Origin of the sequence: Arenimonas donghaensis DSM 18148 = HO3-R19 (genome assembly GCF_000743535.1) — a bacterium.
In the GTDB taxonomy this organism is placed as follows: domain Bacteria; phylum Pseudomonadota; class Gammaproteobacteria; order Xanthomonadales; family Xanthomonadaceae; genus Arenimonas; species Arenimonas donghaensis.
In genome coordinates, this window is sequence record NZ_AVCJ01000051.1 from 1 (window position 1) to 110,864 (window position 110,864).

104 protein-coding genes, 11 tRNA genes, 2 pseudogenes and 1 riboswitch (1 of these 118 running past the window's edge) are annotated in these 110,864 nt (G+C 69.0%); of the genes and pseudogenes, 71 read left to right on the top strand and 46 right to left on the bottom strand.

Going from position 1 to position 110,864, the window contains the following annotated elements; translation table 11 throughout:
- A partial coding sequence (locus N788_RS12975; RefSeq protein WP_034225864.1) for a peptidoglycan DD-metalloendopeptidase family protein occupies positions 1 to 448 on the top strand: 448 nt, incomplete at its 5' end.
- 60 nt (positions 449 to 508) lie between these two features.
- Here the strand turns inward: N788_RS12975 and N788_RS12980 are convergent.
- Both N788_RS12980 and yhbY read right to left on the bottom strand, forming a co-directional pair.
- The gene (locus N788_RS12980) at positions 509 to 883 is read right to left on the bottom strand and encodes an Mth938-like domain-containing protein (protein ID WP_034225865.1); all 375 of its coding nucleotides are present in this window, start codon (positions 881 to 883) and stop codon (positions 509 to 511) included.
- A 16-nt stretch (positions 884 to 899) separates the two neighbouring features.
- Positions 900 to 1,205, bottom strand: a complete 306-nt coding sequence (yhbY, locus tag N788_RS12985) for a ribosome assembly RNA-binding protein YhbY (RefSeq protein WP_034225867.1) — start codon at positions 1,203 to 1,205, stop codon at positions 900 to 902.
- 65 nt (positions 1,206 to 1,270) lie between these two features.
- Between yhbY and rlmE the strand changes: the two genes are divergently transcribed.
- The 3 genes from rlmE to folP all read left to right on the top strand — a co-directional run bounded on the left by rlmE (position 1,271) and on the right by folP (position 4,805).
- On the top strand, positions 1,271 to 1,900 hold the full coding sequence (gene rlmE, locus N788_RS12990; protein ID WP_034226109.1) for a 23S rRNA (uridine(2552)-2'-O)-methyltransferase RlmE: 630 nt from the start codon (positions 1,271 to 1,273) through the stop codon (positions 1,898 to 1,900).
- The gene (gene ftsH, locus N788_RS12995; protein ID WP_034225870.1) at positions 1,900 to 3,807 is read left to right on the top strand and encodes an ATP-dependent zinc metalloprotease FtsH; all 1,908 of its coding nucleotides are present in this window, start codon (positions 1,900 to 1,902) and stop codon (positions 3,805 to 3,807) included. The genes rlmE and ftsH overlap by 1 nt, the downstream gene beginning before the upstream one ends.
- A gap of 101 nt (positions 3,808 to 3,908) precedes the next feature.
- Positions 3,909 to 4,805 carry a dihydropteroate synthase gene (gene folP, locus N788_RS13000; protein ID WP_034225872.1) on the top strand — a complete coding sequence of 299 codons (897 nt, stop codon included), beginning with the start codon at positions 3,909 to 3,911 and terminating at the stop codon, positions 4,803 to 4,805.
- A gap of 109 nt (positions 4,806 to 4,914) precedes the next feature.
- On the opposite strand, the gene N788_RS13005 is transcribed toward folP, so the two are convergent.
- Complete coding sequence (locus N788_RS13005; RefSeq protein WP_051924659.1) at positions 4,915 to 6,015, bottom strand: alkane 1-monooxygenase; 1,101 nt, start codon at positions 6,013 to 6,015, stop codon at positions 4,915 to 4,917.
- A 103-nt stretch (positions 6,016 to 6,118) separates the two neighbouring features.
- Here N788_RS13005 and putP point away from each other — a divergent pair, with 103 nt between their 5' ends.
- From putP to N788_RS13050, 9 genes are all read left to right on the top strand, one after another.
- Positions 6,119 to 7,606 carry a sodium/proline symporter PutP gene (gene putP, locus N788_RS13010; RefSeq protein WP_034225874.1) on the top strand — a complete coding sequence of 496 codons (1,488 nt, stop codon included), beginning with the start codon at positions 6,119 to 6,121 and terminating at the stop codon, positions 7,604 to 7,606.
- A 3-nt stretch (positions 7,607 to 7,609) separates the two neighbouring features.
- Positions 7,610 to 8,557, top strand: coding sequence for a tRNA (adenosine(37)-N6)-dimethylallyltransferase MiaA (gene miaA / locus N788_RS13015; protein ID WP_034225876.1), 948 nt, complete (start codon positions 7,610 to 7,612; stop codon positions 8,555 to 8,557).
- 91 nt (positions 8,558 to 8,648) lie between these two features.
- Positions 8,649 to 8,924: an RNA chaperone Hfq gene (gene hfq, locus N788_RS13020; RefSeq protein WP_034225877.1), complete on the top strand. Its 276-nt coding sequence runs from the start codon at positions 8,649 to 8,651 to the stop codon at positions 8,922 to 8,924.
- A 15-nt stretch (positions 8,925 to 8,939) separates the two neighbouring features.
- The gene (gene hflX, locus N788_RS13025; protein WP_034225879.1) at positions 8,940 to 10,256 is read left to right on the top strand and encodes a ribosome rescue GTPase HflX; all 1,317 of its coding nucleotides are present in this window, start codon (positions 8,940 to 8,942) and stop codon (positions 10,254 to 10,256) included.
- Positions 10,257 to 10,270: 14 nt separating this feature from the next.
- The gene (gene hflK / locus N788_RS13030) at positions 10,271 to 11,374 is read left to right on the top strand and encodes an FtsH protease activity modulator HflK (RefSeq protein ID WP_051924660.1); all 1,104 of its coding nucleotides are present in this window, start codon (positions 10,271 to 10,273) and stop codon (positions 11,372 to 11,374) included.
- 1 nt (position 11,375) lies between these two features.
- A complete protein-coding gene (gene hflC, locus N788_RS13035) occupies positions 11,376 to 12,248 on the top strand; it encodes a protease modulator HflC (protein WP_034225882.1) in 873 nt (290 codons plus the stop codon).
- A gap of 3 nt (positions 12,249 to 12,251) precedes the next feature.
- Positions 12,252 to 12,437: a DUF2065 family protein gene (locus N788_RS13040; RefSeq protein WP_034225885.1), complete on the top strand. Its 186-nt coding sequence runs from the start codon at positions 12,252 to 12,254 to the stop codon at positions 12,435 to 12,437.
- A gap of 172 nt (positions 12,438 to 12,609) precedes the next feature.
- On the top strand, positions 12,610 to 13,905 hold the full coding sequence (locus tag N788_RS13045) for an adenylosuccinate synthase (RefSeq protein WP_034225891.1): 1,296 nt from the start codon (positions 12,610 to 12,612) through the stop codon (positions 13,903 to 13,905).
- Positions 13,906 to 13,930: 25 nt separating this feature from the next.
- Complete coding sequence (locus N788_RS13050; protein WP_034225895.1) at positions 13,931 to 14,788, top strand: PA4780 family RIO1-like protein kinase; 858 nt, start codon at positions 13,931 to 13,933, stop codon at positions 14,786 to 14,788.
- Here N788_RS13050 and N788_RS13055 read toward each other — a convergent pair.
- The 3 genes from N788_RS13055 to N788_RS13065 form a co-directional block, all read right to left on the bottom strand.
- The gene (locus tag N788_RS13055) at positions 14,785 to 16,770 is read right to left on the bottom strand and encodes a BCCT family transporter (RefSeq protein ID WP_034225898.1); all 1,986 of its coding nucleotides are present in this window, start codon (positions 16,768 to 16,770) and stop codon (positions 14,785 to 14,787) included. The genes N788_RS13050 and N788_RS13055 overlap by 4 nt on opposite strands.
- A gap of 30 nt (positions 16,771 to 16,800) precedes the next feature.
- On the bottom strand, positions 16,801 to 17,838 hold the full coding sequence (locus N788_RS13060; protein WP_051924678.1) for a hypothetical protein: 1,038 nt from the start codon (positions 17,836 to 17,838) through the stop codon (positions 16,801 to 16,803).
- A 163-nt stretch (positions 17,839 to 18,001) separates the two neighbouring features.
- Positions 18,002 to 18,086: transfer RNA gene (locus N788_RS13065), tRNA-Leu, on the bottom strand.
- 128 nt (positions 18,087 to 18,214) lie between these two features.
- Between N788_RS13065 and rnr the strand changes: the two genes are divergently transcribed.
- The 3 genes from rnr to N788_RS13080 are packed head-to-tail and all read left to right on the top strand — an operon-like array spanning position 18,215 to position 21,799.
- Positions 18,215 to 20,728, top strand: a complete 2,514-nt coding sequence (gene rnr / locus N788_RS13070) for a ribonuclease R (protein ID WP_084696056.1) — start codon at positions 18,215 to 18,217, stop codon at positions 20,726 to 20,728.
- Positions 20,729 to 20,750: 22 nt separating this feature from the next.
- Complete coding sequence (gene rlmB / locus N788_RS13075) at positions 20,751 to 21,506, top strand: 23S rRNA (guanosine(2251)-2'-O)-methyltransferase RlmB (protein WP_034225903.1); 756 nt, start codon at positions 20,751 to 20,753, stop codon at positions 21,504 to 21,506.
- On the top strand, positions 21,503 to 21,799 hold the full coding sequence (locus N788_RS13080; protein ID WP_034225906.1) for a CBU_0592 family membrane protein: 297 nt from the start codon (positions 21,503 to 21,505) through the stop codon (positions 21,797 to 21,799). Before rlmB ends, N788_RS13080 begins: the two co-directional genes overlap by 4 nt.
- Positions 21,800 to 21,805: 6 nt before the next feature.
- Here the strand turns inward: N788_RS13080 and cysK are convergent, their stop codons facing one another.
- From cysK to N788_RS13130, 10 genes are all read right to left on the bottom strand, one after another.
- Complete coding sequence (gene cysK / locus N788_RS13085; protein ID WP_034225908.1) at positions 21,806 to 22,762, bottom strand: cysteine synthase A; 957 nt, start codon at positions 22,760 to 22,762, stop codon at positions 21,806 to 21,808.
- A 31-nt stretch (positions 22,763 to 22,793) separates the two neighbouring features.
- On the bottom strand, positions 22,794 to 23,429 hold the full coding sequence (rnt, locus tag N788_RS13090; RefSeq protein WP_051924661.1) for a ribonuclease T: 636 nt from the start codon (positions 23,427 to 23,429) through the stop codon (positions 22,794 to 22,796).
- 31 nt (positions 23,430 to 23,460) lie between these two features.
- Entirely contained in the window at positions 23,461 to 24,114 is a 654-nt protein-coding gene (locus N788_RS13095; RefSeq protein ID WP_051924662.1) for an HvfX family Cu-binding RiPP maturation protein, read from the bottom strand.
- Positions 24,114 to 24,893, bottom strand: a complete 780-nt coding sequence (locus N788_RS13100; RefSeq protein ID WP_034225910.1) for an HvfC family RiPP maturation protein — start codon at positions 24,891 to 24,893, stop codon at positions 24,114 to 24,116. Before N788_RS13100 ends, N788_RS13095 begins: the two co-directional genes overlap by 1 nt.
- Positions 24,880 to 25,737 carry an HvfB family MNIO-type RiPP peptide maturase gene (locus N788_RS13105; protein WP_034225915.1) on the bottom strand — a complete coding sequence of 286 codons (858 nt, stop codon included), beginning with the start codon at positions 25,735 to 25,737 and terminating at the stop codon, positions 24,880 to 24,882. Before N788_RS13105 ends, N788_RS13100 begins: the two co-directional genes overlap by 14 nt.
- 7 nt (positions 25,738 to 25,744) lie before the next feature.
- A complete protein-coding gene (locus N788_RS13110; protein WP_034225919.1) occupies positions 25,745 to 26,122 on the bottom strand; it encodes an HvfA family oxazolone/thioamide-modified RiPP metallophore in 378 nt (125 codons plus the stop codon).
- A 52-nt stretch (positions 26,123 to 26,174) separates the two neighbouring features.
- Positions 26,175 to 26,732, bottom strand: a complete 558-nt coding sequence (locus tag N788_RS13115) for an RNA polymerase sigma factor (protein WP_211250733.1) — start codon at positions 26,730 to 26,732, stop codon at positions 26,175 to 26,177.
- Between the two features lie 76 nt (positions 26,733 to 26,808).
- A complete protein-coding gene (gene arsJ / locus N788_RS13120) occupies positions 26,809 to 28,029 on the bottom strand; it encodes an organoarsenical effux MFS transporter ArsJ (protein ID WP_034225922.1) in 1,221 nt (406 codons plus the stop codon).
- Positions 28,026 to 29,030 (bottom strand): ArsJ-associated glyceraldehyde-3-phosphate dehydrogenase, encoded by a 1,005-nt coding sequence (locus tag N788_RS13125; RefSeq protein ID WP_034225925.1) that lies wholly within the window; start codon positions 29,028 to 29,030, stop codon positions 28,026 to 28,028. Before N788_RS13125 ends, arsJ begins: the two co-directional genes overlap by 4 nt.
- The gene (locus N788_RS13130) at positions 29,027 to 29,347 is read right to left on the bottom strand and encodes an ArsR/SmtB family transcription factor (protein ID WP_034225928.1); all 321 of its coding nucleotides are present in this window, start codon (positions 29,345 to 29,347) and stop codon (positions 29,027 to 29,029) included. Before N788_RS13130 ends, N788_RS13125 begins: the two co-directional genes overlap by 4 nt.
- A gap of 67 nt (positions 29,348 to 29,414) precedes the next feature.
- On the opposite strand from N788_RS13130, the gene chrA reads away from it, so the two are divergent.
- Positions 29,415 to 30,602, top strand: a complete 1,188-nt coding sequence (gene chrA / locus N788_RS13135; protein WP_034225931.1) for a chromate efflux transporter — start codon at positions 29,415 to 29,417, stop codon at positions 30,600 to 30,602.
- On the opposite strand, the gene gcvP is transcribed toward chrA, so the two are convergent.
- Complete coding sequence (gene gcvP, locus N788_RS13140) at positions 30,575 to 33,439, bottom strand: aminomethyl-transferring glycine dehydrogenase (protein WP_034225934.1); 2,865 nt, start codon at positions 33,437 to 33,439, stop codon at positions 30,575 to 30,577. The two genes, chrA and gcvP, sit on opposite strands and share 28 nt — an antisense overlap.
- 40 nt (positions 33,440 to 33,479) lie before the next feature.
- Positions 33,480 to 33,579, bottom strand: a riboswitch (glycine riboswitch).
- Positions 33,580 to 33,792: 213 nt separating this feature from the next.
- On the opposite strand from gcvP, the gene N788_RS13145 reads away from it, so the two are divergent.
- The 3 genes from N788_RS13145 (at position 33,793) to N788_RS13155 (ending at position 37,075) form a co-directional block, all read left to right on the top strand.
- Positions 33,793 to 34,308 (top strand): MarR family winged helix-turn-helix transcriptional regulator, encoded by a 516-nt coding sequence (locus N788_RS13145; RefSeq protein WP_034225937.1) that lies wholly within the window; start codon positions 33,793 to 33,795, stop codon positions 34,306 to 34,308.
- 66 nt (positions 34,309 to 34,374) lie between these two features.
- Entirely contained in the window at positions 34,375 to 35,820 is a 1,446-nt protein-coding gene (locus N788_RS13150; RefSeq protein WP_051924663.1) for an FAD-dependent oxidoreductase, read from the top strand.
- Between the two features lie 10 nt (positions 35,821 to 35,830).
- Positions 35,831 to 37,075 (top strand): MFS transporter, encoded by a 1,245-nt coding sequence (locus N788_RS13155; RefSeq protein WP_152560496.1) that lies wholly within the window; start codon positions 35,831 to 35,833, stop codon positions 37,073 to 37,075.
- 8 nt (positions 37,076 to 37,083) lie between these two features.
- Here the strand turns inward: N788_RS13155 and N788_RS13160 are convergent, their stop codons facing one another.
- The 6 genes from N788_RS13160 to pstS form a co-directional block, all read right to left on the bottom strand.
- Positions 37,084 to 38,007: a YihY/virulence factor BrkB family protein gene (locus N788_RS13160; protein WP_425476487.1), complete on the bottom strand. Its 924-nt coding sequence runs from the start codon at positions 38,005 to 38,007 to the stop codon at positions 37,084 to 37,086.
- Positions 38,008 to 38,037: 30 nt separating this feature from the next.
- Positions 38,038 to 38,751: a phosphate signaling complex protein PhoU gene (gene phoU, locus N788_RS13165; RefSeq protein WP_034225944.1), complete on the bottom strand. Its 714-nt coding sequence runs from the start codon at positions 38,749 to 38,751 to the stop codon at positions 38,038 to 38,040.
- Between the two features lie 11 nt (positions 38,752 to 38,762).
- Positions 38,763 to 39,581, bottom strand: a complete 819-nt coding sequence (pstB, locus tag N788_RS13170; protein WP_034225947.1) for a phosphate ABC transporter ATP-binding protein PstB — start codon at positions 39,579 to 39,581, stop codon at positions 38,763 to 38,765.
- A complete protein-coding gene (gene pstA / locus N788_RS13175; protein WP_034225950.1) occupies positions 39,574 to 40,437 on the bottom strand; it encodes a phosphate ABC transporter permease PstA in 864 nt (287 codons plus the stop codon). The genes pstB and pstA overlap by 8 nt, the downstream gene beginning before the upstream one ends.
- Positions 40,437 to 41,405: a phosphate ABC transporter permease subunit PstC gene (gene pstC / locus N788_RS13180; RefSeq protein WP_034225953.1), complete on the bottom strand. Its 969-nt coding sequence runs from the start codon at positions 41,403 to 41,405 to the stop codon at positions 40,437 to 40,439. The genes pstA and pstC overlap by 1 nt, the downstream gene beginning before the upstream one ends.
- Positions 41,406 to 41,489: 84 nt before the next feature.
- On the bottom strand, positions 41,490 to 42,506 hold the full coding sequence (pstS, locus tag N788_RS13185) for a phosphate ABC transporter substrate-binding protein PstS (RefSeq protein WP_034225955.1): 1,017 nt from the start codon (positions 42,504 to 42,506) through the stop codon (positions 41,490 to 41,492).
- Between the two features lie 245 nt (positions 42,507 to 42,751).
- On the opposite strand from pstS, the gene N788_RS13190 reads away from it, so the two are divergent.
- Positions 42,752 to 44,056 (top strand): OprO/OprP family phosphate-selective porin, encoded by a 1,305-nt coding sequence (locus N788_RS13190; RefSeq protein WP_051924664.1) that lies wholly within the window; start codon positions 42,752 to 42,754, stop codon positions 44,054 to 44,056.
- A 135-nt stretch (positions 44,057 to 44,191) separates the two neighbouring features.
- Positions 44,192 to 45,043, top strand: a complete 852-nt coding sequence (locus N788_RS13195; protein ID WP_034225957.1) for a 2OG-Fe(II) oxygenase — start codon at positions 44,192 to 44,194, stop codon at positions 45,041 to 45,043.
- Here the strand turns inward: N788_RS13195 and nth are convergent, their stop codons facing one another.
- The 6 genes from nth to N788_RS13225 are packed head-to-tail and all read right to left on the bottom strand — an operon-like array spanning position 45,044 to position 50,351.
- Complete coding sequence (nth, locus tag N788_RS13200; RefSeq protein WP_051924665.1) at positions 45,044 to 45,682, bottom strand: endonuclease III; 639 nt, start codon at positions 45,680 to 45,682, stop codon at positions 45,044 to 45,046.
- Positions 45,679 to 46,323, bottom strand: a complete 645-nt coding sequence (gene rsxE, locus N788_RS13205) for an electron transport complex subunit RsxE (protein WP_051924666.1) — start codon at positions 46,321 to 46,323, stop codon at positions 45,679 to 45,681. The genes nth and rsxE overlap by 4 nt, the downstream gene beginning before the upstream one ends.
- Positions 46,320 to 46,994, bottom strand: a complete 675-nt coding sequence (gene rsxG / locus N788_RS13210; protein ID WP_051924667.1) for an electron transport complex subunit RsxG — start codon at positions 46,992 to 46,994, stop codon at positions 46,320 to 46,322. The genes rsxE and rsxG overlap by 4 nt, the downstream gene beginning before the upstream one ends.
- Complete coding sequence (locus N788_RS13215; protein ID WP_034225959.1) at positions 46,991 to 48,055, bottom strand: RnfABCDGE type electron transport complex subunit D; 1,065 nt, start codon at positions 48,053 to 48,055, stop codon at positions 46,991 to 46,993. Before N788_RS13215 ends, rsxG begins: the two co-directional genes overlap by 4 nt.
- On the bottom strand, positions 48,052 to 49,551 hold the full coding sequence (gene rsxC / locus N788_RS13220) for an electron transport complex subunit RsxC (protein WP_034225961.1): 1,500 nt from the start codon (positions 49,549 to 49,551) through the stop codon (positions 48,052 to 48,054). Before rsxC ends, N788_RS13215 begins: the two co-directional genes overlap by 4 nt.
- Before the next feature lie 17 nt (positions 49,552 to 49,568).
- A complete protein-coding gene (locus N788_RS13225) occupies positions 49,569 to 50,351 on the bottom strand; it encodes an enoyl-CoA hydratase/isomerase family protein (protein ID WP_034225963.1) in 783 nt (260 codons plus the stop codon).
- Between the two features lie 157 nt (positions 50,352 to 50,508).
- Between N788_RS13225 and N788_RS13230 the strand changes: the two genes are divergently transcribed.
- From N788_RS13230 to N788_RS13240, 3 genes and pseudogenes are all read left to right on the top strand, one after another.
- Positions 50,509 to 51,225, top strand: a complete 717-nt coding sequence (locus tag N788_RS13230) for an FKBP-type peptidyl-prolyl cis-trans isomerase N-terminal domain-containing protein (protein WP_034225965.1) — start codon at positions 50,509 to 50,511, stop codon at positions 51,223 to 51,225.
- A 55-nt stretch (positions 51,226 to 51,280) separates the two neighbouring features.
- Positions 51,281 to 52,089 (top strand): annotated as a pseudogene (locus N788_RS13235) (CoA pyrophosphatase).
- Positions 52,086 to 52,943 carry a sulfurtransferase gene (locus N788_RS13240; protein WP_034225971.1) on the top strand — a complete coding sequence of 286 codons (858 nt, stop codon included), beginning with the start codon at positions 52,086 to 52,088 and terminating at the stop codon, positions 52,941 to 52,943. Before N788_RS13235 ends, N788_RS13240 begins: the two are co-directional and overlap by 4 nt.
- Here the strand turns inward: N788_RS13240 and N788_RS13245 are convergent.
- From N788_RS13245 to N788_RS13255, 3 genes are read right to left on the bottom strand one after another with little or no spacing between them, the layout of a single operon-like run.
- Complete coding sequence (locus N788_RS13245; protein ID WP_051924668.1) at positions 52,940 to 53,323, bottom strand: hypothetical protein; 384 nt, start codon at positions 53,321 to 53,323, stop codon at positions 52,940 to 52,942. The two genes, N788_RS13240 and N788_RS13245, sit on opposite strands and share 4 nt — an antisense overlap.
- Positions 53,320 to 54,069, bottom strand: a complete 750-nt coding sequence (locus N788_RS13250) for an enoyl-CoA hydratase/isomerase family protein (protein WP_034225973.1) — start codon at positions 54,067 to 54,069, stop codon at positions 53,320 to 53,322. Before N788_RS13250 ends, N788_RS13245 begins: the two co-directional genes overlap by 4 nt.
- A 9-nt stretch (positions 54,070 to 54,078) precedes the next feature.
- Positions 54,079 to 55,542 carry a DUF4139 domain-containing protein gene (locus N788_RS13255; protein ID WP_034225975.1) on the bottom strand — a complete coding sequence of 488 codons (1,464 nt, stop codon included), beginning with the start codon at positions 55,540 to 55,542 and terminating at the stop codon, positions 54,079 to 54,081.
- 41 nt (positions 55,543 to 55,583) lie between these two features.
- On the opposite strand from N788_RS13255, the gene N788_RS13260 reads away from it, so the two are divergent.
- Complete coding sequence (locus tag N788_RS13260) at positions 55,584 to 56,042, top strand: copper chaperone PCu(A)C (protein ID WP_084696059.1); 459 nt, start codon at positions 55,584 to 55,586, stop codon at positions 56,040 to 56,042.
- 23 nt (positions 56,043 to 56,065) lie between these two features.
- On the opposite strand, the gene N788_RS13265 is transcribed toward N788_RS13260, so the two are convergent.
- Both N788_RS13265 and uvrA read right to left on the bottom strand, forming a co-directional pair.
- Positions 56,066 to 56,464: an acyl-CoA thioesterase gene (locus N788_RS13265; RefSeq protein ID WP_034225977.1), complete on the bottom strand. Its 399-nt coding sequence runs from the start codon at positions 56,462 to 56,464 to the stop codon at positions 56,066 to 56,068.
- A 26-nt stretch (positions 56,465 to 56,490) separates the two neighbouring features.
- Positions 56,491 to 59,322: pseudogene (gene uvrA, locus N788_RS13270) on the bottom strand (excinuclease ABC subunit UvrA); the annotation flags it as partial.
- A 202-nt stretch (positions 59,323 to 59,524) separates the two neighbouring features.
- On the opposite strand from uvrA, the gene rplU reads away from it, so the two are divergent.
- From rplU to cgtA, 3 genes are all read left to right on the top strand, one after another.
- Positions 59,525 to 59,836, top strand: a complete 312-nt coding sequence (rplU, locus tag N788_RS13275; protein WP_034225979.1) for a 50S ribosomal protein L21 — start codon at positions 59,525 to 59,527, stop codon at positions 59,834 to 59,836.
- An 18-nt stretch (positions 59,837 to 59,854) separates the two neighbouring features.
- Positions 59,855 to 60,115, top strand: coding sequence for a 50S ribosomal protein L27 (gene rpmA / locus N788_RS13280; RefSeq protein ID WP_034225980.1), 261 nt, complete (start codon positions 59,855 to 59,857; stop codon positions 60,113 to 60,115).
- A gap of 168 nt (positions 60,116 to 60,283) precedes the next feature.
- Positions 60,284 to 61,357: an Obg family GTPase CgtA gene (gene cgtA / locus N788_RS13285; RefSeq protein WP_034225982.1), complete on the top strand. Its 1,074-nt coding sequence runs from the start codon at positions 60,284 to 60,286 to the stop codon at positions 61,355 to 61,357.
- A gap of 136 nt (positions 61,358 to 61,493) precedes the next feature.
- Here the strand turns inward: cgtA and rpsT are convergent, their stop codons facing one another.
- Positions 61,494 to 61,763, bottom strand: coding sequence for a 30S ribosomal protein S20 (gene rpsT, locus N788_RS13290; protein ID WP_034225985.1), 270 nt, complete (start codon positions 61,761 to 61,763; stop codon positions 61,494 to 61,496).
- Between the two features lie 125 nt (positions 61,764 to 61,888).
- Between rpsT and murJ the strand changes: the two genes are divergently transcribed.
- From murJ to N788_RS13345, 11 genes are all read left to right on the top strand, one after another.
- On the top strand, positions 61,889 to 63,469 hold the full coding sequence (murJ, locus tag N788_RS13295) for a murein biosynthesis integral membrane protein MurJ (protein WP_051924669.1): 1,581 nt from the start codon (positions 61,889 to 61,891) through the stop codon (positions 63,467 to 63,469).
- 23 nt (positions 63,470 to 63,492) lie between these two features.
- Positions 63,493 to 64,449 carry a bifunctional riboflavin kinase/FAD synthetase gene (locus N788_RS13300; RefSeq protein ID WP_034225986.1) on the top strand — a complete coding sequence of 319 codons (957 nt, stop codon included), beginning with the start codon at positions 63,493 to 63,495 and terminating at the stop codon, positions 64,447 to 64,449.
- Between the two features lie 59 nt (positions 64,450 to 64,508).
- The gene (gene ileS / locus N788_RS13305; RefSeq protein WP_051924681.1) at positions 64,509 to 67,274 is read left to right on the top strand and encodes an isoleucine--tRNA ligase; all 2,766 of its coding nucleotides are present in this window, start codon (positions 64,509 to 64,511) and stop codon (positions 67,272 to 67,274) included.
- The gene (gene lspA / locus N788_RS13310) at positions 67,271 to 67,774 is read left to right on the top strand and encodes a signal peptidase II (RefSeq protein WP_152560502.1); all 504 of its coding nucleotides are present in this window, start codon (positions 67,271 to 67,273) and stop codon (positions 67,772 to 67,774) included. Before ileS ends, lspA begins: the two co-directional genes overlap by 4 nt.
- A gap of 8 nt (positions 67,775 to 67,782) precedes the next feature.
- On the top strand, positions 67,783 to 68,733 hold the full coding sequence (gene ispH / locus N788_RS13315; protein ID WP_034225991.1) for a 4-hydroxy-3-methylbut-2-enyl diphosphate reductase: 951 nt from the start codon (positions 67,783 to 67,785) through the stop codon (positions 68,731 to 68,733).
- Positions 68,734 to 68,770: 37 nt separating this feature from the next.
- A tRNA-Thr gene (locus N788_RS13320) sits at positions 68,771 to 68,846 on the top strand.
- Positions 68,847 to 68,874: 28 nt separating this feature from the next.
- Complete coding sequence (locus N788_RS13325; protein WP_034225993.1) at positions 68,875 to 69,690, top strand: FkbM family methyltransferase; 816 nt, start codon at positions 68,875 to 68,877, stop codon at positions 69,688 to 69,690.
- Between the two features lie 114 nt (positions 69,691 to 69,804).
- Entirely contained in the window at positions 69,805 to 70,407 is a 603-nt protein-coding gene (locus N788_RS13330) for a hypothetical protein (RefSeq protein ID WP_152560497.1), read from the top strand.
- Positions 70,408 to 70,519: 112 nt separating this feature from the next.
- Positions 70,520 to 71,272: a glutaredoxin family protein gene (locus N788_RS13335; RefSeq protein WP_034225997.1), complete on the top strand. Its 753-nt coding sequence runs from the start codon at positions 70,520 to 70,522 to the stop codon at positions 71,270 to 71,272.
- Positions 71,273 to 71,307: 35 nt separating this feature from the next.
- Entirely contained in the window at positions 71,308 to 71,991 is a 684-nt protein-coding gene (locus N788_RS13340) for an SOS response-associated peptidase (RefSeq protein WP_034226000.1), read from the top strand.
- A gap of 15 nt (positions 71,992 to 72,006) precedes the next feature.
- Positions 72,007 to 72,564: a DUF488 domain-containing protein gene (locus N788_RS13345; RefSeq protein ID WP_034226002.1), complete on the top strand. Its 558-nt coding sequence runs from the start codon at positions 72,007 to 72,009 to the stop codon at positions 72,562 to 72,564.
- 28 nt (positions 72,565 to 72,592) lie between these two features.
- On the opposite strand, the gene N788_RS13350 is transcribed toward N788_RS13345, so the two are convergent.
- The 4 genes from N788_RS13350 to lexA (N788_RS13365) are packed head-to-tail and all read right to left on the bottom strand — an operon-like array spanning position 72,593 to position 78,331.
- A complete protein-coding gene (locus N788_RS13350; RefSeq protein ID WP_034226004.1) occupies positions 72,593 to 75,676 on the bottom strand; it encodes an error-prone DNA polymerase in 3,084 nt (1,027 codons plus the stop codon).
- Positions 75,673 to 77,091 (bottom strand): Y-family DNA polymerase, encoded by a 1,419-nt coding sequence (locus tag N788_RS13355; protein WP_034226006.1) that lies wholly within the window; start codon positions 77,089 to 77,091, stop codon positions 75,673 to 75,675. The genes N788_RS13350 and N788_RS13355 overlap by 4 nt, the downstream gene beginning before the upstream one ends.
- A 12-nt stretch (positions 77,092 to 77,103) precedes the next feature.
- On the bottom strand, positions 77,104 to 77,724 hold the full coding sequence (gene imuA / locus N788_RS13360) for a translesion DNA synthesis-associated protein ImuA (RefSeq protein ID WP_034226008.1): 621 nt from the start codon (positions 77,722 to 77,724) through the stop codon (positions 77,104 to 77,106).
- A gap of 1 nt (position 77,725) precedes the next feature.
- A complete protein-coding gene (gene lexA / locus N788_RS13365; protein WP_034226010.1) occupies positions 77,726 to 78,331 on the bottom strand; it encodes a transcriptional repressor LexA in 606 nt (201 codons plus the stop codon).
- Between the two features lie 147 nt (positions 78,332 to 78,478).
- Between lexA (N788_RS13365) and radA the strand changes: the two genes are divergently transcribed.
- Together radA and N788_RS13375 are read left to right on the top strand one after the other, a co-directional pair.
- Positions 78,479 to 79,876: a DNA repair protein RadA gene (gene radA / locus N788_RS13370; RefSeq protein WP_034226013.1), complete on the top strand. Its 1,398-nt coding sequence runs from the start codon at positions 78,479 to 78,481 to the stop codon at positions 79,874 to 79,876.
- Between the two features lie 74 nt (positions 79,877 to 79,950).
- A complete protein-coding gene (locus tag N788_RS13375) occupies positions 79,951 to 80,445 on the top strand; it encodes a hypothetical protein (RefSeq protein ID WP_034226014.1) in 495 nt (164 codons plus the stop codon).
- A gap of 10 nt (positions 80,446 to 80,455) precedes the next feature.
- Here N788_RS13375 and N788_RS13380 read toward each other — a convergent pair whose 3' ends face one another.
- A complete protein-coding gene (locus N788_RS13380; RefSeq protein ID WP_034226016.1) occupies positions 80,456 to 81,253 on the bottom strand; it encodes a cytochrome C assembly family protein in 798 nt (265 codons plus the stop codon).
- A gap of 110 nt (positions 81,254 to 81,363) precedes the next feature.
- On the opposite strand from N788_RS13380, the gene ffh reads away from it, so the two are divergent.
- From ffh to N788_RS13415, 7 genes are all read left to right on the top strand, one after another.
- A complete protein-coding gene (gene ffh, locus N788_RS13385; RefSeq protein ID WP_034226019.1) occupies positions 81,364 to 82,737 on the top strand; it encodes a signal recognition particle protein in 1,374 nt (457 codons plus the stop codon).
- A gap of 162 nt (positions 82,738 to 82,899) precedes the next feature.
- The gene (gene rpsP, locus N788_RS13390; RefSeq protein ID WP_034226023.1) at positions 82,900 to 83,157 is read left to right on the top strand and encodes a 30S ribosomal protein S16; all 258 of its coding nucleotides are present in this window, start codon (positions 82,900 to 82,902) and stop codon (positions 83,155 to 83,157) included.
- Between the two features lie 34 nt (positions 83,158 to 83,191).
- Positions 83,192 to 83,698: a ribosome maturation factor RimM gene (gene rimM / locus N788_RS13395; RefSeq protein ID WP_034226028.1), complete on the top strand. Its 507-nt coding sequence runs from the start codon at positions 83,192 to 83,194 to the stop codon at positions 83,696 to 83,698.
- 14 nt (positions 83,699 to 83,712) lie between these two features.
- Entirely contained in the window at positions 83,713 to 84,471 is a 759-nt protein-coding gene (trmD, locus tag N788_RS13400) for a tRNA (guanosine(37)-N1)-methyltransferase TrmD (protein WP_034226033.1), read from the top strand.
- A 137-nt stretch (positions 84,472 to 84,608) separates the two neighbouring features.
- Positions 84,609 to 84,977, top strand: coding sequence for a 50S ribosomal protein L19 (rplS, locus tag N788_RS13405; RefSeq protein ID WP_034226038.1), 369 nt, complete (start codon positions 84,609 to 84,611; stop codon positions 84,975 to 84,977).
- Positions 84,978 to 85,090: 113 nt separating this feature from the next.
- Positions 85,091 to 86,146, top strand: coding sequence for an alpha/beta hydrolase family protein (locus N788_RS13410; RefSeq protein WP_160171933.1), 1,056 nt, complete (start codon positions 85,091 to 85,093; stop codon positions 86,144 to 86,146).
- Positions 86,143 to 86,538, top strand: a complete 396-nt coding sequence (locus N788_RS13415) for an RNA-binding S4 domain-containing protein (RefSeq protein ID WP_034226047.1) — start codon at positions 86,143 to 86,145, stop codon at positions 86,536 to 86,538. The genes N788_RS13410 and N788_RS13415 overlap by 4 nt, the downstream gene beginning before the upstream one ends.
- 1 nt (position 86,539) lies before the next feature.
- Here N788_RS13415 and N788_RS13420 read toward each other — a convergent pair whose 3' ends face one another.
- Entirely contained in the window at positions 86,540 to 87,016 is a 477-nt protein-coding gene (locus N788_RS13420; RefSeq protein WP_034226050.1) for an Lrp/AsnC family transcriptional regulator, read from the bottom strand.
- Between the two features lie 92 nt (positions 87,017 to 87,108).
- Here N788_RS13420 and N788_RS13425 point away from each other — a divergent pair, with 92 nt between their 5' ends.
- Positions 87,109 to 88,293: a trans-sulfuration enzyme family protein gene (locus N788_RS13425; RefSeq protein ID WP_034226053.1), complete on the top strand. Its 1,185-nt coding sequence runs from the start codon at positions 87,109 to 87,111 to the stop codon at positions 88,291 to 88,293.
- On the opposite strand, the gene mutS is transcribed toward N788_RS13425, so the two are convergent.
- The gene (gene mutS / locus N788_RS13430) at positions 88,277 to 90,859 is read right to left on the bottom strand and encodes a DNA mismatch repair protein MutS (RefSeq protein ID WP_034226056.1); all 2,583 of its coding nucleotides are present in this window, start codon (positions 90,857 to 90,859) and stop codon (positions 88,277 to 88,279) included. The two genes, N788_RS13425 and mutS, sit on opposite strands and share 17 nt — an antisense overlap.
- Positions 90,860 to 90,902: 43 nt before the next feature.
- Positions 90,903 to 92,132 (bottom strand): TonB family protein, encoded by a 1,230-nt coding sequence (locus N788_RS13435; RefSeq protein WP_084696061.1) that lies wholly within the window; start codon positions 92,130 to 92,132, stop codon positions 90,903 to 90,905.
- A 131-nt stretch (positions 92,133 to 92,263) separates the two neighbouring features.
- Here N788_RS13435 and N788_RS13440 point away from each other — a divergent pair, with 131 nt between their 5' ends.
- From N788_RS13440 to N788_RS13540, 21 genes are all read left to right on the top strand, one after another.
- On the top strand, positions 92,264 to 92,770 hold the full coding sequence (locus N788_RS13440) for a CinA family protein (RefSeq protein ID WP_034226058.1): 507 nt from the start codon (positions 92,264 to 92,266) through the stop codon (positions 92,768 to 92,770).
- Between the two features lie 54 nt (positions 92,771 to 92,824).
- Entirely contained in the window at positions 92,825 to 93,466 is a 642-nt protein-coding gene (lexA, locus tag N788_RS13445; RefSeq protein WP_034226062.1) for a transcriptional repressor LexA, read from the top strand.
- A gap of 182 nt (positions 93,467 to 93,648) precedes the next feature.
- Positions 93,649 to 94,683, top strand: a complete 1,035-nt coding sequence (recA, locus tag N788_RS13450; protein WP_051924671.1) for a recombinase RecA — start codon at positions 93,649 to 93,651, stop codon at positions 94,681 to 94,683.
- A gap of 10 nt (positions 94,684 to 94,693) precedes the next feature.
- On the top strand, positions 94,694 to 95,170 hold the full coding sequence (locus N788_RS13455; protein WP_152560499.1) for a regulatory protein RecX: 477 nt from the start codon (positions 94,694 to 94,696) through the stop codon (positions 95,168 to 95,170).
- A 108-nt stretch (positions 95,171 to 95,278) separates the two neighbouring features.
- The gene (gene alaS, locus N788_RS13460) at positions 95,279 to 97,948 is read left to right on the top strand and encodes an alanine--tRNA ligase (RefSeq protein ID WP_034226065.1); all 2,670 of its coding nucleotides are present in this window, start codon (positions 95,279 to 95,281) and stop codon (positions 97,946 to 97,948) included.
- 138 nt (positions 97,949 to 98,086) lie between these two features.
- Entirely contained in the window at positions 98,087 to 98,305 is a 219-nt protein-coding gene (gene csrA, locus N788_RS13465; RefSeq protein ID WP_034226068.1) for a carbon storage regulator CsrA, read from the top strand.
- A 55-nt stretch (positions 98,306 to 98,360) separates the two neighbouring features.
- A tRNA-Ser gene (locus tag N788_RS13470) sits at positions 98,361 to 98,453 on the top strand.
- A gap of 142 nt (positions 98,454 to 98,595) precedes the next feature.
- Positions 98,596 to 98,672 (top strand) — tRNA-Arg (locus tag N788_RS13475).
- 132 nt (positions 98,673 to 98,804) lie between these two features.
- Positions 98,805 to 98,881, top strand: a tRNA-Pro gene (locus N788_RS13480).
- A 67-nt stretch (positions 98,882 to 98,948) separates the two neighbouring features.
- A tRNA-Arg gene (locus N788_RS13485) sits at positions 98,949 to 99,025 on the top strand.
- A gap of 38 nt (positions 99,026 to 99,063) precedes the next feature.
- A tRNA-His gene (locus N788_RS13490) sits at positions 99,064 to 99,140 on the top strand.
- Between the two features lie 52 nt (positions 99,141 to 99,192).
- Positions 99,193 to 99,268, top strand: a tRNA-Lys gene (locus N788_RS13495).
- A 31-nt stretch (positions 99,269 to 99,299) separates the two neighbouring features.
- A tRNA-Leu gene (locus N788_RS13500) sits at positions 99,300 to 99,384 on the top strand.
- Positions 99,385 to 99,472: 88 nt separating this feature from the next.
- Entirely contained in the window at positions 99,473 to 100,774 is a 1,302-nt protein-coding gene (gene tig / locus N788_RS13505; protein WP_034226146.1) for a trigger factor, read from the top strand.
- A 25-nt stretch (positions 100,775 to 100,799) separates the two neighbouring features.
- Entirely contained in the window at positions 100,800 to 101,423 is a 624-nt protein-coding gene (gene clpP, locus N788_RS13510) for an ATP-dependent Clp endopeptidase proteolytic subunit ClpP (protein ID WP_034226071.1), read from the top strand.
- Between the two features lie 116 nt (positions 101,424 to 101,539).
- Positions 101,540 to 102,829: an ATP-dependent Clp protease ATP-binding subunit ClpX gene (gene clpX, locus N788_RS13515; protein ID WP_034226074.1), complete on the top strand. Its 1,290-nt coding sequence runs from the start codon at positions 101,540 to 101,542 to the stop codon at positions 102,827 to 102,829.
- A gap of 135 nt (positions 102,830 to 102,964) precedes the next feature.
- Complete coding sequence (gene lon / locus N788_RS13520; RefSeq protein ID WP_034226076.1) at positions 102,965 to 105,406, top strand: endopeptidase La; 2,442 nt, start codon at positions 102,965 to 102,967, stop codon at positions 105,404 to 105,406.
- Between the two features lie 207 nt (positions 105,407 to 105,613).
- Positions 105,614 to 105,886, top strand: coding sequence for an HU family DNA-binding protein (locus tag N788_RS13525; protein WP_034226079.1), 273 nt, complete (start codon positions 105,614 to 105,616; stop codon positions 105,884 to 105,886).
- A 16-nt stretch (positions 105,887 to 105,902) separates the two neighbouring features.
- Positions 105,903 to 105,977: transfer RNA gene (locus N788_RS13530), tRNA-Val, on the top strand.
- Between the two features lie 14 nt (positions 105,978 to 105,991).
- Positions 105,992 to 106,068: transfer RNA gene (locus N788_RS13535), tRNA-Asp, on the top strand.
- Between the two features lie 84 nt (positions 106,069 to 106,152).
- Positions 106,153 to 108,093 (top strand): peptidyl-prolyl cis-trans isomerase, encoded by a 1,941-nt coding sequence (locus tag N788_RS13540; protein ID WP_034226081.1) that lies wholly within the window; start codon positions 106,153 to 106,155, stop codon positions 108,091 to 108,093.
- An 82-nt stretch (positions 108,094 to 108,175) separates the two neighbouring features.
- Here N788_RS13540 and N788_RS13545 read toward each other — a convergent pair whose 3' ends face one another.
- From N788_RS13545 to gloB, 3 genes are all read right to left on the bottom strand, one after another.
- Entirely contained in the window at positions 108,176 to 108,967 is a 792-nt protein-coding gene (locus N788_RS13545) for an enoyl-ACP reductase FabI (RefSeq protein ID WP_034226083.1), read from the bottom strand.
- 84 nt (positions 108,968 to 109,051) lie between these two features.
- Positions 109,052 to 110,245, bottom strand: a complete 1,194-nt coding sequence (locus N788_RS13550; protein WP_051924673.1) for a transglycosylase SLT domain-containing protein — start codon at positions 110,243 to 110,245, stop codon at positions 109,052 to 109,054.
- On the bottom strand, positions 110,242 to 110,864 hold the 3' portion of the coding sequence (gene gloB / locus N788_RS13555) for a hydroxyacylglutathione hydrolase (RefSeq protein ID WP_034226150.1). 145 nt of this gene lie beyond the right edge of the window; 623 of the gene's 768 nt are visible here — the last part of the coding sequence; its start codon lies off the right edge, out of view; it ends in the stop codon at positions 110,242 to 110,244. The genes N788_RS13550 and gloB overlap by 4 nt, the downstream gene beginning before the upstream one ends.

The following is a 110,864-nucleotide window of genomic DNA, read 5'->3' on the forward strand; positions in this document are numbered from 1 at the left end:
GGCGCTGCCGGCCGCACCGCCCGTGCGCAGCACGCCGGCCCCGGCGCTGCCGGCCGTTCCCGACGTCGCGCCGGCCAGTGGCGCCTGGCGCTGGCCGACCCAGGGCCAGGTCATCGGCCGCTTCGTGGCCGGCGACCCCAAGCGCCAGGGCCTGGACATCGCCGGCAGTGCCGGCCAGTCCGTGCAGGCCGCGGCCGACGGCGTCGTCGTGTATTCGGGTTCGGGCCTGGTGGGTTACGGCGAGCTGATCATCGTCAAGCACAGCGACGAATGGCTTTCGGCCTATGCGCACAACCGCAGGCGGCTGGTGGGCGAGGGTGCCGCGGTGAAAGCCGGCCAGCAGATCGCCGAAATGGGCCGCACCGGCACCAGTCGCGACATGCTGCACTTCGAGGTGCGCCGCAACGGCAAGCCGGTCGACCCGATGCAGGTGCTGCCGGCCCGCTAAGTTTCCTGTGGGAGGGACTTCAGTCCCGAAGTGTTTCGGGACTGAAGTCCCTCCCACAGGTCAGCCGGGCAGCAGGAAGGCGACTACGACCTTGCGGCCCTCGGTCGCCAGCACGTTGAAGGTGCGGGCCGCGGCGGCATTGTCCATCACTTCAAGGCCGACCCCGCGGGTCAGCATCGCCGCCATCACCGCCGCCGACGGGAAACGCTGGCGCGGGCCGGTGCCCAGGATCGCGACCGAGGGTTTCAGGGCCAGCAGGGCGTCCATGTGCGAGGCTTCGAGCGTATCCACTCCTGAAGGCGGCCAGTCTTCGACCAGCTGGTTGGGGCTCAGCACGAAGCTGCGTTCGAGCGTGAGCTGGTTGACCAGCACGCCCGACTCGGTGGTGCCGCGCAAGACGAAGCTGAAGTCGGGGTTTTCCTGCGACAGCTGCACCGTTCCCTCCGCCTGGTCAGTCCTTGGGCAGCACGATCAGCGGCTTGTCCGCGCGGCGGCGGTAAAGCACGGCGACGTTGCCGATCCGGGCGACAAGGGTCGAGTCGGTGCGCTTGCACAGCTCGGCGATCCACTCGTCGCGCAGTTCGCGGTCGCCGGCGTGGATCTTCACTTTCAGCAGTTCGTGGTGTTCGAGCGCCTGGCCGGCTTCGGTCACCAGCGCGTCGGTGATGCCCTTGGCGCCGACGATCAGCACGGCCTTGAGGTCATGGGCCAGGCCCCGCAGGTAACGTTTCTGGGTATTGCTCAGGGCGGTGGCCATGGTTTCGCGGGCGGCTCGGAAGGGGCGCTAGGGTATCATGGCGGCCCGTCCCCCCGATGTTTGCCATGGCCCGTAGCCGCAGCAGCCAGCGCTGGCTCAAAGAGCACTTCGATGACCCCTTCGTGAAGAAGGCCCAGTCCGAGGGCATGCGCTCGCGCGCCGCCTACAAGCTGGAGGAGCTGATCGAGCGCGACCGGCTGCTCAAACCCGGCATGGTCGTGGTCGACCTGGGCGCGGCCCCCGGCGGCTGGTCCCAGGTGGTGCGGCGTGACCTGGGCGACCGGGGCCGGGTCCTGGCCCTGGACATCCTGGACATGCCCTCGATCGCCGGGGTGGAGTTCATTCACGGCGATTTCAGAGAGGACGGGCCATTGTCCCAGCTGGAGGCGCTGCTCGGTGGCGCTGCCGTGGACCTTGTGCTTTCCGACATGGCCCCCAATATGACTGGCGTGGATACCGTGGACCAGGCCCGGGCGATGTACCTCTCGGAGCTGGCCCGCGATTTCGCGGACAAGCACCTCAAGGTCGGTGGCGCGTTCCTGATCAAGCTGTTCCAGGGCGAAGGTTTCGACGCCTACGTCAAGGAGCTCAGGACCCGCTACGACAAGCTGGTCATCCGCAAGCCCGCGGCGTCACGGCGTCGCTCCAATGAAGTTTATGCGCTGGCCACCGGCAAGCGACGAGGAACCAAGTGATGAACGACCTGGCAAAAAACCTACTGCTCTGGCTGGTCATCGCCGTCGTGTTGATGGCGGTGTTCAACAGCTTCTCGACGCCGGGTGCGGCCACGTCCGAGCTCAGCTACAACCAGTTCATCGCAGAGGTGAAGAGTGGCCGCGTTTCCGAGGTGAACATCGCCGAGGACCAGATCTCGGTCACCGGCAAACGCTCGGACGGCTCGGTGTTCACCACGGCTGCGCCGGACGACTCGCGCCTGCTCGACACCCTGTTCGAGAATGACGTCCAGATCACCCAGGAGAAGCCCAAGCCGCGTTCGCTGCTGCTGAGCATCCTGTTCAACCTGCTGCCGGTGGCGCTGATCATCGGTTTCTGGTTCTTCATGATGCGGCAGATGCAGCAGGGTGGCGGCAAGGGCGCCATGAGCTTCGGCAAGTCCCGCGCCAAGCTGCAGGGCGAGAACGAGGTCAAGGTCACCCTGGCCGACGTCGCCGGCTGCGACGAGGCCAAGGAAGAAGTCGGCGAGCTGGTGGAGTTCCTGCGCGACCCGGGCAAGTTCCAGAAGCTGGGCGGCAAGATCCCGCGCGGCGTGCTGATGGTCGGTCCGCCGGGCACCGGCAAGACCCTGCTGGCCCGCGCCATCGCCGGCGAGGCCAAGGTGCCGTTCTTCTCGATCTCGGGCTCCGACTTCGTCGAGATGTTCGTCGGCGTCGGCGCCAGCCGCGTGCGCGACATGTTCGAAACCGCCAAGAAGCACGCGCCCTGCATCATCTTCATCGACGAAATCGACGCCGTCGGCCGCCACCGTGGTGCCGGCCTGGGCGGCGGCCATGACGAGCGCGAGCAGACGCTCAACCAGCTGCTGGTCGAGATGGACGGCTTCGAGGGCGGGGAGGGCGTGATCGTCATCGCCGCCACCAACCGCCCGGACGTGCTGGACCCGGCGCTGCTGCGCCCGGGTCGCTTCGACCGCCAGGTCACCGTCGGCCTGCCGGACGTGCGCGGCCGCGAGATGATCCTGAAGGTGCACATGCGCAAGGTGCCAATCGACGACGACGTCGATCCGATGACCATCGCCCGCGGCACCCCGGGCTTCAGCGGTGCCGACCTGGCGAACCTGGTCAACGAGGCGGCGCTGTTCGCCGCCCGCGAAAACGCCAAGTCGGTGCGCATGGAGCATTTCGACCGCGCCCGCGACAAGATCCTGATGGGCGCCGAGCGCCGCTCGATGGCCATGAGCGAGGACGAGAAGAAGCTCACGGCTTATCACGAGGCGGGCCATGCCATCGTCGGCCGCGTCGTGCCCGAGCACGACCCGGTCTACAAGGTGACGATCATCCCGCGCGGCCGTGCGCTGGGCGTCACCATGTACCTGCCCGAAGGCGACAAGTATTCCTACAACCGCACCCACATCGAGTCGATGCTGTGCTCGCTGTATGGCGGCCGCGTGGCCGAAGAGCTCATCTTCGGCACCGACAAGGTCACCACCGGCGCCAGCAACGACATCGAGCGCGCCACCAAGATGGCCCGCAACATGGCCACCAAGTGGGGCCTGTCGGACGAACTGGGCCCGATCGCCTACGGCGAGGAAGAGGACGAGGTGTTCCTGGGACGCTCCGTCACCCAGCACAAGAACGTCTCGGACGACACCGCCCGCAAGATCGATGAGGTCGTGCGCTCCATCCTCGACCGCGCCTACCAGCGCACCCGGGAGATCCTCACGGACAACATGGACAAGCTGCACGTGATGGCCGAGGCCCTGCTGACCTACGAAACCATCGATGCCCACCAGATCGACGCCATCATGGAAGGCCGCCGTCCGGGCCCGCCCGCCGACTGGGCCAAGTCCGGCCGCATTTCCAAGGATGACCCGGGTCCCGGCCCGGCCGCCGGCCCGCTGGGCGGCCCGATGCCGCAGACCTGAGTCGAAACTTCGATTAGCCTGTGGGAGGGACTTCAGTCCCGATGCTTTGCGTGAAGGCATCGGGACTGAAGTCCCTCCCACCTTCGTTTCCGGGGTGTCCCATGTTCGACCTCTCTCCCCAGCTCGACTGCGCCGGTCGCCTGCTCAGGCTCGACGTGCCGCGGGTCATGGGCATCGTCAACGTCACCCCCGACTCGTTTTCCGACGGTGGCAACCATGACTCCACCGAGGCGGCCGTCGCCCACGGCCTGCGGCTGGCGCAGGAGGGGGCCGACCTGCTCGACGTCGGCGGCGAATCCACCCGGCCGGGCGCGGACGCGGTCCCGCTGGACGAAGAGCTCCGGCGGGTCATCCCGGTCATCGAACGCCTGGTCGCTGAAACGAAGCTCCCGGTGTCGGTCGACACCTCGAAGCCGGAAGTGATGCGTGCCGCCGTGGCGGCAGGCGCCGGCATGATCAACGACGTCTTCGCGCTCCGCCGTGATGGTGCGCTCGACGCCGCGGCCGCGGCGGGCGTGCCCGTCGTGTTGATGCACATGCAGGGCGAGCCCGGTTCGATGCAGGAAGCGCCGGCCTACGATGACCTGCTGGGCGACGTGCATCGGTTCCTGGCCGAACGCATCTTCGCCTGCGAAATGGCCGGCATACCCAAGAAGCTGATCGTGCTCGACCCCGGCTACGGCTTTGGCAAGACCACGGCGCACAACCTGTTGCTGCTGCGCCAGCAGTCGCGCCTGCTCGACCTGGGCCTGCCGCTGCTGGCGGGCTTGTCGCGCAAGCGCAGCCTGGGCGAGATCACCGGCCACGAGGTCGGCGATCGCGTGCATGCTTCGGTGGCGGCGGCGGTGATGGCCGCGGAATACGGCGCCCGCATCCTGCGCGTGCACGACGTCGCGGCGACCGTGGATGCGCTCAAGGTATGGGCTGCCATCGCCGCCCAGCCGGCGCCGCAGGCAGCGCCAGCCAAGCCCGCGATCCGCTGGCCCGACGACGAATAAGCTGCACTGGTCACGCGCTGACCAAACCGGCTGCAAGCCACGCCCCGCCTGGCTCCCAGGCTTTCATCCACAGGCGTTCTCCCAGGCTTGTCCACAGGGTCTGTGGATTTCAGCCGCCGGTCGGTGCCCGGTTGGCGCGGAAAGCGAGGACCCGCGGGTCGACCACGCGTTTCCACAGCGGCGGCACCAGCGCGAGCACGAACATCGCCGCATAGCCGCCCGGCAGTTGGGGGCTGTCGGGCTGGTGGCGCAGGATGGCGTAGCGCCGCTTGGGGAAGGCATGGTGGTCTGAGTGGCGCTGGAGCTGGAACAGCAGCAGGTTCGACAGCGCGTAGTCGGAATTCCAGCTGTGCAGGTGGGTGGTGCGCTCGTAGCGGCCGTCGGGTCCACGCTGGCGTTCGAGGCCGTAGTGTTCGATGTAGTTGATGATTTCCAGCGACCCGGCCGCGAGCAGGCCCTGCACCAGGAAAAACGCCAGGCCCACCGGTCCCAGCCAGGCCAGGAACAGGCCGGCGAACAGCAGCCAGACCCCCGTCCAGGCCATCATCTCGTTGCGCCAGTGCAGTTTCGGCAGGCCCAGGCCCTGCAGCCGCCTCGCCTCGAGCCGCCAGGCATTGAGCGTATTGCGCCACATCGCGCGGGGCAGGAAATGCCAGAGCGACTGCCCGAAACGGGCGCTGGACGCGTCCTCGGGCGTCGAGACATGCACGTGGTGGCCGCGCAGGTGTTCGATCTTGAAGCCGTGGTAGCCGACGCTGGCCAGCAACAGGCCGCCGACGAGGGGCTCGAGCCGGCCGTCCTTGTGGATCAGTTCGTGGGCGGTGTTGATCGCCAGGATGCCGCCCACCACGCCCTGCGAGAGCAACCAGCCGGCGACGCCCAGCGGTCCGAAGCCGGCCTGGCTGAACCAGTACGCCGACCAGGCCAGCACCGCCAGCTGCACCGGCAGGCAGGCGAGGGTGAGGCCACGGAACCAGGCGCTGTCCGATACTGCCCGTTCCTGCCCGGGCGCCACGTTCACCGGATCGTGGCCCAGCGCGTAGTCGGCCGCCGGCAGCAGCACGAAAAGGAAGAACAACGGGAACCAGGCCAGCAGGTCCGCCCGGCCCGAAGCGAGCCCCAGCCACGCAGCGGCCGGCATCAGCGCGGGCACCACGAAGACCAGCAGGAAGGCGAGGCGTTTGGACTGCGGCACGGCGGTCGGACCCACGGTAACCGGCCCCCAGCATACGCGCCGAACGCCGCCGTTCAAGGGGGCAGGGCCGTTGCGAAGGCGTTAAGCTGTGCGGCCACCCGTATCCCCAGGAGCCCCCATGGACTGGACGTCCCCGCTGCACATCACCTTCGCCATCTACATCCTTGGCATGGTCGGGATCGGCTTCGTGGCCTGGTATTCCACCAAGAATTTCGACGATTACATCCTGGGCGGACGCTCCCTGGGCAGTTTCGTCACCGCGCTGTCGGCCGGCGCCTCGGACATGAGCGGCTGGCTGCTGCTGGGCCTGCCCGGCGCCTTTTACGTCGGCGGTTTTTCGGAAGCCTGGATCGCCGTCGGCCTGGTCATCGGTGCCTGGGCCAACTGGCGCTACGTGGCGGCGCCGCTTCGGCTCTACACCGAACGCAGCCAGAACGCGCTGACCCTGCCGGACTATTTCACCCACCGGTTCGAGGACCGCAACAAGGTGCTGCGCTCGGTGTCGGCGGCGATCATCCTGATCTTCTTCGCGGTGTATTGCGCCGCGGGCATCGTCGCCGGCGCGCGCCTGTTCGAGTCGGTGTTCGAGGTGCCCTACGGCCAGGCCATCTGGTACGGCGCCGCGGCGACCATCCTCTACACCTTCGTCGGTGGGTTCCTAGCCGTGAGCTGGACCGACACCGTGCAGGCGACGCTGATGTTCTTCGCGCTGATCCTCACGCCCATCTTCGTGGTGATCGGGCTCGGCGGCCCCGAAACGAGCATCGCGCTGGTCGAGCAGGTGGATCCGGCCAACCTGCAGTTCTTCAAGGGCGCTACGGTGCTGGGCGTGGTCTCGCTGCTGGCCTGGGGCCTGGGCTACGTCGGCCAGCCGCACATCCTGGCGCGTTTCATGGCCGCCGAATCGGTGCGCACGATCCCGCCGGCCCGCCGCATCGCGATGACCTGGATGATCCTGTGCCTGGCGGGCGCGATGGGCGTGGGCTTCTTCGGCATCGCCTGGTTCGAGGCCAACCCGGCGCGCGCCGCCGCCGTGGCCGACAATCCCGAGCGCGTGTTCATCGAACTCTCGACGCTGCTGTTCAACCCCTGGGTGGCGGGCATCCTGCTCTCGGCGATCCTGGCGGCGGTGATGAGCACCCTGAGCTGCCAGCTGCTGGTGTGTTCGAGTGCGATCACCGAAGACTTCTACAAGGGCTTCCTGCGCCCCAAGGCCGGCCACAAGGAGCTGGTCTGGGTCGGCCGCTTCTCGGTACTGGCGGTGGCGATGCTGGCGATCTGGCTGGCCGCCGATCCCGACAGCCGCGTGCTGGGCCTGGTCAGCTATGCCTGGGCGGGCTTCGGCGCCGCCTTCGGGCCGGTGGTGGTGCTGTCGCTGTTCTGGAAGGGCACCACGCGCAACGGCGCCCTGGCCGGCATGATCGTCGGCGCCCTGGTGGTGATCGGCTGGAAGCAGCTGGGCACCGGCCTGTACGAAATGGTCCCGGGCGTGGCGCTGGCGACGCTGGCGATCGTGCTGGTCAGCCGCTTCGGCCGGCCGCCTTCGCCGGCGATGCACGGCCAGTTCGACGCGGTGCACGCCGAACTGCGGCGCAGCGAGGGCTGAACCATGCGCGACACCCGCCCGCTGGCCGTTGCCCTGATGGGGCCCACGGCCTCGGGCAAGACGGCGCTGGCGGTGCAATGGTGCCAGCGCCTGGACACCGAGGTGGTCAGCGTCGATTCGGCGCTGGTCTACCGCGGCCTGGACATCGGCGCCGCCAAACCGGACCCACGAACCCTGGCGCTGGCACCGCACCACCTGGTGGACGTGCGCGACCCGCACGAGGTGTACTCGGCGGCCGATTTCGCCCGCGAGGCAATGGCGCCGATGCAGGCACTGGCCGAACGTGGCCGGGTGCCGCTGCTGGTCGGCGGGACGGGGCTCTACTTCAGCGCCTTGCTCGACGGACTGTCGGAATTGCCAACGGCCGACCCGGCGACCCGTGCCCGGATCGCCGAAGAGGCCGCCGAGCGCGGCTGGCCGGCCCTGCACGCCGAGATGGCCGCGGCCGACCCCGCCGCCGGGCGGCGCATCAAGCCCGGCGACAGCCAGCGCATCACCCGTGCCCTGGAAGTCTGGCGCCTGACCGGCCGGCCGATCAGCGACTGGCAGCAGTCCGGTGTCCGCCGGCGGTTCCCGTTCCGGGTGCTGCGCCTGGTCCTCGCGCCCAGGGACAGGGCGGTGCTGCATGCGCGAATCCAGGTGCGTTTCGACCAGATGCTCGAGCAGGGTTTCCTGGATGAAGTGCGGCAACTGCGCCGCGACCCACGCCTGCACCCGGACCTGCCGGCCATGCGCGCGGTCGGTTATCGCCAGGCCTGGCAACACCTTGAAGGGCTCACCGATGCCCCCACCTTCCGTGCACAAGCCATCGCCGCCACCCGCCAGCTGGCCAAGCGCCAGCTCACCTGGCTGCGGTCCCGGACCGAGGCACTGTGGCTGGATCCGGAGACTGAACGGGACCTCGCGGAGCGGCGCCTGGCGGCGTTCCTGGCCCGCCCGGCAAAGCGGTAGCTGGTAGACTCCCGGGCATTCGCGGCCCTGGACCCTTTGGCCGCAAATCGCGCCCCGCTGGCGCGCCACAATAAGAAGATGGAGTCCACCGATGTCCAAAGGCCAATCCCTCCAGGACCCGTTCCTGAACGCCCTGCGCCGCGAGCGCATCCCTGTTTCGATCTACCTGGTCAACGGCATCAAGCTGCAGGGCACGATCGAAAGTTTCGACCAGTTCGTCGTCCTTCTGCGCAATACGGTCAGCCAGATGGTCTACAAGCACGCCATCTCCACCGTCGTCCCGGCCCGCAACGTGCGCGTGGGCCCCGGTGGCGGCCAGGTGGCGGGCAGCCAGGGCGACGAGGACGAGGCGGGTCCGGAAGATTGATCACCCGGATGTCCGATGTTTGAGCGTGCCCGCAAGGGCGAACGGGCCCTGCTGGTGCAACCGCACCCGCCGGGCCAGCAGGACCCGTCCCGCCTCGAGGAGTTCACCGAGCTGGCCCATTCGGCCGGCGCCACCGTGGTCGGCACCGTGCCGGCGCGCGTCGAGCGCCCGAATCCGGCCTATTACATCGGTACCGGCAAGCTCGAGGAAGTGAAGTCCGCCTGCGAGGCCACCGAGGCCGACCTGGTGCTGGTGAACGAGCTGCTGACGCCGGCCCAGGAGCGAAACCTCGAGCGCGTGCTCAAGCGCCGCGTGGTCGATCGCACCGGCCTGATCCTGGACATCTTCGCCCAGCGCGCCGCCAGCCACGAAGGCAAGCTGCAGGTGGAGCTGGCGCAGCTCAAGCACTGGGCCACGCGCCTGGTGCGCGGCTGGACCCACCTCGAGCGCCAGCGCGGTGGCGCCATCGGCCTGCGCGGCCCCGGCGAAACCCAGCTCGAGCTCGACAAGCGCATGCTGCAAAAGAAGCTTGAATCGGTGCGCGCGCGCCTGGACAAGGTCGAAGTGCAGCGCACGCAGATGCGTCGTGCACGCCTGCGCAACGACATCCCGCGCGTGGCCCTGGTCGGCTACACCAACGCCGGCAAGTCGACGCTGTTCAACATCCTGACCAATTCCGGCGTCTACGCCGACGATAGGCTCTTCGCCACGCTCGACCCGACCACGCGTCGCATCGAAGGCGTGGCGCCGCTGGTGCTGTCGGACACCGTCGGCTTCGTGCGCGACCTGCCGCATGAGCTCGTCGCCGCCTTCCGTTCGACCCTGTCCGAGGCCCGCGACGCCGACCTGCTGCTGCACGTGGTCGATGCCGCCGACGAACTGCGCGACGAACGCATCGGCCAGGTGGACGCGGTGCTCGGGGAAATCGGCGCCGGCGACATCCCGCAGGTGCTGGTCTTCAACAAGATCGACCGCATCGAAGGCGCCGCGCCAAGGCGCGACCCCGAGGTCGAGGGGCGTGAACGCGTCTGGCTGTCGGCGAAGACCGGCAATGGCCTCGATGGGCTGCGCGAGCTGCTCACCGACCGCTTCCTGGACCGTCGCGTGGCCGGCGAACTGGCCCTCGGGCCGGGCCAGGGGCGGCTGCGTGCGCGTCTTCACGAGGTCGGCGCCGTGAAGACGGAGTCAAGCGACGAGGACGGGTGGCACCTGGAAATCGACCTGCCCAGGGCAGTCGCAGAGCGCCTTTCGTCCGAACCGGGGGGCGAATCACTGGCGGGCCTCTTGCTTGTGGCCCCCGCCGCCCCTACCTACAATCCTGAGACCAACTGATGCGTGAGCAAGCAATGGCCTGGAACCAGCCTGGAAAAGGCAAACAAGATCCCTGGAAAGGCAAGGACCCCGGCAACGAGGTCGAAGCCTTCGTGAACCGCCTCAAGGGCATGTTCGGCGGCGGGGGCGGCGGTGGTCGTGGCCGTGGCTCGAACCCGTCCGGCGGCTTCAATCCGGTTCCCTGGGTCGTCGGCCTGTTCGGCATCTGGCTGGTCTTCAACAGCTTCAAGCTGATGGACGAGCGCGAGCGCGGCGTCGTGCTGCGTTTCGGCGAGTTCAACCGCGTCATGATGCCGGGCCCGAACTTCAAATGGCCCTGGCCCATCGAAACCGTTTACGTGGTGCCGGCCACCGAGGTGATCGAGATCACCGACCAGGTGCGCGTGCTGACCAAGGACGAGAACCTGATCGACATCAAGTTCAACGCCCAGTACAGCCGCACCGACCCGCGCACCTTCCTGTTCGGCTCGGTCAATCCCGAGCAGACCCTGAAGGATTCGGCCGAGAGCGCCGTGCGCGAGGTCGTGGGCCGCAACACCATGGACACCGTGCTGTTCGACCGCGCCCAGCTGGTGATCGAGGCGCAGGCCCGCCTGCAGGAGTCGCTGGATTTCTACGAGACCGGCCTGAACGTCATCAACTTCAACCTTCAGGACGCGCGTCCGCCGGAGGAGGTGAAGGAAGCGTTCGACGACGCCATCGCCGCCCGCGAAGACAAGAACCGCATCGAGAACGAAGCCCGCGCCTACGCCAGCAAGGTGGTGCCGGAAGCCCGCGGTGTCGCCGCGCGCATGCGCACCGAGGCCGAAGGTTACAAGGCCCAGTCGATCGCGCGCGCCGAGGGTGACGCCGAGCGTTTCACCCTGCTGGTGTCCGAGTACCGCAAGGCGCCGGAAGTCACCCGCAAGCGCCTTTACCTGGAAACCCTGCAGGAAGTCCTGTCGGCCAATCCCAAGGTGATCGCCGGCGAAGGCAACATCCTCTACCTGCCGTTGGGTGGCGAAACCAACCGGACCCGCATCCCGACCGAGGCGCCGGTGCTGCGCCTGCCGGCGACCCAGGCCGCGTCCGAGCCCGAACCGCAGCCGCGCGACACCCGCCGCCAGGGAGGCCGCTGACATGAATCGTTTCACTCTCATCCTCTTCCTGGCCATCGCCGCGCTGCTGGCGGGCATGGGCTCGGTCTACGTGGTCAATGAAAGCCAGACCGCCATCGTGCTCAACCTGGGCCGCGTGGTCCGCGCCGACATCCAGCCGGGCCTGCACTTCAAGTGGCCGCTGGTCGAGGAGGTGCGCAAGTTCGACCAGCGCATCCTCTCGCTCGACGACCAGCCGGAGCGTTACCTCACGTCGGAGAAGAAGGACGTCAGCGTCGACTTCTTCGTGAAATGGCGCATCAAGGACGTGGCCACCTACTACCGCGCCGCCAGCGGCGGCAGCGAGGAAGCCGCGCGCCAGCGCCTGACGCCGATCGTCAAGAACGCCCTGCGCAACGAGATCAACCAGCGCACCTTGCAGGAGGTCGTTTCCGCCGGCCGCGCCGAGCTTTCCGGCGCCTTCCTGGTGAAGGTCAACGAAGGCGCGGTGTCGCTGGGCGTGGAAGTGGTGGACGTGCGCATCAAGCGCATCAACCTGCCCGACGACAGCAACATCCTGACCACGGTCTACAGCCGCATGCGCACCGAGCGCACCCAGGTCGCCAACCAGCTGCGCGCCGAAGGCGTGGAGCTGAGCGAGACCATCCGCTCGGAAGCCGACCGCCAGCGCGTGGTGACCCTGGCCGAAGCCGAACGCGACGCGCAGAAGCTGCGCGGTGAAGGCGACGCCCGCGCCGCCGAGATCGCGGCCGCGGCCTATGGCAGCGACCCCGAGTTCTATGCCTTCTACCGCAGCCTGGAGCTGTACCGGAATTCGATGGCCGACGGCCAGACGGTGCTGGTGCTCGACCCGGACTCGGAGTTCCTGCGTTACATGGGCAACAGCGGGCGTTGACCGGTGCCTGACCTTTGGGCCGCGCTCTGCCTGGTCCTGGTGCTCGAGGGGCTGCTGCTTTTCGCGGCCCCCGGGGCCTGGAAACGGGCAGTCGCCCAGCTGCTGGCCATGGGCGAGCGTTCACTGCGAGTCGCCGGGGCGGTCATGATTGGCCTGGGCCTGCTGGCCCTGCAGTGGATCCGCGGCTGAGTCCCGCCTAAGGGCCTGTCCGGCCCGGGCCGGGCCGGGCTAGCCCCGGCCGGGGAAAACGGGGATAATTTCGCAAAGCCGGGGCGACCTCCGGCTTTTTCCGTGTCTGGGCCCGGGTCAGCGGCCCGACGCCGTCGCCCCGACGCCTTTCTTTTTTCCGGAGTGCAGGGTCATGGGTCAGTCGGTCGTGGTGTTGGGTGCCCAGTGGGGCGACGAGGGCAAGGGCAAGATCGTCGACCTGCTCACCGAGGAAATCGGTGCGGTCGTGCGCTTCCAGGGCGGCCACAACGCCGGCCACACCCTGGTCATCAACGGCAAGAAGACCGTCCTGCACCTGATTCCCTCCGGCATCCTGCGCGAAGGCGCGCTCTGCCTGATCGGCAACGGCGTCGTGCTCAGCCCGGCGGCCCTGCAGAAGGAAATCGGCCAGCTCGAGGAGAGCGGCGTCGAAGTGCGCTCGCGCCTGAAGATCAGCCCGGCGACGCCACTGATCATGCCCCACCACATCGCACTGGACCAGGCGCGCGAGAAGGCCGCCGGCGGCAAGGCCATCGGCACCACCGGTCGCGGCATCGGCCCGGCCTACGAGGACAAGGCGGCGCGCCGCGGCATCCGGGTCGCCGACCTGAACTACCCCAAGGAGCTGGCCGAGAAGCTGCGCAGCACGCTCGATTACCACAACTTCGTGCTCACCCAGTACCTGGGCGTGGAGGGCGTGGACTTCCAGAAGACCCTGGACGAGGCCCTGGCCTTCGGCGAATACGTGGACCCGATGAAGGCCGACGTCGCCGGCATCCTGCACGAGCTGCGCAAGCAGGGTAAGCGGGTGCTGTTCGAGGGCGCCCAGGGCTCCCTGCTCGACATCGACCACGGCACCTATCCCTACGTCACCTCGTCCAACACCACCGTCGGCGGCGCCATGGCCGGTACCGGCGTCGGCGCCGACGCCATCGACTACGTGCTGGGCATCGCCAAGGCCTATGCCACCCGCGTCGGCGGTGGCCCGTTCCCGACCGAGCTCAACGACGACGTCGGCCAGGGCATCCGCGACCGTGGCCAGGAATACGGCGCCACGACCGGCCGTCCGCGCCGCTGCGGCTGGATGGACATCGTCGCGCTCAAGCGCGCCGTCGCCATCAATGGCATCTCCGGCCTGTGCATCACCAAGCTCGACATCCTCGACGGCATGGAGAAGCTCAAGATCTGCATCGCCTACGAGTACCGCGGCAAGCGCACCGAATACGCGCCGCTCGACGCCGCCGGCTGGGACGAGTGCACGCCGGTGTATCTGGAATTCCCGGGCTGGGAAGAGTCGACCGCCGGCGTCACCCAGTGGGACGACCTGCCGCCTGCGGCGCGCGCCTACCTGCGCGCGCTCGAGGAACTGGCGGGCTGCCCGCTGGCCATCGTCAGCACCGGTCCGGGCCGCGAGTCCACGATCGTGCTGCAGGATCCGTACGCGTCCTGACCCGGCCGACCGGCGGAGCTGTCCATTGAAGACTCCCGCCGGGCTGCAGGCCCTGGTTGACGACGGCGTGGTGCACGCCGTGCTGCGCCAGCTCAAGAGCGGCAAGGAAGCGTCCGTTTTTGTTGTCCGCAGGGGCGACGAGATCCTGTGCGCGAAGGTCTACAAGGACCTGGGGCAGCGCAGCTTCCAGGCACGTTCGCAGTACCAGGAAGGCCGCAAGGTCCGGGGCAGCCGGCAGGCGCGTGCCATGGGCAAGGGCAGCAAGTTCGGCAAGAAGGAACTGGAGTCCGCCTGGAAAAACACCGAGGTGGATGCGCTCTACCAGCTGTCGGCGGCAAACGTGCGCGTGCCGCGGCCGATGGGCTATTTCAATGGCGTGCTGGTGATGGAGCTGATCGCCGACAGCGAGGGCCACAGTGCTCCGCGTCTGGGAGAAGTCCAGCTCGAAGCCGGGCAGGCGCGCGAGTTCTTCCGGTTCCTGGTGCGCCAGGTCGTGCGCATGCTCTGCGTCGGCGTCATCCACGGCGACCTGTCCGAGTACAACGTGCTGGTGGACCCCCAGGGGCCGGTGATCATCGACCTGCCCCAGGCGGTGAGCGCCGCCGGCAACAACAACGCGCGGGCCATGCTGCTCCGCGACGTCAGCCGCCTGCGCACCGCCCTGGCCCGGTTCGCCCCGGACCTGGAGAACCTGCACTACGGCGAAGAGATGTGGGCCCTGTTCGAGCAGGGCGAGCTGGGGCCGGAGACCGAACTCACCGGGGCCTTCGTCTTCAGTGAGGACGATGCCGACGTGGACGCGGTGCTGATGTCGATCGAGGACGCCCGCCAGGAAGCCCTGATCCGGCAGCAGGGCAGGGAAGCGGCGGCGCAGGACGACTAGGCGCGCTGGCTGCTCAGGAAGTGCAGGTGGCGTTCGTACTGGTCGATGACGTCGTTGATCACGGCGTCGCGTGACCAGCCCATCACGTCGTAGTCCTGGCCGCCTTCGCTCAGGTGCACTTCGGCGCGGTAGTAGCGAAGCGCCGAGGCCCGCTGGGCGCGCGTATCGCTGAGCGTGAAGCTGGGCGGCTCGTAGGGCCGCGGCCGGATGACGTAGCGGAAGGCCTGTTCCTGGCCATGCCGGATGTCGAGCGTGATGCGGCCGTCGTCGCCGTCGATCACCTCGGCCTCGACCCCGCGTTCGCGCAGTTCGGTGGCGACCTGCCGGATCGCGGGGCGCGCCGCCTCTTCCAGGAACGTGCCGACTTCGGCGCGGCTGGGCTGGTGCACCAGCGTCTGCAGGCGCTGCTGCCAGGTATAACCGTCGCCCCCGGCCTGGGTGCGGGCGAACTGCAGGCTGCTGCGCTTGGCCGCGTCGGTGCGCAGGGCACGCAGCAGGCCCCAGCAGACCAGGGCCATCACCATGGTGAAGGGCAGGGCGCTGGCGATGGACGCCGTCTGCAGCGCGGCAAGCCCGCCGGCGAGCAGCAGCACCGCCGCCACCACGCCCATCAGCACCGACCAGAAGATGCGCTGCCAGGTGGGCGAGTCCTCGGCGCCGCCCGTGGTCAGCATGTCCACCACCAACGCCCCCGAGTCCGAGGAGGTCACGAAGAAGGTGATCACCAGGATGGTCGCCAGCAGAGAGGTGACCGAGGCGAACGGCAGGTGGCTGAAGAACTCGAACAGCGCAACGGTCGTGTCCGCCGCCACCGCCTCGGCCAGGCTGCCGATGCCCTGCATCAGCACCATGTGGATGGCGGTGTCGCCGAAGAAGGTCATCCACATGAAGGTGAAGCCCAGCGGCACCAGCAGCACGCCGATGACGAACTCCCGGATGGTCCGGCCGCGCGAGACCCGGGCGATGAACATGCCCACGAACGGCGACCAGGCGATCCACCAGCCCCAGTAAAACAAGGTCCAGCCGCCGATCCAGCCGGTGGGTTCGTAGGCGTAGAGGTTGAAGGTCATCGAGAACAGGTTGGAGATGTACATGCCGGTGTTCTGGACCAGCGTCTGCAGCAGGAAGACGGTGGGGCCGGCCACGAGCACGAACACCAGCAGGATCACCGCCAGCGCCATGTTCAGTTCGGAGACGCGACGGATGCCGCCGTCCAGGCCCAGGCCGACCGAAATGGTGGCCAGGCCGGTGATGCCCGCGATCAGCAGCATTTGCATGCCGATGCCCACCGGGACGCCGAACAGGTGGTTGAGCCCGGCATTGACCTGCATGACGCCGAAGCCCAGCGAGGTCGCCACGCCGAAGATGGTGCCGAACACGGCGAAGGTGTCGACCGTGTGCCCGGCGATGCCGTGGATTCGGTCACCGATCAGCGGGTAGAGCGACGAACGGATGGTCAGCGGCAGCCCGTGCCGGAACGAGAAATAGGCCAGGGAAAGTCCCACCACGGCGTAGATCGCCCAGGCGTGCACGCCCCAGTGGAACAGGGTGATGCGCATGGCCTGGCGCGCGGCTTCGGCCGTGCCCGGCGGACCCACCGGGGGGTCGCTGAAATGCATGATCGGCTCGGCGACGCCGAAGAACATCAGGCCGATGCCCATGCCGGCGGAGAACAGCATCGCGAACCAGGACCGGTAGCTGTAGTCGGGGCGGCTGTGGTCGGGGCCCAGGCGGATGCGGCCGTACCCGGACATGGCCACGCCCACCACGAAGACCAGGAAGCCAGCCACCGCCAGCACGTAGAACCAGCCCGCCTGGGTGATCACCCAGGACTGCACGGCGGCGAATCGCTGTTCGGCCGCCTCCGGCCAGAGCGCCGCCAACGCGACGAACAGCACGACGATCACGCTCGAGGTGATGAACACCGGTGGGTTCATCACGATGCGACGTCGCGGTGCCGTTTGCTCGGGGGCCTTGTCCATGGGTATTCCTTTTATTCTTCGCGCATCGGATCAGAAGTAGAAGCCGATGTTGATGTTCAGGCGGGAATTCCAGCCGTCGTCGCCGGGCTGCAGGCCGATGCCCGGGCCGCCGATGAACCACATGTTGCGCCCGCTGATCAGGTCCACGTAGGTGAAGGACTTGCCCTTGGCGAAGCTGCAGCCGAGCACGTTCTGCCAGGAGTCGCCGTTGCCGGCGCCACGCCCGCGGGTGGTGCTGAGGTTGTTGTAGCAGGTGATGCCGTCGAACCAGCCGCTGCGTGGCAAGGCCCAGGCCGCGTTGGCGCTGACGACGTGCGCCTGGGCGGCGATCTCGAACGGAAACAGGAAGGCCGACAGCGCCACCCGGTCGCCTGGCACGTCGTAGCGGTACCAGGCCCATTGGCCCTGCCAGGTCCAGGCGCCGCGCTGGTGCTGCAGGTGCAGCGCCGCGCCATGGTGGCCGTGGCGGCGGCCGCTGGCCTGGTCCTGGACGCGGCCGGTGAAGGCCGAGGCACCGAATTCGGTCTGCGCGTCATCGTTGCCGGCGCTGCGCGCCCAGCGCAGGTTGAGGCGTTCGCGCTCGCGGTAGCGCAGGTTGCCGTCGTCGGCCAGGTCGAAGGAGTAGCGGTCGAACCGGGCGCCGTCGCCATACTCATCACCCAGGAACAGGCCAACATGGAACTCGTCGCGGTCGCCGGCCTGCCGGTAGACCAGGCCGGTGTCGTAGTCGTCCTCCAGCCCCAGGTAATAGCCGGAGCCGAACCAGAAGCTGTGCGAGGCATACGGCAGCAGCCCGAAGGGCACCTGCTGGATGCCCAGCTTCAGGTCGCGGTCGTCGTCCAGTCGCCAGCCCGCCCAGGCGTGGTGAACGGCGTCGAAGCCGTCGTACCAGCGATACTGGAGGGAAAAGAACAGCGGTCCGCGCGCGCCCTTGGCGTCGACGCGCAGCAGTTCGAGGTCGATGTCGCCGTTGCCAGCCGGATCGCCGTAGTCGCGCCAGCCGACGTTGAAACGCACGGCGCCACCGAGGTCGAAATGGTTGGCCGGCGACTCGTCGGAAGCGCGCACGGGCCCGCACCCGAGGCCGAGGACAAGGCCCAGGGCCACCAGGCTGCCTTGGAGGAAGGGCCGGGTTGCCATGCAGGGACCTTACGAGCCGCGTGCCGGCAAGTCCACCCGGCGAACCGGCGGCGCAAATGAAAAACCCCGCCGAAGCGGGGTTTTTTGAACCTGGTGCCCAGGAGAGGACTCGAACCTCCACGGTTTTACCCGCTAGTACCTGAAACTAGTGCGTCTACCAATTCCGCCACCTGGGCAGGTGTCTTGGCGCAGGGCGACAAGAGCCGCGTAATTTAAGGGCCGGGGTTCGCTTTGTCAATGGTTTCCCAGGCGCCCGGCCGGGCCGTGACGCGGCCAGTCAGGGGCCCCGGTGTACCATGACCGGATGACCAAAGACCCCAAGAACAAAAACAAGACCAAGGGGGCCTCGCTCCCGCCCTGGATGCCCGACAACATGCGCTCGCAGGGCGCCGCGAAGGACACCGCCAAGCCTGCCCGGCCCGGCAAGGCCGCCGCGGGCAAGGCGCCCCGCCCGGGCAAGGCCGCGAAGTCCGCCAAACCCGGCAAGCCCGCCAGCCCCGGTCGCCCGGGCAAGGGCGCTGCGTCGCCTGCGGGTGCCGGCAAGCCGCCGCGCCGTCCCGCCCGGGGTGGCCGCCCCGGCAAGCCCCACGCGGCCGCCGCGGGAGGCGTGCACGATCCTATGGCGGCCCGTGAAGCCGCCAAGTACGAAAACCCGATCGCCAGCCGCGAGGCCATCGCCGCCCTGCTGGGCGACAGCGACGGCCCGCTGACCGCCGAGGAGATCGGCGAAGCCCTGGACCTGCTCGCCGAGGACCGTTTCGAGGCCCTGTCGCGCCGGCTGGCGGCGATGGTCCGGGACGGCCAGCTGCTGCGCAATCGCCGCGGCGGTTATGCGGCGGCCCAGCAGCTGGACCTGGTTGCCGGTACCGTCATCGCCAACCCCGACGGGTTTGGCTTCCTCAAGTGCGACGACGGCGGCGAAGACCTGTTCCTGCCGCCCGGCGAGCTGCGCAAGGCCCTGCACGGCGACCGCGTGCTGGCCAGCATCACCAGCGTCGACCGCCGCGGCCGCCGCGAGGGCGCCATCGTCGAAGTGCTCGAGCACCGCCTCACGCGCCTGACCGGCCGCTACAGCGAACGCGCCCGCATCGGCATGGTCGTGCCCGACGACCGCCGCGTCCTGACCGAGGTGCTGATTCCGCCGGAAGACAACAACGGCGCCCGCGAAGGCCAGCTCGTGGTGGTGGAAGTCACCCAGCCGCCTGAAAAAGGCCGGCCTCCGATGGGCCGGATCCTGCTGGTGCTGGGCGACCGGCTGACGCCCTCGCTGGTGGTCCAGGCCGCCATCCACGGCCACGACCTGCCCCACGAGTTCCCGCGCGAAGCCCTGGCCGAAGCCGCCGCGGTGCCGCTGGACGTGCCGGCCTCCGAGATCCGCCGCCGCGTCGACCTGCGCAAGCTGCCCCTGGTCACCATCGACGGCGAGGACGCCAAGGACTTCGACGACGCGCTGTGGTGCGAGCCCAACGACGAAGGCTTCCGCCTGATCGTGGCCATCGCCGACGTTTCGCACTACGTGAGGCCGGAAACCGCGCTCGACGAAGAAGCGGTCAAGCGTGCCACCTCGGTCTACTTCCCGGGGTTCGTGGTGCCGATGCTGCCCGAGACCCTTTCCAACGGCATCTGCTCGCTGATGCCCAAGGTCGAACGCCTGTGTTTCGCCTGCGACATGCAGGTGGACTTCGACGGCAACGTGGTGCGCTCGAAGTTCTTCGAGGCCGTGATGCGTTCGCACGCGCGGCTGACCTACACCCAGGTCTGGAAGGCGGTGGGCGAGGGCGATACCGACGCGGGCAAGGAAGCCATCGCCCAGGTCGGCGCGTCGCTGATGCCGCAGGTCCAGCGCCTGCACCAGCTCTACAAGGTGCTGGCGAAGGCGCGCAACCGCCGCGGCGCCATCGAGTTCGAAACCTCGGAAGTGCGCTTCGTGCTCGACAACAGCGGTGAGGTGGTCCAGGCCGGCATGCTCGAGCGCAACGACGCCCACAAGCTGGTCGAGGAATGCATGATCGCCGCCAACGTCGAGGCGGCGAAGTTCGTCACCGCGAAGGAAATGCCGGCACCGTTCCGCGTGCATCCGCGGCCGCCGGAAGCCAAGTACGGCGACCTGCTCGAATACCTGTCCGAGTTTGGCCTGAGCCTGCCGCCCTGGGGCAAGGTGCAACCGCGCGACTTCACCCACCTGCTGCGCAAGGTGCGGGCACGTCCGGACGCCGCGCTGCTCGAAACGGTGCTGCTGCGCTCGCAGAGCCTGGCTGTCTACCAGACCGACAACCAGGGCCACTTCGGCCTGGCGCTCGAGGCCTACGCCCATTTCACCTCGCCCATCCGCCGTTATCCGGACCTGCTGCTGCACCGGTCCATCAAGCACGCGCTCGACAAGGGCCATGCCGACGGCTACCGCTATTCGACCAAGGACATGGCGGCGCTGTCGCTGCACTGTTCGGAGAAGTCGCGCAAGGCCGACGAGGTCGAACGCGAAGTGGACGAACGCTACCGCAGCGCGTGGATGGAAAAACACGTCGGCGACGAGTTCGACGGCGTGGTCAGCGGCGTGACCAACTTCGGCTTGTTCGTCGAGCTGGCCGGGTCCAAGGTCAACGGCCTGGTGCACGTGACCCAGCTGCCGCACGATTTTTACCACTTCGATCCGCTGCGTCGCAGCCTGGCCGGCGAACGCACCGGCCTGCGCTTCCGGCTCGGTGATCCGGTGCGGGTGCTGGTGCTCAAGGCCAGCGTCGAGGACAAGCGCATCGATTTCAGGCTGGTGGTGCCGGAAGGCGCGCCGAAGAAGAAAAAGAAGGCCGCGGCCCACTGAGCCCGGCGAAGGAAACACACGAATGAGCAGCAAGAAGGACAACTGGGTTGCCGGCATCAATGCGGTGGCCTCCGCCCTGGAACACGACCTCGAACACGTGCGCGAGGTCCTGCTCGAGGCCGGCAGCAAGAACCCGCGCATCACCGAGATCGAGGAGACCGCCCGGCGGCGCGACGTTTCGGTGCGCCGGGTGCCGGCGCAATCGCTCGAGGGCATCGCCGGCGGCCTGCGCCACCAGGGCGCAGTGGCGCGCTACGAAGCGGCCAAGGCCACGGACGAAAAGGAACTGCCCGCCCTGGTCGAGGCCGCCGCCGGCAAGGCCCTGGTGCTGGTGCTCGACGGCGTGCAGGACCCGCACAACCTCGGCGCCTGCCTGCGCAGCGCCGCGGCCGCCGGCGTCACCGCGGTGGTGATCCCCAAGGACAAAGCCGCGCCGGTGAACGCCACCGTGCGAAAGACCTCGGCCGGTGCCGCCGACCGCATCCCGGTGGTCAGCGTCACCAACCTGGCGCGCACGATGCGCGCCCTCCAGGAAATGGGCGTCTGGCTCTATGGCCTCGACGGCGAGGCCAAGGCGACGATCCACGCCACCGACTTCACCGGCAACGTCGCGCTGGTGATGGGCGGGGAAGGCGAGGGCATGCGCCGGTTGACCCGCGACACCTGCGACGGCCTGGTGCGCATCCCGATGCCCGGTGAGATGGAAAGCCTCAACGTCTCGGTCGCCACCGGCGTCGCCCTGTTCGAAGTTGTTCGCCAACGCGGAGACGTGAAATGAGCCTTCAATGGTATGACTTCGTCGGCCTGGCCGGCGTCGCCTTCGTGCTCGGTGCCTTCTTCCTGCTGCAGGCGGGCAAGCTCAAGGGTGACTCGTTGGGCTATCAGTTGGCGAACCTGTTCGGCGCGGTTTTCATCCTGCTGTCGATCTTCGCGACCGGCCAGGATTTCCGCGACGTCATCTCGGCCACCATCATGCAGCTGGCCTGGATCGTGATCAGCCTTTACGGCCTCTGGCGCAGCCTCAAGGCCCGCGCCGCCCGGTTCCGGCGGCCGCCGGGCGGCGGGCAGTAGCCCCGGTCAGCCCAGCGAGGCCAGCCACTCGTCGTCGCTGCCCTCGTTGATGCCTTCGAACAGGAAGGTGCTCAGGTAGCGTTCGCCGGTGTCCGGGATCATGGCCAACACGACGCTGCCCGGGTCCAGCGTGCGCGCGACTTCCAGCGCCGCCGCGAAGGTGGCGCCGCCCGAGATGCCGCAGAAGATGCCCTCGCGCGTGGCCAGGTCGCGTGCGGTGTCGCGCGCCACGACATCGTTGACCGGCACGATCAGGTCGTAGATGTCGCGGTTGAGTACGTCCGGGATGAAGTCCGGGGTCCAGCCCTGGATCTTGTGCGGCTGCCACTCCTTGCCCGACAGCAGGGCCGCGCCCTCGGGCTCGGTGGCGGCGATCTTCAGGGTGGGGCGGGCGAGCTTGAGCACCTCGCCGGCACCGGTGAGGGTGCCGCCGGTGCCATAACCGGTGACGAACCAGTCGAGCCGGCGGCCGGCGAAATCGCGCAGGATTTCGGGGCCGGTGGTGGCGCGGTGCCAGGCCGGGTTGGCCGGGTTCTCGAACTGCCGGGCGAGAAAGGCGCCGTGTTTCTCGGCGAAGGCCTGGGCGTGCCGCACCATGCCGCTTCCACGCTCGGCGGCCGGGGTCAGGATGACCTTGGCGCCCAGCGCCCGCATCAGCTTCCGGCGTTCGACCGAAAAGGTCTCGGACATGAAGGCGACGAAGGGATAACCGCGTGCCGCGCAGACCGCCGCCAGGGCGATGCCGGTGTTGCCGGACGTGGCCTCGACCACCATCTGGCCCGGCTTGAGCGTTCCCGAGGCTTCGGCGTCGAGGATGATCGCGGTGGCCAGGCGGTCCTTCACCGATGACATCGGGTTGAAGAACTCCAGCTTGGCGTACATCTGCACGCCTTCTGGGGCGAGACGGTTGATGCGCACGATCGGCGTGTCGCCGACGGTGCCCAGGATGCTGTCGTGGATCATGACGGGGTACCCCTGCCAGGGAAGTGCCGGATCAGCGGGTCGCCAGTGCCGCCCCGGCCGAGCGGCGCCAGCGATTGAGCACGTCGCAAAACAGCGCCGCGGTGCGTTCGGTGTCGTACACGGCCGAATGCGCCTGGTCGCCGTCCCATTCGAGCCCGGCGGCCTGCACGGCCCGGCTCAATACGGTCTGGCCATAGGCCATGCCGGCCAGCGTAACCGTATCGAAGGTGGAAAAGGGGTGGAAAGGGTTGCGTTTGTGTCCCACCCGCGACACCGCAGCGTTCAGGAAGCCGAGGTCGAAATGGGCGTTGTGCCCGACCAGGATGGCGCGCTGGCAGCCGTGCCGCTTGGCCGCCGCCCGGACCTTGGCGAAGACCAGGTCCAGGGCCTCGCGCTCGGGCAGGGCGCCGCGCAGCACGCAGTCCAGGCGGATGCCGGTGACTTCCAGGGACTTGGGGTCGATCTCGCTGCCCTCGTAGGGCTCGACGTGGCTGCTGGCGACTTCGCCGGGCACGTAGTCGCCGGCTTCGTCGAGCTCGATCGGGATCGCGGCGATCTCGAGCAGGGCATGGCGGTTGCAGTCGAAGCCGCCGGTTTCGACGTCGACGACCACGGGCAGGAAGCCGCGAAAGCGCTCGGCCATGCGCGGCGTGGGGGTGTTTTCCATGCCGCGAAGGATAACAGGGCCGGGCCGCGACTCAGGCCGGCCAGAGCCTCCCGGCGGCCAGCAGCAGCAGCGACATCACCAGCAGTGCCAGGCCGGCCACCGGCAGCAGCATCAGCGTCGGGATTCCCAGCACGGCCAGCGCCAGCGCCCAGGCCAGCGGATCGGCCAGGCTGCGCCGCGGCGTGGTGGCGCTGCCGGCGGCCAGCAGGGCGTCCAGGCTGAGCCGGCCGGCGCCGTGGAAAACCAGCGGCAGCAGCATGGCCGCGAACAGCAGCGGCAGCTTGAAGTTGCCGAAGCCCTTGTCACTGATCGCGTAGCCGCGCCAGAGCTCGGAAAGGCTGCCCCAGTCCGCCGGCCAATGCACCGACACGGTAGCCACGGCGGTCAGCACCAGCAGCGCGAAGGCGAAAAAGCGGGTGCCCAGGCCAAGCAGGAGGGCGACGGCACCGACCAGTTCGGCCCAGGTCGCCAGGGTCCAGCTCAGGTCGACCGGCACGAGGTCGAGCGGCGTCGGGAACTTGTCCTGGATGCCGGCGAACCAGTTTTCGCCGCGCAGTTTTTGCATGCCCGCTTCCCAGAACTCCCAGGCCAGCAGCAGGCGCAGGCCCAGCGGCGCCAGCCAGCGACCGGTGCCCTCCAGGCGTTCGGTCAGCGCCAGCCAGCGGGTGCTTGCATCGTGGCTCATCAGGAAATCTCCGTATCGGGTTGGACGCCCAGCAGCACGCCATCGGCGCGTAGCTGGTCAAGCATGTGGCTGCCTTGGCGAATGAAAGCCTCGTGGTCCGGCGCTGCCGCTTCCACGGCCAGGGCCTCGAGCTGCTGCCGGCCGCTGAGCCCGGGCTGTTCCGACAGCCGCTGCAGCAGCCGGAAGGTCAGCGGGCTCAGGGCGTGGAAGTGGACCCGCAGGTCAGCGCCCCGGCGCACCAGCAGCAAGGTCGGCGTGGGCGGCGGCTCGGTCGGCAGCTTGCCCGGCGACAGGCGGTGCACCGGCCAGGTGTAGGCCAGCGGCCAGGCCAGGGGTGAAACGACCGGCTTGCCGGCGAGCAGATCGCCGTCGGCATCGTGTGGCGTCGCCTGGTCGCTGGCCTCGCTCAGGTCCAACGCCAGTTCGACCCATTCGTAGTGCGCCAGCTCGACCAGCCAGGGCGGGTCGGCCTGGCCAGGGTCGTCGCGTTCCTGCAGGTATTGGATGAACTCGCGCGGCAGTTCCGGGAACAGCGGCGTCGTGCAGCGATGGTCGCGATAGAAATCGCGCACCAGGGCATGCCAGGCCGAGTCCCCCAGCAACGTCCGGATGACCGGGAAGTTGGCGGCCAGCAGGCCCTGCAGGCTGTTGTAGAACAGGTCGCGGTAGATCTTCAGGCGGCGGTCTTCGATGCCGGGCGGCGGCGCCTCGACGTCGGGGTCGCGCACGTGCGCGGCCAGGCGCGCTTGCTGCGCGCGCAGGGTTTCAGGCGCGGGCATGGCGGCCGGTTGCGGGGGCGTGGCCTGCCAGCACGTCGCGCACCTGGGCCAGTTCAGCGACCAGTTCGGCGTACGGCGGGATGTTGAAGTCGCGTTCGAGCAGGGTCGGTCGCGGCCCGAAGCGCCGGCAGGCGTCGTCGAGCAGGGCGAACACGTCGGGCTTCACCGCCGCGCCGTGGGTGTCCACCTTCAGGTCGTCGGCCTCGTCGTAGTGGCCGGCGATATGGAAATAGGCGATGCGCCCGCCGGGCAGGCCGTCGAGGAAGGCCTGCGGGTCGTAGCGGTGGTTGATGGCGTTGACGTAGACGTTGTTGACGTCGAGCAACAGCTCGCAGTCGGCTTCGGCCAGCACCCCGATGATGAAGTCGAGTTCCGGCATCGCCTGGTAGGGCGCGGCGTAATAGGAGATGTTTTCGACAGCGATACGCCGCCCCAGCGCGTCCTGCACCTGGCGGATGCGGCCGGCGACATGGTTCACGGCCTCTTCGGTGAAAGGGATGGGCAGCAGGTCGTAGAGCTGGCCATCGTCGCTGCAGTAGCTCAGGTGCTCACTGAATACCGGCACCCGGTGTTCGTCCAGGAAGCGCCGCAGCTTGCGCAGGTAGGTGTCGTCGAAGGGATCGGTCGAACCCAGCGACAGCGACAGGCCGTGGCAAACCAGCGGATGTCGTGCGCTGAGCTCGCGCAGGGCGGCGCCGAAACGCCCCCCCACGCCAATCCAATTGTCCGGCGCACACTCCAGGAAGTCGAAATCCCCCGCCGGCGCGGCCTGCAGCGGACCCAGCAGGGCCCGTCGCAGGCCCAGGCCTACGGCAGTCGTCGGCAATGTGCGCGTGGACGTCATGCCTGGCTCAGGCGTTGCCGCCGCACTTGCCTTCCTCGCCCTTTTCGTCGCCGGCGTGGTCGGAGCCGCACTTGCCTTCACCGCACTTGCCTTCCTCGCCCTTCTCGCCTGCCTTGTCGGCGCCACACTTGCCTTCACCGCACTTGCCTTCTTCGGCCTTGTCGGAACCGCACTTGCCTTCGCCGCACTTGCCTTCTTCGGCCTTGTCGGAGCCGCACTTGCCTTCGCCACACTTGCCCTCCTCGCCCTTGTGGTCGTCCGCGGCGGCGAGCAGGTAGCCCTGGGCCAGGGTGTCCATGGCGAAGGCGGAGGTGGACAGGGCCATCGAGCCGAGCAGCGCGGCGCTGGCGGCGAGGACGACGGGTTTCAGGGTCTTCTTGGACATGGTGTGGCTCCCTCGTTGGGTTGCTTGCAGTGGTGCGGGCGGGCCCGCGGGTTTAATCCTGAAGGTATTCGCGCGCCAGTGCACGCGCGCGGTGCAGGCGCGCCTTGCTGGCTTCGCGGGTGAGGCCCAGCGCGTCGGCCAGTTCGCCGATGGTCAGTCCCTGCACATCGCGCAGCAGGATGATCTCGCGATAGTGGGCGGGTAGTGATTCCAGCGCGGCGGCCAGGTCGCTCGCCAGTCCGGCGGGCGCCTGGGCGCAGGGGCCCGCGATGTCTTCGGTAAGCGGCTCCTGGCGCAGTTGCCGCCAGCCGCGCTTCATGCGGTTGCACTCGCGCTTGACGATGCGGAAGAGCCAGGAGGTGAAGGACTCGAGCTGGCGCAGGTCGGCCAGCTTTCGCGACGCGGTGAACAGCGACTCCTGCACGGCGTCCTCGACGTCGTTCACCACGCAATGGTGTTCGGCGTAGCGGCGCAGGTCCTGGCGCGAGCGGGTAAGCACGCGTTCCAGGGCCAGGCAGTCACCGGCGCGCGCCGCCAGCAGGTCGTCCTGCCAGGGATGGGCAACGGGGACGGGCGTGCCGGGCATCGCGGCCTTCATGGATGGGTTCACCGTTATGGTCATACCCTCCAAGTGGCGAGGCCCGGGTGAAAGGGTGCGCGGCCCGCCGAAGGCATTCAGGTGGCGTTTAGGTTCCCGTGGGTGCCGGCCCAGGTGCGACGTGCCGCGGAAGCCCCAGTGAAACCAGCGCCGCCATCAGGATGAACACCGACGACACCGCCAGGCAGGCGGCCAGTCCCCAGGCCTGGTAGACCGCGCCCGAGAGCACGGTGCCAAGCAGGCGGCCGCCGGCATTGGCCATGTAATAAAAGCCCACGTCCAGCGATACGCCGTCTTCGCGGGCGTAGCTGACGATCAGGTAGCTGTGCAGGGCCGAATTGAGCGCGAACAGCACCCCAAAGACCAGCAGCCCGGTCACCACGACCGTTTGGGCCGGCCAGCCGGCCCAGAGCGCCGCCGCCATGGCCGCTGCCACGCCGGCCAGGGGCAAGGCCCAGGCAAAGCCGGCCCGGCCGTCGGGGACGGGCCCGCTGCGCAGTCCGGTGATGGCCGGCGCCAGCGCCTGCACGGCGCCGTAGCCGATGATCCACAGCGCGAGGAATGCGCCGATCTCGGCATGCGGCCAGCCCAGCCGCTCGGCCAGGAAAACCGGCAGCGCCACCACGAACCAGACGTCGCGGGCACCGAACAGGAACAACCGCGCCGCCGACAGCCGGTTGATGGCCGGGCTCTTGGACAGCAGTTCCCGGAACTTCGGCCGGGCGCTGGCGCGACCCAGGTCGGCCTGCAGGAACACCAGGCTGCCAATCCACACCAGCGCCAGCATTGCCGCCATGGCCAGGACGGCGCCGCCGAATCCCAGCCAGGCCAGCAGCAGCGCACCCAGGAAGAAGCCCACGCCCTTGAGCGCGTTCTTCGAGCCGGTGAGCAGCGCCACCCAGCGATACAGGCGTGCCTGCTGGTCACCCGGCACCAGCAGCTTGATGCTGCCCTTGGCGCTCATCTTGTTCAGGTCCTTGGCGATGCCGCTCAGCGCCTGCGCCGCCATGACCCAGGGCACGGCGAGCAGGGCCGCGGGCACGGCCAGCATCGCGAGCGCGCCGACCTGCAACACCAGCCCCAGGTTCATCGTCCGGTTCAGGCCCAGGCGGGCGCCCAGCCAGCCGCCGACGAGGTTGGTGACCACGCCGAAAAATTCGTAGAACACAAACAGCATCGCCACCTGCAGCGGTGAATAGCCCAGCTGGTGGAAGTGCAGCACCACCAGCATGCGCAGTGCGCCGTCGGTCAGGGTGAAGGCCCAGTAGTTGGCCGTCACCAGCAGGTACTGGCGGGTCAGCGGATTCATCCGCCGGTGCCGACCTTGTGCGCCAGTTCGACCGTGCGGTTGGCGTAGCCCCATTCGTTGTCATACCAGGCGAAGACCTTCACCTGGGTGCCGGCGACGACCATCGTGAAGGGGCCGTCGACGATGCTGCTGCGCGGGTCGGTGCGGTAGTCGATCGACACCAGGGGCCGCGTCTCGAAGCCCAGGATGCCCTTGAGCGGGCCCTCGGCGGCCGCCTTGAGCAGTGCGTTCACTTCCTCGACCGTGGTTTCGCGCTTCACTTCGAACACCGCGTCGGTCAGCGAGGCGTTGGCCAGCGGCACCCGCACGGCGTGGCCGTTTAGTCGACCCTTGAGCTCCGGGAAGATTTCGGTGATGGCGGTGGCCGAACCGGTGGTGGTGGGGATCAGGCTCATGCCGCAGGCGCGGGCGCGGCGCAGGTCCTTGTGCGGCTGGTCGAGGATGGACTGGGTATTGGTGAGGTCGTGCACGGTGGTGATGCTGCCGTGGCGGATGCCCAGGCCTTCGTGGATGACCTTGACGATGGGCGCCAGGCAGTTGGTGGTGCAGCTGGCGGCGGTGACGATGCGGTGTTGTGCCGGGTCGTAGCGGTGGTCGTTGACGCCCATCACCACGTTGAGCACGCCGGCTTCCTTCACCGGCGCGGTGACCACCACGCGCTTCACGCCCTGGTCCAGGTAGGCCTGCAGCACGGCAGTGGTCTTCATCTTGCCGCTGGCTTCGATCACCACGTCGCAACCCGACCAGTCGGTATCGGCGATGGTCTTGTTGCGGGTGACGGGGATGCGCTGGCCATCGATCACGAGGGCGTCGCCATCCGCCAGGGCTTCGTGCGACCAGCGTCCATGGACCGAGTCGAAGTTCAGCAGGTGGGCGAGGGTGGTGGCGTCGCCGGCCGGGTCGTTGACCTGGACGAAGCGCAGGTCGGGCCGGTCGAAGGCTGCACGAAGGGCGAGGCGACCGATGCGGCCGAAGCCATTGATGCCGATGCGAAGGCTCATGCGGATTTTTTCCTTGGGGCGCAGCGGGAGGCATCGCCACCGCAGCAGTTTTCGGTGAGGTAGGCGACCAGGCCCTGCACGGCGTCGAGGTCGGCGCGATAGCGGATGTGGCGGCCACTGGGCTCGGCTTCGACCAGCCCGGCCTGCAGCAGTGCCTTGAGGTGGAAGGACAGGGTGGTGGTCGGCAGGTCCAGGTGTTCGGCGATTTCACCGGCGAAGGCGCCGTCCGGCGCGCGTTCCACCAGCCAGCGATGCACGGCCAGCCGGTGCGGCTGGGCAAGCGCGGAGAGGGCGGCCAGGGCCTGTTTCGTTTTCATTGTTCTAGAATAGTCGAACTATGTGACACTTCAAAGTCAGGCTGCGACGCCGGCTAGAATCGCGGCGATGCGCGCCCAACTCTTCCTGGTCTTCCTGCGGCTGGGCCTGACCTCCTTCGGTGGACCGATCGCCCACCTGGGCTATTTCCGCGAGGAGTTCGTGGCCCGGCGGCGCTGGCTGTCGGAGGCCGAATTCGCCCAGCTGCTGGCGATCTGCCAGGCACTGCCCGGGCCCGCCAGCAGCCAGCTTGGTTTCGCCGTGGGCCTGCTGCGTGCAGGCTGGGCCGGCGGGCTGTTGGCTTTCCTGGGTTTTACCCTGCCCTCGGCCCTGCTGCTTTTCGGCTTCGCGATTGTCGCGCCGAGCGTCGATGCCGGGCTGATGGCGCCCCTGGTGCACGGCCTGAAGCTGGTCGCCGTGGTGGTCGTGGCGCATGGCCTGGTCGGGATGGCGCGCAGCCTGGTGCCGGACGGGCCGCGGGCGCTGCTGGCGGTGCTGGCGCTGGGCGTGATGCTGGCCGGTGGGCCGGCCTGGCACCAGCTGGCGGTGATCGCCGCCGGCGGGGTCCTGGGCATATGGCTTTGCCGCGGCGTCGCGAACCTGCCCGCGGGCACGCTACGAACGCGCCACTCGGCGCGCACCGGCGGCTGGCTGCTGGGCCTGTTCGCGGTCGGGCTGGCGACGGCCCTGTCGGTCGCCGATGAGAGCGCGTCGGCGCTGGCGCTGACGGCAGCGTTCTACGAAGCCGGCGCCCTGGTTTTCGGCGGTGGCCACGTGGTGTTGCCCTTGCTTGAGCAGTCCACGGTCGCCACCGGCTGGCTGGGCGAAGACGCGTTCCTGGCCGGCTACGGTGCCGCGCAGGCCGTGCCGGGGCCGATGTTTGCCTTGGCGGCGTACCTCGGTGCCCTGGTGCCGACCGGGATGACGCCGGGAGTCGGCGCCACCCTGGCCCTGATGGCGATCTTCCTGCCGGGCCTGATCCTGGTGGCGGCGCTGCTGCCACTGTGGTCCGGGTTGGCGGCGCGACCCGGGGCCGCGGCGGTGGTCGCCGGCGTCAATGCAGTCGTCGTTGGCCTGTTGGCGGCGGCGTTCGTGGGCACCGTGCTGCCTGCCGGCGTACAGGGCGCCGGCGATGCCGTGATCGCGATCGCCGGTCTGGCGCTGCTGGCGGTGGCCAGGTGGAACGTGCTCTGGGTGGTGGCCATCGTCGTGGCCACCATCCTGTTGCTTCACGCTTCCGTGGGTTCGTCCTTGTAGGCATCGATCGGGATGCAGGCGCACATCACGTTCTTGTCGCCGTAGACGTTGTCCACGCGGGCCACCGGCGGCCAGTACTTCTGCTGGCGCAGGGTGGCCAGGGGGAAGGCGGCGAGTTCGCGCGGATAGGCGTGGGTCCACTCGCTGGCCGACACCGCGGTGGCGGTGTGCGGCGCGTTGCGCAGCGGGTTGTCCTCGCGGTCGAGCTTGCCTTCCTCGACGGCGCGGATTTCGTCGCGGATCTGGATCATGGCGTCGATGAAGCGATCGAGTTCGTGCAGCGACTCGCTCTCGGTCGGCTCCACCATCAGCGTGCCGGCGACCGGGAAGCTCAGCGTCGGGGCATGGAAGCCGAAGTCGATCAGGCGCTTGGCGACGTCTTCGGCGCTGATGCCGGTGGCGTCCTTGATCGGGCGCAGGTCCAGGATGCACTCGTGCGCGACCAGGCCATTGCGGCCGGTGTAGAGCGTCTTGTAGTGCGGCGCCAGGCGCTTGGCGATGTAGTTGGCGTTGAGCAGGGCGACCTGGGTGGCCTTGCGCAGGCCGACGGCGCCCATGAGTGTGATGTACATCCAGCTGATCGGCAGGATCGATGCCGAACCGAAGGTCGCGGCCGAGACCATGCCGACCTCGCCCCGGCCGCCGAGCGACTTGGGCAGGAACGGCGCCAGGTGCGCCTTCACCGCGCAGGGACCCACGCCGGGGCCGCCGCCGCCGTGCGGGATGCAGAAGGTCTTGTGCAGGTTCAGGTGGCTGACGTCCGAGCCCCACTTGCCGGGCTTGGCCAGGCCGACGATGGCGTTCATGTTGGCGCCATCGGTATAAACCTGGCCGCCGTGCTGGTGCACGATGTCGCAGATCTCGACCACGTCTTCCTCGAACACGCCGTGGGTGGACGGGTAGGTGACCATCAGGGCCGCCAGGCGGTCGGAATATTTCTCGGCGTTTCGGCGGATGTCGGCGACGTCGACGTTGCCGTTGGCGTCGCACTTGGTCACCACCACGGTCATGCCGCACATCTGCGCCGAGGCCGGGTTGGTGCCGTGCGCGGATTCCGGGATCAGGCAGATGTCGCGCTGCGGCTGGCCATTGGCGCGGTGGTAGGCGCGGATCGCCAGCAGGCCGGCGTATTCGCCCTGGGCGCCGGAGTTGGGCTGCAGGCTGACGGCGTCGTAGCCGGTGCACTCGACCAGCATGGCTTCGAGCGTATCGACCAGCTCGCGGTAGCCGGTGGTCTGGTCGGCCGGCGCCAGCGGATGGATGTTGGCGAACTCGGGCCAGGTCACCGGGATCATTTCGGCGGTGCCATTGAGCTTCATCGTGCAGCTGCCCAGCGGGATCATGGTGCGATCCATCGCCAGGTCCTTGTCGGCCAGCGAGCGCATGTAGCGCAGCAGCTCGTGTTCGCTGTGGTGGGTATTGAACACCGGGTGCAGCATGAACTCGGATTCGCGGCGCAGCGACGCCGGCAGCGCGTCGGCGGTGACGGCATCGAGTTCGTCGATGTCGTCGATGCGGGCGCCAAAGAGCTTGGCCAGCGCCAGCACGTCGGCGCGGGTGCTGGTTTCGTCCAGGCTGATCGCCAGGCTGCGGCCGTCGATGCGGCGCAGGTTGATGCGCGCCGCCGCGGCGCGGGCGTGCACCGCATCGGCGTCGACGCCGGTCACGTGCAGGGTGTCGAAGAAACCGGTGCCGACCTCGACGTCGGCCTTGCGCAGCGCGCCCGCCAGCAGGGCGGCCAGGCGATGGGTGCGCATCGCGATGCGACGGATGCCCTCGGGGCCGTGGTAAACGGCGTACATCGAGGCCATCACCGCCAGCAGCACCTGGGCGGTGCAGATGTTGGACGTGGCCTTCTCGCGGCGGATGTGCTGCTCACGGGTCTGCAGCGTGAGGCGGTAGGCCGGCTGGCCTTCGACGTCGATGGAGACGCCGATCAGGCGGCCCGGCATCGAGCGCTTGAAGGCATCCTTGCAGGCCATGAAGGCCGCGTGCGGACCACCAAAACCGTAAGGCACGCCGAAACGCTGGGTATTGCCGACGACGATGTCGGCACCCCATTCGCCCGGCGGCACCAGCAGGGCCAGGGCCAGCAGGTCGGTGGCCACGCAGACCAGGCCGCCGCGGCCGTGCACGGTATCGGCCAGGGCGCGGTAGTCGTTGGCGTGGCCGAAGGTGTCCGGGTACTGCAGCAGCACGCCGAAAGCATCGACGGCGGCCAGTTCGGCGTCCCCGGCGATGGCCAGCTCGATGCCCAGCGGTTCGGCGCGCGTGCGCAGCACTTCCAGGGTCTGCGGGTGCACGCCGCTGGAGACCGCGAAGATGTTCGACTTGGACTTGCCCGAGCGCTTGGCCAGGGTCATCGCCTCGGCGGCGGCGGTGGCTTCGTCGAGCAGGGAGGCGTTGGCGATCTCCATGCCGGTGAGGTCGGCGCACATGGTCTGGAAGTTGATCAGCGCTTCCATGCGGCCTTGGGAGATTTCCGCCTGGTAGGGGGTGTAGGCGGTGTACCAGGCCGGGTTCTCGAGGATGTTGCGCAGGATGACGTTCGGCGTGTGGGTGCCGTAGTAGCCCTGTCCGATGAAGCTGCGGAAGACCTGGTTCTTGCTGGCGACCTGGCGGATCTTGGCGATCGCCTCGACTTCGGAGATGGGCTCGGGCAGGGCCAGCGGCGTCGCCGACCGGATGCTCGCCGGGACGATGGCGTCGGTCAGCGACTCGAGCGAGTCGTGGCCGATGGTCCGGAGCATGTGCGCGACCTCGGCGTCGTTGGGGCCGATGTGGCGTTCGAGGAAGGCGTCGTGGTGTTCGAGCTGGCGCAGGCTGTCGCGATTCATGGCGGATCCGGACATGGGAAGGGGCCGTGCAAGCCGCACGGGGCGCCCCTCTGTCCTTTTGCCTGAGAGTTTTGGCCCGCGCTGCCGCGTGCCATGCCCCTTCGGCGCCGGTTGGTTCCGGTCTCTCCAGAGTCGCTCGCGCGGTACGGTTCCGGGTCCTGAGCGATTACGGGCGTTACGCCTTCGGCGCTGGCCGCAGCCAGCCTCTCCCATACCGCGCATCGAGCCCGGGCATTCTAACCGAAGGCAGTGAAACCGGGGTCATGGCCCGGGTCCGGTTTCCAGGTCCCGGGGCTTGACACGGGGTGGTGCCGGGGAATATGGTTGGTACACGCAACTAAATGACCCGTCCCATGGCAAGCACCGCCAACACCAAGCTGATGCAGGACGCCCGCAGCCTCCACGCCGCCGTGGCCGAGCTGGTGCGCATCTACCAGGTCCGCGACCGTGACCGCATCTGCTGCCACGACATCTCGGTCACCCAGTGCCATGCCCTGGAATCGCTGGTGAAGCGTGGCGCGATGCGTGCCCAGGCCATGGCCGAGGTCCTGAGGCTGGACAAGAGCACCGTCACCCGCGTGGTCGACGCCCTGGTGCGCAAGGCCTACGTCGAGCGCCTGCCCGACCCCGACGATGCCCGGGCCCAGTCGCTGCGCATCACGCCGGCAGGCCGCGCCCTGTACAAGCGCATCGAAGACGAGATGGTGCAGCAGCAGGCAGCGCTGCTGGGCGACCTGGCCCCCGAAGTCCGGGCCGGCGCCACCGAACTGATCCAGCGCCTGGCCAAGGCCGCCGAACAGCGTTTCGTCGCAGGGGCCTGCGCCCCATCCACCTGCGCCCCGGGCGACACCGGCCCGGGCTGCGGCTGAGTTTTTTTGCCCATCTAGTTGCTACTACCAATTACATCCCGGTCCGGGAGTCCAGAGGAGATCGTCATGAACACCCCGCTTCCCGTTGTCATCATCGGCGCCGGCCCGGTTGGCCTGGCCGCCGCGGCCCATCTGCTTTCGCGCGGCCTGGAGCCGCTGCTGCTCGAGGCGGGTGATTCCGTCGGCGCCGGCATGCAGCGCTGGGCGCACGTGCGCATGTTTTCGCCCTGGGAGTTCACCATCGACAGCCAGGCCCGCGCCCTGCTGGCCGCAAGCGGCTGGAAGGAACCCGATCCCGCCGATTTCCCGACCGGCGGCGAAGTGGTCGACCAGTATCTGCGCCCCCTGGCCGCCACCCCGGAGATCGCGCCGCGGCTGCGCCTGGGGGCGCGCGCGCTGGGCGTGGCCCGTCACCGGCGTGACCTGATGAAGGACGCCGGACGCGAAAGGCAGCCCTACGTCGTGCAGTACCGGGACGCCAGCGGAGAGCACGAGGTGCTGGCCCAGGCCGTGATCGACGCCTCGGGCACCATTGAGCACCCGAACACGCTGGGTGCCTCCGGCTTGCCGGCGCTGGGCGAGCGCGCGCTGGGCGGCCGCATCAGCTACGGCATTCCCGATGTGGTCGGCAGCGAGCGCGGTCGCTACGCAGGCAAGCGCGTGCTGGTGGTGGGCAGCGGCCACTCGGCCTTCAACGTGCTCAAGGACCTGGCACGCCTGTCCACGCAGTCGCCCGGCATGCACGTGCACTGGGCGCTGCGTCGCTCCTCGCTGGCACGCGTTCTGGGTGGCGGCGACAACGACCAACTCAAGGAACGCGGCCGGCTCGGCCAGGACATCGCCCGGCTCGTGGGCCAGGGCATGCTGACCGTGCATACCGGCATCGAGATCGACACGCTCGAAAACACCCCCTCGGGCATCGTCGCAAAGGCCGGAGGACGAAACCTGCCCGCCGTGGATGAAATCATTGCGGCCACCGGCTTCCGCCCGGACCTGTCGCTGCTGTCGGAGGTGCGTCTGTCGGTGCACGCGGGCACGCAAAGCCCGACCGCGCTGGCCCCGCTGATCGACCCGAACCAGCACAGTTGCGGCAGCGTTCGCCCGCACGGCGCCGAGGAGCTACGCCACCCCGATGACGGCATCTACATCGTCGGCATGAAGAGCTACGGTCGCGCGCCGACCTTCCTGCTGCTGACCGGCTACGAACAGGTACGCTCGGTTACCGCCGCCCTGGCCGGTGACTGGGAGGCCGCGCGCCGGGTTGAACTGGTGCTTCCGGAAACCGGCGTCTGCATCACCCAGTTTGCCGATGAAGTCACCGACACCCGTTCGCCGGCGAACGCGGCAGCGGGCTGCTGCGGCGGCGCGCCTGTCCAGGACAGTACGGCCTGCTGCGTCGCCGACGAAAACGCGAAGGCGGCGGGAACGGCGGGCTGCGGCTGTGGGTCCACGAAGCCGGCTGCCCGAGCGAGCGTTCGGCCGGCAAAGGCCGCTGCCAGCTGCTGCGGTTGAAATCATCGTGATGTCGCGAAGTGGCGGCATGGCCGTGTGGTGGCTGGGTCTCGCGCAGTGCGTGGCCTGGGGCGTGCTGTATTACGGCTTCCCTGTCTGGCAACTGCCCCTGCAGGCGCAGTTCGGCGTATCGATGGCCTGGGTGGCGGCGGCGTACTCCGCCGCCCTGCTTGTCGCTGCCCTGGTAGCCCCGCGGGTCGGGCGGGGTTTTGACAGCGGCCATGGCGCGGCGCTGTTCCGGGCCGGGCTGTTGGCAGGCGTGTGTGGCTTGTTGGTACTCGCCGTTTCCCGGCAGCCGGCAGCCCTGCTGCTGGGCTGGGTGGGTGTCGGCACGGGCATGGCGCTCACGCTCTACGAAACGGCGTTCGCGCTCGTGCATCGGGCCATTGCCGACCCGGGGCTGCGGCTGCGTGGGCTGGCGGCGGTGACCGTGATGGGAGGGCTGGCCAGCACCGTGTTCCTGCCGCTGCTGGGCAGCCTTGTCGAACACGCCGACCTGCGGACCTCGTTGCTGGCCGGCGCCGTGGCCGTGCTGGCGGCCGGCTGGCTGGTGGAGCGCAAGGTGCTGCCGGGCCTGCCCGCCGTGCCCGATCGCCTGGCGCCATCGCCGTCGCAGTCGCAGTCGCAGTCGCAGTCGCCGCGCCCGGGCGGTTCGATAGTCGCGCTGGCGACGGTATTCACTTCCGGCACCGTGGCCGCCATGGCCCTGATCACCCTGTTCGTGCCGATGCTTGTTTCGCGTGGCATCGAGCTGGCGCAGGCGGCCCTGGTGCTGGCGGCCTTCGGGGTTGCGCAGTTGCCGGGAAGGATGTGGCTGCTGCGCGGCGGCCGCCTGCCATCGGTCGCCGTGCTCACCGTCTGGCCGATGGTGATGCAGGCCGCCGGGCTTGCCGCCGCGGCCTTCGCGGATTCAATGGCCCTTGCCGGCCTGGGCGTTGCCTTGTTCGGGCTGGGCGCCGGCCTGCACACCCTGGCCCGGCCCTGGCTGGTGCAGGCGCGCTTCGGTGCCGACGCCGGATACAGGAACGGCCAGGTGGCCCTGGGCCAGGGCATCGGACGCGCCCTGACGCCGGTGGTGGCCGCACTGGCGGGTGTCTGGCTGGATCCCCGGTGGATCCTGCTGGGCCTGGCTTTGGTGCTGGTTTCCCTGCTGCCCGTGGCACGTCGGCTGTCGATGCCGCCGATGGCGCCGGCAAACCGGGGCCAGGGTCGACTTCCCGACCCTAGGCCCCCGGAGCCGTCCACAGGCCATTGACTGGCCGTTCAAGGGGCCGGTTGTCGGGACTGGCGCAGGCGCTCGTCCATGACCGCCGTGACCAGGGCGCCGGTGAAGAACACCAGGGCCGCGTAGTACATCCAGACCAGCAGCAGGACCAGGGTGCCGAAGGAGCCATAGGCGCTGCCCGGGGCGGCCTCGGCCAGGTACAGGCCGATTGCCCAGCGGCCCAGCACGAAAAGACCGGCGGTGATGGCGCCACCGATGAACGCGCGTTTCCAGCGCACGCGGCGGTCGGGCAGGTAGTGGTAGAGCAGGGCGAAAACGACGACGTACATCAGCAGGGTGGCCGCATTGCCCAGGACCGGCAGCAGCGAAGGCGCATGCGCAAGCACTACTTGCAGGGCGGTCGTGAGCAGCATCGACACCAGCAACAGGAAGCCCAGGGCGAACACGACGCCGAAGGAGAAGACGCGCTTGCGCAGCCACACCAGCACGCCGCCGGGCAGGTGCCCGGCGTCGGTCCGGAAGATGTGGTTCAGGCTTGCCTGCAGGCGGGCGAAGACCGCCGTCGCACCTATGAACAGGAGCAACGTGCTCCACCAGCCGGCGATCGAACCGATGTCGGGCCGGTCCCGGGCATTGCGTAGCACGGTGCGGGCGACTTCGCGGGCGTCCTCGCCGGCGATCGATGCAATCTGCTGCATCAGCGCGTCCTGCGCCGGCGGGTACAGCGACGCGGTCAGCCAAAGCACCAGCACCAGCAGCGGCGCCAGCGAGAACATCGTATAGAAGGACAGCGAGGCGGCGTGCGTCAGCAGGTCGAGCTCGACGAAGCGACGCGCCGCCTGGCCCGGCAGGCTGGCACGCACCGGCGCGAGCAATGCCTCGACACGCTCGCGCAAGTCCTGTCCCCGCCGGGGGCCGGTGTTGTCGGCGGCTGGCCTGGGTTCGGTGTTCATGACCGCCATTATGACGGCCATGTCGTGCAAGCGGTGCCGTTACTGGCCGTCCGTTACCTGGCTGGTCAGGTCGCCCTTTTCGCGGTCGCCCTGGGGTAGCTCGCCATGGACCAGGAACCAGGTGTTCTCGGCGATGTTGGTCGCGTGGTCGCCGATGCGCTCGATGTTCTTGGCGATGAACAGCAGGTGGGTGCAGGCGGTGATCTGCCGCGGGTCCTCGGCCATGTAGGTCAGCAACTCGCGGAACAGGCCGGTGTACTCGGCATCGATCTCGACGTCGCGGCCGCGAACGGCCAGTGCCCGGTCGGCGTCGCGCTCGCGATAGGCGTCCAGGGCCTCGGTCACCAATGCATTGGCGAGTTTGGCCAGGGCCGGCAGGCCGCGGGCGGCGGAAACCGGCGCGGTCTGGTTGAGCACCATCGATCGCTTGGCGACGTTGGCGGCGTAGTCGCCGATGCGCTCGATGTCCGACGAAATGCGCAACGCGGCGTAGACCTCGCGCAGGTCGCGTGCCATCGGCTGGCGCAGGGCGAGCAGGCGCAGCACGTCGTGGCTGACTTCGTGCTCGAGCGTATCAATGGCCTCGTCATTGGCCACAACGCGCATGGCCGCCTGGGTATCGCGGCGCTGCAGCACGTCGATGGCGGCATCGAGTTGGGCGACGGCGACCTGGCCCATGCGGATGATTTCGCCGTCGAGGCGCTTGAGCTCGTCGTCGTAGCTCTTGACGATATGGTCGTGGGAATGGGGCATGGTCGGGGTCCTCAGCCGAAGCGGCCGGTGATGTAGTCTTCAGTCTGCTGCTTGGTCGGCTTGGTGAAAATGGTCGTGGTCGGGCCGTGCTCGACCAGCTCGCCCAGGTACATGAAGGCGGTGTAGTCCGAGCACCGCGCCGCCTGCTGCATGTTGTGGGTGACGATCAGGATCGTGAACTGCTGCTTGAGCTCGGCGAAGAGCTGCTCGATCTTGCCGGTGGCGATCGGGTCGAGGGCCGAGGTGGGCTCGTCGAACAGGATCACCTGCGGCTTCAGGGCGACCGCACGGGCGATGCACAGGCGCTGCTGCTGGCCGCCGGACAGGCCCAGGGCGCTCTGCTTGAGCTTGTCCTTGACCTCGTCCCACAGCGCCGCCTGGCGCAGGGCCTCTTCGACCCGGTCGGCCATGTCGGACTTTGACAGCTTCTCGTAGTGGCCGATGCCGTAGGCGATGTTGTCCTGGATGGTCATCGGGAACGGCACCGGCTTCTGGAACACCATGCCGATCTTGCTGCGCAGCTTGTTGAGCGGGTACTTGGGGTCGAGCACGTCTTCGCCATCGAGCAGGACCTGGCCGCTGGCGCGCTGGCCCGGGTAGATCGAGTAGATGCGGTTGAAGACCCGCAGCAGGGTCGACTTGCCGCAGCCGGACGGGCCGATCAGCGCCGACACCTTGTTCTTCGGGATGTCGAGGTTGATGTCCTTGAGCGCGGCGAAGTCACCGTAGTGGAAGGCCAGGTCGCGGGCGGCCAGCTTCACCTCCTGCGGCGAATCGTCGATGGCCGCGTTCGGGACGGCGGTGGCGAAGGTGATCGGGGCTTCAGTCATGATGGGTCTTCTTGCGCAGCAGGATGGCGCGTGCGAGCAGGGAAACCGCCAGCACGAACAGGGTGATCAGGAAAGCGCCGGCCCAGGCCAGCTGGTTCCAGTACTGGAAGGGGCTCATCGCGAACTGGAAGATCGTGACCGGCAGGTTGGGCATCGCGCCCGACATGTCGGTGCTCCAGTACTGGTTGTTGAAGGCGGTGAACAGCAGCGGCGCGGTCTCGCCGGCGATGCGCGCCAGCGCCAGCAGGACACCGGTGATGATGCCGGGCAGGGCGGCGCGGTAGAGGATCTGCGTGGTCACCTTCCACTGCGGGATGCCCAGCGAGAGTGCCGCTTCGCGCATCTGGCTGGGCACCAGGCGCAGCATTTCGTCGGTCGTGCGAACCACCACCGGCAGCACGATGAAGGCCATGGCGATCGAGCCGGCGTAACCCGAGAAGCTGCCGGTCGTGCGCACCACCACGGTGTAGATGAACAGGCCCAGCACGATGGAGGGCGCCGAGAGCAGGATATCGTTGACGAAGCGGATGACCTCGCCGATCTTGCGCGCCCGGGCGTACTCGGCCAGGTAGGTGCCGGCGGCGATGCCGACCGGCGCGCCCATGGCCACGGCCAGCGAGCTGAGCATGAGCGAACCGACGATGGCGTTCTTCAGGCCGCCGGTTTCCTGGCCCGGGGGCGGGGTCATCTCGGTGAACAGCTGCAGGCTCATCGCGTCGATGCCCTTGCTGATCGTGACCCACAGGATCCAGACCAGCCAGAACAGGCCGAACAGCGTCGCCGCGGCGGAGAGCACCATGGCCAGTGCGTTGACCAGGCGCCGGCGGAAATACATGCGTTGCGCGAGTGCGGTCATCAGTTGCCCTCCCGCTTGGCCAGGCGCATCAGCATCAGCTTGGCGATCGCCAGCACCACGAAGGTGACCAGGAACAGCACGAAACCCAGGGCCAGCAGGGCCGACTGGTACATCGGCGTGGTGGCTTCGGCGAACTCGTTGGCGATGGAGGCGGCGATCGAATTGCCGGGCATCAGCAGCGAGGCGTTGATGTGGTGGGAGTTGCCCAGCACGAAGGTGACGGCCATGGTCTCGCCCAGGGCGCGGCCCATGCCCAGGAAGATGCCGCCGATCACGGCCGAGCGGGTGTAGGGCAGCACGATGTCCCAGACCACCTCGAAGGTGGTGGAGCCCAGCGCGTAGGCAGACTCCTTCAGGCGCACGGGTACGGTGTTGAAGACGTCGCGCATCACCGAGGAGATGAAGGGGATGATCATGATCGCCAGCACGATGCCGGCGGTCAGCATGCCGATGCCCAGGGGCGGGCCGCGGAACAGCACGCCCAGGAAGGGCAGCGCGCCCATGTTCTCGTCGACCCAGGGATAGACGTTTTCGGCCAGGAAGGGCGCCAGTACGAACAGGCCCCACATGCCGTAGATGATCGAGGGGATGCCGGCCAGCAATTCGATGGCGGTCCCGAGCGGCTGGCGGATCCAGGCGGGGGCCACCTCGGTGAGGAACAGCGCGATGCCGAAGCTCACCGGCACGGCGATGATCATCGCGATGATGGTGCTGACGATGGTGCCGTAGATGGCGACCAGGGCCCCGTATTCCTCGGTGACCGGGTTCCACGCGGTCGAGGTCAGGAAACCTGGTCCGAATTCCATGAAGGCTTCGCGACCACCCCAGAGCATCGACAGGGCGGCCAGGCCCAGCGCGGCCAGCACGAACCAGCCGGCCAGCGTGACGAGGTTCCGGAACGCCCAGTCGCCGAAGGCATCGGCGCGGTGCGAGCGGTCAACCGGGTTGGGGGCGGAAGCAATTTGCATGCGCGGCGCTCTGTGGGTGGTGCCTGCGTGGTGAAACCGGCCCGCGCGCCGGGTGGCGCGCGGGCCGTGTGGGGGTGGCGGCGATTACTTGAAGTTCGCCGACCAGTAGGTCTTGATCTGCTCGACCAGCGCATCCGGCAGCGGCACGTAGCCCAGCTGGGTGGCCGACTCGTCGCCGTTCTCGTAGACCCAGTCGAAGAACTCGCGCGCGGCCTTGTTGCCCGCGGCGTTCTTCGGCTTCTTGGACATCAGGATGAAATTGGTCGCGGCGATCGGCCAGGCGTCGTCGCCCGGGGCATTGGTCACCACCAGGTAGAAGTCCTTGGCCTTGCCCCATTCGGCGCTGGCCGCGGCGGCCTGGATCGAGGCGTTGGACGCCTGGACGTAGTTGCCGTTGGCGTTTTTCATGGTCGCGTAGGCGACCTTGTTGGTCAGCGCATAGGACAGCTCGATGTAGCCGATCGCGCCCTTGATCTGCTTGACGTAGGCGGTCACGCCCTCGTTGCCCTTGCCGCCCACGCCGGTCGGCCAGCGCACCGAGGTGCCTTCACCGACCTTGGACTGCCATTCCGGCGAGACCTTGGACAGGTAGTTGACGAAGTTGAAGGTGGTGCCGGAGCCGTCGGAACGGTGCACGACGGTGATGCGCAGGTCCGGCAGCGTCACGCCCGGGTTGAGTGCGACGATGGCCGGGTCGTTCCACTTGCCGATCTTGCCCAGGTAGATGTTGGCCAGGGTGGCGCCGTCGAGCCGGAGCTGGTTGGCGGCGATGCCCGGCACGTTGAAGGCCGGCACGATGCCGCCCATCACGGACGGGAACTGGGCCAGGTGGGAGCCGGCCAGGTCATCGGGCTTGAGCGGCGCATCCGAGGAGCCGAAGTCGACGGTGTTGGCCTTGATCTGGGCGATGCCGCCGCCCGAACCAATGGACTGGTAGTTGACGCGGTTGCCGGTGGCTTCGTTGTAATCGGCGGACCAGCGCGACATGGTCGGGAACACGAACGAGGCGCCGGCGCCGGTGATCTCGGCGGCCTGGGTGGCGGGGGCGAGGCCGGCGGCCAGGGCGATGGCGGCCAGGCTGCACTTGATGGACTTGAGCACGTTGCGACTCCTAGGAAGGTGGGTGCGGCGACGGGGGCTTGCCCCGATGCCGGGCCATTACAGGCCGGACCGATGACAAGCTTGTTGCCCGTTCATGACAATCGCGTGACAGGGCCTGGCCCGGCCCCGCCCCAACCGTCACGGCGCTGTCATGAAACCCACAAGTTGCCGTCACAATGTCGCGTCAGGCTGTGCCCGCTGAAACCGGCCGCCAACGGCATCAAATCATCCAGGGAGTTCATGACATGCGTTTGACCATCCTCGCCGCTTCGCTCGCGGCCGCACTCACGGGTTTGAGTCCCGACACCGCCTTCGCGCAGCAGGCCAGCGACCAGGAAGTCGCCGAGCTCAAGGCCCAGGTCCAGGCGCTGATGGCGCGCATCGAGCAGCTCGAGGAGCGCGACGACGCCCAGTCGGCCGTCAACGTGGATACCGCCGAAGCGCTCAAGGCCGTCCAGGCCACCCAGCCCAAGGTGGAGACCAAGGGCGGCCTGAAGGTGACCTCGCCCGACGGCACCGCCTCGTTCAGCCTCGGTGGACGCCTGCACTTTGACGGCTACGCCTGGGATCGGGACCTGGCCACCACCACCGGCACGTCCGAGTTCCGCCGCGCCCGCCTGACCCTGGGGGGCACGGTCTCGGGCTGGGAATACAAGATCGAGCAGGACTTCGCCGCCGGCACCAACCTCGACGGCCTGCGCGACCTCTACATCGCCCGCACGCTCGGGCCCGGCAAGTTGACCGTCGGCCACTTCAAGCCCTACCGGTCGATGGAAGAGCTGACCAGCTCCAATGAAATCCTGATGATGGAACGCCCGTTCGCCTCGGCCACCGGCCTGTTCAGCGGCCGCCAGTTCCAGCAGGGCGTGGGCTATCTCGTCGCGGGCGACAACTGGACGGCCGGTGGCACGGTGTTCAACCTGCGCGGGGCTTCGGGTCCGCGCAATGAAGGCATGGGCTTCGCAGGTCGCACGACCTGGGCGCCGGTGATGGGTGCCGAGCAGGTGCTCCACCTGGGCGCGTGGTACAGCCACGAGAACATCAACCAGGGTTCGGCGAACCTCTCGGCTTCGGCCAACTACGCCGGCCGTCGTGGCCCCAGCCTCGGCATCGCCACCTCGCCGGGCGCCGGCGGCGAGCAGGTCGATGCGCTCGGCCTCGAGCTGGCCGGCCTGTTCGGACCGGTCTTCTTCCAGTCCGAGTACGCCAACGCCAGCTTCGGCCAGCCGCTCGGCGCCGACCAGGACGTGCGCACCTTCTACGTGCAGGGCAGCGTGATGCTCAATGGCGGCCGCAAGTCCTACAAGGCCGGCAACGGCGTGTTCGCGTCGCCGAAGGTGGGCGAGCACGGGCTCTGGGAGCTGACCGCGCGCTTCGACAACATCGAGAACCAGGACATCCCGGGCCTCGAGGCCAGCACCTGGATCCTGGGCATGAACTACTACATCAACCCGAACCTGCGCCTGATGTTCAACTACACCCAGGGCGACAACGACTTCAGCGGGGACGAAACCGCGCAGTACGCGCTGCGCACCCAGTTCAACTTCTGACGTCCGCAGGGTACGCAAGGCCGCGGTCCGGGCGCCCCGGGCCGCGGCCTTTTTTCATTGCGGCGGGCCAGGCGACCCGTGCCGCCGGGGCGGGTAATATCGTCCGGGCTACGAACCGACGCCCCCGGAGATCCGATGACCACACTCGAATTGCCCGATTCATCGCGCCAGTGGATCGTGGACCAGGTCCGGTCCGGGCGTGAGCCCTTCGACGTCATGGACGCGATGGTGGTCGAAGGCTGGCAGCGCGACCAGGCGCAGTTGGCCGTGCAGGAAGTCATCCACGGATTGATGGTCGAACATGCCCGGGCCAATGGCTTGCCGGAACCGACGCCCGTGCCCGAGCCGATGGATCGCGGCGGCCCGCACCAGCTCGACGGCGGCGATCGCCGGGTGGCGGTGCTGGCGAACCTCAGGCACCCGCGCGTGGTGGTAATGGGCGGGCTGCTGTCGGACGCCGAATGCGACGGGCTGATCGAGCTGGCCCGCCAGCGGCTGCAGCGCTCGGAGACCTTCCTGCTCGATGAGGGGGTCAGCCAGGTGCATGAAGCGCGTACCAGCGAGGGCATGTTCTTCACGCGCGGGGAAAACGCGCTGTGCCAACGCATCGAAACCCGCCTGGCCAAACTGTGCGCCTGGCCGGTGGAGTTCGGCGAAGGCCTGCAGATCCTGCGCTACGGGCCGGGAGCCGAGTACAAACCGCATTTCGACTACTTCGATCCCGACAAATCCGGCACCGCCGGCATCCTGTCCAATGGCGGGCAGCGCGTCGCGTCGATCGTGATGTATCTCAACAATCCGGAGGCGGGCGGCGAGACGACGTTCCCCGACGCGGGATTCAACGTCGCCCCGATCAAGGGCAATGCCGTCTTCTTCAGCTACGACCGGCCGCATCCGATGACCGGCACCCGCCACGGCGGCGCGCCGGTGCTGGCGGGCGAGAAGTGGGTCGCCACCAAGTGGCTGCGGCTGGGCGAGTTTCGCTAGTCAGGCCGCCGGGGTCTTGTCCCGGTAGCGGCACAGGTCCCGGATGACGCACTGGGGACAGTCGGGCTTGCGTGCCTTGCACACGTAGCGTCCGTGGAGGATCAGCCAATGGTGTGCGTCGAGCCGGTATTGCGCCGGCACGGCCTTCATCAATTTGTCTTCAACCGCGCGCACGGTTTTTCCCGGGGCCAGCCCGGTGCGGTTGGCGACCCGGAAAATGTGCGTATCAACGGCGATCGTCGGTTCGCCGAAGGCGGTGTTGAGCACGACGTTGGCGGTCTTGCGGCCGACGCCGGGCAGGGCTTCTAGCGATTCGCGGTCGCGCGGCACCTCGCCGCCGTGTTGTTCGACCAGGATGCGGCAGGCCGCCACGACGTTGGCGGCCTTGGCGTTGTACAGGCCGATCGTCGAGATGTACTTCTTCAGCCCTTCTTCGCCCAAGGCGAGGATGGCGGCCGGCGTATTGGCCACCGGGAACAGCCGCCGCGTGGCCTTGTTGACGCCGACATCGGTGGCCTGGGCCGACAGCGTCACCGCCACCAGCAGCTCGAAGGGCGAGCTGTATTCGAGCTCGGTGGTGGGCTTGGGATTGAGTTCGGACAGCCTTGCGAACAGTTCCTGCCGGTCGGCCGCCTTCATGCCGCGGTGCCCGTGCGTCGAAGTCGCCAGGCCTGTCGCGTCGCGACCAGCGCCGCCAGCACCACGAAGGCGCCCACCGGCAGGATGGCCAGCACGAACCCCGGGTAGCCCGCCGCGGCCAGTTCCAGTCCCGGCAGGCCAAGCAGGTGGCCGGCGCCGGCGAACAGGCTGCCTTCGCCGATCAGCTCGCGCAGGGCGCCGATCAGCAGCAGCACCCAGAGGAAGCCCAGGCCGGTCGCCAGGCCGTCGAGCGCCGCACGGCCCGGGTCGTTGCGCGAGGCGAAGGCCTCGGCGCGGCCCATCAGCGCGCAGTTGGTGACGATCAGCGGAATGAACAGGCCGAGCACCGCGTGCAGCTGTGGCAGGAAGGCGCGCATGGCCAGTTCGATCGAGGTCACTACCGCGGCGATGACCATGATGAACGCGGGGATGCGCACGTCGCGGCGGGTGAGCTTGCGAATCGTCGCCACCGCGGTATTGGTGACCAGCAGCGCCAGCACCGTCGCCAGGCCCAGGCCCAGCGCATTGACGGCGTTGTTGCTCACCGCCAGCAGCGGGCACAGCCCCAGCAGCTGCACCAGGCCGACGTTGCCGCTGGACAGGCCGTATTCGAGGATGGCGCGGGGCGTGCTGGCGGTCATCGGGCTGGCGGTGGATCGGTCGGTGCGTCGGTGAACACAAGTGTAGCGCCGGCTTCGGCGGCGCGGACCGCGTTACCGTGCGCGGCAACGAAATCCAGGCTGCGGCGCACCGCCGCGACCACCGCGCGCGGCGTCAGCGTGGCGCCGGCGAACTGGGGGAAGTGGCCGCCATCGCGCCGGACGCGCCAGTGCTCGCGGGCCGGGTCGCCCAGGGCGCGTGAGCGGAATCCGTGGATCCAGTCGCTGCGGCCGGCTTCGATGTCGTCGCCCAGCCCCGGCGTTTCCTGGTGCGCCGTGATGCGCACGCCCAGCACGCGTCCCTCGCGGTCCACGGCCACCAGCAGCCGGATGGGCCCGGCGTAACCGTCCGGCGCGGTCGCCTCCAGGACCAGCGCCGCCGACTCGCCGCCGAGACAGGCGCGATGGACCTTCGAGGACGCCTGGCCGAGCCACCCCGGCGCCTGCACGGTCACGCCCGCGGCGATGGGGTCGTTGTCGTAGCGGTCCGCGGGCAAAACGATCTGCAGTGCCTGCAGGTTCGCCTGGCGCTCGCTGTCGGCGATGCGGTCGCGGGTCAGGGCCCAGGTGCCGGCCAGCAGCGCGGCCGCGGCCAGGCCGGCCAGGGCCAGCTGCCCGCTGGCGCGCAGCGATTCGCGCAGGCTGGGTTTCATGACGGCGCGTCCTGGCGTGGCGGCCGGCCTTCGCCGAGGATGCGCGGTCGCGTGTGGGCATCGATCCAGGGCGCGGCGCAGTTCATCAGCAGCACCGCGAAGGCCACGCCGTCCGGGAAGCCGCCCCAGCGGCGGATCGCCAGCGTCAGCAGCGCGACGCCGGCACCAAAGACAAGTCGCCCGCGCGGCGTCGTGCAGCCGCTGACCGGATCGGTGGCGATGAAAAACGCCGCCAGCACCAGCCCGCCCGAAAACACGTGCTGCAGGGGGAACGGATGCAGGTCCGGGTCGGCCAGCCAGAACGGCAGCGTCAGCACCAGCACCGTCGCCAGCGTCGCCACCGGCACCTGCCAGGGGATGATGCGCTTGAACAGCAGGAACAGGCCGCCCAGCACGTAGAAGTTCGCCACCCACTCCCAGCCCCGGCCGCCGAAGTCCCCGAACACCGGCGCGTCGCGGATTTCGGCCAGGGTCGCGCCCTGGCTGCCCAGGGTGCGCACGGTGTCGAGCGGCGTCGCCTGCGCCAGGGTGTCCCAACCCCAGGGTGGCGGCAGGTGCCCGGTGAAAATCGCGACCAGGCTGTCGGCCAGGCCGGGCAGGCCCATCGTGGCCTCCAGCCCGGCAGGCGCGAGCCAGTGGGTGAAGGCACGCGGGAAAGCGAGCACCACCACCGCCACGGCCACCATCGCCGGGTTGAACAGGTTGTTGCCCAGGCCGCCGAACAGGTGCTTGGCGAAGACGATCGCCGCCAGCATGCCGATCGCCGCCAGCCACCAGGGCGCCAGCGGCGGAATGCATAGTGCGAACAGCACGGCGGTGAGCGGCGCGCTGAGGTCGGTCAGGAACGGCCGCAGCGGTTTGCCGCGGGCCTTGAGCATCGCCGCTTCGAAGCCCAGCGCGAATGCCGTGGCCAGTGCGATCTGGACCAGCACGCCGGGACCGAAGAACCAGGCATGCGCAAGCACGCCCGGCACCAGTGCGGCGATCACCAGGCCCATGGTTGCGCGCACGGTCCGGCGTGCAGGCAGGTGCGGCGCCGGCGCGGTTTCGAAGGTCCTCATGCGCCGGCATCCGGATCGGTGCCGGCGACGCGACGGGCGCGGGCGCGTTCGAGCGCCGCCGCCACGCCGGCCGGGCTGGCGGCGGACTTTCGTGCCGCCAGCCGCGCCTCGCGTTCGGCGGCCTCGCGTTCGAGCCGTTCGCGCCGGGCCTCGAAGCGTTGCCGCGCGGCTTCGGCGAGCACGGCATCGGCCTCGCGGGCGAGCAGCTCACCCTTGGCGCGGCGGAATTGCTCGGTCAGCGGGATATGGCTGGGGCAGGCCAGGTCGCAGCAGCCACATTCGATGCAGTCGAACAGCCCCTGGTCGCGGGCCTCGTCGAGTCGTCCGGCGCGTGCCTGCCAGAGCAGCTGCTGCGGCAGCAGCCGGGAGGGACAGACCGTGGCGCAATCGCCGCAGCGGATGCAGGGCATTTCGTCGTCGCTGGCGCGCAGCTCGGCGTCGCCCAGCACGAGCACGCAGTTGTGGGTCTTGCCGATGGCGAAGTCGTCATGGGGCAGGGCGATGCCCATCATCGGGCCGCCCAGCATCAGCCGCTGCGCCAGCGGCGTGTAGCCGCCGGCCTGTTCGACCAGGTACCCAACCGGGGTGCCCAGCGGCACGAAAAAATTACCGGGCCGGGCGACGCCCGGGCCGGTGACGGTGACCACGCGCTCGAACAGGGCTTCGCCCAGCGCCACGGCGCGCCAGGCGGCGCGGGCGGTGGCCACGTTCTGCACCACCACGCCGATGTCGCGCGGCAGGCCACCGCGCGGGACCTCCTGTCCGGTCAGCACCTGGATCAGCTGGCGTTCGCCACCCTCCGGATAGCGGGTAGGCACCGCGACCAGCGTCACCTCTTCGTTGCCATGCGCCGCCACGGCCTCGCTGCAGGCGGCCAGGGCCTCGCGCATGCTGTCCTCGATGGCCAGCAGGATCCGTCCGGCACCGGCGACGCGCGCCATCAGCCGGGCGCCGCGCACCACCTCGTCCGCGTGTTCGCGCAGCAGCGCGTCGTCGCAGGCGATCCACGGCTCGCATTCGGCGCCGTTGATGACCAGGGTCGCGCGGGTGACCGCCAGCTTGCCGGCGGTGGGAAAGCCCGCGCCGCCCAGGCCGACGATGCCGGCATCGCGGATGCGGGCGCGGATCGCGTTGACCGGCGCCGGGTCGCCCAGCGGCGGCATGGCCTGCGTCGGTCCGTCCGCCTGGGTGTCGAGCACGATATGCGGCACGGCCAGCCCGGACGGGCCCGGCAGCGCGCGGGTTTGAATGGCCACCACCCGGCCTGCGAGCGGCGCATGCAGGTCGGCGCCCGCGCCCGCTTCGACACGGGCGATGCATTGGCCACGCGCCACGGCCTCGCCAACGCCGACGCAGGCTTCGGCGGGCAGGCCGGCATGCTGGAGCAGCGAGAGATACAGCCGCGGCGGCGGCGCCACGCGACGCAGCCCGCCGGCGGTGGACTCGGCCTTGTGGCCGGGCAGGTCCAGGCCGCCGTGGAAACGATGCAGGTGCACGGCCGCCGCGGCGCCGGTCAGCAGCCGCTGAAGCTGGGCTTGCGGCGCGCCAGGAAGGCGTCGGTGCCTTCCTTCATGTCCTGCGTCGAGAAGGTGACCGCGAACACCTGGGTTTCGTGGTCCAGGCCGGTGTCGAGCGGCGCCTCGCCGCCCAGGGTGATGGCGTCGAGGATGCCGCGCAGCGCCAGCGGGGCCGAGTTGGCCAGCTGGGTCGCGATCGCATCCACTTCGGCATCGAGCTCATCGGCCGGCACCACCTTGGTGACCACGCCCAATTCAGCCGCGCGCGCGGCGGTGATCGGTGCGCCCAGCAGGCACAGCTCGAGCGCGACGCCGCGACCGGCCAGGCGCAGCAGGCGCTGGGTGCCGCCAAAGCCTGGCACCAAGCCGAGGTTGACCTCGGGCTGGCCAAGCTTGGCGTTGTCGGCGGCGATGCGCAGGTGGCAGGCCATGGCCAGTTCCAAACCGCCGCCCAGGGCAAACCCGTTGACGCGTGCGATCACGGGCTTGCCCAGGCGCTCGATGCGGGTCATCAGGGCCTGTCCGTGGGCGGAAAAATCCCGCGCCTGGGCCGGGCTGAGGCCGTTCATCTCGGCGATGTCGGCGCCGGCCACGAAGGCTTTGCCGCCGGCGCCGGTAAGCACGACCACGCGCACCGAGGCCTCGCTGGCGGCGTCGGCGAAGGCGGCGTGCAACTCGGTCAGGGTTTCGCGGTTGAGTGCATTGAGCTTGTCGGGGCGGTTGAGGGTGATGCGCCGGATGGCGCCCTGGTCTTCGACCAGCAGGGTGTTGAAGGCCATTTCGTAAAACTCCGTTAAGCGGGGAACTCGCGGCATGGGATGGGGTCCGAAACGGGCCCATGCCTTAGATGTCAGTGGCGGTTCAGCCGTGCGGGGGCTATCCTAGCGCGGCATTCGGGGCACCACATCGCCCCAACCAACCAATGGAGATTTCCTGATGAAGTTGCGTCTGTTGGCTGCCTGCCTGGCAGCCTTTGGTCTGAGCGCCGGCGTTGCCCTGGCCCAGTCCGCCCCGGCCAATGCGCCGGCTCCGCCCCCGGCCAACAAGCCGGTCCTGAGCTACGCGATTGGCTACGACCTGGGCAAGGACCTTGCCGACCAGAACGTCGACGTCGACATCAACCAGGTCATCAAGGCGCTGCAGGACGGTTTCGCCAAGCGCGCCCCGGCCCACCCGCAGGAGCAGATGGACGGCCAGCTGGCCGGCCTGCAGCAGCGCATGGTGGCCCAGGCCCGCAGCGAGTTCGAACGCGTGGCCAATGAAAACAAGGCCAAGTCCGACGCGTTCCTGGCGGCCAACCGTGGCAAGCCGGGCATCACCGTGCTGCCCAGCGGCATCCAGTATCGCGTGATCGAGGCCGGCACCGGCGCCAAGCCGACGACCAGCAGCACGGTGAAGATGCACTACCGTGGTTCGGTCTCGACCGGCCAGGAGTTCGCCAACACCTACGCGCAGCAGAACCCGACCCCGGCCTCGTTCAAGGTCAGCGAGTTCCCGATCCGCGGCGTCCAGGAAGTCCTGGTGATGATGCCGGCCGGCTCGCGCTGGGAAGTGTTCCTGCCGTCCGACAAGGCGTTTGGCAACGACCCGCGTTCGCCGGTCGGCCCGGGCCAGGCGCTGGTCTTCGACATCAAGCTCGAAGGCGTCGAGTAAACCTCCAGGGGCCGCGCCGGCGACGGCGCGGCCCCTGTTTTTGCGCCACTCGATCATGTCCACGTCCTCCGGCTACCGCGCCGTGCTCAGCCCCTGCATCGGTATTTGTTCGCTTGATGCCAGCGGCCATTGCGAAGGCTGCCATCGCAGCGTCGCCGAGATCGCCCGCTGGTCGCAGATGGGCGACGACGAGCGCTTGAACCTGATGGAAACGGTGCTGCCCGCCCGCGAGGCGCTGCGGGTGTGACCCGCCCGTTCGACCCGCTCGAACGGCTCCCCCATGCCCTGCTACCGCTGGACCGGCCTCCGCCCGGCCCGGGCTGGAACCATGCCGAACTGGCCGACCTGCTGCCCGCCGGCCTGCCGCTGCGCCAGGCAGCCGTGCTGGTGGCCCTGGTGGAACGCCCGGGTGGCCCGCAGGTCCTGCTGACCCGTCGCACCGAGGCGCTGCGCCACCACGCCGGCCAGATCGCCTTTCCCGGCGGACGCATCGAGAACAGCGACGCCGATCCGGTGGAAGCCGCCCTGCGCGAAGCGCACGAGGAAGTGGGCCTGCCGGGTGCGCTGTCCACGCCCCAGGGTTACCTCGACCCTTTCGTCACGATCACCGGCTTCCACGTTTTCCCCGTGGTGGCGCGGGTGCAGGACGCGTTCCGGGCGGCGCCGGATCCCTCCGAGGTCGCGGAGGCCTTCGAGGTCCCGCTGCGTTTCCTGCTCGACCCGGACAACGTGCGCACGCTCGACGTCGACTTCCAGGGCCGCCAGCGGCGGGTGCTGGAACTGAGCTACGGTGGCCATCGCATCTGGGGTGCCACGGCCTCGATGCTGGTCAATTTCCGCCAGAGACTGGAGCAGCACGGATGAAGTGGACCACGCTGGTATCGGCAGAAGACCTGGCCGCGAAACTGGGCGAACCGGGCCTGGTGCTGGTTGATTGCCGGCACGCGCTGGGCGACCCCGATGCCGGCGAGGCGGCCTGGGCGCAGTCCCACTTGCCCGGCGCAGGCCATGCCCACCTCGAGCGCGACCTGTCGCGGCCGGGTGCGCCCGCGAGCGAGGGCCGGCATCCGCTGCCGACGGCGGCCCGGTTCGCCGCCTTGCTGGGACGGCTGGGCATCCGGGCTTCGGACCAGGTGGTCGCCTACGACGAACAAAGCGGCGCCATGGCCGCCGCCCGCTTCTGGTGGCTGCTGCGGCAGTTCGGCCATGAACGCGTCGCGGTGCTCGATGGCGGCCTGGCGCGCTGGCGGGCATTGGGCCTGCCCCTGGACACCCGTGGGCCGGTGCCCGGCCCGGACTATCCCGGTGACTTCGACGCCTCGGGCCAGGTCGATACCCAGGACGTGCTGGCCCGCCTGGACGACGCGCCGGGCTGGCTGCTCGATGCCCGTGCGCCCGAGCGTTTCCGCGGTGACGTCGAGCCCCTGGATCCGGTGGCCGGCCACATCCCGGGTGCCGGCAACCGGCCCTTCACGGCAAACCTCGCCGAAGGCCGGTTCCTGGCGCCGGATGTGCTTCGGCGCCAGTTCGTCGCCCTGATGCACGGGCGGCAGCCCGCTCAGGTCGTGCTTTCCTGCGGCTCGGGCGTCACGGCCTGCCACAACCTGCTGGCCATGGAGCATGCCGGCCTGCACGGGGCGCGGATCTATCCGGCGTCCTGGAGTGGTTGGGTGGCCGACCGCTCGCGGCCGGTGGCGACGGGCGACGCGCCGGGCTAGAGCGAATAGCTGTCGCGCGGGGGGCGTGTCGGCAGGATTTCCACCCGCACCAGCTCCTGCTCGTCCACGGTCATGCGCCAGCGACCCCGGGAAAGATGCGGCGGCTCGTCAACGCGAAAGCGTGCGCTCAATACGCCGACGCCGATGCTGAAGCCTTCCGCATCGAAACTGTGCACCGGCCCCTCGACGCGCGTGCGCGCGCCGCCGCTGACCCGCTCGTAGTTGCCGTGCCCGTCGGGCATCAGCACCAGCAAGACGCCGTCGCCGCGCCAGTGGCCGGCGTACTGCGCGTAGTCGGCGGGGATTGGTTCGCGGCAGCCCGCCAGCACCAGGGCTGCCGCGGCCACCACCGCCAGCAGGGCCGGGCGCGCCAGCTTCATTTGCCCAGCCGGGCGACCAGGGCCTGCAGGGCCGCCTGCGTGTGGGGCGAGTTCCACTCGGTCAGGAAACCATCGAGGTCGTCTTCGTGGAACGAGGCCAGGGCCCCGACCAGGTCCGCACGCGCCAGCGAGCGCGTGGCCAGCATCGCCGGGTTGGGCAGTTCGAGCAGCTGCTGCAGCCACACCAGCGCGCGCTGCACCACGTGTTCGGCATCGGTCAGTTCATCGACCAGGCCGAAAGCCAGTGCCTGCTCGGACTCGACCAGTTCGCCGGCCACCAGCAGGCGCTCGGCCCGGTAGACGCCGACCACGCGGCGCATCAGGTGCTGGATGGCGTCGGGGGCGACCAGGCCGACCTGCACTTCATTGAGGCCGATGCGGAACGGGCCGCGCGCCATGACGCGGTAGTCGCAGCACAGGGCCAGTACGCAGCCACCGGCCGGGCTGTGGCCGCCGATGGCGGCGACTACCGGCACCGGCGACGCGGCGATGGCATGCGCCGCGGAAAACAGCGAGGCCCAGCCGGCCTTCAGGGCGGCGGTGTCCAGCCCCATCAGGTGCGGCACGTCCATGCCGGCGGAAAAAACCTTGGCGCCGCCGGACAGGATGATGCCGCGGGCACCTTCGGCAGGCGCCGCTTCGACGGCGGTGCGAAGGGCCGCCAGCAGCTCCGGCGTCAACGCGTTGACCGGCGGGCGCGCCAGCTGGAGTTCAAGGATGTCGCCGTGGCGATGGGTGGTGATCATGTCGGGTCCTCAGGGCAGGCGGACGTCGGGGGCCCAACGATAGCGCACGGTGTAGCGCAGCTGGGTCTCGCCGCCGGCGGGCACCTTCACTTCGAAACCGGCGGCCTGGGCGTCGAGCTTTTTCGCCGGCACCGAACTCGTCGTGATGTCCCAGTCGGTCCAGCGCGGCAGCACCTCGCGCACGTGCACGGTGGCGGCTTCGTCCTTGGCGTTGCGAAGCGTCAGCTGCACGGTCTCGGTCATCGTGCGGCCGGCGCGGTCGAGCGCGAAGTCCGTGCGTTCGCGTTCAACCGTCAGGTCGAAGGCGGTGCCCAGCGTCAGCGAGACCTCGGCCTGGGCCGGGGTGTGCCCCATCGCGGCTTCGCCCAGGAAATCGTCCCCGTCGAAGACGCGCACGCGTCCGGCGGGCAACGGCACGCCGAGTCCGGCGGCCTTGGTGTTGTCGAACCGGAGCTGGGCCTGCACCGGCTGCTCGCCGGACTGGCCGTTGTAATTGGCGTCGATCATCGGATGTGGCGGCTGCCACTCACCCATGGGTGAGTGGGTTTCATAGCGGCGTTCGCAGGCCGCGCCGGTGACGGGGTCGACCAGCGGCAGGCGCTGCACGCTGCCGGTGGCCAGGTCGCCGGTGCCGGGCAGGCGGTAGGCGTGGTATTCGCCCGACGCCTGCGGGGCCGGGGCGGCGTCGGCCATCATCATGCGCTCGGCCTTGGCCGCCATCGGGGCGGCGTAGCTGGCATCGGCGACCCGGTTGGGTTCGCCGGCCACCAGGGTGAGCGCCGTGTCGCGGAAGTCCATGCCGGAGTTGTTGGCGACCATCGCGGCGCCGTCGAAGTCCATGCGGCAGGCCTTGCCCTGGCCCTGCACGGTGGCACGGTACTCGGCGCGCCAGGCCAGGCCGCCCGTGGCGTAGTCCAGGTCGAACACCTGGCGACCGGCACGCGCGGCGCGCAGGGTCCAGGCCAGGCCGGGTTCGGCGGCCAGTCCCTCGGGCAATTCGGGCAGTTCGAAGCTCGCGTAGTTCGACAGCACCCGCACCTGGCCACTGTCCAGGCGCAGGGTCAGGCCGTTCCCGGCGGAGAGCAGGGTGCCGGCATGGCGTTCGACGCCGTTGCCGACGGCCTGGGTCACCACCACCTGCTGTCCGATCGCGCGCTGCAGCAGCGCGTCCTGATCGGCCAGGGCGAAATCGTAGCGCTGGCCGGTGACGCGGGCCTCGCCGTCGGGTTCCAGTCGCACCGAGCTGGCGTCGAGCGCCTGCGGAAGCCGCGCGTAGCGAACGGTGTTGTCGCCGGCTTCCAGGTTCCAGCCGAGCCGCGTCTGGACCCGGGCATGGCCAGCGCCGCCGCCGTAACCACCGCCGCGGGAAACGGCGTCGAAATCGCCGCTGTAGACCGTCAGCCGGGTTTCCTGCGCCAGCGCAGGCGAAACAAGGGCGGCCGCGATGGCCAGGGCGAGCAAGGGGTGTTTCATGGTTCAGGGCTCCTCTACGGGCGTCGGATTACTATAGGCCGATGAACGCACGACGCTTCCTGATGGGGTTGCCCCTGTTGATGCTGGCTTCAGCCTCCTTCGCCGCCCCGGCGGCGGTCGGGGCCGAAGACTGCCGGCCCACGATAGAAAATCCCTGGCTGCGGGCCGCGCCGCCGGGCGCGACTTCGCTTGCCGCTTACCTGGTGCTCAGGAACGACTGCGCCGGGCCGGTGGAGGTGGTGGCCGTGGAAAGCCTGGATTTCGGCATGCCGATGATCCATCGCACCGTCGAGGAAGGCGGCGTGAGCCGGATGCGCCCGGCGGGCAGGCTGCTGCTGGCCCCGGGCGAGTCACTGAGCTTCGAGCCCGGCGGCCTGCACCTGATGCTGATGCGGCCGAATCGGCCCTTGCCCGAGGGCGACCGGGCGCGCGTCCGGCTGGTGCTGGCGGATGGCCGCAAGTTGTTCGCCCAGTTCCCCGTGCGTCGCTCAGCGCCCTGAGCCACCGCGGGCGCGGTCTGGATTCAGCCGGCGCAGGCGGCTTTCACCGCGTCGGGCAGCGGGACCGACTGGCCGCCGCGGTCGACCCAGACCAGGACCGTGTGGCCGTCGCAATAAAGCACGTCGCCGTCGCAAGCCGACAGGATGCGGTGCCCCAGGGTCAGCGACTTGTTGCCGACCCGTTCGGCGAATAGCTCGACGCGCACGGTTTCCGGCCAGTTCACCGGCCGGCGGTAGTTCACCTGCACCGCGGCCATGATCGGGGCGGCGGTTTCTCCGGCCCAGTCGGCGCTGAGCGACTTGAACCAGCGCACCCGCGCTTCCTCGATGTAACCCAGGTAGCTGGCGTTGTTGGCGTGGTTGAAGGCGTCCAGGTCGCGCCAGCGCACCTCCAGGTCCACGGTGTACACGACCGGGTTCATGCCTTCTTCCTCTTGCGCGGCGCCGGCGCGGTCTTCTTCGCCAGCAGTTTCGCCAGGAACTGGCCGGTGTGCGAGGCCTTGTTCGCCGCGAGCTGCTCGGGCGTGCCCTCGGCGATGATCATGCCGCCGCGATGGCCGCCTTCCGGGCCCAGGTCGACGACCCAGTCGGCCGTCTTGATGACGTCGAGGTTGTGCTCGATCACCACGATCGTATTGCCGTCGTCGCGCAGCTTGTGCAGCACCGCCAGCAGGTGCTCGATGTCGTGGAAGTGCAGGCCGGTGGTGGGCTCGTCGAGGATGTACAGCGTGCGGCCGGTGTCGCGGCGGCTCAGCTCCTTCGAGAGCTTGACGCGCTGGGCCTCGCCCCCGGACAGGGTGGTGGCCGACTGGCCCAGCTTGATGTAGCTCAGGCCGACGTCGATGAGGGTCTCGAGCTTTCGCGCCAGCGCCGGGACCGGCTCGAACAGGGTCAGTGCGTCCTCGACCGTCATCTCCAGCACGTCGTGGATGGAATAGCCCTTGTAGAGGATCTCCAGGGTTTCGCGGTTGTAGCGTTTGCCATGGCAGACGTCGCAGGGCACGTAGACGTCCGGCAGGAAGTGCATCTCCACCTTGATCAGGCCGTCGCCCTGGCAGGCTTCGCAGCGGCCGCCGCGCACGTTGAAGCTGAAACGCCCCGGCGCGTAGCCCCGGGCCCGGGCTTCGGGCACCTGGGCGAACAGCTCGCGCAGCGGGGTGAACAGGCCGGTGTAGGTGGCCGGGTTCGAGCGCGGCGTGCGGCCGATCGGGCTCTGGTCGATGTCCACCACCTTGTCGAACAGGTCCATGCCCACCACCTCGCGGTGCGGCGCGGCGGTGTGCGACGCGCCGTTGAGGTCGTTCGCGGCCAGGTGGTAGAGCGTGTCGTTGACCAGGGTGGACTTGCCCGAGCCGGAGACGCCGGTGATGCAGGTGAACAGCCCCGCCGGGATGCTCAGGTCGACGTCCTTGAGGTTGTTGCCGCTGGCGCCCCGGAGCCGGAGCATCATCTTCGGGTTGGGTTTGTGCCGCTGCCTGGGGATTTCGATCTCCCGCCGGCCGGAAAGGTAGTCGCCGGTGATCGACCTCGGCGCCGCGAGCACGTCGTCGTAGTTGCCCTGGGCCACGACTTCACCGCCATGCACGCCGGCGCCCGGGCCGATGTCGACGATGTGGTCGGCCAGGCGGATGGCGTCTTCGTCGTGTTCGACCACGATGACCGTGTTGCCCAGGTCGCGCAGGCGGGTGAGCGTGCCCAGCAGGCGCTCGTTGTCGCGCTGGTGCAGGCCGATGGACGGCTCGTCGAGCACGTACATGACGCCGACCAGGCCGGCACCGATCTGGCTGGCCAGGCGGATGCGCTGGGCTTCGCCGCCGGACAGGCTGTCGGCCTTGCGTTCCAGGGTGAGGTAGTCGAGGCCGACGTCGACCAGGAAGCGCAGGCGGTCGTGGATTTCCTTGACGATCTTGACGGCGATCTCGCCGCGCCAGCCCGACAGCGACAGGTGCGAGAAGAACTCCAGCGATTCGTCCACCGGCAGCTTGGTGATCTCAGGCAGGTTGCGCTCGGCCACGAAGACGTTGCGCGAGGCGCGGTTGAGCCGCGCGCCGCCGCAGTCGGGGCAGGGACGGTCGGAGATGAACTTGGCCAGTTCCTCCTTCACCACCTGCGACTCGGTCTCGCGGTAGCGGCGCTCGAGGTTGGGCACGATGCCCTCGAACTTGTGCTTGCGCTGGGTGCGGCCGCCGGATTCGGTGAGGTAGGTGAAGGTGATGATCTGGTCGCCGCTGCCGTAGAGCACGGCTTGCCGCACCGGTTCGGGCAGGTCCTGCCAGGCGGCGTCGGGATCGAAGCCGTAGTGCTTGGCCAGCGATGCGATCAGCTGGAAATAGTAGGCATTGCGCCGGTCCCAGCCGCGTACGGCGCCGGCCGCCAGGCTCAGCTCCGGATGCACCACCACCCGCGCGGGGTCGAAGAACTGGGAGATGCCCAGGCCGTCGCAGGACGGGCAGGCGCCCACCGGTGAGTTGAACGAGAACAGGCGGGGCTCGAGCTCGGGCAGGGCGTAGTCGCAGGCCGGGCAGCTGAACTTGGACGAAAACAGCAGCGGCGCGGCGGCGGCGTCATCGAGGTCCTGGACCTGGGCCAGGCCGTCGCCGAGCTTGAGCGCGGTCTCGAAACTTTCGGCCAGGCGCTGCTTGAGGTCCTCGCGCGGCTTGAAGCGGTCCACCACCACCTCGATGGTGTGCTTCTGGCGCAGGGCGAGCGTGGGCACGGCGTCGAGCTCGTGCAGCTCGCCGTTGACCCGGACGCGCACGAAGCCCTGGGCCCGCAGCTGGTCGAACACCTGGGCGTGTTCACCCTTGCGCTCGCGCACCACCGGGGCCAGCAGCATGAACCGGCGGTCGGCCGGCAGCGCCAGCACCTGGTCGACCATCTGGCCGACGGTCTGGGCCTCGAGCGGGTAGTGGTGGTCCGGGCAGCGGGGGGTGCCGACCCGGGCGAAAAGCAAACGCAGGTAGTCGTAGATCTCGGTGATCGTGCCGACGGTCGAGCGCGGGTTGTGGGAGGTCGACTTCTGCTCGATCGAGATCGCCGGCGACAGGCCCTCGATATGGTCGACGTCGGGCTTCTCCATCACGCTCAGGAATTGCCGGGCATAGGCCGACAGGGACTCGACGTAGCGCCGCTGGCCCTCGGCATAGATGGTGTCGAAGGCCAGGGACGACTTGCCCGAGCCCGACAGGCCGGTGATGACGATCAGCCGGTTCCGGGGCAGGTCCAGGTCGATGTTCTTGAGATTGTGGGTGCGGGCACCGCGTATGCGGATCGTGTCCATGCGCCGGGGAGGGCTCCTTGCGGCTGGCGGGAACGGGAACCCGGCAGTCTAGCAGTCCGCCCCCTCCCGACCGGCTACGGCGGGTGAATTGCCTTGTGGGACAGGGGCTTGCGCCGGGCCGGGCGTGTCCCCTATAATTCCGCTTCTGTGCCCGTTGACCCCGGGTCAGAGTGTCCAAAATAACTACAGAGGAATTCCGGTCATGTACGCAGTCATCGTTACCGGCGGTAAGCAATACCGCGTCATGCAGGGCGAGACCCTGAAGGTCGAGAAAATCGACCTGGAAGAAGGCAAGAGCTTCGACATCGAAAAGGTGCTGATGCTCGGCGACGGCGACAAGGTCACCGTCGGTGCGCCGCTCGTCGATGGCGCCAAGGTCACGGCCACCGTCAAGTCGCATGGTCGTCTTGAGAAGGTCCGCATCGTCAAGTTCCGCCGTCGTAAGCACCATCGCAAGCAGATGGGCCACCGGCAGTACTTCACCGAAATCGAAATCACCGGCATCGCCGGCTAAGCCAGAGGAGACAACGTCATGGCACAGAAAAAAGGCGTAGGCTCGTCCCGCAACGGCCGCGACTCCAACCCGAAGTACCTGGGCGTCAAGATGTACGGCGGCCAGGCCATCGAAGCCGGCAACATCATCGTGCGCCAGCGCGGCACCGAGTTCCATCCGGGTCCGGGCGTCGGCCTCGGCCGCGACCACACCCTGTTCGCCCTGGTGAACGGCGTGGTCGATTTCTCGGTCAAGGGCCCCAAGAAGCGCCGCACCGTGAGCGTGGTCCCGGCGGCCTGAAACCCGCCCGGTTCCGCCTGAAGGGCCCCGCTTCGGCGGGGCTTTTCGTTTCCAAGACGGCAATTCACCGGCAAATCACCGGCCATTCGGGCCCGCGCCCTTCACGGCGCGGCGCGGACGGCCCACAATCAGTGCGGACGGCCCCGGGCCCCGCCAGGGAAACACCTCGTGAAATTCGTTGACGAAGCCACCATCACCGTCTCTGCCGGCAACGGCGGCAACGGTTGCATCAGCTTCCGGCGGGAGAAATTCATCCCGCTGGGTGGTCCGGACGGCGGCGACGGCGGCAACGGCGGCAGCGTCTGGCTGCAGGCCGACGAGAACCTCAACACCCTCATCGACTTCCGCCACCAGCGCCAGTACCGCGCCCAGCGCGGCCAGAACGGCATGGGGCGGCAGATGTTCGGCAAGGCCGGCGACGACGTGGTGATCCGCGTGCCGGTCGGCACCGAGGTGATCAACGTCGGCACCGACGAGATCATTGGCGACCTCACCGACCACGGCGACCGCCTGCTGGTGGCTCAGGGCGGCGTGGGCGGCAAGGGCAACGTGCATTTCAAGAGTTCGGTCAACCGCGCGCCGCGCAAGGCCGGCACCGGCACGCCGGGCGAGGAGCGCGAGATCCGGCTCGAGCTCAAGCTGCTGGCCGACGTCGGCCTGCTGGGTTTCCCCAATGCCGGCAAGTCCACCTTCATCCGCGCCGTGTCCTCGGCCACGCCGAAGGTGGCCGATTACCCGTTCACTACCCTCTACCCCAACCTGGGCGTGGTCAGCGTCGAAGTGGACCGCAGCTTCGTCATCGCCGACATCCCCGGCCTGATCGAGGGTGCCGCCGACGGCGCCGGCCTGGGCGCGCAGTTCCTGCGCCACGTGCAGCGCACCCGCCTGCTGCTGCACCTGGTGGACATGGCGCCCTTCGACGAGGGCGTGGATCCGGTGCAGCAGGTCCGTGCGATCGAGGCCGAACTGCGCAAGCACGACCCGGCCATGCTGGAAAAGCCGCGCTGGCTGGTGCTCAACAAGGCCGACCTGCTGCCCGAGGACGAGCGCCAGGCGCGCGCCGAGGCGCTGGTCGAGGCGCTGGACTGGAAGGAGCCGTGGTTCCTGGCCTCGGCCATCGGCCGCGAGGGCACCTGGCCGGTCGTGCTGAAGGTGCAGCAGTTCTTCGACGACCAGAAAGCCGCCGCGCTGGAGGCCGCCGAAGACGTCGCGGCGCGCGCCGAGATGGCCCGCAATGGCTGAGGCGGCGTCGCGCCGCTGCCACGTGCGGGCCGGCGGCCGGCGGGTGGTCAAATCCCAGGCAGCAAAAAGGCCGGCTTTCGCCGGCCTTCGTGCGCTGGCCAGGGCGCCTGCCTGGGTGACCAGGGGCGCCGCGGGCTCAGGCCTGCTTGAGCGCCTTGATGTGGGCGCTGATGCGGCTCTTGTGGCGGGCAGCCTTGTTCTTGTGGATCAGGCCGCGGGCCGAATAACGGTCCAGGATCGGCTGGGCGGTCGCGAACGCGGCCTCGGCGGCCGGGGCGTCCTTGGCTTCGAGGGCCTTGAGGACCTTCTTCACGGCGGTGCGCAGCATGGAACGCTGGCTGGCATTGCGGGCGTTGCGGACGACGGTCTGCTTGGCGCGCTTCTTGGCGGACTTGATGTTGGCCACGGAGGGCTCCTGAAAACGTTGGACGATGGCCAGGATTTGCGGTCCCGGCCGGGAATAAGGGGTCGAAAGACCCGAAATTATGGGGGATTCAGTAGCTTGAGTCAAATACCCCCGGGGGGCAGGGCATGACGGCCCCCACCGAGCCCCGGGCGCGGGGCGGGCTGCTGCGCTCGACCGCGGTTTTCAGCGCGATGACCCTGCTCTCGCGCGTCGCCGGCTTCGCCCGGGACGTGGTGCAGGCCCAGATCTTCGGCGCCGGCGGCCTGGTCGACGCCTTCGCGGTGGCCTACCGCATCCCCAACTACCTGCGCCGGATCTTCGCCGAGGGTTCCTTCGCCTCGGCCTTCGTGCCGGTGCTGTCGGAGCTGCGCCAGCGTGGCGACCAGGCGGCGCTCAAGGACTTCCTGGACCACGTCGCCGGGGCCCTGTGCGCGGTGGTGCTGGTGGTCAGCGGCCTGGGCGTGCTGGCGGCGCCGCTGGTGGTGGCGATGATCGCGCCCGGCCAGCTCGACGACGCCGCCAAGTTCGGCCTTACCAGCGACCTGCTGCGCATCGTCTTCCCCTACCTGGCCCTGGTGTCGATGACGGCCCTGGCCGGCGCCGTGCTCAACAGTTTCCAGCGCTTCGCCCTGCCGGCAGTGACGCCGGTGCTGCACAACCTGTCGGTCATCGCGGCCATGCTGTTCCTGGCCCCGTTGCTGGCGGTGCCCATCCACGCCCTGGCCTGGGGCGTGCTGGCCGCCGGCCTGCTGCAGCTGGTGCTGCTGTGGCCGGCGATGGGGCGGCTGGGCCTGCGGCCGCGGCTGCGGCTCAATTTCAGGCACCCGGGTGTGCGCCGGGTCGGCACGCTGATGCTGCCGACGCTGTTTTCCTCGTCCGTGGCCCAGCTGAACCTGATCGTCGGCACGATGTTCGCGTCGCTGCTGATGGACGGCAGCAACAGCTGGCTCTATTACTCGGACCGGCTGGTGGAATTCCCGCTGGGCCTGTTCGGCGTGGCGCTGGGCACGGTGATCCTGCCGCACCTGGCGCGCCGGCACGCCGACACCGACGCCAGCGGCTACGCCAGCGCCCTGGACTGGGGCCTGCGCACGGTACTGATGCTGGCGGTGCCCGCGGCCCTGGGCCTGGTCCTGCTGGCGGAACCGCTGGTGCTGACGATCTTCGAGCGCGGTGCCTTCAATGAATTCGACGCCCGCATGACCTCGCTCAGCCTGATGGCCATGTGCATCGGCATCCCGGGCTTCATGGCGACCAAGGTGCTGCTGTCGGCCTTTTACGCCCGCCAGGACACCCGCACGCCGATGCGTGCCGCGGTCCGCACGGTGTTCATCAACGTCGCGCTGACCGCCCTGATCACCACGCCGCTGTGGCTCTGGGACGTGCCCGGCGCCCACGCCGGCATCGCCCTGGCCACGGGCCTGGCCGGCCTGGCCAATGCCGGCCTGCTCTGGCTGGCGCTGCGCCGCGAGGGCCACTTCAGCCTGTCGGCAGGCTGGGGGCGGCACCTGCTGCGCGTGGGTGTCGGCAGCCTGGCCCTGGCGCTCGCGGTGCTTGGCTGTCTGTACGCGATCGGCGACTGGCGCGCTTGGGCCGGCGTGGCGCGCTGGGGCCTGCTGCTGGCGGTGGTGGCAGCCGGCGCCGGCGCCTATGGCCTGGGCCTGCTGGCGGCGGGCTGGCGACCGCGGGAACTGCGCGGCCCGTGAACCGGGCCAGCTATAATCGGCCGATGGACAAGCTGTTCCGGGACGTCGAGGGCGATTGCATCGCCCCGCAGGGCAGCGTGGTTTGCATCGGCGCCTTCGACGGCCTCCACCGGGGGCACCAGGCCCTGGTCGGCCACGTGCGTGCGCGTGCGCGCTCCGAAGCACTGGCCGCGGTGGCCCTGAGCTTCGAGCCGCTGCCGCGCGAATACTTTTCCACCGACGAACCCCCGGCGCGGCTGATGCTGCCGCGGATGAAGTTCGAGGGCCTGTGCCGGCTGGGCATGGACGCGGTGGGCCTGTTGCGGTTCAACGCGGCGATGGCGGCGATGTCGCCCGAGGCGTTCGTCGCGAAGGTGCTGGCCGGGCGACTGGCGGCCCGGGAAGTGTGGGTGGGACCGGGCTTTCGCTTCGGGCACCGGCGCGCCGGCGACCTGGCGACGCTCCAGGCGCTGGGCGCCGTGCATGGCTTCCAGGCCGGGGAAGTAGCGGTCGTGGCCGACGAGGGCGAGCGGGTGTCGGCCAGCGCCGTGCGCGCCCACCTGGCGGCGGGCGAGCTGGACGCAGCAGCCCGGCTGCTCGGCCGCCGTTACGCCATCGCCGGCACCGTGGTGCGCGGCAAGCAGCTCGGTCGCCAGCTCGGCTACCCTACGGCCAACCTTCGCCTGGCCGGACGCAAGGCGCCGCTGGGCGGCATCTTCGCGGTGTGGGTGCACGGCATCGGCCCGGCGCCGCGGGCCGGCGTTGCCAGCCTCGGTACCCGGCCGACGGTGCAGGGTGTCGAGCCCCTGCTCGAGGCGCATGTGTTCGACTTCGACGGCGACCTCTACGGCAGCCGCATCGAGGTGGAATTCGTCGGCAAGCTGCGCGACGAGGAAAAATTCGACGACCTGCCGTCCCTGGTCCAGCAGATGGACGAGGACTCCCGGCAGGCCCGGCGCGTATTGCGCCACGACATGGAAACATCCGGAGCAAGTGCGTGAGCGAAGACGGCGGCAAGGACTACAAGCACACCATCAGCCTCCCGGCGACGGCGTTCCCGATGCGCGGCGACCTGCCCAAGCGCGAACCGGGCATGCTGGCCGCCTGGCAGGCGATGGGCCTTTACCAGCGCGTGCGCGAGAAGGCGAAGGGCCGCCCGACGTTCGTGCTGCACGACGGCCCGCCGTACGCCAATGGCTCGATCCACATCGGCCATGCGGTCAACAAGATCCTCAAGGACCTGGTGGTGAAGTCCAAGCTGCTGTCGGGCTTCGACGCGCCCTACGTGCCCGGCTGGGACTGCCACGGCCTGCCGATCGAACTGGTGGTCGAGAAAAAGCACGGCAAGGTCGGCAGCAAGCTCGACGCCGCCGCCTTCCGCGCCAAGTGCCGCGAATACGCCGCCGAGCAGATCCAGGGGCAGTCGAAGGACTTCCAGCGCCTGGGCGTGCTGGGCGACTGGGACAAGCCCTACCGCAGCATGGACTTCCGCTTCGAAGCGGACATGCTGCGTTCGCTGGCGAAGATCGTCGAGCGCGGCCACCTGACCCGCGGCGTCAAGCCGGTTCACTGGTGCTTCGACTGCGGCTCGGCGCTGGCCGAGGCGGAGATCGAATACGCCGACAAGGTTTCGCCGGAAGTCGACGTCGCCTACGACGCGCAGGAACCGACTACGCTGGCGGCGAAGTTCGGCGCCGATGCCGGTGACGCCATCGTCGCCGTGCCGATCTGGACCACCACGCCCTGGACCCTGCCGGCTTCGCTGGCGATCACCCTGGGTGCCGAGATCGACTACGTGCTGGTCGAAGGGCCGGCGCGCGCCGGCAAGCGCGTGCTGCTGGTGCTCGCCGACGCGCTGCACGAAGCGGCGCTCAAGCGTTATGGCATCGAAGCGCCGGTGGTGCTGGGGCGCGCCGTCGGCGCCGACCTCGAAGGCCTGGTGCTCTCGCATCCGTTCTACGCGCGCGACATCCCGCTGATCCTGGGCGAGCACGTCACCACCGAGGCCGGTACCGGCGCCGTGCACACCGCGCCTGGCCACGGCCAGGAGGACTACCAGGTCGGCGTGAAGTACGGCCTGCTGGAGAAGTACAAGCAGCCGCAGCTCAATCCGATCGGCGGCAACGGCGTGTACCTGCCGGGCACCCCGCTCTTCGAGGGCCAGTTCATCTGGAAGGCCAACGACACCATCACCGCGCTGCTGGCCGAGCGCGGCATGCTGCTGGCCTCGGGCAAGATGCAGCACAGCTATCCGCACTGCTGGCGGCACAAGTCGCCGGTGGCCTTCCGCGCCACCCCGCAGTGGTTCATTTCCATGAGCCAGGCGAACCTGCGCAAGGACGCCCTGGCGGCGATCGGCCAGGTCGGCTGGGTGCCGGACTGGGGCCAGGCGCGCATCGCCGGCATGATCGAAGGCCGCCCGGACTGGTGCATCAGCCGCCAGCGCACCTGGGGCGTTCCGATCGCGCTGTTCATCCACAAGGTGAGCGGCGAGCCGCATCCGCGTTCGGTCGAGCTGATGCGCGCCGTCGCCGATCGCGTGGCGGAGCAGGGCACCGACGCCTGGTATTCGCTGGACCCGGCCGAACTGCTGGGCGACGAGGCCGGAGACTACGAAAAGGTCAACGACATCCTGGACGTCTGGTTCGACTCCGGCGTCACGCATGAAACCGTGCTGGCCGCGCGTCCCGAGGACGGCCTGCACAAGCCCGCCGACCTGTACCTGGAGGGCAGCGACCAGCACCGCGGCTGGTTCCAGAGCTCCCTGCTCACCGGCATCGCGATGGACGGCGTGGCGCCGTACAAGGAAGTGCTGACCCACGGGTTCACCGTCGATGCCCAGGGCCGAAAGATGTCCAAGTCGGTCGGCAACGTGGTCGAGCCGCAGAAAGTAAACGACGCCCTGGGCGCCGACGTGCTGCGCCTGTGGGTGGCCGCGGCCGACTACCGCAACGAGATGTCGGTGTCCGACGACATCCTCAAGCGCAGCGCCGACAACTACCGGCGCATCCGCAACACCCTGCGCTTCCTGCTGGGCAACCTGCACGGCTTCGACCCGGCCACGCATCGGGTGCCGCACGACAAGCTGCTGCTGCTCGACCAGTGGGCGGTGCATCGCGCGCATGCGCTGCAGGCCGAGATCACCGCTGCCTACCAGCGCTACGACTTCGCGGCGGTGGTGTCGAAGGTGCAGAACTTCTGCACCAACGACCTGGGCGCGGTGTACCTGGACGTCACCAAGGACCGCCTCTACACCATGCCGGTGGACAGCGCCGGCCGCCGTTCGGCGCAGACGGCGATGTTCCACGTCGCCGAAGCCTTCGTGCGCTGGATCGCCCCGGTGCTCAGCTTCACCGCCGCAGAGGCCTGGGCCTTCCTGCCGGGCGAGCGCGAGGAACACGTGCTGTTCTCGACCTGGTACGAGTCGCTGGCGCCGCTGCCGGCGGACGCCGTGCTGTCGGCGGCCGACTTCGACCGCCTGCTGCAGCTGCGCGAAGAGGTGAGCAAGGTGCTCGAACCCATGCGCGCCGGCGGCGACATCGGTGCATCGCTCGAGGCCGAGGTCGACCTGGGCGTGGACGAGGCGCTGGCGAAGCGGCTGGTGCCGGTGGCCGACGAGCTGCGCTTCTTCTTCATCACCTCGCGCCTGGACCTGCGTCCGTCGGCTGCCGGCACCACGGTGGCTGCCAAGGCGAGCGAACACGGCAAGTGCGTGCGCTGCTGGCACTACCGCGACGACGTCGGCAAGGACGCCAACGACCCGCAGCTTTGCGGCCGCTGCGTGGTCAACGTCAACGGTGCCGGCGAAACCCGGCGGTGGTTCTGATGGCATCGCCGCGCCCGAACGCGCTGGCCTGGCTGGGCCTGTCGGCCGTGCTGGTGGCCCTGGACCAATGGACCAAGTGGCTGGCCGTGTCCCGGCTGGAGTACGGCAACCCGGTCCCCTTCATCGAAGGCTTCTGGAACTGGACCCTGGTGCACAACTACGGCGCCGCCTTCAGCTTCCTGTCCAGCGCCGGCGGCTGGCAGCGCTGGTTCTTCACCGTGCTGGCGATCGGCATCAGCGCCGGCCTGGCGGTGTGGCTGGCGCGCACCCCGCGCGCCGACTGGCGCACTGCCATGCCGTTCGCGCTGATCATCGCCGGCGCCGTCGGCAACGTGATCGACCGGCTCCGGTTCGGCTACGTGGTGGACTTCGTGGACTGGTACGCCGGCACCTGGCACTGGCCGGCCTTCAACATCGCCGACTCGGCGATCGTCGTCGGCGCGGTGCTGATGGTGCTGTTCAGCTTCAAGACGCCGCCGGCGGCCGGGAAAGGCGGATAATCGCGGCCATGGACGTCCTGCTCGCCAATCCCCGCGGTTTCTGCGCCGGCGTCGACCGCGCCATCGAGATCGTCAAGCGCGCCATCGATTCCCTGGGCGCGCCCATCTACGTGCGCCATGAAGTCGTGCACAACCGCTTCGTGGTCGAGGACCTGCGCCAGCGCGGCGCGGTCTTCGTCGAGGAGCTGGACGAAGTGCCGGCCGGCGCGACCGTCATCTTCAGCGCCCACGGCGTGTCCCAGGCCGTGCGTGCCGAGGCCGAGCGCCGCGGACTGAAGGTCTTCGACGCCACCTGCCCGCTGGTGACCAAGGTGCATATCGAAGTGGCCCGCCACTGCCGCGCCGGCCGCGACGTGGTGCTGATCGGCCACGCCGGGCACCCGGAAGTGGAGGGCACGATGGGCCAGTGGCGGCGCGAACACGGCGAAAACCACATCCACCTGGTCGAAGACGTCGCCGGCGTGGCGACGCTGCAGCCGACCCAGCCCGACAACCTGGCCTACACCACCCAGACCACGCTGTCGGTGGACGACACCGCGGAGATCATCGCCGCGCTGCAGGCGCGTTTCCCGTCCATCCAGGGCCCCAAGCACGACGACATCTGCTACGCCACCCAGAACCGCCAGGACGCCGTGCGCGTGCTGGCCGGGCAGGCCGAGGTGGTGCTGGTGGTCGGCTCGGTGAACAGTTCCAACTCCAACCGCCTGCGCGAGCTGGCCGAAAAGCAGGGCGCCCGCGCCTACCTGATCGACGGCGCCGCCGACATCAACCCGGACTGGGTGGCCGGCGTGGCCCGGGTCGGCATCACCGCCGGCGCCTCGGCCCCGGAAATCCTGGTCCAGGACGTCATCCAGCGCCTGCGCGACCTGGGCGCCACCGGGGTGGAACACCTGGAAGGCGAGCCCGAGAACGTGGTCTTCGCGCTGCCCAAGGAACTGCGGATCAGTCTGGTAAATTGACCGCCGGGCCCGCGCGAGCCTAAAATTCGCGCCTTCCGCCGGAATAGCTCAGTTGGTAGAGCGGCGCATTCGTAATGCGTAGGTCGCAGGTTCGACTCCTGTTTCCGGCACCATCTTTCGGGCTCCCAGGGGTTTAAGGCAATGCGCGCAGCCTTGGACCTTCCGGGCGCCATCAAGCACGCCATGCTGCGGTTGATGCCCTGGGTCCAGACGGCCTGGGCCCGGCACCGCGCCACCGGCCTGGTGTTCCTGGTGTCGCCGCGCGACGTCGTCGGCCGGACCATCATGCGCCGGCATGCCTACGAACCCACACTGACCGACTGGTTGCTGGCGACCATCGACGCCGGCCCGCCCGGCATCTTCATAGATGTCGGCGCGAACCTTGGCTGGTTCACGCTGCAGGCGGCACGCCGGAGCAACACGCAGCGCGTGGTGGCCTTCGAGCCTGACGTCGGCAACCACCGCCTGCTGCAACGCAACCTCGATCACAACGGGCTTGCCGACCGCGTCGACGCAGTGGCCTGCGCACTGGGCGGCGAGGCCGGGCTGGCGCGCCTGAGCCGCTACAAGGGTTCGAACCTGGGCAAACACTCCCTGGCCGTGGACCATGGCCAAGGCGGGACCTGGGTGCCGGTGGACGCGCTCGACAGCGTGCTCGGCCAGCTCGGGTTCGCGCAGGCGCCCGTCGCGGCCATCAAGGTGGACGTGGAAGGCTACGAGCCGCTCGTGTTGGCGGGGGCAGGGTTGGCGCTTGCCCGTGCACGCGCACTGCTGGTCGAACTTTCCCCGGACCTGTCGCGTGCCGGTGGGCTTGATTTGCCGTCGGCGCTGGATGCCATCGCGGCCGCGGGATTCGTTCCGGAGGTTTGGGACCAGCCGGGCCCGGTTCCCGGGATCGCGCAGCTTCGGGGTCACCCCGGCCAGTGCACCGTCGGCTTCCGAAAGCAGGCCGGCTGACGGCCTCGCAGCGCAACACCCGCTCTCCGACCCCGCCGGGCGTGTTTCTCCTACGGTACCGGCCATCCCGCCGTGACAGCCTTGTTGCGTCCACTGACGGACGAGGGAGAGACGATGATCAGACTCAAGACGATGGTGCTCGCCGCGGCCATGGCCGGCGCGTGCGGGGCTGCACTGGCTTCGCCGGTGCGGGCGACCCACGGCGACCCGATGCAGTCGCGTGCGGTGCCGGCGCAGGTGTGTTCGGCGATGTCGGTTTCCAAACACTACACGCTGGCCGACGCTGATTTCGGGTGGGTGCGCGAACGCTTGAACACCGCGCTGGACCAGGGGTCCGCGGACCCGGGGCGGAGCCTGCGCAAGGCCGCGGGCCAGCGCATTCCCGACGATGCCACGCAGTTCGGGATTCGCCTGGACCACGCGCGCTGCGACGTCGTGTCCGGCCCGTTGCACGGCGAAGTACTTCGTGGCTTCGCCGGTGCGAGGGCAAAAGACTGCCGCGAGGCCGGTTGCGAAGATCCGCTGCCCGGGTGGACGGCGCCCGAAGGATCGACCATGGCGATCTGGACCTGCGAAGGCAACGTGTTCCGCGAGGTCGTCTACGAACGCGTCAACGGCACCTGGCGGGTGAAGTCCGTGCGCGAGGAGCTGGTGGTCAGTTGCCAGGTGCAGAAGGACCCCGAAGAGGGCAGGGAGCCGCGCGACGGCAAGAACTGACAGCCCGCACCGGGGCGGGCCTTCGTGCCTGTCCCGGTCAGGTCCGGTTCGATTGCGGGCAGGCGAGGGGCGTTAGGCTGGGCAGGGTCCACGCTCAGGAGGATTTCCCGCCATGGCAGATGACAACGCCCGCCAGGCGCGCCTGCATCGCATGGTCATGCCAGGCCATGTCTGTCCCTACGGCCTGAAATCACGCTGGCTGCTGCGCCGCAAGGGTTTCGAGGTCGACGACCGCTGGCTGACCACGCGCGCGGAAACCGACGCGTTCAAGGAAGATCACGGGGTCGAGACCACGCCGCAGACCTTCATCGACGGGCGGCGGATCGGCGGCTACGACGATCTGCGCAAGCATTTCGGGCTCAAGGTCCGCGCCGGGGACGAAACCAGCTACACGCCGGTGCTGGCGGTTTTCGCCGTCGCGGCGCTGCTCGCTGCGGCCAGCTTGTGGCCGGCCTTGGCGCCCGTGCCCCTGGCGGAGCGGTTCATCGCGACAAGCATGTGCCTGCTGGCGATGCTGAAGCTGCAGGATGTTGAGCAGTTTTCGACGATGTTCCTCAATTACGACTTGCTGGGCCGGCGTTTCGTGCCCTATGCCTACGTCTATCCGTTCGCGGAACTGCTGGCGGGCATCCTCATGCTGGCCGGCGCGCTGCACGTGGTTTCCGTGCCGGTGGCCTTGTTCATCGGCGGCGTCGGCGCGGTGTCGGTTTTCAAGGCCGTCTACGTGGACAAACGCGAATTGCGCTGTGCCTGCGTTGGCGGCGGCAGCCAGGTGCCGCTGGGCTTCGTCTCGCTCACCGAAAACCTGATGATGCTGGCGATGGGATTCTGGATGGGCTGGCGTTACCTGCTGCCTGGCGCCTGAGGCCCGCCGGGCAAGTCGGCGCTAGACTGGCGGCCATGTGCGCGCGTTACGCCCTGTTTGGTCCCTTCACACCGGGCAACCTGGTGCCGGGCTTCGTCGAGCACGTGGTCAACCCGCTCGCCGGCTTCGCGCACTACAACATCGCGCCCAGCCTGGTGAACCCGGTGGTGGTGGCGGGCGAAGGTGGCCCGGGTCTGGAATCGATGCGTTGGGGCCTGCTGCCGCACTGGGCGAAGGATCCGAAGATCGCCTACTCGACCATCAACGCCCGGGCCGAAACCCTGCAGGAAAAGCCTGCCTTCCGCGACGCCTGGCGCCGGGGCCAGCGCTGCCTGGTGCCGGTGACCGGCTGGTACGAATGGGTGGACCAGGGCGGCAAGCGCAAGCAGCCGTACTTCCTGCGCTCGGCGGCGCAGGAAAACCCGATGATGTTCGCCGGGCTGTGGTCGCGCTGGACCGACGCCGAGGGCAAGCAGGTGGCCACCTACACGGTGGTCACCACCGAAGCGATGGGCGAGGTACGCCGCGTGCACGATCGCCAGCCGCAGGTGCTGCCGCCCGAAACGTGGATGACCTGGCTGCAGGCGCCGGCGTCCGAGGCCACGACGCTGCTGCGGCCCGTCGCGGCCGGACTTCGCATCCATCCGGTTGCCGCGGCGGTGGGCAACCCGCGCAACCAGGGACCGGCGTTGGTTGAGCCACTGGACGAGACCGGCTGATACAGGATCGAAGGCATGGATGACCAGGAAAACCCACCGTTTTTCACCATCGGGCACTCCACGCGCAGCATCGAAGAATTTGCGGCGATGCTGCGCGCCGCTGATGTGGGTTTGGTCGTGGACATACGCACCGTGCCGCGATCGCGGACCAACCCGCAGTTCAACAAGGACACGCTGCCCGATAGCCTGGCGCCGTTCGGTATCGGCTATCGGCAAATTCCCCAACTGGGCGGCCTGCGCGGAAAGGCGGCGGCGGTCGCGCCCGAAGTCAATGGCTTCTGGGAGAACCGCAGTTTCCATAACTATGCCGACCACGCGCTGTCGGCGGCCTTCCACGAGGGCCTGGAAGCCTTGGTCGCGCTCGGTCGTTCCAGGCGCTGCGCCATGATGTGTTCCGAGGCGGTGTGGTGGCGCTGCCACCGGCGAATCGTCGCCGACCACCTGCTGGCCCGCGGCGAGACTGTTTTCCACTTGATGGGCGGCGACCGCATCGAGCCGGCGAAAATGACCGGGGGTGCGCGGCGCATGCCCGGCGGCGTGGTGGCCTACCCGGGGCAAGGGCACGACGGATGAGTCGCGTCCGGTGTTGCGTCGGGCTGGCCTAGCGGAAATCCCGCGACGGCGCGTTGAGGTGGCGTGCGAGCGCGCTTTCGTCGTGCAGCCGGCTGGCGATGAGGTGGCGTACGCCGTCGACGCTTTCCCAGCGGCCTTCGACGCCCAGCAGGCGCGATTCGATCAGGACGCGGCGCTGGCGTTCGCCCAGGTCGCGCCAGACCACCACGTTGACCATGCCGTCTTCGTCCTCGAGCGTGACGAAGGTGATGCCGCTGGCCGTTTCGGGGCGCTGGCGCATGGTGACCAGGCCGGCGGCGCGCACGCGGCTGCCGTGCGGCAGCGCCTGCAGCTCGCGCGAGCGCCGGTAGCGTCGTGCCGCCAGCTGCCGGCGCAGCAATGCCAGCGGATGCGGGCCGAGCGTCAGGCCGGTGCGGGCATAGTCGGCCAGCAGGTCTTCGCCGGCGCTGGGCACCGGCAGGCTGACCGCGTCCTCGGCCGGCGAACCACCGAACAGCGGCAGCTGTTTTTCGACGCCGCCCACGGCCCAGCGGGCGCGATGCCGGTGCCCGGCCAGGCCCTTGAGCGCGCCGGCTTCGGCCAGCAGGGCGCGGGCGCGTTCGTCCAGGCCGGCGCGATGGCACAGGTCGGCGACGTCGTCGAAGGCCCGCGCGGCGCGCGCCGCCACCAGCGCTTCGCCGGCCGCCCGCGAAAGCCCGGCGATTTCACGCAGCCCCAAGCGGATGGCCGGCTGCCGGGCGGCGTCGCCGGGCCAGGCTTCGAGCGCGTTGTCCCACTGGCTGTAGCGCGCGTCCACCGGCCGCACGGTGATGCCATGCCGGCGTGCGTCCTGCACCAGCTGGCTGTTGGAATAAAAACCCAGCGGCTGCGAGTTCATCAGCGCGCAGGTGAAGGCGGCCGGCTCGTGGCATTTCAGCCAACAGCTGGCGTAGGTGATCAGCGCGAAGCTGGCGGCGTGTGATTCCGGGAAGCCATAACTGCCGAAGCCGCGGATCTGTTCGAAGATGCGTTCGGCGAAGTCGGTGTCGTAGCCGTTCTTCGCCAGCCCGGCGAACAACCGGTCGCGGAAGTGTTCGAGGCCGCCGCGGCGCTTCCAGGCGGCCATGCCGCGGCGCAGTTCGTCGGCCTCGCCGGCGGAAAACCCCGCGGCGACGATCGCCACCTGCATCACCTGTTCCTGGAACAGCGGCACGCCCAGGGTGCGGCGGAACACTTCCTCCAGCGCCGCCGACGGGTAGGTGACCGGTTCCAGGCCCTGCCGCCGCTGCAGGTAGGGGTGCACCATCTTTCCCTGGATCGGCCCGGGCCGGACGATCGCCACCTGCACGACCAGGTCGTAGAAGGTGCGCGGCCTGAGCCGCGGCAGCATGGCCATCTGCGCCCGCGATTCGATCTGGAAGACGCCGACGGTGTCGGCCCGGCGGATCATCGCGTAGGTGGCCGGGTCCTCGGCGGGAAGGGTGGCCGGCGTGAAGTCGCGGCCGCGATGTTCGCGCAGCAGGGCCAGGCACTTGCTGACCGCGGTGAGCATGCCCAGGGCCAGGCAGTCGACTTTCAGCAGGCCCAGGGATTCGAGGTCGTCCTTGTCCCATTCGATCAGGGTGCGGTCGGGCATGGCGGCGTTCTGGACCGGCACCAGGTGGTGCAGCGACTGGTCGGAGATGACGAAGCCGCCGACGTGCTGGCTCAGGTGCCGGGGTGCATCGAGCAACTGGCGGGTGAGCGCCAGCACCCGACGCATGACCGGTGCGTCGGGGTCGAAACCGCGCTCGAGCAGGCGGTCTTCGATCGGTGATTCGCCGTTCCACCAGGCGAAGGCGCGGCTGAGCTGTTCGACCTGGTCCGGCGGCAGGCCCAGGGCCTTGGCGACGTCGCGCACGGCGCTCTTGCCGCGGTAGCAGATGACCGTGGCCGCCAGCGCGGCGCGGTCGCGGCCGTATTTTCCGAACACGTACTGGATGACTTCCTCGCGCCGTTCGTGCTCGAAATCGACGTCGATGTCGGGCGGTTCGTTGCGCTCCTTCGACAGGAAGCGCCCGAACAACAGGTTCATGCGCGCCGGGTCGACTTCGGTGATGCCCAGGGCGAAACACACCGCCGAATTGGCCGCCGAGCCGCGGCCCTGGCACAGGATGCCGCGGCCGCGGGCAAAGCGGACGATGTCGTGCACGGTCAGGAAAAAAGCTTCGTACTGCAGTTCGGCGATGAGCACCAGTTCCTGTTCGATCTGCGCCTGCACTTTTTCCGGTGTGCCTTCGGGCCAACGCCGGGCCATGCCCTGCATCGTGAGCGCGCGCAGCCAGCTCGACGGCGTGTGGCCCCCGGGCACCAGTTCGCGCGGGTAGCGGTACTGCAGCGTGCCCAGGTCGAAGGTGCAGCGCGCGGCGATGCGGCCGGTTTCCTCCAGCAGGGCATGGGGGTGGATCGCGGCGAGCGCACGGCGCGTGCGCAGGTGGCGTTCGCCGTTGGGGAACAGGTGGGCTCCGGCGTCGGCCACCGGCAGGTGGTGGCGGGTGGCGGCGAGTACGTCCTGCAGCGCGCGGCGGCCGCGCACGTGCATGTGCACGTCGCCGCTGGCGACCGCCGGCAAGCCCAGCTGTGCCGCCAGCGCCTGCAGGCGGGCCAGGCGGGCGTCGTCGTCGGGGCCGCGGTGCAGTTCCACCGCCAGCCAGCAGCGCGCCGGGAACCGGTCGCGCAACCAGGCGCCTTCGCCGGCATCGGGTTCGGCGCCGGGCAGCCACAGCGCCAGCAGGCCGTCGTTGCCGGCTTCGAGGTCGTGGCGATGCAAGCGGTACTCGCCCTTGGCACTGCGCCGGCGGCCGGTGGTGATCAGTTCGCACAGGCGCCGGTAGCCGGCCTGGTTCTCGACCAGCAGCACGCAGCGCAGGCCGTCGTCGAGCCGCAGTTCGCTGCCGGTGATGAGCGGTACGCCGGTGGCCTTGGACGCTTCCCAGGCGCGCACGATGCCGGCCAGGGTGCATTCGTCGGTGATCGCCAGTGCGGCGTAACGCTGCTGCCGGGCGCGTTCGAACAGTTCGAGTGCGCTCGAGGCGCCGCGACCGAAGCTGAAGTGCGACAGGCAATGCAGCTCGGCGTACGCCGGCGGGTTCATGCGAACCAGCCGTGCAGCATGAAGGGACCGCGTTCGCCGGCGGCGCAGAACACCCAGGCGCGCTGGCCTTCGGCCGTTTGCGCCACGTAGTAGTCGCGGCGCAGGTCGTCGCCGTCCCACCAGCCCGATTCGATGCGCTCGGGCCCGGCCAGCAGCCGCGGCGCCGGGCCACGCAGGGGGATGGGGCGCTCGAGCAGCCAGGTGGGGCGGGGCAGGGCCGGTGGCAGCAGGTAACGGCCGCGCAGTTCCCGCACCCGGCGCTGGGCGTGTTCGGGGCGCGGGTCGGCGTGCGGCGCCCACTGGTGCACGGCGTCCTCGCCCAGCCGCGCCTGCAGCCGCGCCTGCAGCGCCGGCCAGTCCATCGCACCGGCGGGCCGTGCCTCGAACAGGTCGCGTCCGGCCGGCACGAAGGGCGGCAGGTCGGCGGCACGGATGCCGAAGGCGCGCACCGGCGCCGGGATCGGTTCGCGTTCGATCACCAGCCTGGCCAGTTCGAACAAACGCGCCGGGTCGCGCTCGGCCGCCACCGCGCCGACCGCATGCGCACTGGGCGGGCGCAGGTCGTGTTCGTAGATGAGTTCGAAACGCTGGACGCCGCCATCGCGCCCGACCAGGAAGGCGCACAGGTCGCCGAGCAGGCGCTTGAGCGGGAACAGCAGACCGGTGTGGTAGTGGATTTCCTCGTCGAATTCGAAGCGCGCCTCGAAGACGTCCGGCGGCTGGTAACACGGGCGCAGGTCGGGCGCGTCGCCGGTGAGCCGGTCGAGGACATCGAGCAGGCCGGCACCAAAGCGCCGCCGCAGCCCGGGCCGCGGCAGTGCGAACAGTTGCCGCAGCCGGCGCACGCCCAGGCCGGCCAGCACGTCGCGCGTGCGTTCGTCGAAGGGTGCCAGCGCCAGCGGCAGCCGGCCCAGCGCGTGCCGCAGCTGGGCGGCGTCGTGCACCGCCAGGCCGTCCTGCTGGCGGGCCAGGCACAGCGCGCCCAGCGGCGTCGGCGCCACCGCCAGCGCATGCGCCAGGCCCAGTTCGCGCAGGTCGTCGCGCAGCAGGCGTTCGAAACGCGGCCAGGGGCCGAACAGGCCCAGGCTGCCGCCGACTTCCAGCCACAGCGTATCGGCGTCGTCGCGGCAGACCTGGCCGGAATAGCGGTAGGCCCAGGCGCAGGCCAGGTCGAGCAAACGGCTGGCCTGGCCAGCGTCGAACGACACGCAGGACAGCCGGGGACACAGCGCCATCGCCGCCGCCAGTGGCTGCCCCGGCTGCACGCCGGCCGCCAGGGCGGCGCCATTGGCCTGCACCACCCTGCGCCGTTGCGGCGGCCCGTCGGCCAGGGCCAGCGGGGCGGAAGGGTCAGGCTGGCGCCGGAGCGCGGCGTCGAGCGCCCGTCGCGGCAGGTGGATGGCGGCCCAGAGCACGGCGTGCCGGCATCAGTGCCGCAGGGTCGGTGCCCAGGGCACCGGCGACGCAGGGGGATGGCTGCCGCGGCATTTGAGGATGCGCAGGCCGCCGGATTCGAACTGCAGCCGCAGCGCCGCGGGCGAGGCATTGCGCGCCGCCGCCAGCGGCCGGAACAGGAAGCCCAGGGCCTGGCCGGCCTCGGCCGCCACCTGCAGCCGGCGCAGGGTCTTGTCGTCGGCGCGCCGGGGCCAGCCCAGCACGGCGCCGCAGGCCTGGCTGCGCAGGCATTGTTCCAGCGCCCAGGCGGATTGCCGGCCGCCGGTGTCGACCACGTGCAGGCGGGTGAGGTCGATGCCGGCGCAGGCCAGCGCCGGTGCGTAGGGGCGGTAGGGGGGATCCACCCAGGCGATGTCGCGGCCGGCGCGGCTGAGCCGGGCCAGGGTGGGCAGCAGCAGCGACAGTTCGCCGACGCCGTCGGCCGGCACCAGCAGTTCGGTGAGCGCGGCTTCGGGCCAGCCGCCGGCGGGCAGGGCGTCGTCGAGCGCGGCGTGGCCGCTGGGCTCGCGCGCGGCGTCGGCCTGGCCACGGGGCTGGCCGCGCCAGAGCCGGCGCTGGGACAGCAGGGTGTCGATGGACAGCACGGCGCCCATGTCAGCCCCGGCGCACCAGGCCGCAGTACACGCCTTCGATGGCGAACACGGCGCCAGGAGGCACTTCGATGGGGGCGTGTTCGGGGTTGCGCGGCAGCAGGGTGATGCGGTCCTTGCGCCGGCGCAGGCGCTTGACCGTGAGTTCGCCGTCCAGGCGCGCGACCACGATCTGGTTGTCGCCGGCCTCGGGCGTGCGGTGCACGGCGATCAGGTCGCCGTCGAAGATGCCGTCGTCGCGCATCGAGTCGCCCTTCACCCGCAGCAGGTAGTCGGGGCGCGGGAAGAACAGGGCGCGGTCGAGCAGCAGGTGGCCTTCGAAGTCCGGGTCGCCGATCGGTTCGCCGGCCGCCACCTTGCCCAGCACCGGCAGCGACAGCGAGTGCGCGGGCGCCGGCAGGGTGGCCAGGCGGATGCCGCGGGCCTGGCCCGGCAGCAGGCTGAGCGCCCCCTTGGCTTCCAGTGCCTGCAGGTGCGCCTGCGCCGACCGCGCCTGCCGGAAGCCGAACTGGCGGGCGATCTCGGCCAGGGTGGGTGGGCGGCCTTCGCGCGCGACCTGGGCGGTGACGAAGTCGAGGATGGCCTGCTGGCGGTCGGTGAGGGTATCCATGGCACAAATATATGTGGTATTCCTGTGGCCGACCAGTCCCCCGTCGCCGGGCAGGGGGACAGCCTGCCCCCGGGCAGGCTCACGGCCTGAGACGCCACCCGGCTACCCTTTGGTTTTCCGCCCGACCCCCAAGCGAGCCCCCGACCCATGGCCAAAGCCAAGACCGCCTATGTCTGTTCCGACTGCGGCTCATCCACCACCCAGTGGCAGGGCCAGTGCGGCGACTGCGGCGCCTGGAACACGCTCACCAGCTTCGTCGTCGAACCGGCCAGCAGCGCCAAGGCGGCGGCGCCGGCCGCGGTCCGCCACGGCGGCTGGGCGGGACGGCCGGAAGCCGCCGGCGTCACCGCGCTCAAGGACGTCAGCGAAACGGCCGAAGTGCGCGTGTCCACCACCATCGGCGAACTCGACCGCGTGCTCGGCGGTGGCCTGGTGGAAGGTTCGGTGGTGCTGGTCGGCGGCGACCCGGGCATCGGCAAGTCCACCCTGCTGCTGCAGGCGCTGGCGCTGATGTCGGCGCGGCTGCCGGCCCTGTACGTCACCGGCGAGGAAAGCCTGGCCCAGGTCGCCGGCCGCGCCCAGCGCCTGGGTCTTCCGCTCGACAACCTGCACGCGCTGGCTGAAACCTGCGTGGAAAAAATCCTGGCCCAGGCGGCGTCGGCGAAACCCTCGCCGCGCTTGCTGGTGGCCGACTCCATCCAGACGCTCTGGAGCGAACTGCTCACCGCCGCGCCGGGTTCGGTCAGCCAGGTGCGCGAAAGCGCCGCCAAGCTGGTGCGGTTCGCCAAGGAAACCGGCACGTCCGTCTTCCTGGTCGGCCACGTCACCAAGGAAGGCGGCATCGCCGGTCCGCGCGTGCTCGAACACATGGTCGACGCGGTGCTGTATTTCGAGGGCGAGGCCGGCAGCCGTTTCCGCGTGCTGCGCGCCTTCAAGAACCGCTTCGGTGCGGTCAACGAACTGGGCGTGTTCGCGATGGGCGACAAGGGCCTGCGCGAAGTGCCCAATCCTTCGGCGATCTTCCTCTCGGGCTCGAGCACCGCGCAGCCGGGCAGCGCGGTCATGGTCACGCGCGAAGGCACGCGCCCGCTGCTGGTGGAAGTGCAGGCCCTGGTGGATGCGTCGCCCCTGTCGAATCCGCGCCGCGTCGCCCTGGGCCTCGAACAGAACCGGCTGGCGATGCTGCTGGCGGTGCTGCACCGGCACGGCGGCGTCGTGACCGGCGACCAGGACGTCTTCGTCAACGTCGTCGGCGGCATCCGCGTGCAGGAAACCGCCGCCGACTTGCCGGTGCTGCTGGCCGTGCTCAGTTCGCTGCGCGACCGGCCGCTGGCGGAAAAGACGATCGCTTTTGGCGAAGTCGGTCTCAGCGGCGAGATCCGCCCGGTGCCCAATGGCGAAGAACGCCTGAAGGAAGCCGCCACCCACGGCTTCAGGCGCGCCATCGTGCCCAGGGCCAATGCGCCGAAAAAGAACGCCTACAAGGACCTGGAGGTCATCGCGGTCGAGCGCCTGTCCGAAGCCATCGAGGCCGCCGCGCAATAGCGGCGTGATGGCCGGTCCGCGGCGTCCGGGGCGTTGCTTGTTATTCCAGCGACGCTTCCAGGGGAAAAACCGCCATGACCGCCAACCGCAGGCTCGACATCGAAGTCACCTTCCAGTGCACCCACAACCAGGCCGACGGTTCGTTTGGTGGCGGGGCCACGTACCGGCAATCCGGCTCGCTGCCGGACATGGGGACGGTGGTCGATGCCGATGGCTCCATCCATCTCGACCGCGCCGCGAGCTTTGATTCCAGCGTCTACAACACCAACGTGGACGTTTATCTCACCCTGGTCTCGCCGGCCAACGTCAGCCCGGACAACACCACGACGCCGATTGCCTGGGCCACCCAGTACGGCCAGGGCGTGACCCTGCATCCGCCCGAGGGCGGCGGCACGATCGGGGAGTTCTCGGTGGAAACGGTGCCGGGCAACCCGAACCAGATCCTCATCCGCGACAAGGACGACGACAGCAACACCTACCACTACAAGCCCGCCGTCGAGTTGCTCGAACACGGCCACTACTACATCAGCCTGGACCCACCGATCGTCAATCGTCCGCCGGCCAGGTGATCCCGGGCCCTCAGGGGCGGTGCAGCACCAGTTCGTAGACGAACTTGCTGCCGAAGAAGGCCAGCAGCAGCAGCACCATGGCGAACAGGGTCAGCTTGGCGGCGCGCGGGCCGCGCCAGCCCCAGCGCCAGCGGCCGAACAGCAGCACGGCAAGCACCGCCCAGGACAGGATCGACAGCACCGTCTTGTGACCCAGGTCCTGGGCGAACAGGTCGTCCACGAACAGCACGCCGGTGAGCAGGGTGAGGCTGAGCAGCACGAAACCCGCCGCCAGGCTGCGGAAGAGCAGGGTTTCCATCTGGGTCAGCGGCGGCAGCAGCCGCATCCAGGTGCCCAGGTGTCGCTGGCGCAGGGCGTGGTCCTGGAACCAGAGCATCAGCGCCAGCAGCGTCGCCACCGCCAGGGTGGCGTAGGCCATCAGGGCCATCAGCGCGTGCAGCTGCAGCCGCCAGTCCAGGCCGGCACGCGGCAGGCTGCCGCCCAGGAAGGCGTAGGCCAGCAACACGGCCGCGGCCAACGGGAAGACGATGATGCCCAGGGCCTCGATGCGCTGGGCCGGCCCCAGGGCCGTGGTCAGCGCCGCCATGCCCAGGCCGACCAGCGACAGCGCGGCGAAGAAGTGCAGGTCGGCCGAGCCCATCTGCTGCCAGGCCCAGCCGTGCACCGCCGCGTGCAGCCCCACCGCCGGCAGCGCCAGCAGCAGCCAGCGCCGTGGCGCCGGGCGCAGGCCTTCGGCGTGGCCGGCCAGCTGGTGGCTGGCCAGGGCATACAGGACGGTCGCGATAAGGGCGAGGGCGAGGGCGGACATCCGGCGAGTTTGGCACAGCGGCCGGCCAGCCGAGAACCATTCTCGACACCGCGGGCCCGGCCGACGGCCCGCGTTATACTTCGCGCCCCTTTCAGGAAGACCCCTGGCCCATGTTCGAGTCGCTGACCCAGCGCCTTTCCGGCACCCTCCAGAAGCTTCGCGGCCGCGGCCGCCTGACCGAGGAAAACATCCGGGAAGCCACCCGCGAGGTGCGCATCGCCCTGCTCGAGGCCGACGTCGCCCTGCCGGTGGTGTCGGCCCTGATCGAGCGCATCAAGGCGCGTGCGGTTGGCCAGGAAGTGCTCACCAGCCTGACCCCGGGCCAGGCCCTGATCAAGGTCGTGCGCGACGAGATGGCCGCGGTCATGGGCTCGACGGCCAGCGAACTCAACCTCAACGTGCCGGCACCGGCGGTCATCCTGATGGCCGGCCTGCAGGGCGCGGGCAAGACCACCACGGTCGGCAAGCTCGCCAAGCACCTGAAGGAACGCAAGAAGAAAAAGGTGATGGTGGTGTCGGCCGACGTCTACCGTCCGGCCGCGATCGAGCAGCTGCGCACCCTGGCCAAGCAGGTGGACGTGCTGTTCTTCCCGTCCAGTGCCGACCAGAAGCCCGAGGCCATCGTGCGCGCCGCCATCGAGGACGCGCGCAAGAGTTTCGTCGACGTGCTGCTGGTGGACACCGCCGGCCGCACCACGATCGACGAGGCCATGATGGCCGAGATCCAGGCCCTGCATGCCGCGGTCAAGCCGGTGGAGACCCTGTTCGTGGTCGACGCCATGACCGGCCAGGACGCCGCGGCCACCGCCAAGGCTTTTTCCGAGGCCCTGCCGCTGACCGGCGTGGTGCTGACCAAGACCGATGGCGACGCCCGCGGCGGCGCCGCGCTGAGCGTTCGCTACATCACCGGCAAGCCGATCAAGTTCGTCGGTGTCGGCGAAAAGCCCGACGGCCTGGACGTCTTCCACCCCGACCGCGCCGCCAGCCGCATCCTGGACATGGGCGACGTGCTCAGCCTGGTCGAGGAAGTCGAACAGAAGGTCGACAAGGACAAGGCCCAGAAGCTCGCCGAGAAGGTCGCCAAGGGCAAGAAGTTCGACCTCAACGACATGCGCGACCAGCTCGAGCAGATGCAGAACATGGGTGGCCTGTCGGGCCTGATGGACAAGCTGCCGGGCATGGGCCAGATGCCCGAGCACGTCAAGAGCCAGGTCACCGGCAAGGAAGTGCCGCGCATGGTGGCCATCATCAATTCGATGACCAAGAAGGAGCGCCGGAACCCGGGCCTCCTGAACGGTTCGCGCCGGGCCCGCGTGGCCCGTGGTTCGGGCACCACCCCGGCCGACGTGAACAAGGTGCTCAAGCAGTACCAGCAGATGGAAAAAATGATGTCCAAGCTGTCCCAGGGCGGCATGAAGGGACTGATGCGGGGCATGAAGGGCATGATGGGCGGGGGCTTCCCGGGCCGTTTCCCCGGGCGCTGAGCCGCCAGGCCCCTGGGAAAGGCCGGGGTGCCGCCGTGGGAGGGACTTCAGTCCCGAATGGACGGCCGGCTTCCCTTCATGCGCCCAGTCCCGCTATAATCCGCGATTCCCCGGCCCGCCAAGCTGTCCGGACCACCTCCCAGAACTGCAGAGCTAATCCACATGGTCAAGATCCGTCTGACCCGCGGCGGCGCCAAGAAGCGCCCCTTCTACCACATCATCGTCACCGACTCGCGCAAGAAGCGCGACGGCCGCTCGATCGAGCGCCTGGGTTATTACAACCCGGTCGCCCAGGGCAACGAAAAGCGCGTCGAGCTCGACACCGACCGCGTCAAGCATTGGGTTTCCCACGGCGCCCAGCTGACCGAGAAGGTCAGTGCGCTGGTGAAGGAAGTCTCCTCGGCCAAGGCTGCGGCCTGAGGTCCCGGCCTCGCCCCGCGCGAGGCCTGCTGACATGACACCCGGGCGCCGCATCCTGCTGGGCAGGGTCGACGGCGCCTTTGGCGTCCGGGGCGAGCTCAAGCTCTTTTCCTGGACCGATCCCCGCGACGCCCTGTTCCGCTACCAACCCTGGATCTTGCGTTCCGGTGATTCCGAGCGCGAGATTTCGGGCGTGCTTGGTCGCGACACCACCAAGACCGTCATCGCCCGGTTCCCGGGCGTTGAAACCCGCGAACAGGCAGACGCCCTGGCCGGCACCGAAATCTGGGTGCCGCGCGACCGGCTGCCGCCTCCGGGGCCGGGCGAGTACTACTGGGCCGACCTCGAGGGGCTGGCCGTGGAAACCACCGAAGGCGTCGGCCTGGGCAAGGTGTCGCACCTGTTCGAAACCGGCGCCAACGACGTGATGGTGGTCGAGGGCGAGCGCAAGCGCCTGCTGCCCTTCGTCACCGGCCAGGTCATCGTTTCCGTCGACTTCGAGGCCGGCCGCATCGTCGTCGACTGGGACCCGGACTTCTGAGTCCGGCGCAGCCCATGCGCATCGACGTCATCAGCCTGTTCCCCGAGTTCATCCGCGAAAGCGCCGCGCTGGGCGTGGTTGGCCGCGCCGGCGAGCGCGGGCTGCTGCAGGTCCAGGCCTGGAACCCGCGCGACTACGCCACGGACAACTACCGCCGGGTCGACCAGCGTCCCTTCGGGGGTGGCCCCGGCATGCTGATGCTGGCCGAACCGCTGGCCGCCTGCCTGGGCGCCGCGAAGGCGGCCGACCCGGCGCCGGCGCACGTGGTCTACCTCAGCCCCCAGGGCCCGCGCCTGACCCAGGCCCGGGTCCGCGAACTGGCCGCCATGCCGCGCCTGGTGCTGCTTTGCGGTCGCTACGAAGGCCTGGACGAGCGTTTCATCGAACGCGAGGTGGACGAGGAGATTTCCATCGGCGACTACGTGCTGTCGGGCGGCGAGCTGGCGGCCGCCGTGCTGGTGGACGCCGTCGGCCGGCTGCAGGAAGGCGCGCTCAACCACGCCGATTCGGCCAGCCAGGACAGCTTCGAGGACGGCCTGCTCGACTGCCCGCATTACACCCGGTCCGAGGCCGCCGGGACCGAGGGAGTGCCGGCGGTGCTGCTCTCGGGCGACCACGCCGCCATCGCCCGCTGGCGCCGGCAGCAGAGCCTGGGCCGGACCTGGCTGCGGCGGCCGGACCTGCTGGCCCGGGCCCGGCTGGACGCGGCCGACCGGGCCCTGCTGGCGGACTTCATCCGGCAGTGGCAGGCCATCCAGCCGCCGCGGGCCTGAACCGCTTCCCTTTCAATGGCTTGCGCGGGTATACTGCGCGGCTCCACGGTCAGCCCATCGACCCGATCCACGATAGCCAAGCACGGTTCCCGGGCCTCTGGCGCGCACTCAAAACAAACATCACAGGCGTAAATATCATGAGCATCCACAAGCTGCTGCAGCAGTTCGAGGCCGAGCAGGCCACCCGGGAAATGCCGAAGTTCTCCCAGGGCGACACGATCGTCGTCAACGTCAAGGTCAAGGAAGGCAACCGCGAGCGTTTGCAGGCCTACGAAGGCGTGGTCATCGCGATCAAGAACGCCGGCCTGAACTCCGCCTTCACCGTGCGCAAGATCTCGCACGGCTTCGGCGTCGAGCGCGTGTTCCAGACCCACAGCGCCATCATCGACTCGGTGACCGTCAAGCGCCACGGCAAGGTCCGCCAGAGCAAGCTGTACTACCTGCGCGCGCTGCAGGGCAAGAAGGCCCGCATCAAGGAAGACCTGGCTGCCCGTTCGGCCAGCTGATCCTTGCTCGCAGCGTCATCCAAACGGCCGCCCCAGGGCGGCCGTTTGCTTTGCTGAAAGGATGGTCGCAGCATCTGCCCATGGCCAATACGTTTCCAGGGTCAGTGTGCGGTTTGCGTCGCCATCGCATGGCGGCCTGGGCGCTGGTGATGCTGGCCTGCGCGGGTGCCGCGAACGCCGCAATCGATGCCGCGCCTGGCTGGGTCGAAGGCCAGGTGGTCCAGGCGCCCTCCGACCTGGTCGACGGCCCCCAGTTCGCCCGTCGCCTGCTCAGCCCGCTGTCGGGCCGCGACGTCGCCCGCTTCCTGGCGGCCGAAGGTCGCAGCCTGGCCGCCGAACCGTTCGCCCCCGGCGATTTCCTGGTGGACATGTACGTGCCCAGGCAGGTGCCGGAAGCTGGCTACGGCCTGCTGGTTTTCGTCCCGCCGATGGACGAGTTCGCGATGCCTTCGGACTGGAAACGCGTGCTCGAACAGCGCGGCATCGTGCTGGTCCAGCCCCAGGGTGCCGGCAACGACGCCGACGTTTTCGGTCGGCGCATCCCCGCGGTGCTTCATGCCTACGCCCATGCGACCGCCAATCTCCGGATCGACCCGGCCCGTCGTTATGTCGGCGGGTTTTCCGGCGGTGCGCGGCTGGCGCAACGGGTGGCCCTGGCCTGGCCGGACGTCTTCCAGGGCAGCCTGCAGTTCGCCGGCAGCGTGCAGGTGGGCGACAACCTGATGCCGCCGCCGGAGCGCGCGCTGTTCGAGCTGGCGCGATCGCGCAGTCGTTTCGTGCTGGTCAGCGGCAGCCAGGACATGCCGAACCGGCGCAACGACGACCTGTCGCGGGAACGTTTCGACGCACTGTGTTTCGACGGCGCCAGCGGCTTCGTGCCATCGCGCCTGGACCACTGGGTTCCCGACGCCCGCGGGCTGGCCAAGGCGCTCGATCGCCTGGAGTCGCCGGTGCAGGCGCCGGCCACCGCCGAGGCTTGCCGGGCAACCCTTGATGCGGCGGTGACGGCGGCGCTGGACGCCGCCGAAGCCAGCCTCGCCGCCGGCGACGCGATCGCGGCCCGCGATGCCCTGGTGCAGCTCGACGACCGCTACGGCGGCCTGGCCAGTCCGCGTTCGCTGGAACTGGCCCGCCGCATCGAGGCAGCACTTTCCGGGCAGGATCGATGAGCGAGGTCGACGCGGTAAGGCTCGACGTCTGGCTCTGGGCGGCCCGCTTCTACAAGACCCGGGCCCTGGCCAAACAGGCCATCGAGGGCGGCAAGGTGCAGGTCGCGGGGCAGGGTGCCAAGGCCTCGCGCGCGGTGCGCATCGGCGAGGCGATGGTGGTGCGCCGCGGTGAGGATGTCTTCGCGTTGCAGGTGCTGGGCCTGAGCCAGCGTCGTGGCCCGGCCCGGGAGGCGCAGGCGCTTTACGCCGAGGACGAGGCCGCGCGCGAAGCCCGGCTGCAGGCGGCCGCGCAGCGCCGCGCCGCCGTCGCCGGGTACAAGCCGCCCGCGGGCAAGCCCGACAAGCGCGCCCGCCGCCTGATCCAGGCCCTGGGCGACCTGGACACGCTGTAGTTCAGTCCTCGCCGGCCTGCGCGTAAACCGGCAGCTCGGGATTGCGGGAGAAGGCGAAGATCAGGTGGGTCTGGATATGCGCTACTTCCTCGCGGCTGGTCAGCGCCGACATGGCGAAGTCGCGCAGGTGGTTGCTGTCGCGGACGCCCACGTGCACGAGGAAGTCATCGGCGCCCGCCACGTGGTACAGGCACAGCACTTCCGGCAGCGACAGCAGGTGCGCGTGGATGGCTTCGACCTGGGGTCGCGAATGCCGCGCCAGGCGCACCGCGACCATGGCCTGCAGTCCGATGCCCACGGCCGACGGCGCCACTTCGGCGTGGAAACCCTGCAGCACACCGGCCTCGCGCAGCCGCCGGACGCGCTCGAGCGCGGTGGACGGCGCCACGCCCACCCGGGCCGCCAGGTCCTTGTTGGGCAATCGAGCATTCTTTCGCAGCAGGCGTAGCAGGGCGAAGTCTGTTCGGTCCAGGTGCATGGGAAGCTCCGCTGCAAGAAATAGAATTCGGCTGCTCCGAATCCTTTGGCAGCCCGGGCCATAGTACCCGCCTGCCGCCCTCGGAGCCCGCCATGACCCGTTTCGAAACCCTGGCCGTGCACGCCGGCCGCGAAGACCTGACCCGCCTGGGCTTGCATGCACCGCCGATCGACCTGTCCACGACCTATCCGGTGACCGACCTCGACGCGGGCACGGCGAGTTTCGACGCCCTGGTCGGCGGGGCCGCCAGCGCCGCCAATCCCATCTACGCACGCCTGCACAACCCGACGGTCGCGAGGGTCGAAAACGCGCTTGCCAGCCTCGAGGGCACCGAAGCCTGCGTCGCCTACGGCTCAGGCATGGCGGCGCTGACCGCCGTGCTGCTCGACGCGCGCTCGCGGGGCGGCCACGTGCTCGTGGTGCGGCCGCTGTACGGCACCTCCGACCACCTGCTGGCCTCGGGCCTGTGCGGGCTGGAAACCGAATTCGTGGACGCCGGCGACATCGCCGCGCGCCGCCGTGCCGACACCGCGCTGGTGATCATCGAAACCCCGGCCAACCCCACGCTCGACCTGGTGGACATCCGCGCCGTGGTCGAGGCCGCCGGCGACGTGCCGGTGCTGGTGGACTCAACCTTCGCGACGCCGGTGCTGCAGCAGCCCGCATCGTTGGGCGCGACCTACGTGATGCACAGCGCCACCAAGTTCCTGGGTGGCCATGGCGACGTCATCGCCGGCGTCATCTGCTGCGCCGAGCAGCACGCGCAGCCCCTGCGCACCGTGCGTGCAGCCACCGGTGCCCTGCTGCATCCGCTGGGCGCCTACCTGCTGCACCGCGGCCTGCCGACCCTGGCGCTGCGGGTCGAACGGGCCCAGGCCAACGCGGTGGCACTGGCCGATCGCCTGGCCGCGCATCCCGCGGTGGCGCGGGTGTTCTTCCCGGGCCTGGGTACCGTGCGCAATGCGCACCTGGTGGGGACGCAGATGCGCGGGCCGGGCGCGCTGATGGCCTTCGACCTGCACGGGGGTTACGACGCCGCCGCCGCGGTGATGTCGCGCGTGCGCCTGATGACGCCGGCGGTGAGCCTGGGTTCGGTGGATACGCTGATCCAGCATCCGGCCGGGCTGACCCACCGCGTCGTGGATCCCCAGGCGCGGCTGGCCAGTGGCATCGGCCCGGGCCTGCTGCGGCTGTCGGTGGGCATCGAGCAGGTGGACGACCTCTGGAACGATTTGGCCCAGGCCCTGGAGGGTGCGCGCCTCAGCGCAGTTGCCTGAGCCGGTAAAGCGCCTCAAGCGCCTGCTTGGGCGTCAGTTCGTCCGGGTCGATGGCATCGAGGGCTTCCATCGCCGGCGACGTCTGCGGCGCGAACAGGCCGAACTGCTGGGGCGCGTCCAGTGCCGCCGGGTCCATGGCCGGCACCGCCTGCGATTGACCGCGCTGTTCCAGCGCCGCCAGCGTGCGCCGGGCCTGCTCGACCACGCTGCGCGGCAGGCCGGCCAGCGCCGCCACCTGCAGGCCGAAGCTGCGATTGGCCGGGCCGTCCTTCACCGCGTGCATGAAGACCAGGCGGTCGCCGTGTTCGATCGCGTCCAGGTGCACGTTGGCAATGCCGCTGCCGGGCTCGGCGAGGGCCGTCAGCTCGAAATAGTGGGTGGCGAACAGCGTGTAGGCGCGGTTGGCCTGCGCCAGGTGGCGGGCGCAGGCTTCGGCCAGCGCCAGGCCGTCGTAGGTCGAGGTGCCGCGGCCGATCTCGTCCATCAGCACCAGCGAGTTGGCGGTGGCGTGGTGGAGGATGTAGCTGGTCTCGGACATTTCCACCATGAAGGTGGACTGGCCGCGCGCCAGGTCGTCGCCGGCGCCGATGCGGGTCAGCACACGGTCGACCGGACCGATGACCGCACGCGCCGCCGGCACGAAGCTGCCGATGTGCGCCAGCAGCACGATCAGCGCGTTCTGGCGCATGTAGGTGCTCTTGCCGCCCATGTTCGGGCCGGTGATCACCAGCATGCGGCGGTTTTCATCCAGCACCAGGTCGTTGGGTTCGAAGGGTTCGTCGCGCACCGCTTCGACCACCGGGTGGCGACCGCGTTCGATGCGCAGGCCCGGGGCGTCGGTGAGCTCGGGCCGCGACCAGTCCAGGGCCTGGGCGCGCTCGGCGAAGGCGGCCAGCACGTCGAGCTCGCTCAGCGCGGCGGCGCAGCGCTTGAGGGCTTCGAGCGACTGGTTGAGCGTTTCCAGCAGTTCCTCGTACAGCGCCTTCTCGCGGGTCAGCGCGCGCTCGCGGGCGCTGAGCACCTTGTCCTCGAAGGACTTGAGTTCTTCGGTGATGTAGCGTTCGGCGCCGGTCAGGGTCTGCCGGCGCGTGTAGTGCGTGGGCGCCTTGGCCGCCTGGCCCTTGCTGATCTCGATGAAATAACCGTGCACGCGGTTGTAGCCGACCTTGAGCGTGGCGATGCCGGTGGCGGCGCGTTCGCGGGCCTCGAGATCGACCAGGAACTGGTCGGCGGTGGTGGACAGGCTGCGCAGCTCGTCGAGTTCGGCATCGAAGCCTTCGGCGATGACGCCGCCGTCGCGCATCAGCACCGGCGGCTGGGTCACCACGGCGCGCGCCAGCAGGTCGGCGGCGGCGTCGTGTTCGCCCAGTTCGGCGGCGAGCGCCGCCAGGCGCGGCGAATCCAGCGGTGCCAGCACCTCGCGCACGCCCGGCAGCAGGCCCAGGCCGTCGCGCAGGGTCGACAGGTCGCGCGGACGCGCCGAACGAAGCGCGACCCGCGACAGGATGCGTTCGATGTCGCCCAGGCCGCGGAAGGTTTCGCGCAGGGTCTCGTGGCTGCCGGCGTCGATGAACGTGGCCACCGCGTGGTGGCGCTGGCCGAGCACGGTCCGGTCGCGCAGCGGCCGGTTCAGCCAGCGTCGCAGCAGCCGCCCGCCCATCGGGCTGACGCTGGTGTCGAGCACGCCCAGCAGGGTGTGTTCGCTGCGGCCGTCGGTGCGGCTGTCGAGTTCCAGGTGCCGGCGCGTCGCGGCGTTGAGCGCAATGCCGTCGCCGGCCGATTCGAAGGCGATGGCGGTCAGGTGGGGCAGCTGCTGCTTCTGCGTTTCCTCGACGTAGGCGAGCAGGGCGCCGGCGGCGGCGGTGGGCAGCGGCTTGTCTTCCAGGCCGAAGCCGCCGAGGTCGTGCAGGCCGAAGAATTTCAGCAGCTGGCGCCGGCAGGCGTCGGCGTCGAAACCCCAGGGCGGGCGTCGGCGCAGGCCGGGCTGGGTGGCCAGGAAGGCCGGCCAGCCGTCTTCGTCGGGCAGCAGCAGCTCGGCCGGGTCGAGCCGGGCCAGTTCGGCGGCCAGCTGGTCTTCGTCGGCGACCTCCGAGACCAGGAAGCGGCCACCGGCGAGGTCGGCCCAGGCCAGGCCGAAACCGCCGCGGCCGCGGCTGACCGCCATGAGCAAGGTGTCGCGGCGCTCCTGCAGCAGGGCCTCGTCGGTGACCGTGCCCGGGGTGACGATGCGGACGACCTTGCGTTCGACCAGCCCCTTGCTGGCGGCCGGGTCGCCGATCTGTTCGCAGATGGCCACCGATTCGCCCAGCGCCACCAGTCGCGCGAGATAGCCTTCGTAGGCGTGCACCGGCACGCCGGCCATCGGGATCGGCGAGCCGCCCGAACTGCCGCGCTGGGTCAGGGTGATGTCCAGCAGGCGCGCCGCCTTGCGGGCGTCGTCGTAGAACAGCTCGTAGAAGTCGCCCATCCGGAAGAACAGCAGGATGTCGGGGTACTCCGCCTTGGCAGCGAAGAACTGCTTCATCAGCGGGGTGTGTTGCGGGGCGTTGTTCTGTTCTGCGGACATGGGTAGGGCGGTGGTTGAACCGCCCTATTGTGCCGGAAGTGGGTCAGGCTTCGGATTCTGCCGGCGATGGCGACGCGGAGGGCGGGGTCGTTGCAGGTGGCGTGAACTTCACGGGGACCCTGATCCAGCCCTCTACCTTGTCTCCGCGCCGTCCTTCGCGTCCGGCATTGAATCGCCATTCCCGCGCGGCCTCGACCGCTTGTTTCTCGAATACACCCTCCGGGTCGGCGCGATGCACGCGGATGTCGGTGGGAATGCCGTCATCGCCAATCAGGAGGTCAAGCACGACCAGGCCGCCGATACCTTCCTTGACTGCTGCCGCCGGATACTTGGGTTGGACGATGACGTCGTCGTCGGTCAAGGCCTGCAACGGTTTCATGCCTGCCTTCGCTGCCTCCGAAGGCTGTGCGGCCCAGGCACCCAGGGCCAGGACAGCAAGACCGGCGGCGATCACGCTACTGCCGAAGCGACGGCGGGCCGGGCCAGGTGCGGATTGTTTGAGCATGGTGATCCTCTCCTTCAGGGGATGGCACGAAGGCCAATGGCAGCCAAGCGGCAGGCTGAGCGCCGCCAGCTGGGTCTTGAGCATGGCTTCGCCGTAACGTCGGCGTTCCCGCGGGTGCCGGCGAAGCACGGCCGCGTCGCAGGCCAGTTCCTGGTCGAGCCGGAATCGGCGTGCCGCCAGGTGCATCAGTGGGTTGAACCAGAACACGCAGCGCAGCACGGATGCCAAGGCCTGAGCGGGTATGTCGTTTCGACGCAGGTGTTCGTGCTCGTGCGCCAGCAGCAACGCCTGCTCATGCACGTCGTAGCGCGTTGCGAAGTCCACGGGCAGGACAATGCGGGGGCGCCAAAGGCCGAAGACCGCCGGACTGGCTTGCTCACAGCAATCGAAGGCCTGCCCGGGCTGCCGGGCTACCTGTCGTGCGAACCGCCGCTGGGTCCGCGCCATCGATACCAGCATGGCCAGCGCACCCAAGCACCAGATCGCCAGCAGCCAGGGCCGTGGGTCGGTGGGCGCCTGCTGGATCGAGGCCTGGACCGCCGACATGGTCTGAGCGGTCCATCCCGAGACCACCGGGTGCGGAACAGGCGAGGGCGCCTGCGGCACCAGGACCGCCAGAAGTGCGAGTGGGACGGCTGCCCAAGCCATGTAAGCCAGCTCGGAACCGAAGCTACGTTGGAGCAGGGGGCGCGCCAGCAGCACGAGCACGATTGCCAGTGAACTGACGAGGGTCAGCAATTGGGCCATTGTCCAGAGCGCTTCGAGCATGGTTTCCCCGGCGGTATTTTGGTTTACAGGTGTAATCCTAATTGGAGATTACATCTGTAATTCTTAAAGTCAAGCGCCGACGACGGCAGCCATGGATAGCCAGCGGCAGAGGCCGCGACTACGCTATCCCGATGAGCGACCCCAGCCTGCTTTCAGACGATGCCCTGCACGCCCTGGCCGAACAGGTCGGCGACCGCCTGCAGGCCAGCCACCTGATGCTGGCCACCGCCGAAAGCTGCACCGGCGGCTGGATCGCCAAGATGATCACCGACATCCCGGGCTGTTCGGCCTGGTTCGACTGCGGCATGGCGGCCTACAGCTACGAGGCCAAGCAAGCGCTGCTGGGCGTGCGGCCCGAGACCCTGGTCGAACACGGCGCCGTCAGCCGGGAAACCGTCACCGAGATGGTGTCCGGGGCCCTGGTCAATTCCGGCGCCAGCATCGCCGTGGCGGTGACCGGCATCGCCGGCCCCACCGGCGGCAATCCCGACAAGCCGGTCGGCACGGTCTGGATCGGCTGGAAGCGGCGTGGCGGTTATCCCAAGGCCGAGCTCTTCCACTTCGACGGCGACCGCGACGCGGTGCGCCGGCAGACGGTGGCCGCGGCGCTGCACGGCCTGATGGCCCTGGCCAGCTAGGGACATACGCGGGGCTTGACAGCCCCCGAGGGTTCGTTAGTAGTATTACTACTAATGGACATCACCGACACCCAGCAGGCCATCCTGGCCATGATCACCGAGCGCATCGAGGCCGACGGCGTGCCGCCGTCCCAGGTCGAGATCGCCCATGCTTTTGGTTTCAAGGGCGTGCGCGCGGCCCAATACCATCTCGAAGCCCTGGAGCAGGCCGGCGCCATCCGCCGCGTGCCCGGGCAGGCGCGCGGCATCCGCCTGCAGGGCGCCCCATCGCCGTCGTCCCCGGCCGCCGACCTCGTCCCGGCGGCCGGGGACGCACTGCGTCTGCCGGTCCTGGGCCAGGTCGCCGCCGGCCTGCCCATCGGCGCCGACGCCGGCGTGCAGGACATGGTCCTGCTCGATCGTGTGTTCTTTTCGCCCGCGCCCGACTACCTGCTGCGGGTGAAGGGTGACTCCATGCGCGACGAAGGCATCCTGCACGGCGACCTGATCGGCGTGCACCGCACCAACGACGCACGCAGCGGCCAGATCGTGGTCGCCCGCATTGAAGAGGAAATCACCGTGAAGCTGCTCAAGATCGGCAAGGACGGCATCCGCCTCCTGCCCCGCAACCCCGACTACGCGCCCATCGTGGTCCAACCGGACCAGGACTTCGCCATCGAGGGCCTGTACTGCGGCCTCGTGAGGCCGAACCGTTGAGCCTGGGCCAGAAGAAAACGACGCGGAAGAAGTCCAACTCCCTACAGCGAATCGAAGCCCAGGAAGCAGCCGCCGGCCCGGCGAAAGGTGAAGATTCAGGGGCGCCGGCGCCTTCTCAATCCGTGAGACCCGGCCCCGCTAACCTGGCGCCCACTGACAACAAGACCCCGAGGAACAAGACGATGGACGAGAACAAGAAGCGTGCCCTGACCGCCGCCCTGGGCCAGATCGAAAAGCAGTTCGGCAAGGGTGCGGTCATGCGCATGGGCGACAAGTCGACCGAGGCGGCCGAGGTCATCGGCACCGGTTCGCTGATGCTCGACATCGCGCTGGGCATCGGCGGCCTGCCCAAGGGCCGGGTCGTGGAAATCTACGGGCCGGAATCCTCGGGCAAGACCACGCTGACCCTGCAGGCCATCGCCGAGTGCCAGAAGGCCGGCGGCACCGCGGCCTTCATCGACGCCGAGCACGCGCTCGACCCCACCTACGCGGTCAAGCTGGGCGTGAACATCGACGACCTGCTGGTCAGCCAGCCCGACACCGGCGAACAGGCCCTGGAAATCGCCGACATGCTGGTGCGCTCCAACTCGGTGGACATGGTGGTGGTGGATTCGGTCGCCGCGCTCACCCCGCGCGCCGAAATCGAGGGCGAGATGGGCGACCAGCTGCCGGGCCTGCAGGCCCGCCTGATGAGCCAGGCCCTGCGCAAGCTCACCGGCAACATCAAGCGCAGCAACTGCATGGTCATCTTCATCAACCAGCTGCGCATGAAGATCGGCATCATGATGCCGGGCCAGAGCCCGGAAACCACCACCGGCGGCAATGCGCTCAAGTTCTACGCCTCGGTGCGCCTGGATATCCGCCGCATCGGCGCGGTGAAGAAGGGCGACGAAATCATCGGCAACCAGACCAAGATCAAGGTGGTCAAGAACAAGATGGCGCCGCCGTTCAAGATCATCGTCACCGAAATCCTTTATGGCGAGGGCATCAGCCGCGAAGGCGAACTGATCGAGATGGGCGTGGATGCCAAGCTGATCGACAAGGCGGGCGCCTGGTACAGCTACAACGATGAACGCATCGGCCAGGGCAAGGAAAACGTCCGCCAGTGGCTCAAGGACAACCCGGCCGTGGCCAAGGACCTGGAAGCCAAGCTGCGCGAGAAGTTCGTGCCCGGCCTGGTGATTGGCGAAGAGAAGTCCGAAACCGCCGAGGGCTGAGGACGCCGGCATGGGTCGGGCGCGCGGCGAACCGGCAGACGCCTACCAGCGGGCCCTGGGCCTGCTGGTCAGGCGTGAGCACTCCCGGCGCGACCTGGCCCGCAAGCTTGAACAGCGGGGCATCGAGCCCGCCGAGGCCAGTGCCGCGGTCGAGAAGCTGGCCGGGCAGGGTTACCAGGACGACGCGCGTTTTGCCGCCTGTTTCGCCCGGGACCGCGCCAGCTCCGGCTATGGCCCCGTTCGCATACGGGTCGAGTTGGCCGGCCACGGCCTGGGCGAGGATGCGATTGTCCTGGCCCTGGAGGCCTGCGAGGCCGACTGGCCTGACCTGGCGCGCCGCCAGGTGGAGCGCCGCTGGACGACCGAGGTGCTGGCCGACCCGGCCCGTCGCCGCAAGGCCGTCGAGTTCCTGCTCCGTCGTGGCTTCGACCAGGACAGCGCCTGGGCCGCCGTGCGCGGCCGGGCGGCCGGAGACGACGAGTTCTAGCCTGCCATTGCGGGCCGTTTTGGTCCGGTTGGCCGGCCCAGGCTGGTAATCTTGTGGGTCCGGCCGCACCTTCAGGGTGCCGCCCCCGACTTCACTGCCAGCCAGACCATGACCCAGACCAGCCACCAGATCCGCCAGGACTTCCTTGAGTTCTTCCGCGCCAAGGGCCACACCATCGTGCCCTCCAGCCCGCTCGTGCCCGGCAACGACCCGACCCTGCTGTTCACCAACGCCGGCATGGTGCAGTTCAAGGACGTGTTCCTGGGCGCCGAGAAGCGCAGCTATTCGCGGGCGGTGTCCTCGCAGCGCTGCGTGCGCGCCGGTGGCAAGCACAACGACCTCGACCAGGTGGGATACACCGCGCGCCACCACACCTTCTTCGAGATGCTGGGCAACTTCAGCTTCGGCGACTACTTCAAGCGCGAGGCCATCACCTGGGCCTGGGAACTGCTGACCGAGGTCTGGAAACTGCCCAAGGACCGGCTGCTCGTCACCATCTACCACACGGACGACGAGGCTTTCGACATCTGGCACAAGGAAGTCGGGCTGCCGGCCGATCGCATCATCCGCATCGGCGACAACAAGGGCGCGCCCTTCGCCAGCGACAACTTCTGGCAAATGGCCGACACCGGGCCCTGCGGGCCGTGCAGCGAAATCTTCTACGACCACGGTCCGCACATCGCCGGCGGTCCCCCGGGCAGCCCGGACGAAGACGGCGACCGCTTCATCGAAATCTGGAACAACGTCTTCATGCAGTTCGACCGCCAGGCCGACGGCACCCTGCTGCCCCTGCCAGCGCCCTGCGTCGACACCGGCATGGGCCTGGAGCGCCTCGCCGCCGTGCTGCAGCACGTGCACAGCAACTACGAAATCGACCTGTTCCAGCACCTGATCAAGGCCGCCGCCGCGTTGACCGGCAAGCAGGACGACCTGGAAAACAAGTCCCTGCGCGTGATCGCCGACCACATCCGCGCCTGCAGCTTCCTGGTCGTGGACGGCGTGCTGCCGTCCAACGAAGGCCGCGGCTATGTGCTCCGCCGCATCATCCGCCGCGCCATCCGCCACTTCTGGAAGCTCGACGGCCTCGCGCCCGAAGGCAAGTTCTGGCGCATGGTGAAGCCCCTTGTCGAGGTCATGGGCGAGGCCTACCCGGAGCTGGCCAAGAAGCAGGCGCTGGTCGAACAGGCGCTCAAGGGCGAAGAGGCTGCGTTCGCGCAGACGCTCGATGCCGGCATGACGCGCCTCCAGGACTACCTGGCCGCGTCCGGGAATCGCATCCGCGGCGAGCAGCTGTTCCAGCTGCACGATACCTATGGCTGTCCGCCCGACCTGATCGCCGACCTGCTGCGCGAAAATGCCGACAAGGGCTGGGCCCTGGCCGACGGTGCCCTGGACGAATACGAGTCGCTGATGGGCCAGCAGCGTGACCGGGCCCGCGCCGCCAGCAAGTTCGCCGGCGGCGTGGTGCTGCCCGCCGAGCTGGTCGCCAGCCTCAAGCCCACCCAGTTCGAGGGTTACGATGCGGTCGACACCGATGGCTGCCGCATCGTCGCGCTGGTGCGCGATGGCAAGCCGGTCCAGCAGATCGCCGCCGGCGACGAGGCCGTGGTGCTGCTCGACCAGACCCCGTTCTACGCGGAATCCGGCGGCCAGGTGGGCGATACCGGCCTGCTGCTCGATTCAGGCGGTGCCCGCTTCGAGGTCGCCGACACGCTGAAGCTGTCGGGGGTCTTCCATGGCCACGTCGGCAAGCTCGCCGCCGGCAGCCTCGCCTGCGGCGACCGCGTTTCCGCCCGGGTCGACCAGGCGCGGCGCCAGGCCATCGTGCTCAACCACTCCGCCACCCACCTGCTGCACGCCGCGCTGCGCCAGGTGCTGGGCGAACACGTCACCCAGAAGGGCTCGCTGGTGGCGCCCGACCGCCTGCGCTTCGACTTCTCGCACTTCCAGGCGATCACGCCGGAGGAACTCGCGCGCATCGAGGCCCTGGTCAATGCCGAGATCCGCGGCAATGCCGAGGCCGAGATCCACCACATGGGCATGCAGGAAGCGATGGATTTCGGTGCCATGGCCCTGTTCGGCGAGAAATACGGCGAGCGCGTGCGCGTTCTGCGCATGGGCGGGTTCTCAACCGAGCTCTGCGGCGGCACCCACGTCAGCCACACCGGCGACATCGGCGTGTTCAAGATACTGAGCGAAGGCGGCGTGGCCGCCGGCGTGCGCCGCATCGAGGCGGTCACGGGCGAAGGCGCGCTGGCCCACATCGCCGAAGAGGAACGCCGCCTGGCGCAGGTCGCCGGCATGCTCGGCGGCAGTCCGCGTGACGTGCTGGACAAGTTGCAGCAACTGCTCGATCGCCAGAAGAAGCTCGAGCGCGAGCTTGAATCGATCAAGGCCAGGGCCGCCGCCGGCGCCACCGCCGACCTGGCCGCGTCCGCCCCGGAGATCGCCGGAGTGAAGGTCATCGCCGCGCGCCTGGAGGGCCTGGACGCCAAGGCCCTGCGCGAGGCGGTGGACCAGCTCAAGTCCCGCCTTGGCGACGCCGTGATCCTGCTGGCCTCGGCCAGCGATGGCAAAGCCTCGCTGGTCGCGGGCGTGCAGGGCGGCGCGCTGGGCAAGGTGAAGGCCGGCGAGCTGCTCGCGCACGTGGCGGGCCGGATCGGCGGCAAGGGCGGCGGCCGGCCGGACATGGCCCAGGGCGGCGGCAGCGACGGGCCGGAGCTCCTGGCGGCGCTGGCCGACGTGCCGGCCTGGGTTGGCGAGCGCCTGGGCGGCTGATCGCCGGATCAGGCGCTTCGTTGCACCACGGGCGGTGCCGAACTATCCTCCGGGACATGCCGCGCGCCGTGCGCGGCCGGGGAACCGCGGGTCAGGCGACAGGCGGGCCGGTGCAAGGACGTATCGGGAGGGAAGGGGATGCTGATACTTACGCGAAGGGTGGGAGAGACCCTGATGATTGGCGACTCGGTCACCGTGACGGTGCTGGGCGTCAAGGGCAACCAGGTGCGCATCGGCATCACCGCGCCCAAGGACGTCGCCGTGCACCGCGAGGAAATCTTCCAGCGCATCCAGAAGGACGACGCCGAAGTGCCTGGCGAGGCCGATCCCGATGCGGGTTTACCAAAGCAGGGCTGAAGGGATATCCTATGCGGCCGGTTTCGCCCGAAAGGCGCTGCCGGTAACCGTTTCCGGAGTGATGCCCGAGTGGCTGAAGGGGCTCCCCTGCTAAGGGAGTATAGGGTCAAAAGCCTTATCGAGGGTTCGAATCCCTCTCACTCCGCCAGGTCTACGGATCGCCGCGATCGCAGCCCGCGATGGCGGCGATTTTTTCGTCCTGGCCACGGATGGCGGCAGGATTTCGCAGCAAAAGTTCTTTACGAAAGTATTGACGCCTTCGCTGCAGTGCCCCATAATTTCGCTTCTGCGCGCCCGTAGCTCAGCTGGATAGAGCACCAGGCTACGAACTTGGTGGTCGGGAGTTCGAATCTCTCCGGGCGCGCCACTATTCGAAACAGGGTGCTTCGGCACCCTTTTTCATCGGACGACGGGGGACAGGGCGCATTGCGCCTGCAACCCCGCCGACCGTAAAGTGAGACTCCTGCGGCGCGCTGGTTCGGGCGTCGGGCTTCACCGCCGGGGTATAGCTCAGCCTGGTAGAGCGCCAGCTTTGGGAGCTGGATGTCGTGGGTTCGAATCCCTCTGCCCCGACCAGGCCGTTTTTCCCCTGCACTGCAACCCGCATGGATGCGGCGTGCACCGGCCGGTATCATCCCGGCAGGCGCCCGTAGCTCAACCGGATAGAGCACCGGCCTTCTAAGCCGGCGGTTGCAGGTTCGAGTCCTGCCGGGCGCGCCAGGTGGGATGGGTGGCGAAGGCAGGGTGGTTTTACATTGGTGGATGTAGCTCAGTTGGTTAGAGCATCGGATTGTGATTCCGAGGGTCGCGGGTTCGAGTCCCGTCTTCCACCCCAGTTCCAGGCACGGCATAATGTGCCGTCGCAGCCGCTTCGGCGGGAAGATAACGGGCCGTTAGCTCAGTTGGTAGAGCAGTTGACTCTTAATCAATAGGTCGTAGGTTCGAATCCTACACGGCCCACCATCTTCCCCAAGAATCGAACCCGCGCGGCGTTGCGAAAGTGGCGAAACTGGTAGACGCGCTGGATTTAGGTTCCAGTGGGGCAACCCGTGAGAGTTCGAGTCTCTCCTTTCGCACCATCCGGCAACGGAGGCGCGGGGACGAACCGAAGCTCCGCGGGTTTTTTCATTTTCGCGCCCACATCAAAGGCGCGTCGCAGGAGTGAACATGCAAGTCTCGCTTGAGAACACCGCCAACCTCGAACGTCGCCTCACCGTCAGCCTGCCGGCCGACCGTCTCGAGGGCGCCGTCGGCAACCGCCTGCGCGAAATCGCGCGCACGGCCAACATCAAGGGCTTCCGCAAGGGCAAGGTCCCGACCAAGGTGATCGAGCAGCGCTTCGGTCCCCAGGTCCGCTCGGAAGCCTATGGCGACCTCGTCCGCGAAAGCCTGGGCGAAGCCATCCGCCAGGAGAAGCTGCAGGTCGCCGGCAACCCGGAGATCAAGGCCGAGCCGGAAGGCGAGGGCGGCGAAATCCGCTACACCGCCACCTTCGAGGTCGTGCCGGAGTTCGGCGAGATCGATCCGGCCAAGCTCGAGATCGAGCGCACCACCGCGGTCATCGAAGAATCCGATATCGACACCATGATCGAGACCCTGCGCCAGCAGCGCCGCAGCTGGGAGCCGGTCGAACGCGCCGCCCAGGCCGGCGACCTGGTCCAGGTCGAGACGTCCGCCACCACCGCCGACGGCCGCGTGCCGGCCGAAGGTGTCGAGCGCGGCGCGACCGTGGTCGGCTCCAACGTCTTGTACCCGGAGCTCGAGCAGCGCCTGGTCGGCATGAAGGCCGGCGACGAGGCCGAGGTCGAGGTCACCTTCCCGGACAACTGGCGCAACGCCGACCTGGCCGGCAAGGCCGCCAAGGTCGCGGTCAAGGCCGTCAAGGTCTCGGCGCCGAAGCTGCCCGAAGTGGACGAAGCTTTCGTCAAGAGCTTTGGCATCAAGAGCGGCAAGCTGGACGTCTTCCGCAAGGAAGTGCGGGCCAACCTCGAGCGCGAGCTCAAGGGCAACCTGATGCAGCGCCTGCGCAGCGAAGTCGCCAGCAAGCTGGTCGCCGCCTACGCCGACGTCGAACTGCCGCCGCGCCTGGTCGAGGCCGAAGCCCGCAGCATGGCTGCCAACGCCCAGCAGCAGGCCCGCCAGCAGGGCCAGGCCAACGCCACGTTCGAAGCCGCCCAGTTCAAGGACGCCGCCCACAAGCGCGTCGCCGCCGGCCTGCTGGTGGGCGAAGTCGCCCGCCAGAACAAGCTCAGCCTCGACAACAAGCGCCTGACCGAAACCCTGCAGCTGATCGCCTCGACCTACGAGGATCCGTCGCAGGTGGTCGAGCTCTACCGCAACGACGCCAACCTGATGTCCGGGCTGCGCAACCGCGTGATGGAAGAGCAGGTGATCGACTGGATCGCCGAGCGCGCCAAGGCCACCGAAAAGAGCGTGAGCTTCACCGAACTGATGCGCCCGGCCGGCTGAGCCGGCCCCCAAGGAGGAATTCCGAATGGATCCGATCAAGGGCTTGAACCTGGTGCCGATGGTGGTCGAACAGACCAGCCGCGGTGAACGCGCCTACGACATCTACTCGCGCCTGCTCAAGGAACGCGTCATCTTCCTGGTCGGCCCGATCGATGACTACATGGCCAACGTGATCGTTGCGCAGCTGCTGTTCCTCGAGGCCGAGAACCCCGAGAAGGACATCAGCCTGTACATCAACTCGCCCGGCGGCGTGGTCACCTCGGGCATGGCGATCTACGACACCATGCAGTTCATCCGACCCGACGTCAGCACCATCTGCGTCGGCCAGGCGGCCTCGATGGGTTCGCTGCTGCTGGCCGCCGGCGCGGCCGGCAAGCGCTACTGCCTGCCCAGCTCCCGGGTCATGATCCACCAGCCGCTGGGCGGCTTCCAGGGCCAGGCCAGCGACATCGAGATCCACACCCGCGAAATCCTGACCATGCGCGACAAGCTCAACCAGATCCTGTCCACGCACACCGGCCAGCCGGTCGAGCGCATCGCCAAGGACACCGACCGCGACAACTTCATGGACGCCGAGGCCGCCAAGGCCTACGGAATGGTCGATGAAGTGCTCGACCGTCGCCCGGACGACTCCATCCAGGCAGGCTGAACACCGCCCCCGACGTGACCTTCACGCCCGCTCCGGTCCCCTCGGGGGCCGGGGCTTGAGTCGCGCCGGCCTGTGATATTCTCGCTCCCGACCCACTCCACCAGGGCCCAGACAGCATGACCGAAGACCGCCAGGGCCGCACCGGCGACAGCAGCAAGATCCTCTACTGCTCCTTCTGCGGCAAGAGCCAGCATGAGGTGCGCAAGCTGATCGCGGGCCCCAGCGTGTTCATCTGCGATGAATGCGTCGAGCTGTGCAACGACATCATCCGCGAGGAACTCGAGGAAAAGGCGCACGCCGCCCGTAGCCACCTTCCCAAGCCGAAGGAAATCCTCGAGGTCCTCGACCAATACGTGATCGGCCAGCAGCGTGCGAAGAAGACGCTGTCGGTGGCCGTCTACAACCACTACAAGCGCATCGAAAGCCGGATCAAGAACGACGACATCGAACTGTCGAAGTCCAACATCCTGCTGGTCGGTCCCACCGGTTCGGGCAAGACCCTGCTGGCCGAGACCCTCGCGCGCCTGCTCAACGTCCCGTTCACCATCGCCGACGCCACCACGCTTACCGAAGCGGGCTACGTCGGCGAGGACGTCGAGAACATCATCCAGAAGCTCCTGCAGAAGTGCGACTACGACGTCGACAAGGCCCAGCAGGGCATCGTCTACATCGACGAAATCGACAAGATCTCGCGCAAGTCCGAGAACCCGTCCATCACCCGCGACGTCTCGGGCGAGGGCGTGCAGCAGGCGCTGCTCAAGCTCATCGAAGGCACCGTGGCTTCGGTGCCGCCGCAGGGCGGCCGCAAGCACCCGCAGCAGGAGTTCCTGCAGGTCGACACCAAGAACATCCTGTTCATCGTCGGCGGCGCCTTCGCCGGCCTCGACAAGCTGATCCAGGCCCGCAGCACCGATTCGGGCGGCATCGGCTTCGGCGCCAAGGTCAAGTCCAGCGAGCGCAAGGCCGAGGTCGGCAAGCTGCTGGCCGACGTCGAGCCCGAGGACCTGGTCAAGTTCGGCCTCATTCCCGAATTCGTCGGCCGCCTGCCGGTGGTCGCCACGCTCGAGGAACTGGACGAAACCGCCCTGGTGAAGATCCTCACCGAGCCCAAGAACGCCATCACCAAGCAGTTCCGCAAGCTGTTCGAGATGGAAGGGGTCGAGCTCGAGGTCCGTCCCGACGCCTTGCTGGCGATCGCGCGCCGGGCGCTCAAGCGCAAGACCGGCGCCCGTGGCCTTCGCACCATCATGGAGTCGGTGCTGCTCGACACGATGTATGAGCTGCCGTCCCTGGAAAACGTCAGCAAGGTCGTGGTGGACGAGTCGGTGATCAACCACCAGACCGAGCCCTACCTGATCTACAGCTCCGAGCCAAAGGCCAGCCCCAAGGCCGCCGCCGCGGACTGAATGGCAGCACGCAAGTCATTGAACCACGGGCCGGTTTTTCCGGCCCGTGTGCGTTTGGGCGGAAAAACTTGCAAGCCGGCCCGGCGGACCCCATAACCTGAGCCTGACCGGGGCACGCCCCCGAGGAGCCTTCACATGCAAGACACCGCCAAGATTCCCCACCAGGTCGACCTTCCCGTGCTGCCGCTGCGCGACGTGGTCGTTTACCCGCACATGGTGATCCCCCTGTTCGTCGGACGGGACCGTTCGATCAAGGCCCTGGACCTGGCCATGGCCGGCGACAAGCAGATCGTGCTGGTCGCCCAGAAAAGCCCGGACACCGACGACCCGGCCGCCGACGACCTGTACTCGGTCGGCACCCTGGCCCAGGTCCTGCAGCTGCTCAAGCTGCCCGACGGCACCATCAAGGTGCTGGTCGAGGGCTCCGGACGCGTCGCGATCAGCGGCTTCGGCGACCGCGAGGGCGCGCTGACCGCCAGGGGCGAGGAAGTCGAATCCGTGCACGAGCGCGACGAGCGCGAGCTCGAGGTGACGCTGCGTTCGCTGATGAGCCTGTTCGAGCAGTACGTCAAGACCAACCGCAAGCTGCCGCCCGAGCTGCTGACCACGCTTTCGGGCATCGACGACCCCAGCCGCCTGGCCGACACCATCTCGGCCCACCTCGGCGCGCGCCTGGCCGACAAGCAGCAGCTGCTCGAAACGCTCGAGGTCGGCCAGCGCCTGGAGATGCTGATCGGGCTGGTGGATGGCGAGATCGACGTGCAGCAGATCGAGAAGCGCATCCGCGGCCGGGTCAAGTCGCAGATGGAAAAGAGCCAGCGCGAGTACTACCTCAACGAGCAGATGAAGGCGATCCAGAAGGAGCTCGGTGAGCTCGACGAGGCGCCCAACGAACTCGAGGAACTGACCAAGAAGGTCGCCAAGGCCGGCATGCCCAAGCCGGTCGAGGCCAAGGCCAAGTCCGAACTCAACAAGCTCAAGCAGATGTCGCCGATGTCGGCCGAAGCCACGGTCGTGCGCAACTACATCGACTGGCTGGTCGGGGTGCCCTGGAAGAAGCGCAGCAAGGTGCGCAAGGACCTCAAGGCGGCGCAGGACGTGCTCGATGCCGACCATTACGGCCTGGAGAAGGTCAAGGAACGCATCCTCGAATACCTGGCGGTGCAGTCGCGGGTGAAGCAGATGCGCGGCCCGATCCTGTGTCTGGTCGGTCCGCCGGGCGTGGGCAAGACGTCGCTCGGCCAGTCCATCGCCAAGGCCACCAACCGCAAGTTCGTGCGCATGTCGCTGGGCGGCGTGCGCGACGAGGCCGAGATCCGCGGCCATCGCCGCACCTACATCGGTTCGATGCCCGGGCGCATCGTCCAGAACCTGAGCAAGGTCGGCAGCAAGAACCCGCTGTTCATGCTCGACGAGCTGGACAAGATGAGCATGGACTTCCGCGGCGATCCGTCCTCGGCCCTGCTCGAGGTGCTGGACCCGGAACAGAACAGCGCCTTCAACGACCACTACCTCGAGGTCGACCTCGACCTGAGCGAGGTGATGTTCGTCGCCACGGCCAACTCGCTCCGCATCCCGGGGCCGCTGCTCGACCGCATGGAGGTCATCCGCATCCCCGGTTACACCGAGGACGAGAAGCTGCACATCGCCGATCGTTACCTGATCCCCAAGCAGCTCAAGGCGAACGGGCTGCAGCCGGCGGAACTGAAGATCAGCGAGAGCGCGGTGCGCGACATCGTGCGCTATTACACGCGCGAGTCGGGCGTGCGAAACCTCGAACGCGAGATCTCCAAGATCTGCCGCAAGGTGGTCAAGGAAATCGCGCTGGCCGGCCCGCGCAAGCCCGGCAAGGCGGGCAAGGCGGCGATGAACGTCACCGCCAAGAACCTGGACAAGTACCTGGGCGTGCAGCGCTTCGATTTCGGCCGGGCCGAGCAGGAAAGCGAAGTCGGCCTGGTCACCGGGCTGGCCTGGACCGAAGTGGGCGGCGACCTGCTGCAGATCGAAGCCACCCTGCTTCCCGGCAAGGGCCAGCTCATCCTCACCGGGCAGCTGGGCGACGTCATGCAGGAGTCGGTGAAGGCCGCCTACAGCGTGGTGCGTTCGCGCACCGAGCGGCTGGGCCTGGACGCCGAATTCCACCAGAAGTTCGATACCCACGTGCACGTGCCCGAGGGCGCCACGCCCAAGGACGGCCCCAGCGCCGGCATCGCCATGGTGACCGCCCTGGTGTCGGTGCTGTCGGGCGTGCCGATCCGCGCCGACCTGGCCATGACCGGCGAGATCACCCTGCGCGGCAGGGTGCTGCCGATCGGTGGGCTCAAGGAAAAGCTGCTGGCTGCGCTGCGCGGCGGCATCCGCACCGTGCTGATCCCCGACGACAACAAGAAGGACCTGGCCGACATTCCCAAGAACGTCACCCAGGGCCTGGAGATCATCCCGGTGAAGTGGATCGAGGAAGTGCTCGACGTCGCCCTGGTGCGCCCCCTGGCGCCCGAGTCGACGCCCGAGCCCACGCCGGAGGCTGCGGAGGGGAAAGAGCCGAAGGACGGCACGGGGGCGCCCCTGCGGCATTGAGTATTTGCACGAAAGAATGGCTGGAAGCCGCGAAATAAAAGGCTTTCGCTTGTTGCGTAGGCAAATTGCCGCTGGTATAAATCTTCTCAACCGCTGCACGGACGAGATTCCGGCCAGTAGCGGTACAGGTGGATCGGGGCGTGCCCAGGCCAAGCCGGGCGCCCCGGTTTTCAAACACGCGGGTTCAACTCGCTCAGGGAGTCAATAATGAACAAAGCCGAATTCACGGGTGCCGTCGCCGACGCCGCCGAGCTGTCCAAGGCCGACGCGGCGCGCGCGGTCGACGCAATGATCGACACCATCAGCAAGGCCCTCAAGAAGGGCGACACGGTGACGCTGGTGGGCTTCGGTACCTTCTCGGTGCGCAAGCGCGCTGCCCGCCAGGGCCGCAACCCCCAGACCGGCGAGACCATCAAGATCAAGGCCTCGAAAAATCCTGCGTTCAAGGCTGGCAAAGCCCTGAAGGATGCTGTAAACTGAGCGTCTTCCTTGGGAAGGGTGCTTAGCTCAGCGGTAGAGCGTCGCCCTTACAAGGCGAGGGTCGGGGGTTCGAAACCCTCAGCACCCACCAGGTAAGTGATACGCGGAGTGGTAGTTCAGTTGGTTAGAATGCTGGCCTGTCACGCCGGAGGTCGCGGGTTCGAGTCCCGTCCACTCCGCCATATCCCCGAGGGCGCCCCAAAAGGGCGCCTTCGTTTTTTCCGGCCCCGGGAAGCCCGGGGTCCCCTTCGGACGGCATAACGCACATGCTCCAGACCATTCGCGACAAGTCCTCTGGCTTCCTTGCATTCACCATCCTGGGCCTGGTCATCATCACGATGGCCTTCTTCGGCGTTGACTCCTATTTTTCGCCCAAGATCGAAACCTATTCGGCCAAGATCGAAGGTCCGGCGAAGTTCTGGATCTGGGGCAAGCAGGTCCGCGAGATCCCGCAGGACCGCTTCCAGCGTCGGTTCGAGCAGGCCCGCCAGGCGGCGCGCGACCGCCAGGGCGAAGGCTTCGATTCGGCCCGCTTCGAAAGCATCGACAGCAAGCGCGAAGTGCTCGACCGGATGATCGACGAAGAGGTCATGGCGATGGTCGCCGAGCGCGATGGCATCGCCATTGGCGAAGGCGAGGTCGCCGCCGAACTCAAGCGCATGGAAGAATTCCAGGTCAACGGCCAGTACAGCGCGGACCAGTACCGCCTGGGGCTGGCCGCCCGCGGCCTGAGCCATGGCCAGTTCATGGCCACCGTCGCCGCCGACATGGCCAGCCGCACCGTGCCCGGCCAAGTGGCCAGCACCGGCCTGGCCACCGACGACGAGCTCGAAGAGGCGCTGACGCTGGCGCGCGAGCAGCGGGACCTCGAACTGATCGACCTGCCGACCCCGGCCGCGCCCGAGGCGCCGACCGAAGAAGCGCTCAAGGCCTGGTACGACAGCCATGGCGAGCGTTACACGCGTCCCGAGCACGTCGCCATCGAATACGTCGAGATCGACGGCGCGACGCTCGACGTGCCCACCGTCGTGGACGAGCAGACGCTGCGCCAGCGCTATCAGGACCAGCGCGGCCGCTACGTCACCGAACCGGTGCGCTCGGCTGCGCACATCCTGGTGTCGGTGTCCGCCGACGCCGACGAAGCCGAGGTCGAGGCTGCGCGCGAACGCGCCCAGGCCCTGGCCGACCAGGCCCGCCAGCCGGGTGCCGACTTCGCCGCGCTGGCGGCCGAGCATTCCGACGACATCGGTTCGAAGGCCGACGGCGGCCTGCTGGGTCCGATCGAGGCCGGACTGTTCGAGGGTCCGTTCCAGGACGCGCTCTTCGGCCTGGAGGAAGTCGGCCAGGTCGCCGACCCCGCGCGCACGCCCGAGGGCTGGCACGTCATCCAGCTGGCCGACCTCACCCCGGGCAGCGAGCGCACGTTCGAAGAGGTGCGCGAGGAAATCGAAGCCGAGTTCCTGGCCACCGAGCGTGACCGCATCTACAGTGACCTGGGCAACCAGCTGATCGAGCGCGTCTACCGCGACCCGACCGCGCTGGCACCGGCGGCCGAAGCCACCGGACTGGAGCTCAAGCGCAGCGCGGTGTTCTCGCGCGACGCCGGCGACGGCATCGCGGCCATGCCCGAGGTTCGCGAGGCGGCCTTCGCCGACCCCCAGCGGGTCGAGCGGCAGGTCAGTGACGCCATCGAAATCGGTCCGAACCACCTGGTGGTGCTGCACGTGGTCGAGGTCGAGCCGGCCGCGCTGATCCCCTTTGAGGAGGTGCGCGAACGCGTGCGCGCCGACCTGGTCGCCGACGCCCTGTCCAAGGCCTCCGAGGCCCAGGCCGAAGCCCTGCTCGAGCGCGCCCTGGCCGGCGAGTCCTTTGCCGACCTGGCCAGCGAAGTCGGCCGCACCGTGGCCGAACTGCCGGGCGTCACCCGCCAGTCGCAGCTGCCGCCGCTGCTGATCGAAGAGGCCTTCCGTCTTTCCGCGCCGGACGAGGACGCTGCCAGCGCCGGCATCGTGCGCCTCGGCGCCGACCGCCACGCCCTGGTGCGGGTCACCGAAGTGCGCGAAGGCGAGCTGGGCGAACTCGATCAAGCCACCCGCGAAGCGCTGCGCCAGCAGCTGGTGCAGGCCCGCGCCACGGTCGAGGCCGAGGCTTACATCCGGGCGCTGCGCCGTCAGTACACCGTGACGGTGGCCGAAGACCGGCTCTGAGCCGCTCTTTGCCAGGACAAGAAAAAGGCCCGGGATTCCCGGGCCTTTTTTGTTGCGCTCATGCTTGCCGTGGCACGCTGATTCAGACGCCTTCGATGCCGGTCATGCCAAGGATGTTGTAGCCCGCGTCGACGTAGGTGACCTCGCCGGTGACGCCCGAGGCCAGGTCCGAACACAGGAACGCCGCGACGTTGCCGACATCCTCGATCGTGACGCTGCGGCGCAGCGGCGCGTATTCCTCGACGTGGCCGAGCATCTTGCGGAAGTTGGCGATGCCGGCCGCGGCCAGGGTCTTGATCGGGCCGGCCGAAATGGCGTTCACGCGGGTGCCCTCGGGGCCCAGGTTCAGGGCGAGGTAGCGCATGTTCGCTTCCAGGCTGGCCTTGGCCACGCCCATGACGTTGTAGTTCACCAGTGCGCGCTGGGCGCCCAGGTAGCTCAGGGTCAGGATGCTGCCGCCGCGGCCCTTCATCATCGGCCGTGCGGCCTTGGCCAGGGCGGCCAGGCTGTAGCTGGACACGTCGTGGGCGATGCGGAAGTTCTCGCGGGTCAGTCCCTGCAGGTACTCGCCCTCGATCGCCTCGCGCGGCGCGAAGCCGACCGAATGCACCAGGATGTCCAGGCCATCCCAGCGCTTGCCCAGGTCGGCGAAGACCTGGTCGATCTGGGCGTCGTCCGAGACGTCCAGGGGCAGCACGATGTCCGAGCCGTTCTCGCGCGCGGCGTCTTCGACGCGCGACTTGAGTTTGTCGTTCTGGTAGGTGAAGGCCAGTTCGGCGCCCTCACGGTGCATGGCCTCGGCGATGCCGGTGGCGATGGAGCGCTGGCTTGCGATACCCACGATCAGGGCACGCTTGCCCGTCAGAAATCCCATGTTCTCCTCCTGTGCCGCCGTGTCGGCGGTGCGAACGCCCTAGTTTCGCCCGGTCCGGGCCATACCGCCAAGCATGGAGCCGGATCAGGGGTCGACCCGGATGTCCTGGCCCACCTGCAGCACCGAACGCCCGTTGAGCCCGTTGAGCCGGTAGAGCTGGCGCAGGCTGACGCCGTACTCCCGCGCAATGCCCGACAGGGTGTCCCCGCTGTCGACCTGGTGGCTGCGTGCATCGGCGGTGCCTGCGGCCGGGGCCGGGGGCAGCGATGTCGCCGCCAGCAGCGTCGCCGGCGTGGCCGGGGCCAGTATTTCCCGCGGTACGCCGTTGACGATGCGCCCACCGCGATAGGCCGGATTGAGCCGCCGCAGCTCGCGGGCATCGGCCACCAGCGCCAGCGCCGCCTGGTCGAGCGACTGGGCCCGTGGCGGCAGCGGCAGCCGCGCCAGCGGCACGAACCGCGCCTCCCGCGGCAGTTCCAGCCCCTGGCGCCCGGGTTCGGCGATCAGGCAGGCCAGGGCACGCAGCTTCGCGACGTAGTCGTAGGTGATGCGCGATAGCCCCTGCGGCAGCTTTCGCTCGCCGGACGCGTCGCGGTGGCCGTTGGAACGGAAGGCGCGTTCTATCCGGTATTCGCCGGCGTTGTAGGCCATCACCGCCGCACGCCAGTCGCCATCGAAACGTGCCGACAGCACGGCTAGGTAGTCCAGGGCGGCGTCGGTGGACGCGACCGGCGACAGCCGGCCGTCGTAGCCGGACTGGATCCGGATGCCGTGGTTGCGCGCGGTGCTGGCGATCATCTGCCACATGCCGGCCGGACCGCCGGGGCCGATGGCCTGGGGGCGATACCAGCTTTCGACGATCGGTATCAGCACGAACTCGGCCGGCAGGCCGCGTTCGTCTACCTCGGCGGCGACATAGGCCATCAGCGGCAGGATTTCCTCGAGGTGCCGCGCGAAGGACGCCGGATGACCCGCGTAGCGCTTGCGCCAGCCCTTGTTGGCGTCGCCCTTGATGCAGACCGGGGACTGGAAGCGCGACGCCAGGTGGTCGAAGAGCTCGGCACCGGTGTCGATGGGATCGGGCGTGAGCTCGGGTTCCGGCGCGGCCGGTGCCTCGTCGGCGCGCACCGCGACCGGGGCGGAGGGTTTGGCCGCAGGTTCAGTCGCTGGCGTCGCCGCCGAACCGCGGGCGTCCGGCGCCGGCGGCGTGGTTTTCACCGGCAGCTGGCAGGCGGCCAGCAACAGCGCCGGCAGCAGCACCACGGCATGGCGCTTCATCCGGCGAACCCGTCCTTCCAGTCCCGCAGCGTCGCGAACACCTCCAGGCGGTCGCGGGGCGGCCGGCCCAGGCGCCGGGCGACGGTGTCGCGCACCGCGGCCGTATCGGTGCGCAGGAAGGGATTGCAGTCGCGTTCGCTGGCCAGGCTGACCGGCAGGCTGGGCTCGCCACGCGCGCGTGCCGCCCGCACCGCGTCCAGGCGCCTGGCGCATTCCGCGTTGCCCGGATCGGCGACCTGGGCGAAGCGGCCATTGGCCTGGGTGTATTCGTGGCCGCAACAGACCCGGGTGTCACCGGGCAGGGCTGCCAGCCGGTCGAGCGATTCGAGCATCTGTTCCGGGCTGCCTTCGAACAGCCGGCCGCAGCCGAGGCTGAACAGGGTGTCGCCGCTGAACAGCAGGCCGGCGCCGTGGAAGGCGATATGGCTGCGGGTGTGGCCGGGCACCGCGATGACGTCGAAACAAACGCCGAGCGCCGGCACCTCGACCCGGTCGCCGTCGCCGACGCGGAGGGCCGCGGCCGGGACCCGTGAATCGTCCGGTCCGTAGCAGGCCACGGGGAACGCCTCCAGGAGGGCCTGGACGCCACCGACGTGGTCGGCGTGGTGGTGGGTCAGCA

Bases quoted from the DNA above. Each gene is read 5' to 3' on its own strand.
- pstC (WP_034225953.1), bottom strand. From the start codon at position 41,405: ATGCAAATTGCTTCCGCCCCCAACCCGGTTGACCGCTCGCACCGCGCC.
- N788_RS13455 (WP_152560499.1), top strand. From the start codon at position 94,694: ATGGGTCGGGCGCGCGGCGAACCGGCAGACGCCTACCAGCGGGCCCTG.
- hfq (WP_034225877.1), top strand. From the start codon at position 8,649: ATGTCCAAAGGCCAATCCCTCCAGGACCCGTTCCTGAACGCCCTGCGC.
- N788_RS13425 (WP_034226053.1), top strand. From the start codon at position 87,109: ATGACCCGTTTCGAAACCCTGGCCGTGCACGCCGGCCGCGAAGACCTG.
- rsxG (WP_051924667.1), bottom strand. From the start codon at position 46,994: ATGAAACCCAGCCTGCGCGAATCGCTGCGCGCCAGCGGGCAGCTGGCC.
- N788_RS13260 (WP_084696059.1), top strand. From the start codon at position 55,584: ATGAACGCACGACGCTTCCTGATGGGGTTGCCCCTGTTGATGCTGGCT.
- rsxE (WP_051924666.1), bottom strand. From the start codon at position 46,323: ATGACCGCCAGCACGCCCCGCGCCATCCTCGAATACGGCCTGTCCAGC.
- mutS (WP_034226056.1), bottom strand. From the start codon at position 90,859: ATGTCCGCAGAACAGAACAACGCCCCGCAACACACCCCGCTGATGAAG.
- N788_RS13265 (WP_034225977.1), bottom strand. From the start codon at position 56,464: ATGAACCCGGTCGTGTACACCGTGGACCTGGAGGTGCGCTGGCGCGAC.
- murJ (WP_051924669.1), top strand. From the start codon at position 61,889: ATGACGGCCCCCACCGAGCCCCGGGCGCGGGGCGGGCTGCTGCGCTCG.
- N788_RS13300 (WP_034225986.1), top strand. From the start codon at position 63,493: ATGGACAAGCTGTTCCGGGACGTCGAGGGCGATTGCATCGCCCCGCAG.
- hflX (WP_034225879.1), top strand. From the start codon at position 8,940: ATGTTTGAGCGTGCCCGCAAGGGCGAACGGGCCCTGCTGGTGCAACCG.
- N788_RS13230 (WP_034225965.1), top strand. From the start codon at position 50,509: ATGAAGTTGCGTCTGTTGGCTGCCTGCCTGGCAGCCTTTGGTCTGAGC.
- N788_RS13145 (WP_034225937.1), top strand. From the start codon at position 33,793: ATGGCAAGCACCGCCAACACCAAGCTGATGCAGGACGCCCGCAGCCTC.
- alaS (WP_034226065.1), top strand. From the start codon at position 95,279: ATGACCCAGACCAGCCACCAGATCCGCCAGGACTTCCTTGAGTTCTTC.
- N788_RS13255 (WP_034225975.1), bottom strand. From the start codon at position 55,542: ATGAAACACCCCTTGCTCGCCCTGGCCATCGCGGCCGCCCTTGTTTCG.
- rpmA (WP_034225980.1), top strand. From the start codon at position 59,855: ATGGCACAGAAAAAAGGCGTAGGCTCGTCCCGCAACGGCCGCGACTCC.
- N788_RS13350 (WP_034226004.1), bottom strand. From the start codon at position 75,676: ATGAACCCGCCGGCGTACGCCGAGCTGCATTGCCTGTCGCACTTCAGC.
- N788_RS13130 (WP_034225928.1), bottom strand. From the start codon at position 29,347: ATGAAAACGAAACAGGCCCTGGCCGCCCTCTCCGCGCTTGCCCAGCCG.
- N788_RS13160 (WP_425476487.1), bottom strand. From the start codon at position 38,007: ATGGCGGTCATGAACACCGAACCCAGGCCAGCCGCCGACAACACCGGC.
- N788_RS13375 (WP_034226014.1), top strand. From the start codon at position 79,951: ATGACCGCCAACCGCAGGCTCGACATCGAAGTCACCTTCCAGTGCACC.
- N788_RS13125 (WP_034225925.1), bottom strand. From the start codon at position 29,030: ATGAGCCTTCGCATCGGCATCAATGGCTTCGGCCGCATCGGTCGCCTC.
- N788_RS13155 (WP_152560496.1), top strand. From the start codon at position 35,831: ATGTCGCGAAGTGGCGGCATGGCCGTGTGGTGGCTGGGTCTCGCGCAG.
- recA (WP_051924671.1), top strand. From the start codon at position 93,649: ATGGACGAGAACAAGAAGCGTGCCCTGACCGCCGCCCTGGGCCAGATC.
- N788_RS13045 (WP_034225891.1), top strand. From the start codon at position 12,610: ATGGGTCAGTCGGTCGTGGTGTTGGGTGCCCAGTGGGGCGACGAGGGC.
- pstB (WP_034225947.1), bottom strand. From the start codon at position 39,581: ATGACTGAAGCCCCGATCACCTTCGCCACCGCCGTCCCGAACGCGGCC.
- N788_RS13345 (WP_034226002.1), top strand. From the start codon at position 72,007: ATGGATGACCAGGAAAACCCACCGTTTTTCACCATCGGGCACTCCACG.
- N788_RS13100 (WP_034225910.1), bottom strand. From the start codon at position 24,893: ATGCCCGCGCCTGAAACCCTGCGCGCGCAGCAAGCGCGCCTGGCCGCG.
- N788_RS13325 (WP_034225993.1), top strand. From the start codon at position 68,875: ATGCGCGCAGCCTTGGACCTTCCGGGCGCCATCAAGCACGCCATGCTG.
- radA (WP_034226013.1), top strand. From the start codon at position 78,479: ATGGCCAAAGCCAAGACCGCCTATGTCTGTTCCGACTGCGGCTCATCC.
- folP (WP_034225872.1), top strand. From the start codon at position 3,909: ATGTTCGACCTCTCTCCCCAGCTCGACTGCGCCGGTCGCCTGCTCAGG.
- rlmB (WP_034225903.1), top strand. From the start codon at position 20,751: ATGAGCAGCAAGAAGGACAACTGGGTTGCCGGCATCAATGCGGTGGCC.
- N788_RS13545 (WP_034226083.1), bottom strand. From the start codon at position 108,967: ATGGGATTTCTGACGGGCAAGCGTGCCCTGATCGTGGGTATCGCAAGC.
- N788_RS13245 (WP_051924668.1), bottom strand. From the start codon at position 53,323: ATGAAGCTGGCGCGCCCGGCCCTGCTGGCGGTGGTGGCCGCGGCAGCC.
- tig (WP_034226146.1), top strand. From the start codon at position 99,473: ATGCAAGTCTCGCTTGAGAACACCGCCAACCTCGAACGTCGCCTCACC.
- yhbY (WP_034225867.1), bottom strand. From the start codon at position 1,205: ATGGCCACCGCCCTGAGCAATACCCAGAAACGTTACCTGCGGGGCCTG.
- rplU (WP_034225979.1), top strand. From the start codon at position 59,525: ATGTACGCAGTCATCGTTACCGGCGGTAAGCAATACCGCGTCATGCAG.
- N788_RS13380 (WP_034226016.1), bottom strand. From the start codon at position 81,253: ATGTCCGCCCTCGCCCTCGCCCTTATCGCGACCGTCCTGTATGCCCTG.
- N788_RS13330 (WP_152560497.1), top strand. From the start codon at position 69,805: ATGATCAGACTCAAGACGATGGTGCTCGCCGCGGCCATGGCCGGCGCG.
- phoU (WP_034225944.1), bottom strand. From the start codon at position 38,751: ATGCCCCATTCCCACGACCATATCGTCAAGAGCTACGACGACGAGCTC.
- N788_RS13080 (WP_034225906.1), top strand. From the start codon at position 21,503: ATGAGCCTTCAATGGTATGACTTCGTCGGCCTGGCCGGCGTCGCCTTC.
- rnt (WP_051924661.1), bottom strand. From the start codon at position 23,429: ATGGAAAACACCCCCACGCCGCGCATGGCCGAGCGCTTTCGCGGCTTC.
- imuA (WP_034226008.1), bottom strand. From the start codon at position 77,724: ATGGGCGCCGTGCTGTCCATCGACACCCTGCTGTCCCAGCGCCGGCTC.
- rnr (WP_084696056.1), top strand. From the start codon at position 18,215: ATGACCAAAGACCCCAAGAACAAAAACAAGACCAAGGGGGCCTCGCTC.
- N788_RS13525 (WP_034226079.1), top strand. From the start codon at position 105,614: ATGAACAAAGCCGAATTCACGGGTGCCGTCGCCGACGCCGCCGAGCTG.
- N788_RS13440 (WP_034226058.1), top strand. From the start codon at position 92,264: ATGAGCGACCCCAGCCTGCTTTCAGACGATGCCCTGCACGCCCTGGCC.
- pstA (WP_034225950.1), bottom strand. From the start codon at position 40,437: ATGACCGCACTCGCGCAACGCATGTATTTCCGCCGGCGCCTGGTCAAC.
- N788_RS13420 (WP_034226050.1), bottom strand. From the start codon at position 87,016: ATGCACCTGGACCGAACAGACTTCGCCCTGCTACGCCTGCTGCGAAAG.
- trmD (WP_034226033.1), top strand. From the start codon at position 83,713: ATGCGCATCGACGTCATCAGCCTGTTCCCCGAGTTCATCCGCGAAAGC.
- N788_RS13095 (WP_051924662.1), bottom strand. From the start codon at position 24,114: ATGAGCCACGATGCAAGCACCCGCTGGCTGGCGCTGACCGAACGCCTG.
- ffh (WP_034226019.1), top strand. From the start codon at position 81,364: ATGTTCGAGTCGCTGACCCAGCGCCTTTCCGGCACCCTCCAGAAGCTT.
- N788_RS13550 (WP_051924673.1), bottom strand. From the start codon at position 110,245: ATGAAGCGCCATGCCGTGGTGCTGCTGCCGGCGCTGTTGCTGGCCGCC.
- csrA (WP_034226068.1), top strand. From the start codon at position 98,087: ATGCTGATACTTACGCGAAGGGTGGGAGAGACCCTGATGATTGGCGAC.
- N788_RS13190 (WP_051924664.1), top strand. From the start codon at position 42,752: ATGCGTTTGACCATCCTCGCCGCTTCGCTCGCGGCCGCACTCACGGGT.
- rpsP (WP_034226023.1), top strand. From the start codon at position 82,900: ATGGTCAAGATCCGTCTGACCCGCGGCGGCGCCAAGAAGCGCCCCTTC.
- N788_RS13105 (WP_034225915.1), bottom strand. From the start codon at position 25,737: ATGACGTCCACGCGCACATTGCCGACGACTGCCGTAGGCCTGGGCCTG.
- N788_RS13225 (WP_034225963.1), bottom strand. From the start codon at position 50,351: ATGGCCTTCAACACCCTGCTGGTCGAAGACCAGGGCGCCATCCGGCGC.
- putP (WP_034225874.1), top strand. From the start codon at position 6,119: ATGGACTGGACGTCCCCGCTGCACATCACCTTCGCCATCTACATCCTT.
- miaA (WP_034225876.1), top strand. From the start codon at position 7,610: ATGCGCGACACCCGCCCGCTGGCCGTTGCCCTGATGGGGCCCACGGCC.
- ileS (WP_051924681.1), top strand. From the start codon at position 64,509: ATGCGCGGCGACCTGCCCAAGCGCGAACCGGGCATGCTGGCCGCCTGG.
- chrA (WP_034225931.1), top strand. From the start codon at position 29,415: ATGCGCGCCCAACTCTTCCTGGTCTTCCTGCGGCTGGGCCTGACCTCC.
- N788_RS13340 (WP_034226000.1), top strand. From the start codon at position 71,308: ATGTGCGCGCGTTACGCCCTGTTTGGTCCCTTCACACCGGGCAACCTG.
- N788_RS13335 (WP_034225997.1), top strand. From the start codon at position 70,520: ATGGCAGATGACAACGCCCGCCAGGCGCGCCTGCATCGCATGGTCATG.
- nth (WP_051924665.1), bottom strand. From the start codon at position 45,682: ATGAAGGCGGCCGACCGGCAGGAACTGTTCGCAAGGCTGTCCGAACTC.
- clpP (WP_034226071.1), top strand. From the start codon at position 100,800: ATGGATCCGATCAAGGGCTTGAACCTGGTGCCGATGGTGGTCGAACAG.
- N788_RS13415 (WP_034226047.1), top strand. From the start codon at position 86,143: ATGAGCGAGGTCGACGCGGTAAGGCTCGACGTCTGGCTCTGGGCGGCC.
- N788_RS13110 (WP_034225919.1), bottom strand. From the start codon at position 26,122: ATGTCCAAGAAGACCCTGAAACCCGTCGTCCTCGCCGCCAGCGCCGCG.
- ftsH (WP_034225870.1), top strand. From the start codon at position 1,900: ATGAACGACCTGGCAAAAAACCTACTGCTCTGGCTGGTCATCGCCGTC.
- clpX (WP_034226074.1), top strand. From the start codon at position 101,540: ATGACCGAAGACCGCCAGGGCCGCACCGGCGACAGCAGCAAGATCCTC.
- N788_RS13150 (WP_051924663.1), top strand. From the start codon at position 34,375: ATGAACACCCCGCTTCCCGTTGTCATCATCGGCGCCGGCCCGGTTGGC.
- N788_RS13055 (WP_034225898.1), bottom strand. From the start codon at position 16,770: ATGGACAAGGCCCCCGAGCAAACGGCACCGCGACGTCGCATCGTGATG.
- gcvP (WP_034225934.1), bottom strand. From the start codon at position 33,439: ATGAATCGCGACAGCCTGCGCCAGCTCGAACACCACGACGCCTTCCTC.
- N788_RS13540 (WP_034226081.1), top strand. From the start codon at position 106,153: ATGCTCCAGACCATTCGCGACAAGTCCTCTGGCTTCCTTGCATTCACC.
- hflK (WP_051924660.1), top strand. From the start codon at position 10,271: ATGGCCTGGAACCAGCCTGGAAAAGGCAAACAAGATCCCTGGAAAGGC.
- lexA (WP_034226010.1), bottom strand. From the start codon at position 78,331: ATGGATACCCTCACCGACCGCCAGCAGGCCATCCTCGACTTCGTCACC.
- lon (WP_034226076.1), top strand. From the start codon at position 102,965: ATGCAAGACACCGCCAAGATTCCCCACCAGGTCGACCTTCCCGTGCTG.
- ispH (WP_034225991.1), top strand. From the start codon at position 67,783: ATGGACGTCCTGCTCGCCAATCCCCGCGGTTTCTGCGCCGGCGTCGAC.
- N788_RS13240 (WP_034225971.1), top strand. From the start codon at position 52,086: ATGAAGTGGACCACGCTGGTATCGGCAGAAGACCTGGCCGCGAAACTG.
- cysK (WP_034225908.1), bottom strand. From the start codon at position 22,762: ATGATCCACGACAGCATCCTGGGCACCGTCGGCGACACGCCGATCGTG.
- hflC (WP_034225882.1), top strand. From the start codon at position 11,376: ATGAATCGTTTCACTCTCATCCTCTTCCTGGCCATCGCCGCGCTGCTG.
- rlmE (WP_034226109.1), top strand. From the start codon at position 1,271: ATGGCCCGTAGCCGCAGCAGCCAGCGCTGGCTCAAAGAGCACTTCGAT.
- N788_RS13250 (WP_034225973.1), bottom strand. From the start codon at position 54,069: ATGATCACCACCCATCGCCACGGCGACATCCTTGAACTCCAGCTGGCG.
- lexA (WP_034226062.1), top strand. From the start codon at position 92,825: ATGGACATCACCGACACCCAGCAGGCCATCCTGGCCATGATCACCGAG.
- N788_RS13215 (WP_034225959.1), bottom strand. From the start codon at position 48,055: ATGAGGACCTTCGAAACCGCGCCGGCGCCGCACCTGCCTGCACGCCGG.
- N788_RS13435 (WP_084696061.1), bottom strand. From the start codon at position 92,132: ATGCTCGAAGCGCTCTGGACAATGGCCCAATTGCTGACCCTCGTCAGT.
- rplS (WP_034226038.1), top strand. From the start codon at position 84,609: ATGAGCATCCACAAGCTGCTGCAGCAGTTCGAGGCCGAGCAGGCCACC.
- N788_RS13195 (WP_034225957.1), top strand. From the start codon at position 44,192: ATGACCACACTCGAATTGCCCGATTCATCGCGCCAGTGGATCGTGGAC.
- arsJ (WP_034225922.1), bottom strand. From the start codon at position 28,029: ATGAATCCGCTGACCCGCCAGTACCTGCTGGTGACGGCCAACTACTGG.
- rimM (WP_034226028.1), top strand. From the start codon at position 83,192: ATGACACCCGGGCGCCGCATCCTGCTGGGCAGGGTCGACGGCGCCTTT.